Source organism: Bacteroides sp. 44_46, from assembly GCF_001915465.1.
Lineage (GTDB): Bacteria > Bacteroidota > Bacteroidia > Bacteroidales > Bacteroidaceae > Bacteroides > Bacteroides clarus.
This window is the reverse complement of sequence record NZ_MNQO01000014.1, coordinates 57672-167027: the sequence shown is the minus strand read 5'-3', so window position 1 is coordinate 167027 and position 109356 is coordinate 57672. Positions and strand designations below refer to the sequence as shown.

Annotated in this window: 87 protein-coding genes, 1 tRNA gene, 2 pseudogenes and 3 riboswitches (1 of these 93 cut by a window edge); of the genes and pseudogenes, 44 read left to right on the top strand and 46 right to left on the bottom strand. The window is 48.2% G+C overall.

Annotation, left to right across the window (positions count from 1 at the left end):
* The 7 genes and pseudogenes from BHV73_RS07070 to BHV73_RS07040 form a co-directional block, all read right to left on the bottom strand.
* Positions 1-1901, bottom strand: a pseudogene (locus tag BHV73_RS07070) (hypothetical protein); the annotation flags it as partial.
* A 2-nt stretch (positions 1902-1903) separates the two neighbouring features.
* Entirely contained in the window at positions 1904-2197 is a 294-nt protein-coding gene (locus tag BHV73_RS07065; protein WP_286737468.1) for a hypothetical protein, read from the bottom strand.
* An 11-nt stretch (positions 2198-2208) separates the two neighbouring features.
* Complete coding sequence (locus tag BHV73_RS07060) at positions 2209-4533, bottom strand: hypothetical protein (RefSeq protein WP_286737467.1); 2325 nt, start codon at positions 4531-4533, stop codon at positions 2209-2211.
* Positions 4530-5414: a hypothetical protein gene (locus BHV73_RS07055; RefSeq protein ID WP_286737466.1), complete on the bottom strand. Its 885-nt coding sequence runs from the start codon at positions 5412-5414 to the stop codon at positions 4530-4532. The genes BHV73_RS07060 and BHV73_RS07055 overlap by 4 nt, the downstream gene beginning before the upstream one ends.
* A gap of 97 nt (positions 5415-5511) precedes the next feature.
* Positions 5512-7461, bottom strand: a complete 1950-nt coding sequence (locus BHV73_RS07050) for a hypothetical protein (RefSeq protein ID WP_286737463.1) — start codon at positions 7459-7461, stop codon at positions 5512-5514.
* 23 nt (positions 7462-7484) lie between these two features.
* Positions 7485-8063: a hypothetical protein gene (locus BHV73_RS07045; RefSeq protein WP_148359744.1), complete on the bottom strand. Its 579-nt coding sequence runs from the start codon at positions 8061-8063 to the stop codon at positions 7485-7487.
* Positions 8064-8066: 3 nt separating this feature from the next.
* On the bottom strand, positions 8067-11591 hold the full coding sequence (locus BHV73_RS07040; protein ID WP_286737462.1) for a hypothetical protein: 3525 nt from the start codon (positions 11589-11591) through the stop codon (positions 8067-8069).
* 155 nt (positions 11592-11746) lie between these two features.
* On the opposite strand from BHV73_RS07040, the gene BHV73_RS07035 reads away from it, so the two are divergent.
* The 4 genes from BHV73_RS07035 (at position 11747) to BHV73_RS07020 (ending at position 13684) form a co-directional block, all read left to right on the top strand.
* Positions 11747-12037 (top strand): type II toxin-antitoxin system Phd/YefM family antitoxin, encoded by a 291-nt coding sequence (locus BHV73_RS07035; protein ID WP_286737459.1) that lies wholly within the window; start codon positions 11747-11749, stop codon positions 12035-12037.
* A complete protein-coding gene (locus BHV73_RS07030) occupies positions 12025-12300 on the top strand; it encodes a Txe/YoeB family addiction module toxin (RefSeq protein ID WP_286737457.1) in 276 nt (91 codons plus the stop codon). The genes BHV73_RS07035 and BHV73_RS07030 overlap by 13 nt, the downstream gene beginning before the upstream one ends.
* Positions 12301-12645: 345 nt before the next feature.
* Complete coding sequence (locus tag BHV73_RS07025; protein ID WP_286737455.1) at positions 12646-13308, top strand: phage antirepressor KilAC domain-containing protein; 663 nt, start codon at positions 12646-12648, stop codon at positions 13306-13308.
* A 151-nt stretch (positions 13309-13459) separates the two neighbouring features.
* Entirely contained in the window at positions 13460-13684 is a 225-nt protein-coding gene (locus BHV73_RS07020; protein WP_286737454.1) for a hypothetical protein, read from the top strand.
* A 391-nt stretch (positions 13685-14075) separates the two neighbouring features.
* Here the strand turns inward: BHV73_RS07020 and BHV73_RS07015 are convergent, their stop codons facing one another.
* From BHV73_RS07015 to BHV73_RS06955, 13 genes are all read right to left on the bottom strand, one after another.
* Complete coding sequence (locus BHV73_RS07015) at positions 14076-14600, bottom strand: ABC transporter (RefSeq protein ID WP_286737453.1); 525 nt, start codon at positions 14598-14600, stop codon at positions 14076-14078.
* A gap of 53 nt (positions 14601-14653) precedes the next feature.
* Positions 14654-14848: a hypothetical protein gene (locus BHV73_RS07010; protein ID WP_148359739.1), complete on the bottom strand. Its 195-nt coding sequence runs from the start codon at positions 14846-14848 to the stop codon at positions 14654-14656.
* Complete coding sequence (locus BHV73_RS07005) at positions 14845-15681, bottom strand: hypothetical protein (protein ID WP_148359738.1); 837 nt, start codon at positions 15679-15681, stop codon at positions 14845-14847. Before BHV73_RS07005 ends, BHV73_RS07010 begins: the two co-directional genes overlap by 4 nt.
* Complete coding sequence (locus tag BHV73_RS07000; RefSeq protein ID WP_087426463.1) at positions 15665-16186, bottom strand: hypothetical protein; 522 nt, start codon at positions 16184-16186, stop codon at positions 15665-15667. Before BHV73_RS07000 ends, BHV73_RS07005 begins: the two co-directional genes overlap by 17 nt.
* Positions 16183-16677, bottom strand: a complete 495-nt coding sequence (locus tag BHV73_RS06995) for a hypothetical protein (protein ID WP_087426464.1) — start codon at positions 16675-16677, stop codon at positions 16183-16185. The genes BHV73_RS07000 and BHV73_RS06995 overlap by 4 nt, the downstream gene beginning before the upstream one ends.
* On the bottom strand, positions 16674-16904 hold the full coding sequence (locus BHV73_RS06990) for a hypothetical protein (RefSeq protein WP_148359737.1): 231 nt from the start codon (positions 16902-16904) through the stop codon (positions 16674-16676). The genes BHV73_RS06995 and BHV73_RS06990 overlap by 4 nt, the downstream gene beginning before the upstream one ends.
* 3 nt (positions 16905-16907) lie before the next feature.
* Positions 16908-18251 (bottom strand): phage major capsid protein, encoded by a 1344-nt coding sequence (locus tag BHV73_RS06985; RefSeq protein ID WP_286737451.1) that lies wholly within the window; start codon positions 18249-18251, stop codon positions 16908-16910.
* Positions 18248-19006 (bottom strand): HK97 family phage prohead protease, encoded by a 759-nt coding sequence (locus BHV73_RS06980; protein ID WP_286737449.1) that lies wholly within the window; start codon positions 19004-19006, stop codon positions 18248-18250. Before BHV73_RS06980 ends, BHV73_RS06985 begins: the two co-directional genes overlap by 4 nt.
* Positions 18987-20351: a phage portal protein gene (locus BHV73_RS06975; RefSeq protein WP_148359734.1), complete on the bottom strand. Its 1365-nt coding sequence runs from the start codon at positions 20349-20351 to the stop codon at positions 18987-18989. Before BHV73_RS06975 ends, BHV73_RS06980 begins: the two co-directional genes overlap by 20 nt.
* A 165-nt stretch (positions 20352-20516) precedes the next feature.
* Positions 20517-22301 (bottom strand): phage terminase large subunit, encoded by a 1785-nt coding sequence (gene terL, locus BHV73_RS06970; protein WP_286737448.1) that lies wholly within the window; start codon positions 22299-22301, stop codon positions 20517-20519.
* Positions 22302-22393: 92 nt separating this feature from the next.
* Positions 22394-22942 carry a terminase small subunit gene (locus BHV73_RS06965; protein WP_148359732.1) on the bottom strand — a complete coding sequence of 183 codons (549 nt, stop codon included), beginning with the start codon at positions 22940-22942 and terminating at the stop codon, positions 22394-22396.
* A gap of 86 nt (positions 22943-23028) precedes the next feature.
* Entirely contained in the window at positions 23029-24237 is a 1209-nt protein-coding gene (locus BHV73_RS06960; RefSeq protein WP_148359731.1) for a site-specific integrase, read from the bottom strand.
* 339 nt (positions 24238-24576) lie between these two features.
* Positions 24577-24649: transfer RNA gene (locus BHV73_RS06955), tRNA-Gly, on the bottom strand.
* Positions 24650-24798: 149 nt separating this feature from the next.
* On the opposite strand from BHV73_RS06955, the gene cobU reads away from it, so the two are divergent.
* The 4 genes from cobU (at position 24799) to cobC (ending at position 27792) form a co-directional block, all read left to right on the top strand.
* Positions 24799-25311 (top strand): bifunctional adenosylcobinamide kinase/adenosylcobinamide-phosphate guanylyltransferase, encoded by a 513-nt coding sequence (gene cobU, locus BHV73_RS06950; RefSeq protein ID WP_009120872.1) that lies wholly within the window; start codon positions 24799-24801, stop codon positions 25309-25311.
* Positions 25312-25333: 22 nt separating this feature from the next.
* On the top strand, positions 25334-26371 hold the full coding sequence (cobT, locus tag BHV73_RS06945; RefSeq protein WP_195621408.1) for a nicotinate-nucleotide--dimethylbenzimidazole phosphoribosyltransferase: 1038 nt from the start codon (positions 25334-25336) through the stop codon (positions 26369-26371).
* Between the two features lie 58 nt (positions 26372-26429).
* Positions 26430-27170 (top strand): adenosylcobinamide-GDP ribazoletransferase, encoded by a 741-nt coding sequence (locus BHV73_RS06940; RefSeq protein WP_195621406.1) that lies wholly within the window; start codon positions 26430-26432, stop codon positions 27168-27170.
* A gap of 91 nt (positions 27171-27261) precedes the next feature.
* The gene (gene cobC / locus BHV73_RS06935; RefSeq protein ID WP_195621404.1) at positions 27262-27792 is read left to right on the top strand and encodes an alpha-ribazole phosphatase; all 531 of its coding nucleotides are present in this window, start codon (positions 27262-27264) and stop codon (positions 27790-27792) included.
* Between the two features lie 22 nt (positions 27793-27814).
* Here the strand turns inward: cobC and cbiB are convergent, their stop codons facing one another.
* The 3 genes from cbiB to BHV73_RS06920 are packed head-to-tail and all read right to left on the bottom strand — an operon-like array spanning position 27815 to position 31418.
* Positions 27815-28786 carry an adenosylcobinamide-phosphate synthase CbiB gene (gene cbiB / locus BHV73_RS06930; RefSeq protein ID WP_286737445.1) on the bottom strand — a complete coding sequence of 324 codons (972 nt, stop codon included), beginning with the start codon at positions 28784-28786 and terminating at the stop codon, positions 27815-27817.
* A 24-nt stretch (positions 28787-28810) separates the two neighbouring features.
* Complete coding sequence (locus BHV73_RS06925; protein WP_286737444.1) at positions 28811-29848, bottom strand: threonine-phosphate decarboxylase; 1038 nt, start codon at positions 29846-29848, stop codon at positions 28811-28813.
* A gap of 10 nt (positions 29849-29858) precedes the next feature.
* Positions 29859-31418, bottom strand: a complete 1560-nt coding sequence (locus BHV73_RS06920; RefSeq protein ID WP_286737443.1) for a cobyric acid synthase — start codon at positions 31416-31418, stop codon at positions 29859-29861.
* A 112-nt stretch (positions 31419-31530) separates the two neighbouring features.
* On the opposite strand from BHV73_RS06920, the gene BHV73_RS06915 reads away from it, so the two are divergent.
* From BHV73_RS06915 to BHV73_RS06895, 5 genes are all read left to right on the top strand, one after another.
* On the top strand, positions 31531-32931 hold the full coding sequence (locus BHV73_RS06915) for a TolC family protein (protein WP_087411984.1): 1401 nt from the start codon (positions 31531-31533) through the stop codon (positions 32929-32931).
* Positions 32932-33009: 78 nt separating this feature from the next.
* A complete protein-coding gene (locus tag BHV73_RS06910) occupies positions 33010-34005 on the top strand; it encodes an HlyD family secretion protein (protein ID WP_087426487.1) in 996 nt (331 codons plus the stop codon).
* A gap of 30 nt (positions 34006-34035) precedes the next feature.
* Positions 34036-36423, top strand: a complete 2388-nt coding sequence (locus tag BHV73_RS06905; RefSeq protein WP_255379933.1) for an ABC transporter permease — start codon at positions 34036-34038, stop codon at positions 36421-36423.
* A gap of 240 nt (positions 36424-36663) precedes the next feature.
* Positions 36664-37827 (top strand): nicotinate phosphoribosyltransferase, encoded by a 1164-nt coding sequence (pncB, locus tag BHV73_RS06900; protein WP_022218954.1) that lies wholly within the window; start codon positions 36664-36666, stop codon positions 37825-37827.
* Positions 37828-37860: 33 nt separating this feature from the next.
* On the top strand, positions 37861-38568 hold the full coding sequence (locus tag BHV73_RS06895; protein WP_022218953.1) for a TapB family protein: 708 nt from the start codon (positions 37861-37863) through the stop codon (positions 38566-38568).
* Here the strand turns inward: BHV73_RS06895 and BHV73_RS06890 are convergent.
* Positions 38563-39132, bottom strand: a complete 570-nt coding sequence (locus tag BHV73_RS06890) for a cob(I)yrinic acid a,c-diamide adenosyltransferase (protein WP_087411986.1) — start codon at positions 39130-39132, stop codon at positions 38563-38565. The genes BHV73_RS06895 and BHV73_RS06890 overlap by 6 nt on opposite strands.
* Before the next feature lie 3 nt (positions 39133-39135).
* Complete coding sequence (locus BHV73_RS06885) at positions 39136-40512, bottom strand: cobyrinic acid a,c-diamide synthase CobB (RefSeq protein ID WP_195501230.1); 1377 nt, start codon at positions 40510-40512, stop codon at positions 39136-39138.
* A gap of 136 nt (positions 40513-40648) precedes the next feature.
* Between BHV73_RS06885 and BHV73_RS06880 the strand changes: the two genes are divergently transcribed.
* The gene (locus tag BHV73_RS06880) at positions 40649-42079 is read left to right on the top strand and encodes a RapZ C-terminal domain-containing protein (protein ID WP_009120858.1); all 1431 of its coding nucleotides are present in this window, start codon (positions 40649-40651) and stop codon (positions 42077-42079) included.
* A gap of 3 nt (positions 42080-42082) precedes the next feature.
* Positions 42083-42844 (top strand): nucleotidyltransferase family protein, encoded by a 762-nt coding sequence (locus BHV73_RS06875; RefSeq protein ID WP_255379932.1) that lies wholly within the window; start codon positions 42083-42085, stop codon positions 42842-42844.
* Here the strand turns inward: BHV73_RS06875 and BHV73_RS06870 are convergent.
* From BHV73_RS06870 to BHV73_RS06850, 5 genes are all read right to left on the bottom strand, one after another.
* Positions 42841-44526: a putative transporter gene (locus BHV73_RS06870; protein ID WP_009120856.1), complete on the bottom strand. Its 1686-nt coding sequence runs from the start codon at positions 44524-44526 to the stop codon at positions 42841-42843. The genes BHV73_RS06875 and BHV73_RS06870 overlap by 4 nt on opposite strands.
* 106 nt (positions 44527-44632) lie before the next feature.
* The gene (locus BHV73_RS06865; RefSeq protein ID WP_286737435.1) at positions 44633-46165 is read right to left on the bottom strand and encodes an acyl-CoA carboxylase subunit beta; all 1533 of its coding nucleotides are present in this window, start codon (positions 46163-46165) and stop codon (positions 44633-44635) included.
* 2 nt (positions 46166-46167) lie between these two features.
* Positions 46168-46683, bottom strand: a complete 516-nt coding sequence (locus BHV73_RS06860) for an acyl-CoA carboxylase biotin carboxyl carrier protein subunit (protein ID WP_009120854.1) — start codon at positions 46681-46683, stop codon at positions 46168-46170.
* A 12-nt stretch (positions 46684-46695) separates the two neighbouring features.
* Positions 46696-48207, bottom strand: a complete 1512-nt coding sequence (gene accC / locus BHV73_RS06855; protein WP_148359728.1) for an acetyl-CoA carboxylase biotin carboxylase subunit — start codon at positions 48205-48207, stop codon at positions 46696-46698.
* Positions 48173-48412 (bottom strand): cysteine-rich CWC family protein, encoded by a 240-nt coding sequence (locus tag BHV73_RS06850; RefSeq protein WP_073212646.1) that lies wholly within the window; start codon positions 48410-48412, stop codon positions 48173-48175. The genes accC and BHV73_RS06850 overlap by 35 nt, the downstream gene beginning before the upstream one ends.
* Positions 48413-48474: 62 nt before the next feature.
* Positions 48475-48684: riboswitch (cobalamin riboswitch) on the bottom strand.
* 54 nt (positions 48685-48738) lie between these two features.
* Positions 48739-48942: riboswitch (cobalamin riboswitch) on the top strand.
* 140 nt (positions 48943-49082) lie between these two features.
* Here BHV73_RS06850 and BHV73_RS06845 point away from each other — a divergent pair.
* The 9 genes from BHV73_RS06845 to BHV73_RS06805 all read left to right on the top strand — a co-directional run bounded on the left by BHV73_RS06845 (position 49083) and on the right by BHV73_RS06805 (position 64054).
* Positions 49083-51143, top strand: coding sequence for a TonB-dependent receptor plug domain-containing protein (locus BHV73_RS06845; RefSeq protein WP_009120851.1), 2061 nt, complete (start codon positions 49083-49085; stop codon positions 51141-51143).
* A gap of 74 nt (positions 51144-51217) precedes the next feature.
* On the top strand, positions 51218-52417 hold the full coding sequence (locus BHV73_RS06840; protein WP_087411991.1) for a sirohydrochlorin cobaltochelatase: 1200 nt from the start codon (positions 51218-51220) through the stop codon (positions 52415-52417).
* A gap of 774 nt (positions 52418-53191) precedes the next feature.
* Positions 53192-53475, top strand: a riboswitch (cobalamin riboswitch).
* 52 nt (positions 53476-53527) lie between these two features.
* A complete protein-coding gene (locus BHV73_RS06835; RefSeq protein ID WP_286737428.1) occupies positions 53528-55762 on the top strand; it encodes a TonB-dependent receptor in 2235 nt (744 codons plus the stop codon).
* 40 nt (positions 55763-55802) lie between these two features.
* A complete protein-coding gene (locus BHV73_RS06830; protein ID WP_286737427.1) occupies positions 55803-56753 on the top strand; it encodes a sirohydrochlorin cobaltochelatase in 951 nt (316 codons plus the stop codon).
* Between the two features lie 109 nt (positions 56754-56862).
* The gene (gene cobJ / locus BHV73_RS06825; protein WP_087411994.1) at positions 56863-58287 is read left to right on the top strand and encodes a precorrin-3B C(17)-methyltransferase; all 1425 of its coding nucleotides are present in this window, start codon (positions 56863-56865) and stop codon (positions 58285-58287) included.
* A gap of 42 nt (positions 58288-58329) precedes the next feature.
* Positions 58330-59562, top strand: coding sequence for a precorrin-6y C5,15-methyltransferase (decarboxylating) subunit CbiE (cbiE, locus tag BHV73_RS06820; RefSeq protein ID WP_286737426.1), 1233 nt, complete (start codon positions 58330-58332; stop codon positions 59560-59562).
* Positions 59563-59629: 67 nt separating this feature from the next.
* A complete protein-coding gene (gene cobM, locus BHV73_RS06815) occupies positions 59630-61483 on the top strand; it encodes a precorrin-4 C(11)-methyltransferase (RefSeq protein WP_087412046.1) in 1854 nt (617 codons plus the stop codon).
* A gap of 4 nt (positions 61484-61487) precedes the next feature.
* A complete protein-coding gene (gene cbiD / locus BHV73_RS06810; protein ID WP_039950310.1) occupies positions 61488-63383 on the top strand; it encodes a cobalt-precorrin-5B (C(1))-methyltransferase CbiD in 1896 nt (631 codons plus the stop codon).
* Positions 63380-64054 (top strand): outer membrane beta-barrel protein, encoded by a 675-nt coding sequence (locus BHV73_RS06805; RefSeq protein WP_286737423.1) that lies wholly within the window; start codon positions 63380-63382, stop codon positions 64052-64054. The genes cbiD and BHV73_RS06805 overlap by 4 nt, the downstream gene beginning before the upstream one ends.
* Before the next feature lie 14 nt (positions 64055-64068).
* On the opposite strand, the gene BHV73_RS06800 is transcribed toward BHV73_RS06805, so the two are convergent.
* From BHV73_RS06800 to BHV73_RS06775, 6 genes are all read right to left on the bottom strand, one after another.
* Positions 64069-65091, bottom strand: coding sequence for an ABC transporter ATP-binding protein (locus BHV73_RS06800; RefSeq protein ID WP_286737421.1), 1023 nt, complete (start codon positions 65089-65091; stop codon positions 64069-64071).
* Positions 65092-65194: 103 nt separating this feature from the next.
* A complete protein-coding gene (locus BHV73_RS06795; RefSeq protein ID WP_286737420.1) occupies positions 65195-66259 on the bottom strand; it encodes an iron chelate uptake ABC transporter family permease subunit in 1065 nt (354 codons plus the stop codon).
* Positions 66256-67425: an ABC transporter substrate-binding protein gene (locus BHV73_RS06790; protein WP_009120840.1), complete on the bottom strand. Its 1170-nt coding sequence runs from the start codon at positions 67423-67425 to the stop codon at positions 66256-66258. The genes BHV73_RS06795 and BHV73_RS06790 overlap by 4 nt, the downstream gene beginning before the upstream one ends.
* Positions 67426-67517: 92 nt before the next feature.
* A complete protein-coding gene (locus tag BHV73_RS06785; RefSeq protein ID WP_009120839.1) occupies positions 67518-68873 on the bottom strand; it encodes an FAD-dependent oxidoreductase in 1356 nt (451 codons plus the stop codon).
* 4 nt (positions 68874-68877) lie between these two features.
* Complete coding sequence (locus BHV73_RS06780; protein WP_009120838.1) at positions 68878-69468, bottom strand: DUF417 family protein; 591 nt, start codon at positions 69466-69468, stop codon at positions 68878-68880.
* Between the two features lie 94 nt (positions 69469-69562).
* Positions 69563-70420 (bottom strand): AraC family transcriptional regulator, encoded by an 858-nt coding sequence (locus BHV73_RS06775; protein ID WP_009120836.1) that lies wholly within the window; start codon positions 70418-70420, stop codon positions 69563-69565.
* A 122-nt stretch (positions 70421-70542) separates the two neighbouring features.
* On the opposite strand from BHV73_RS06775, the gene BHV73_RS06770 reads away from it, so the two are divergent.
* From BHV73_RS06770 to BHV73_RS06745, 6 genes are all read left to right on the top strand, one after another.
* Positions 70543-71250 carry a precorrin-2 C(20)-methyltransferase gene (locus BHV73_RS06770; protein ID WP_009120835.1) on the top strand — a complete coding sequence of 236 codons (708 nt, stop codon included), beginning with the start codon at positions 70543-70545 and terminating at the stop codon, positions 71248-71250.
* Between the two features lie 91 nt (positions 71251-71341).
* Positions 71342-71737 (top strand): DUF1573 domain-containing protein, encoded by a 396-nt coding sequence (locus BHV73_RS06765; protein ID WP_009120834.1) that lies wholly within the window; start codon positions 71342-71344, stop codon positions 71735-71737.
* Between the two features lie 250 nt (positions 71738-71987).
* Complete coding sequence (locus BHV73_RS06760) at positions 71988-73979, top strand: OPT family oligopeptide transporter (RefSeq protein ID WP_039950403.1); 1992 nt, start codon at positions 71988-71990, stop codon at positions 73977-73979.
* 109 nt (positions 73980-74088) lie between these two features.
* Positions 74089-74955 (top strand): alpha/beta hydrolase, encoded by an 867-nt coding sequence (locus BHV73_RS06755; RefSeq protein WP_009120832.1) that lies wholly within the window; start codon positions 74089-74091, stop codon positions 74953-74955.
* Positions 74956-75022: 67 nt separating this feature from the next.
* Complete coding sequence (locus BHV73_RS06750) at positions 75023-78238, top strand: glycoside hydrolase family 2 TIM barrel-domain containing protein (RefSeq protein ID WP_286737414.1); 3216 nt, start codon at positions 75023-75025, stop codon at positions 78236-78238.
* Between the two features lie 11 nt (positions 78239-78249).
* Positions 78250-79077 (top strand): N-acetylmuramoyl-L-alanine amidase-like domain-containing protein, encoded by an 828-nt coding sequence (locus BHV73_RS06745; protein WP_373129511.1) that lies wholly within the window; start codon positions 78250-78252, stop codon positions 79075-79077.
* 91 nt (positions 79078-79168) lie between these two features.
* On the opposite strand, the gene dnaB is transcribed toward BHV73_RS06745, so the two are convergent.
* Positions 79169-80743, bottom strand: a complete 1575-nt coding sequence (gene dnaB / locus BHV73_RS06740; protein WP_009120828.1) for a replicative DNA helicase — start codon at positions 80741-80743, stop codon at positions 79169-79171.
* 215 nt (positions 80744-80958) lie between these two features.
* Between dnaB and ispE the strand changes: the two genes are divergently transcribed.
* Both ispE and BHV73_RS06730 read left to right on the top strand, forming a co-directional pair.
* Positions 80959-81789, top strand: a complete 831-nt coding sequence (ispE, locus tag BHV73_RS06735) for a 4-(cytidine 5'-diphospho)-2-C-methyl-D-erythritol kinase (protein ID WP_286737413.1) — start codon at positions 80959-80961, stop codon at positions 81787-81789.
* Between the two features lie 102 nt (positions 81790-81891).
* Entirely contained in the window at positions 81892-82377 is a 486-nt protein-coding gene (locus BHV73_RS06730) for a PepSY-like domain-containing protein (protein WP_039950307.1), read from the top strand.
* An 84-nt stretch (positions 82378-82461) separates the two neighbouring features.
* Here the strand turns inward: BHV73_RS06730 and purT are convergent, their stop codons facing one another.
* Positions 82462-83628 (bottom strand): formate-dependent phosphoribosylglycinamide formyltransferase, encoded by a 1167-nt coding sequence (gene purT / locus BHV73_RS06725; RefSeq protein ID WP_009120825.1) that lies wholly within the window; start codon positions 83626-83628, stop codon positions 82462-82464.
* A gap of 182 nt (positions 83629-83810) precedes the next feature.
* Positions 83811-85328 (bottom strand): DUF4301 family protein, encoded by a 1518-nt coding sequence (locus BHV73_RS06720; protein ID WP_009120824.1) that lies wholly within the window; start codon positions 85326-85328, stop codon positions 83811-83813.
* Between the two features lie 105 nt (positions 85329-85433).
* Between BHV73_RS06720 and BHV73_RS06715 the strand changes: the two genes are divergently transcribed.
* Positions 85434-87656 (top strand): RelA/SpoT family protein, encoded by a 2223-nt coding sequence (locus tag BHV73_RS06715; RefSeq protein WP_039950306.1) that lies wholly within the window; start codon positions 85434-85436, stop codon positions 87654-87656.
* A gap of 134 nt (positions 87657-87790) precedes the next feature.
* Positions 87791-88156 (top strand): diacylglycerol kinase family protein, encoded by a 366-nt coding sequence (locus BHV73_RS06710; protein WP_009120822.1) that lies wholly within the window; start codon positions 87791-87793, stop codon positions 88154-88156.
* A gap of 22 nt (positions 88157-88178) precedes the next feature.
* On the opposite strand, the gene BHV73_RS06705 is transcribed toward BHV73_RS06710, so the two are convergent.
* From BHV73_RS06705 to BHV73_RS06695, 3 genes are read right to left on the bottom strand one after another with little or no spacing between them, the layout of a single operon-like run.
* Positions 88179-89156: an MFS transporter gene (locus BHV73_RS06705; RefSeq protein ID WP_009120821.1), complete on the bottom strand. Its 978-nt coding sequence runs from the start codon at positions 89154-89156 to the stop codon at positions 88179-88181.
* Positions 89137-89958, bottom strand: a complete 822-nt coding sequence (panB, locus tag BHV73_RS06700) for a 3-methyl-2-oxobutanoate hydroxymethyltransferase (RefSeq protein WP_009120820.1) — start codon at positions 89956-89958, stop codon at positions 89137-89139. Before panB ends, BHV73_RS06705 begins: the two co-directional genes overlap by 20 nt.
* Before the next feature lie 54 nt (positions 89959-90012).
* On the bottom strand, positions 90013-90660 hold the full coding sequence (locus BHV73_RS06695) for an HAD family hydrolase (protein ID WP_087412049.1): 648 nt from the start codon (positions 90658-90660) through the stop codon (positions 90013-90015).
* 99 nt (positions 90661-90759) lie between these two features.
* Here BHV73_RS06695 and BHV73_RS06690 point away from each other — a divergent pair, with 99 nt between their 5' ends.
* A complete protein-coding gene (locus BHV73_RS06690; protein WP_009120818.1) occupies positions 90760-92118 on the top strand; it encodes an MATE family efflux transporter in 1359 nt (452 codons plus the stop codon).
* Between the two features lie 21 nt (positions 92119-92139).
* On the opposite strand, the gene BHV73_RS06685 is transcribed toward BHV73_RS06690, so the two are convergent.
* The 3 genes from BHV73_RS06685 to BHV73_RS06675 are packed head-to-tail and all read right to left on the bottom strand — an operon-like array spanning position 92140 to position 97497.
* Positions 92140-94461: an ABC transporter permease gene (locus BHV73_RS06685; RefSeq protein WP_087412000.1), complete on the bottom strand. Its 2322-nt coding sequence runs from the start codon at positions 94459-94461 to the stop codon at positions 92140-92142.
* 3 nt (positions 94462-94464) lie between these two features.
* A complete protein-coding gene (locus BHV73_RS06680) occupies positions 94465-95151 on the bottom strand; it encodes an ABC transporter ATP-binding protein (RefSeq protein WP_009120816.1) in 687 nt (228 codons plus the stop codon).
* Between the two features lie 30 nt (positions 95152-95181).
* Positions 95182-97497 carry an ABC transporter permease gene (locus BHV73_RS06675; protein ID WP_087412001.1) on the bottom strand — a complete coding sequence of 772 codons (2316 nt, stop codon included), beginning with the start codon at positions 97495-97497 and terminating at the stop codon, positions 95182-95184.
* Positions 97498-98672: 1175 nt separating this feature from the next.
* Between BHV73_RS06675 and BHV73_RS06670 the strand changes: the two genes are divergently transcribed.
* From BHV73_RS06670 to BHV73_RS06630, 9 genes and pseudogenes are all read left to right on the top strand, one after another.
* The gene (locus BHV73_RS06670) at positions 98673-99482 is read left to right on the top strand and encodes a metallophosphoesterase family protein (protein ID WP_039951206.1); all 810 of its coding nucleotides are present in this window, start codon (positions 98673-98675) and stop codon (positions 99480-99482) included.
* The gene (locus BHV73_RS06665; RefSeq protein ID WP_022218916.1) at positions 99457-100197 is read left to right on the top strand and encodes a hypothetical protein; all 741 of its coding nucleotides are present in this window, start codon (positions 99457-99459) and stop codon (positions 100195-100197) included. Before BHV73_RS06670 ends, BHV73_RS06665 begins: the two co-directional genes overlap by 26 nt.
* Positions 100198-100430: 233 nt before the next feature.
* Positions 100431-101777 carry a sigma-54-dependent transcriptional regulator gene (locus BHV73_RS06660; RefSeq protein WP_087412002.1) on the top strand — a complete coding sequence of 449 codons (1347 nt, stop codon included), beginning with the start codon at positions 100431-100433 and terminating at the stop codon, positions 101775-101777.
* Positions 101767-103137: a sensor histidine kinase gene (locus BHV73_RS06655; protein WP_022218914.1), complete on the top strand. Its 1371-nt coding sequence runs from the start codon at positions 101767-101769 to the stop codon at positions 103135-103137. The genes BHV73_RS06660 and BHV73_RS06655 overlap by 11 nt, the downstream gene beginning before the upstream one ends.
* A 94-nt stretch (positions 103138-103231) precedes the next feature.
* Positions 103232-104686: a potassium/proton antiporter gene (locus tag BHV73_RS06650; RefSeq protein WP_087412004.1), complete on the top strand. Its 1455-nt coding sequence runs from the start codon at positions 103232-103234 to the stop codon at positions 104684-104686.
* A 107-nt stretch (positions 104687-104793) separates the two neighbouring features.
* Positions 104794-106461 carry a long-chain fatty acid--CoA ligase gene (locus tag BHV73_RS06645; protein WP_087412005.1) on the top strand — a complete coding sequence of 556 codons (1668 nt, stop codon included), beginning with the start codon at positions 104794-104796 and terminating at the stop codon, positions 106459-106461.
* 283 nt (positions 106462-106744) lie between these two features.
* Positions 106745-107878: pseudogene (locus BHV73_RS06640) on the top strand (GNAT family N-acetyltransferase); the annotation flags it as partial.
* A gap of 147 nt (positions 107879-108025) precedes the next feature.
* Positions 108026-108493 carry an alanyl-tRNA editing protein gene (locus tag BHV73_RS06635; RefSeq protein ID WP_286737470.1) on the top strand — a complete coding sequence of 156 codons (468 nt, stop codon included), beginning with the start codon at positions 108026-108028 and terminating at the stop codon, positions 108491-108493.
* 247 nt (positions 108494-108740) lie between these two features.
* Complete coding sequence (locus BHV73_RS06630; RefSeq protein WP_181986722.1) at positions 108741-109184, top strand: Hsp20/alpha crystallin family protein; 444 nt, start codon at positions 108741-108743, stop codon at positions 109182-109184.
* Positions 109185-109259: 75 nt separating this feature from the next.
* On the opposite strand, the gene BHV73_RS06625 is transcribed toward BHV73_RS06630, so the two are convergent.
* A protein-coding gene (locus BHV73_RS06625) for an acyltransferase family protein (RefSeq protein ID WP_286737403.1) crosses the window boundary here: on the bottom strand, positions 109260-109356 show its final stretch. The gene runs 1040 nt beyond the window's last position; only the last 97 of its 1137 coding nucleotides appear in the window; its start codon lies off the right edge, out of view — the gene reads right to left on this strand; it ends in the stop codon at positions 109260-109262.

Genomic DNA, 109356 nt, shown 5'->3' with positions numbered 1-109356 from the left:
CGATATGCAGGTGTTATGAAATAGCTAAGGAATTTGTCATTATTTACATAGTAAAGGCTTTCTTTTATACTATCATCCACATACTTCTTCGTCGCCGGATGATAAGGCTGCGTAGGGGTGAATGATGAAGTGTTGGTCTTGGTGAGGACGTCGGTGTCCCTGACGAGCTGGAAAGTGCTTGCCTCGCCACAACGGGCTGTAGTGCCGTTGTTCTCCAAATAGAAATGAAGTCTTCTTAACTGCTGCTCTTCGTTGTAGATATTTAAAGATAACGTTCCCGATTGTTTGTTTGAAGCGAAATTGACAGCATATTCTACAAGAGTATAGATATGTCTTAATGAGCCTAATGACGGTTCTCCAATCTGTACCAAGCAATTATTTGTGCTCAATTTTTCAAGCAAATCCTTGTATTTATCTATACCGCCAAATGCAGCTAATATCTCCTCTGAGGAGGAACTACCTGTCAAGTCAAGTATTTCTTTCGGCAGGATAATGACATTTGAGTTTTCGGGAACTTTCACCCAATCTTTATTTTTACGACCGTAGACGTTACCGTCAGAGGGGGCTTCGTAAATATGATTTAAAACCTGAGACGATTGGGTAGCAATTCCATCCGTGACTGTTACAATTAATTGGAAAGTCGTTTCTGTAATAATTGCCATCATAAAATTAGCATTATTAGCATCCGTATAGGTAGCCACCGCCATTACTGGAATATATACAAGTTTCATCCCTGATTCTTCGGGGATGTCTGCTACAACACATACAGTATCTTTATTGACGATGCTCTGACATATATCCATGAAAGCGTCTTTCCCACCAAAAGCATTAAATATCTCATCGGATGTTGCTTGGTCGCTTAGGCTCATCGCAGCAGCAGGAATAACTACCACGTTCCCCGAACCGCCGCCCGCTATCTTCCCTTGATTAGCCCAGTCACCGTTCACCCATGCGTAGTAATCGTAAGGAGCTTCAGTACCTACAGCCATGAACCCGTCAACTGCCGAACCATCGGGAACAGCGGATTTCAAGGCTTCCAAGGTAGTGTATTCACCGGCTACACGGAAAGGAGCACCGGGATTACCGCGCGGAATGGCGAAATTCAGCTTGTATTTCGGGTTTCCGCCTTCATCCGTTCCGTCACTTGACACCGTGGCTGTAGCGGATGCCCCTGCTTCAAGCGTAGTAACCGTCCCCATTGAGAATTGAGGTGTCTTACCCGTGAAGCCGATAGCGCCGGACATATCGACAAGGAACTCAAAGTCACCATCAGCCTTGACATACAATTTTGCATTGTCGGGGTCTTCAACATCACCCGTATTCACCAATACAAAATCACCTTCTGTAATATCCGGATTGTTCTTATCAGCTTCCATGTTAGCAACTGAAGCATATACCTTCTTGATAGAGAAAGCATCGCCTTTGGTGTAGATGTCTGTCTTGTCGTATGCTTGGGCGGTCTTGTTCCATTTGTAGACATAGTGGTCTTGTCCGATATAGGTAGGATGTTCCGCGGTGTCGTTGGCATTAGATGCAGCGGTATTTGCGGATTGAGCAGCCGTTTCTGCTCCTTCTTTAGCTGCGTTGACATCGGACGCAGCTTGTGCCGCCAGTTCTGCTTTCTCATTAGCGGTATTTGCGGCTGTCTGTGCTGCGGTGGCATTACTTTCTGCTTTATCGGCGGCTTCGTTTGCCTTATCGGCAGCATCCAAAGCAGGAGCAACCAACAATTCAAGAGATGCTTTTACTACGGTAGGCACTTCTGTTCCGTTTGCCGGTTGATAGGCCGGAAGAGATGATATGTCATCCGTGCTTCCCGCATCCGGCACTTCATTAACCCCTATGGATTCAGCCATAAGACGGGCAACTATTTCTTGATAATCCTGTTCTGTCCAAGCCATAATTATTCCTGTTTATCGGTTACTTCTTCCGGTTGATTGTTGATAGCACGATTGAGCGCGTCAATGAAGAAAGGCGGGAGTCGGTTAGCTACCTGCTGTATAATCTTCACCTCTTTCTCGTCATATTCCGTTTCTCCCTCTGACTTGTATATTTTCTCTGCAAGCACAAAGGCGGCGATACCGAAGTTGCTCTGCCATATTGCGTTCGCAAAATCTTCTCTATAATCTCTGTTTATGCAATGCTTACGCGCTACGTCCATTGCTACAAGCATCTTTTCAAAGTTTATCTTTTTCATAACGATTTAATTTAAATTTTAAATTCTTTCATTAGAACTCCACTTCTGTACAATCTTATTCCTTTCCCAGTTACTTCCGTTTCATATGAGTAGCCATCGGATTGGGTCGGACTACCTACATATATGCTTCCGGGCTGGATAAACACATTTTTAAAAGAGTCGTCTCCAAACATAGAAATCATGGCATGGTTACTTGTAGATGAGCTGAGGGTGAATACAGTCTCGCTTCTGTCATTATACATTTTTATTACCCCCTCATTACTACCAATACTTTCATTGTAATCGTCCCCTATAAATATGCGCCTATTCCCACCGGAATTATTAGTACTAAAAGAGCCTGATATATTTAAATTTCCATCTTTATTCCAATTAATATTCCCATTAGCAAGATGTCCGCTTCCATCGCTGTCTAATAAAATTTTATTATTTGCAATAGACACTTTTCCGTTAAATTCTCCGGTAGCCCCTTTCAACTCCCCGCTAAACTCTCCACCAATAGCTTTTATTGTCCCGTCTGCCTGAATAGACACATTCCCGTTGGCGGATATATCTCCGGTAAAGTATATGTTTTTGGAAACCACGGAAATATTATCAAGTGCCACATTGATTTCTGAACCTAATCCGTCTTTTTTGACATATAATTTAAGTTCATCGGTAACCCCATTGATGTCCAGCCCCAACTGCGTTACATCTTCCTCTATTTTTGTAACAGACAATTCAATGCTATCAGCCCGCTGCTCAATCTGTGAGAACCTTTGATTGTTGCTTTCCGAGAGTTCTTTTACTTCCAACCTGATACTTTCCGCTGTCTGCTTTATTTCGGAACTCAATTTTGTATATAAATCCTCGAATGCGTTTTCGGCAAGAGCCAACGAGTGTATGTATATATCCCCCGTAAACTTCAACTCAAAATCGCCCGTTCCGTCCCATGTGCCGGAATACTCCTTTATTGTATATTCTTCACCCGGTTCGAGCTGTTCGGTGAAATGCAGGCTCTGACCGGGAAAGCCTATCGTAAGAGTTCCTGCTGTAATCACCTTGTATTTAAAGGAGATAAAGAACTTTCTCGGTTCTTCTCCTTCCTCATAAGTCGGCTTATTGGCTAAATCAGCATTGGATTGTTTTATGCCGGAAGAAAGTATGCGAAGCACGTTTCTATCTTCGTCCCTGATAATGGCAACCATAGCATCCTTACGGGAGTAGAACTTTCCATTCACCAATAAGAATTTTCCGTTTACAGTGAAAAAGTGAATGTCGTTCTTCGCTTCCCAACCGTTCGTATTGGATGCGAATGCCGAGTTGTACAGGTAGTTATCCTCTGCCTGTATTTCGTCAAGCACTTTGGAGATTTCCGAATAAATAAGGTCTTCCAATATCTTGAACTGGGTCATAATATTTATGCCGGTCTTCAAAATAAAGTCACCCATGAACTTGTTACCTTGCGGACTGATAACCGTCACTTCCTTGCCCGCCATTGAATAGGAATCTATTCCGGCGTATTGATGAATACTTGGCGCATCATCGCCATACACAGACAAGGTGATTGCGTTCTGACGCTTCTTGTCTGTGCGGTTACCGAGCTGTACAAGACTGTCGCCTTCTTGCGGTGTGTCACTGTTGGCGTCACAGTCCGTTTTGCTAAGGTCTATATAATCCTCGCCGACACCTACGCATAGGCGCCAATAGTAACGGTTGGATACATTCTCGTAGACACCCGGCTTGATATTGAAGTCTTGAAACCGTACCTGGTCGCCTTCATTGAACGGGTTTTCAATAGCCGTTTCACCATCGTCAACCAACAAATAGCAACGCCAAAAATCCTCGTGTTCCTCAACTTTGCCGCATTTCATTCCGGCAGCGGTGAACATGTAGTTTCCGCCTGCATAGGAAAGCTTCTTTATCTCCAACTCGGAGAACATCGCTTTGATACGCACAAAGAGTTCGTCCACCTCGATATAGGATTTGCCCGTCTTGCTGTCTACTTTGATAACAAAGCCTTCGCCGAGTGCACCGGAAGAAAAGTTCATGGACTGGATGTAGTCTGAGAACAATCCACCTAAGAACTTTATTAAAAATCCTGCTTCGTCTGGCCTGTCCTTTCTTATAAAGAACTTTGATAGAGCCTCTATATCAAGAGCCTTAAAGTAGACAATCCGGTCGGCAGAAGTTCTGATAAACAATGCAGGGTCGGCATCTGCAACACAGATATATATTTCCCCAAGATTTAACCCTTGCAGATGCTCTTCGTCACTCGGAGATAAAGCAGGGGGTATCGCCTGATGGTTTTCATCAAGTGCGTCACCAAACCACAATATTTTACTAACCCGCTTTTTCATACTTCAACTTTATCAACATTAGTAAATGCGGCTTTCTCCGCACTGAATTGTAACATTTCCCCATCTTTGGCATGGTCTATCAGAAATGCAGGGAAAGAGGCGGAAGAGCCAGCTTCAGGAGAGCCGCCGATACCCGCTATATCGTTGTTTTTCGGCTCAATAGATACTTTGTATATGAATAGCTGACTGTCTACATTTACTGTTTCTTTTTCATCGTCGGGAGTTGAGTTACCCGAACGAACGTACTTTGTGCCATTAATTTCCACCATTGAAAGACATAGAATACGGTTGATATGTCTTGAAAACCAATAAGGTACGCCTTTTGAATCTCCTATTGTAAGTTTATACACATCATAGGGTATTGCGTATAATTCTTCTATCTCTTGTTTTTGATTACGGTATTGCTCATTATCCACTTGTGCAGAATAATCAGATGGCTTAATTCCCGCTTCCAAACGAAAATTGAATATTTGTTGAATATCGTTTATCCAAAATATATTATCAAGACCAGAATTATTATTCTTGTGAGAATAACGAATAAGAGTTGTTTCCCTTAATAGAATGTCAGAAGATTCTACCATAAAAGGTTCCGATGTATCCTCATTAATTGTAACTGTATATTCACCATCTTCCAAATTTTGGAGAATGGCATAATGCACTACATTATTATCATTATGATTGTATATTAAAAGGGGTATAGGTGTGGATTTTTTAGTTATGTTATTATTTAGAATTACAGACACTTCCTCTGAAGCATTAGTAAACACTTGTATATGGATTTTGTCAGAAGAATGAAACTTCTGAATATAGTCCATATCAAGCCCAAACTCATATTTTATAGGTGAGAAAAAAAGAGGGCAAACATCACCAACTTTTACCATGTCTTTTCGTCCTTTTTACAGTGACGTGTAACTTCACACATCTTGCGCAAATATACACACTATTTAGACTAATTCCAAATAATTATTTTAAAAATAATCAATTCACATCCTTTACTATCAAAATATATTTTACCGCTTCCGGTCTGCCGTAGTTATAGCTTGCACTTTTTACATAACCTTTATAAATATGCCCGTTCTTCTCTACCCGAATATAGCCGGATAAGTCGGAAGGAGTTTCCAAATCGCCAGTTTCAACGGACAATTCACCCACCGAGAATAATCTGCTGCCTAATACAAAATCGTCTTTCACGCTCTCCCCATTGAACGAGACATCGCTATTCCCGTCAGATGAAGCGAAATTGAGTGTCTGGGCAAATGCAGCTAAAAAACCTTTATTGGCATCAATCATATAGAAAGGCGCATACATAACGTTAAACATAGTGGAAGGCGATATAACCCCTGAAACGTTCCACCGAATAAGCTTGTACTTTGAATCGCTAAGTAAAGCTCCTACAAAGAACACGTCGTTATCACTGTCGCTATCGGTAGTCTTTTCTCCCTGTTTTGCAGCAAGGAACTCAAATCCGTATGCATCTGCACGGTAAGGGCTTATCATCTCAAAAACATTATCAGTCAGTGTAACTCCCGTAGTGTATTCATTTGTAAAATGAAACTCATCACGCCCATTTACGCTATCATAATCCTGCTTGTCATATCCGACTTTTACCCTTGAATAAACCATTGATGAATCTACATTATATGAAAAGTCTGTAACAGCATCCCCTAAATCTTTAACTTCCCTGTCTTGAAATAGGGTATCACGAGGCACAAATGTAACCTTGTTCTCACCGATTACAGGCACAAACCCGAAAACGGCACTCATCCAATTTGCAAATTTCGTGTATGAGGTATATACCTTTGCTTTTTCCAACCCTCTTATACTTTCTGCCGGAACAATCAATGCGTTGTTTATACCGATATATAAATTGGGATTATCGGGCACAGCTATTTCTCCTATGACACCCTCCTTATCGTTGTTTATAGACCGAAGCAATCTGTTTAATAAAGTAACAGGCTTAATTACATCCACATCTATCGGCTTATCCCTTGCAATAAATTCTATCGTCATTGGAATAGTCATGTTGGATAAGGTCACGGTTACATTCCCGCCGGTAGTCGTTTTTACCGCATGGAAAAATAAGGATAATTTTTCTCCCGGTTCCAATGTAACCGTCTTGTCTATATCAACAGTATGTACAGTCGGGTTTCTATCAGGAAGAGAGAGATTGTATACATTTGTGTGATTTCCGCTTTTATCTATTTTATGTAATACCAATTCTGATACGAACAATCGATGCGCTATATCAAATTTACACTTAACGGAAACAGTCAGCGGCCTTGCGGATATATTATCAAAGAAATAAGGAAATTTATTTTTTACACTGAGTTCATTCTCTTTTTCTGTTATCTTCTCATATTCCACATCATCAACTTCTATTATGTTTTTAACGGCAATTTCCGGATTTCCTTTTATATAAAGCGGAACCATATAAAAATCTTTCCCGTTACTTGCCGTAAAATCATAGACAATATCACTACTGTCGCTTTGGCTGGGTATAAGCCATTCTATATGGCTTGTCATTTCCAACCTATCATAGTAAAGAGGGGTACTATCTTTCAATTCACTAACCGGATATTCATACTGCGTACCTTTCTTGGACTTAATCAAGCTTGCGAGGCTGTTATCAACGGCATTTATTTCGCACGTTGTATTGCTATATGTGAATGTAGAGAAGTCAAGCGCACATCTGAACTTTTCGTTGAGAAGCCATGAGTTATTACGTATATAGAACACTATTGTGGCGGAAGAATTTAAATACTGCTCCAGATATTCTTTCAGCAACAATGAAAAAGCCCCGTTAGCAAACTCAAATTTTGTGGAAAAACTGCGGACTACCCCGTCATAGTCTCCTCTTTTGAACGACATTTCCACATCAGCCCAATTTACAAGTTCATTCGTAGCATCATACGCCATTCCGTTTACCAATAACTCACATCTGTAATACATACTTATTTCTTTTTTGAAGTTGAACGTATCATAGCATCTATATCATCACACATACGCCTAACCATATAGGCATATTCTTTAGCAGAAAACGTACTCTCGTCAATGTGCATTTTTACATAAGACATCAACGAAACACGTTCTTTGGTAAAGTATTCCCTATCCATTTTTGTTTTCCCCATATCGGAAGATGTTTCAGCTAATTTTACAAGGCGATATTTATCAGAGGCGGAAACGCTGCTTATCCGGTTTCTTATCTTGTCGTGTTCGTCCTCTTTGAACTTATAGCCTAAAGTAGACATAACATCTACAACATCACTCCAATCACCTGATAAAATCAGCCCTTCGCATACAGCAAGGCAGTTTAATCGAATTTGAATTTTAAGAATTTCGTTTCTCCGGCTTATCAAGAAAATTGTAGATTTTCCGCCGACTATTGACAGATATTCGTTACACAGTTTCTCGGCGGCTAAAATCTTCTCTTTAGTACTATATTTACCACCTTGCACCACTTTATCAATGTCTCCCAAGAATATGTCTATAAAACGGGAAAGGCATATTTTATCCAAATCATTATATATCATATCTTATACTCTATTTGAAATCCAATTATAATCCGCACGTTGATTGGCTTTTTTCATCATTCTTCCGATGCTTTGCAATTGTTTGGTATTGCTTTCCATCTTCTTTTCAAGTCGGCTGTAATCATTGCTTACATTGACTACAATTCCTTCTTCTCTCATATTTTTTAGTCGTTGCTCCAATAATCCGTAATCAGATGTAAGCCCTCTGCGGTCATAGATATATGACAAATCAGGGATTACCTGTGCATGCGCCGGAAGGTCTACCAAAGTCGGCTTATCAGGAGTGATAAAAAGCCCGTTATCAGTAACAATCCCCTCTTTCTTGCCACCGTCACCGACAATAGCCAAGCCGCCGGGGTGGTCTTTTGTTCCTTTGGCGTATTTGGGGATAGGCTGGGCGGCTATAATGGCAACTTGTGCGGCTCCCATAGCACCAACTAAAGCAGCAAGGACTAAATTAGGCAAAGCCTTTGTTATAGCTAAGGCTGTAGCTATTCCCGCCTGAACAATAGAATTGGCTTTATCCCATCTTGCTTGTTTTTCTTGTAATGCGGCCTTTTTCTTTTCAAGTTCCTCATTTTTAGCAGCTGTCTTATCCTCGGCTGCACGCTTGCGAAGCTCTGCTTCTTCCTTGGAGATAGCCCCGTTCTCTTCAAGAGCTTCTATGCGCTCTATCTCTTTATCGTATGCTTCATCATTGGCGTCCTGTTCTTTTTCAATATTTTCAATTCTCGCATCGTATATATCTGTCATTAACGAAGTTATTCCGTCAACAATTTTCCCTACACTTTTTAAAAGAGCTTCAAAACTTAATTTCCCGTTTTCTGCAACATCCGCAATTATATCGGAAAGCCCTTCAAAAATCCCAGCTGTTTCACCAAGAGAATCTCTTGCGGCGCTATTCATTTCTGATAAACCTTCCTTGAATTTATCAGCCCACTCCTCTCGCTTCTTATTTGCATCATCGTAGCTTATTCCGTCTATTTGCGCTTGCAGATTGGCTAACCTATCTTCTAAATCCTGATATTTTTCATCAGCAGGGTCAAGTAATGACATCTCTGATTCAACTTCTTTTATAAGAGCCTGCAAACGTGCCTTAGAATACTTAACTCCAATATCATATAATTTCTTTTCGTAATCCTCTTTACTTATTTCGCCTTCCGCATACTGCTTCTTTACAATATTAGCTTCTTCTAATGAAGACGTCTCTTGCCTGTCTACAATCCTATCTGTACTTGCCTCAATCAACCCAATCCTTTCTTGAAGATTTCTCATTATGAGAGAATTTTCCCGTTGCATGTACTTCATGCGTATCGCCACAACATCCTCTCCATTCTTTTCAGCATCCTTTATTTCCGCATCACGCATCATATTATTGAGTTGTATTTGGAGATTAAGCCTTTTGTCTAATTCTTCATTCGAGTTTTCCCCAATGGAAGCTAATCGATTTTCAAGATTTGTCTTTTCTATTTCAAGGAGTTCCTTATCGTACTTGTTGTTTACTTCCGCAATAGCCTTGTTTTTAAGTATTTCAAGGTTTTTCCGAAGTTCTGTCTCTTTTTCGGAATTGCCTTTTATCTCTTTTATTTTGCCTTCATACTCCTTGTTGATTTCAGCTATCTCCCTTTCTCTACCGTCAGCAATCAATTCTATCCGGGATTTGGATAAGTCCTCTGTTATCCTCTTGATGTATTCAGCGTATTCTTCCGCTTTTCTTTTTTGCTCTTCATAAGCTTTATCATCCCCCCCTGTATAATCTGTAATTTTTATACTTCTTGATATAGCTATTTGGGCAGAATATACATCACGCAACTCTTTAGTTAATCCTTCATATTCCTTTCTTAAATGGGACACTCTATCAGCAGATTTTATAATTTCCCCTGAAAAAGGGTCTACATAGTCTGTTTCGGCTTCTGCATTTTGTATTTCCATTAGTTTACCCGCTGCTTTCATTGATAAATCCAATGCTTTTGTAGAAAGATTTTCCATTTCTGTCATCTTGGCTTTTGCGGTTGCTGTTGCTATTATAGATTTAGAAAGTTTTATATACTCATCATTTGCTTTTCCCAACAAAATATACTCCTTTGACATATTCTCAAAATAAGAAGGGTATTTTTTTTGCAATTCGGATACCGCTTCATTTCTTTCTTCCATAGACCGAGATGTGTCTTGCGCTGCTTTGTATAACAAATCCAGCTCTGTTCTTTCCTTAACGCTATCAGAAATTCCCTTTCTCCGAGCATCTTCCAATTGTTTATAGGCGCTTGTTGTTTCTTCAAGCGCCTTTTTGCCCTTGAACAAACTTGCGACCCAGCCAATAACCTCATTCCCGTATGCAGACAGAAGTGTGATGCCTATTACCAACGCAGACTGCCAAGAAAACAAGCTCCCCAATAGCTGTTTCCAAACTGGAACAGCTTCTTTACCCTGCGCTTTCAAGGACTTAAACTCTTCACTTGCTCTTTTAAGCTCATCCGCAAACATGGGTAAGTTATTGGAAATAGCAAGGAAAAACTGATTGAAACTCATTGTTAAAGATGGTAGCTCTCGTAATAATTGATGTGTCTGTACGTTCAATCCGTTCCACAAAGATGCATAATTCCCCACGTTCCTCTGATAATTGCCAAATTTGGCGTCAATTTCCTTTAACTTATCGTTTAAAGCGTTGGCCTGAGTTATTAAATTCTTTCCGATATTACTTTCCCGGTCAGCTTCACTTAAGGCCTTATATCGCTTCTGCAATTCGAGCATGGCGGCATTCATTTCATAATAGCTGCCGGAAGCTGAAATAATTGCCGTGGAATGATTTTTTATCAAAGCTGAATATTGTTGATTTTGCGCCATCAGTTCCGTGTGCCTCTGTTTTAATAGCGAAGACTGCCTTATATATTCAGACAAAGTAATTTCCCCGTCTTTATAAGATTTTCCAAGAGCTTTAATATCTGCATCAATCTTTTTCATAGCCTCTTTATTGGCTATGGTATCAGCCGTTAACTTAGTAACTTCGCCATCATACGCTTGTACCGTATCAATAATAGCGGTATAGCTCATATTTGCCGCCTGCAATTGAGTGGATGCCTGGCTCATTATATTACTTGCTGTTTGGGTGCTTTTAGCCGCATTATCCTGCGCCGAAGACACCTGGTTGGATGCGGAAGATAATCCGGCAAGCATATCACTTGCATTCTTGATATTTTTGGCGAACTGTTCGAACAAAAGATTTAACTTTTGCAAAGATGACATTGAATTTAGTTGCTGGGATACTTGACGTAGCACGGTAAGTTGTTTCGCCTGAATAGATGCCATATTTTCCTGCGTCTTATTCAATTTCTCCAACAGCGAGGTATAATTACGTGCTTTTTGGGAAAGCTCATCAAATGTTTTGGGATTAGTTTTTACTCCTTGCGCCAACTCCTTAGCAAGCTCCACATAAGACCCTTTTGTACTATCAAATTCAAGACGGAGTTCCTTTAATTGTTGTACGGCTTTTTTGTCGACTACATCGGTAATTACATATTCGTTTGCCATAAGTCCTAATATTGGGTGTCATGCAACATCACATGATAACGCAAAGATATAAAATTATTTAGAATTAGTCTAAATTAAATTCATATATTCACCATTTCTTGTAAGTACAAAAATAAGTACCTATTTTTGTGCAAAACAATAAAAACAAGTAAATTATGAGAACAGCCAACTATTCAGAACTAAGAAACAACCTTAAACACTATCTCGATGGTGTGATAAATGACAGTGAGCCATTGCTGGTGCACCGTGCCGGCAATGAAAGCGTTGTTGTCATATCTTTAGATGAATATAACTCTATTAAAGAAACTGAATATATAATGAAATCTCCGGCAACGATGGAAGCTATCAGAAAAGGGGAAGAAGATATTAAGAATGGAAATTGCGTTTCTCAACACGAGGGAGAAAGCATGTCGGACTTTTTAAACCGGATTGCATGTATAAAATAACACTTTCCGCACAAGCAAAAGAAGAATACCAATATTTTGTACGAAGCGGTAATAGGGCTATAATAAATAAAATATTGTCACTGCTTGAAGATATAGCCAAACACCCTTATACCGGAATAGGCAAACCGGAATCTCTGAAATATGATTTGTCCGGCAAATGGTCTCGGCGTATAAATTCGGAACATCGCATTATCTATTCAGTTAATGATGAAATAATCACGGTTTATGTGCTCTCTATGAGGTATCACTATGGTAAAAAATAAAGTATCAAAAAGTAGCCATTGGTAGCCAGTTACCTTTGGCTACTTTCTTTTTTATGCAAGTTCTTTTATACTTTACTAACTTTTCCATCTTTTTTCTTTGCCATATCGAAATAAATGCTTTCCTTTGCAGTGCTTGATACAACATAATAACTCTTGGGCAAAATAAAGCGAATAAATTTTGTACAAGATATTGGGAAACCCTCTAAGGTGGCAGAAAGGAAACAATCTGCGACTTCTATGCCCTGCGTATGTTGTGTCAAGCACACCTACGGAGGGTTTCTTTTTATCATAATTCGTTATAATATGCTTGACACAACGAATGAACTAATTCCAAATTTAAAAGGAATGACCTCTCTTGAAATTGCAGAGGTTACGGGCAAAAGGCATGATGCTATCTTACGAGACATCAGGAACTTGCTTAAACAAGGAGTGAACGTCCACAATTTTGTGGCGGTTGAATACACCGACAAGAAAGGTGAGAAAAGACCTCTTTTTAATCTCACCCCTAAAGGCTGTCTTGTTCTCGCTTCGGGATATGATGCTGTTTTGCGTGAAAAGATTATTGATAGGCTGGAAACATTGGAATTAGGCAAGCCGAAAGTACCCCAGTCTTTCAGTGAAGCATTACAACTTGCCGCTGACCAAGCCAAGCGAATTGAGGAACAGCAGAAACAAATCGAGCAGAAAGACGCAAAAATTACCAAACTCCAGCCCAAAGCCGACTTTGCGGACTGCATCATGCAATCCGAGGACTGTATATCCATTGGCGAGATGGCAAATATATTGAAGCAAAACGGGCTATTCAAAAAGGGGCAGAACGCTTTGTATGAATGGCTCCGGTGGAGCGGGTATCTGTTGAGCAAAGGCGCACGTTACAATCTGCCGACCCAAAGGTCAATGTCTTTAGGAGTGATGAAAGTTGCAGAGAAAACCCAACCCGCAAAAGGAATGGTATTCATCAACAGAAAGGCTGTAATCACCCCTTATGGGCAAAGGTATTTCCATTAACTTGTTCAGTAAAGGGAAATCAGTAGGGCAATGCACCATAAGCTTTACTTATAAATAATTCAATAACATAATAGATTGCGGCAAGAGGTACGGAGTAATGACGTACAGCCTACATTATATACTATAATTTAAGACTAAACAAATATTCATCATGGAAAAGAAAGAATTATCAACCGAGGAAAAAGCAATGCTGTTGTACGAGGCTATGAAGCCTACTTTAGATTTTGACGGTGGTGAGGAATGGCAGAATAAAATAATAGATGCCATTCATACAATCGGGTGCATAGAGGAAGAAATAAAGCCGGACTGTATCTATTGGTTAGTGGAAATTTACAAGATGTTCGGCAGAATAAAAGAAACGAAAATAGCGATTTGATAACTGTTAGGAATAATATTGCCACATAAACAAGCATAGACGCACGTTGAGGTTTCGACCAACGTTCACGTTACGATGCCCCGCCAGCAATACGGCTGGCGGGATAAGAAAGGGACAAGTTCTATTTTTTGTTCTGTTTTTAATATTTTTCAATTTAAAGAGAGAAAAATTACGGGGGTTATACAAAAAATAATGTTCTATTTTTAATATCAGAACCAAACATATTCAATCAGTTTCCCGTTGAACATTTCGCCTCTCGGGCAAAAATTGAAAACCCCGTCTTTCTCATAAAGGATATATACTTTCCCCTCCATCTTTGCGGCTTTTCTTGCAAGAGAACGCATCTTAGCTATATCTGCCATTCTCTTTTTGTTTTCACACGCACATCCCATTATAAACCGAATTTTCTAAAATAATCCGCAATACCTTGCTTTATATGCCTTTCCATGAATGCCTTTCTCGCATAAGAACCGACCTTGTAAATTGCCTGACCGTATTTCTTTTCTATATCATTGCTAAAACTTATTCCTACACTTTCAATCCTTAATCCCTTATCTGTTGGTACAGCTGTAATAGAATTGTGAAAATCTCCTGTTATCACAAGATTTGGGGTTCCCTTAGAACTTACCGGAGCATTTATTAATGAAGAATACATAAGCGGGGCTACCCTTTGCTTGAAAGCTGCATAGCCTTTGGCATTCTTGTACCAATGTCCTGCTTCTTTGGTGTTGAAATACGGGTCATTGAGGTAAGTGGGGCGTAATGGCTTATCATTGCCATTAATACCAGACCATAATTGCTCTACGATGTATTGCGAAACTTCCTCTTTATTTTTTACCATAACATCTCGTATCATCGGCTCGAACCCTGTAACAAAACGCCTGATATTTTCTTCTGCTTCAATAATATTCGCCATAACAGATATAATTTAGGGGCGAATAAACGCCCCTAATTGAATACACAACACAGTTACAATATATAATCATCCTTCTTTTGCTTGAGTGCATTAGAGGATGTTATATCGTCATAGATGGACGAAAGGGTCTTCTCCCTTTCTTCGGGCGGGCGGTCAAGAAAAAATACGTTCTTATGGGCATCTATGAAGTCCCTCTTCTTCATTTTCTTTACCCTGTCTTCATTGAACGTTACACCTTCTACTATCATACCCAAGCCTCGATACCTGTAATTCCGGATTCTTGCAATACAGAGGGAGATGCAAGAGTAATAGAACCTTCTCCAACAGTAGTAATAACTCCGTCAGCATAAGACGCACTTGTTGCACCGTTCAATGCGGTTTCTGCATTTTTCGCCAGCAACTCACCGTAGTACTCCGTAATGTCCAGCTTCCCGAAGTGCTCAATCAATTTATACTTATTTGATTCCGTTGATACCAAATCGACATAAACCAATCCTTTCAATGCATCAACAACATCAAAATCATAGGCTCTCACATCCGCATTTTTGACATATTTCTCGTAATCCTTGAACATGGTTGCAATAGTCAGATTGGCCTCTGTACCGGAGGAATCCCAATCTTGTCCACCAGGATAAACGCCTGACAAGGGAATACCTGCCAAATCTTCGGTGCCGTCATTCACTCCGTAAACAACATTGTTTTCGTCAACAAAATAAGCATCAAATGCCACATTCTTTGCAGCCATTATATTTGCTTTCAAACTGGCATCGTAATCCTGCAAAGTCCATACATCATTTTTTGCAGAATAGCCTGTGACTTTTGTAGGGCCGTATCCTGTAGCAGAAGTTTGCGCTTCTCCACCGGAAGGAGCATATTCCACAATTGTTTTAATAGGGAATATTCTTCCGGGGCGGTCTGCATGACAAGCCTTTTCAAAAGCTTCTGCTGTTTTCTCTGTAGGTATCTTATGACCGTGAATAGTCAATATGATAGCTTTTATTTTACCGGGGTCAAGCACGCATACGGAGCTACCTGTATTAAAAGTTGCAACACCCGGACATTTTCTATAATCTGTTGCCATAACATTTTACTTCTTTAATGGTTAAATTTACATTCTTCATTTCAATAGCATCAATAAAATCGCTGAAAGGTTTGCCGTCTTCACCTATAACACCAACCCTGCCATATCGGTAATTTTCAATATAGGAGTGTGGAACCACATTATCGTAATGACAAACAATATTTATATCTTTCTTGATTTCGTCCAAGAAAAGGCGATATATAGGTCGCAAGACCTGTTCAAAGGAAGTCTTTTGCCGGTCTTCGTTTGAATATTCTTTCAAAGTGTTCACCATGATAATAAACTCCAATCCAACCTCTGTTTGGGCAGAACTTCTATCTTCCGTAAATGGAGAGTAAAGACATATTATAGGAAACTTCAATTTGCTTGTCTTAGGACTTTTGCCCCATAAAGTTAGTTGATTGCTTATGTAAGCCCAGTCTCCGAATAAAAACGACACATTGCTTCCGTATCTTTTTGATACCTTTTTTACAATGTCCGCAAATATATCATTTACTGATTTCATATCCCCATACAATTTATTTTACGCAGCATACATGGGTTGAAACATATACCGGCATATTCCTTGCCTTGTAAAAGTTGATAAACACGTTTGTTCATATTTACCATATCATTCCATGCCCTAATTTGCAAAACTTGTGGAGAAACAGTATCTCCATCAGCAGAGGTTACCGTTCCTACATTTGTAACACTGTAATTTCCGTCCGCTATATACTTGAAAAATATATAGCAAGCAATAGGGCTGTATTTTTCTGATAAAAGAGCAAACAGTCTATCCCATTTATTATCAACGCTATCGTCTTTTGAATTAAGATAATCGGTAAACGCCTTGCACATATCCTCACCAAGTATAAGAATTAGATATTCCTGTTCATATACAGAAATATATGATTCTATTTTATCCAACTCCGCATCTCTTGTTATAGAGGGAGCGCCAGTGTCAGGATTTATCCCGACACTCAGCAACCCAGTGAAAGATTTGTAGTCAATTATCATACCGTATCTTTTCTTGCAGATTTACGTTTGGTAAACAGCTCCTCGCAACCCAACATTTTGGCGTCGTTAATCAGTTCGTTTGTCGCTTCAATTTTACCTTCCGCATAAAATTTGCTTGCAAGCGCCATACCGACTGACACTTCATCACCGGACTTATATTTCACACCATCTTTGATAAATGTTACTTTATAGCGTTTCGTCAAATTAATTCTATATTCTTTTGCCATTTTTTATCCTCCTACTCCTTGAGTGATACCTTCTATTACAGTAGCAAATGTGTCCTTTACAAACGCTGTTTTATACTGCGATTTGATATAACACATTAATCTATTCTCTGCGATTACAGTAACAATATTTTTGCGGAAATCGTCATTTTCCCATCCCATAGTAATAGACAATGCCCACAAGTCGCGAATATTCAAATATGAGAAATCTCCCATGATAAAATCACCTTGTTCTATCGCCGTAGTCGTTTCGACACGTAATCCTTGAATAAGCTCATCTCCATAACGGAACGGGCGCAGATACTGCCCATTAGCATCCTTAGCTAACTGCATAGCCGCATAATCCAATGGGTTCATCAATACAAGGTTGGGACGATATGCCATTTCGCTGGTAGATACAATTTGCGAATAAGCTGCCACAAGAGCATCAAACATGTTCGGTCTTTCAATGTAGAAAGTGGAAAGAGAAAATGCCGGCATATCTGAAGCAACTCCTTTTATTTCCCCACTGGAACCATTGCCTGACAAAATACCCTGTTCTTCTTTTATACCAAGTTTGTTTATCATTTCCGTTTCAACTTCATTGACGAAACTTGGGAAGTCAGACAAGGTTTCTTCTGTAAACTTGGCGGCAATTGCAACTTTGGCGGCCGTCACCGTTTTTTCCGTCAATGTCGCATCCATAAGGGGCTTTAATCCACCCTCAGGAACCCATGCAGCATCCCCATCCTTGCTTGTGTATTCCGCATAAACCAAAGTCCGATTGTTGGTGCTCGATACATTTGCATATTTCCGAATGACAGTCTGCGCTCTCGGATTGACTGATAAATTTGGGTCAACCTCAATCCCGTAATGCGGAGCAAGAGACCCGAAAGTAATAGTCGCGGCATCTTTCTTTTCCAACACAAGATTTAATCCCAACTTATTGCCGGGAGCCGCCTGGCAAGCCGATTTCAAATCGAGGGACATAATACCTTTCTTGTCTGCGGTAATATACTCCTTGAGCTGTTCGTGTAGCTGCTCATAAACGGATTTAATCTTTACCTCTCCGTTTTTACCCACTTCAGTAGAAGCCTTTACACGTAAAATGGCATTCTCCAGTTCATTAACCTTCTCCTCAAAAGTCTTTTTGTCAATGCCGGCAAAATCCTTTTCCTTGATGTCTTTTATGGAATCAGCGGCATCCTTTATGGATTTGCGCAAATCTTCCAGTTTAACTTCATCCGAAAGATAGCCTTTCACTTGTTTTTCAAAAGCTTCTCCCATTTTTTCGTCCAAAGATTCAAAAAACTTTTTGTTTTCTTCAGACAGACCGGATGTGTCCATAAGTTCTAAAAATCCTAATTTCATACCGATTTTAGTTTTAATAAATTACATAATGATTTTTCTTCCGTTTTGCCATTACTGCCGGCTTCCTTCTCTTTGGGTGGAACTGGTATAACACTGTCCGGCCTAAAAGATGCAAGTGACATTGCTTTGGCTATAATTTTTTGCAAACGCAGTTGCTTAGACATACTCATATTTTTGCATAACGAGGAAATTTCACTGTTTAAATCCTTATAAGAATTTTCATAGTCTTCAATTGACTTCAACCCCAGATACTCGGTTTCCCCATTGCAACCTATCGACACGATGGAAACCTCATAAAGTTTCACTTCGCCAACAAGGAAGTCATCTCCGGTCTCATTGTAACCGCATTTTTCCCACACATAACTGAACCCTATCGAGAACTGGTTGAGTGTCCCGGATTCCAGCTGTTTTATGGCACGGTCTCCAAGGTCAATCTCATCTATCCGCGCCTCGAAGTAGAGACCCTTATCGTCTTCCCTCAGTTCTGTAATGGCACCGATAGGCTCGCTCATGTCATGCATCCACAACAGCAGTATCTTGTCATTCGCACCGCTCTGCGGCCCACGTTCCTGGATGCTTTTTGCAAAACAACCTTTCAGAAGGACATCGCCCGCCTTGTCCCGGTTACCGAACACCGCCGCATATCCGCTTATCGTCCGGCTTCCGGGGCTATATTGGACATCTTTTGAGTTAATGGAGAATAATTTATATTGCATCCCCATTTTATCTTTGTATTTATTCATCTTTGTTTCCATTCTCTTTGCTGTTATTGATGTTGTTCTCAGAAGATACGCTGCTTGCTGTATTGTTGTCAAAATCTCCCTTGGGATTATCCGGATCAATGTCTATATATCTTGCGATTTCTACACGGGCTTCATCATGCGTTATCAAAGACTTGTCCAATAACCTTTGCATGGCATCGGCCACTTTAACCAATGTATTCGCTTCTGCTTCTTTGTTAGTTTGAAGACATTCAACGTCTGCAAAATCAATCTTAATAAAAACACCCTCTGGGCATATAGCTTTTGAAAGACATTCTGCTATCTTTCGGCTATCTGGAATAATCACATCTTGATAAGCCTTTTTTCCAGCGCTTTCAAGATTATCATATTTGGCATCCGTGAACAGGTTGGCATTTATTCCCATTGCATTGGCAATCTTATCCGTACATCTTTTATCCTCTTCATGAAGCTTTAATTTATCGGCATCAAAATCAAGGGGAAGCCATCCTAATTTATAACGTGTCACCAAAATGGGGTATTCCTTGTTCACCAAGCCGTAATCGCGTTTAAAACTGTCTTTTATCTCCTTTTCATCTTCTGAAGAAAGAGCAACATTACCCATTTGGTCTGTGTAGTCGTTATAGAGTACGCCTTTGGGGCCGCCGTTTACAAGTAATGTATAGCTTGCCGACATGGAAGCTATCCAGTTGGATATAGGCTGAGACAAACTGTCTGAAACTGACTCGAATTTAACATCTGCACTCCTGCCGCTCTCAACAAGGATATTGCTGTCATATACTATTATGTATTCATAATCTTCCAATTCCATCCGCCGTCCGTTGCAGTCAATATATGCACTCGATACAATGTCCCTCAATTCATACTGACGAAACACTTTACCCGTTCCCTCTATATGGAATATTTCAGGGGGAACTATCCACATCGCTTTGGGAACGCTTTTTCCTGTGGCCCTCACAAGAACAATAGGACAATATCCGAAAACTTTAAGGCATATCTCAGCCTGCTTTACAAACGAAGAAAATGTTTGCAACGGATTGGGATTGTGGAGAATATTTCGTATATCAGCATAAGTTCTTTTTTCATTCCCGTCTTTATCAACAACGTAAGGAACACCACGGGACATCATGGAACCGATTTTATCAACTACAGTAAAAAAAGGAGTGCAAGAAATAAGCGCCTCAGCTTTATCTGAATTATTAGTCATGTCATAATATACTTTCCATCTGGAACGAGTACCAAATAAATCAGATAAAAACCAGTAGTTTCCTGCTGCATCCTTTTCTACCCGATTTACACTGTCATACATCGGAATAGATTTTCTATTTTTCGGCTTCCAAATTTTAGTAAATATGCCCATATACAAAGCAGGAGTGACAGCAAATGAATGCGGCCACTCCCATATATTTAGTGTTTTAGTCCATTTATACGGTTGCGTGCAACTTCACACGCTTGTAGTGACCCTACGGGTGCAAATATATATATTATTTAGACTAATTCCAAATAACAAACAATCTTTTTTCGATTACTTTTTTAATTTTCTTTTTATCCTATCCGCTATACAGCACAATACATACATTGCTTCATATACGTCCTTGCCATCGTAATCCATTAGATTACGCATAAACAATGACATCTTATTGTCTCTCTTAAATTTAAATCCTCGGACTAATCCTCGAAAGGCTTCAATATAAGCTATTTTCCCTGCATTCTCCTGTCTTGCCCAGACATCTCCTATTTCTGCTCTATAATCGCGTACATAATGAAGCATCGCCTGCGAAACCTCAATGTTCACATCTGCACCTGATACAAATGTCTTAACCGCTTCGATAGGAAGCGGCTCTCCTATGTATGCGTCGTCCACATATACCGCCCCATCCACTATGTACGCTTTAGCATGGACGAATCTTCCATTAAGCAGTGGATGTATTTCTACAATCGGAATACCGGAGAGAACCGCCGCACCGTCATCATAACTGTCATATTCAAATTCCCCACGCTTTTCAACAGTTCCGGTAAGAGCATCCGCACCGTCATCATGTGCATTCTTCCCGAACTTCCTGAAAGACTTTATCTCCGCATGAAATTCCGGGAAAAGAGTTTCCCAGCCTTCAGGCATGTATGTGAGGTTCATCACTTCGGCAGAGCGGGTGAAAATTCTCACCTCTTTATTTCCGGATTGGTGGAACCATTTTATTTCTGTTTCATCATTTCCGATGATACGTGATTGCTTCTCCACGTTTCGGGCAAAGCCACGCCCGCCGTTATTGCTTTCGATATTAGCCACGGTTATTCCGTCCTTAGCAAGCATGGTTGCAACTTTCGGCTCCGTAACTTCCATAGGAGCATCCGTATATAGAACATTTAAAATGAAGTTGCCGATTTCTGTATCTATGTAATCTATGGAACATAGCTTGTCTATGCCTGTATCAGCAGTATCGGTGTAGTTCTTCCGGATAGCCCGGTTGGTGTATGGTATTTCCTTATAAGTTTTGAATACGCCATACATAAGTCCCACCATCGGGGTGGGATTTTGCATGTATTGCGTCTCAAAGGTAAAAGGGTTTATTTTATTAAGGTGGTGCAATTCATTTAGCGTATGCTTGAAATCCCATAGAGGCACTTCCTTCCCATTCGCTTCATTCTCTATGGCAGGCAGTGAGAGGACAGTCCATTCGCCGGGTTCTGTCTTCATAAGATAACCGCACAAGTCGTTTTCATGCAGCCGTTGCATGATGATAATAATAGGTGTGTTCCTGCTGTTTACACGGTTACGTATGGTTGTTTCAAACCGCTGGTTGATTTTCTCTCTCTTTACATCAGATAGAGCGTCTTCCGGTTTGATTGGATCGTCTATCACAATAGCACCGGCAAATTTTGTTCCTTTTGATATGCTGTCTATTTCCGCCCCTATTTCCTTATCATCTATATCGTCTACCTCTCCGGCGCCAAACCCCGTTATCTGCCCGCCTGTTGATACGGCATATACACCACCGCCAGCAGTGGTATTCCATTTCTTCTTACTATCCGTACCTCGCTTTATCTGAACATACGGAAATAGCCGCTGATACTCTTCCGATTTAACGATGTCCCTTATCTCTTCTGAATTATCATGGGCTAAATCGTCAGAGTATGAAAGGTGGATGAATTTGGAAGAAGGGTTGAGCGCCAGCCCGTAAGATATGAAGTTTTTTACAGCCAGTTCCGTCTTCCCATAACGTGGTGCAATATTGATTATCAGCTTTCGGATTTTTCCGGAAATGACATCATCCAGCGCATTGCATATACGTTTGTGATGCCTGCTTACCACAAATTTGCGCCCTGTTTTACTTTTAAAGAAAAATTTTGTGTAATTGAGAACGCCCGACATACAAAATGCTTGTAGATACCGTACACCGTCCATCATAGCTTTTCTATCAGTTTCTTTGCTTCCTCGACACTTATAGGTTTGCTGGTATTCATCTCTATTTCGGTGGGTTCATCAAATCCGAGCATCTTACATATACGCTCAATAGCCTTTATCTTATCATAAAGTTCTATCTTCACATATTCAACATCTACAATCTCCGGGTTATCACTTGTTCCGACATTCTTTTTCAATATTTTGGTTGAAATGCTTTTTATGGCTGATTTCTCTTTGTCAGAGAGTTCATCAAATTCTTTACGCTCTATCCATGTATTGTGCATGCTGGCAATGGATGAGAAAGCTATACCGGACAATTCTTGCAAAATGCGTTCTTTGGTTATGTCTGACTTGTTTTTTTGTTCTTCCTGCAACTCTTTGACCCTTTGGGCTACCTTTGGGTTGGACAACAACTTACAAGATTCTTCCCACACTTGTTTATCTTTCATCTTCTCGCACGAATAGGCACGACGATAGGCATCGGAAGTATTACCGCTTTCGATGTAGTAGTTGCAAAAATTCTCTTGTTTGATTGTAAGTCCTTTCATGTCTTTTCGTTAGTATGGGAAGCATGCCACTTGACATGCTTTTGCAAAGATAATAAATCATTACCAATAATCCTACTTTTTTACATTTATAAATTATTAGTGATATTCACATAATCAATAACCTTACGATTGGCTTCGTCCACCTTCCGCATATCGAATCGGATATAGATGTCGGTCGTAGTACTGTTCGCCCAGCTATGCCCAAGTGCATGGGCTATTACTTCCTTTGGAATATCAAGTTCCGCCGCTATTGTAGCCCAAGTATGGCGGCTCCAGTATGAGGACAAATCAGGGAATAGGGGATTTCTGCTCTTTTTCCCGCCCAATCCTTTCCTCTCTGTCTCTCCAATCTGTTTTAACCCTATTCCCATACGATGCAGGAAATCCTTGTAATTTCCGTATTCGTCCATTATATTAAGAAGATAATCCTTCCCTTTGTATTTCTCGATTATAGCCTGCGCTTCCGGTTCCACTTTTATACTGTATAATTTCCCCGTCTTAGCCCTTTTATATTCAAAACGGCCATTTACCAATGCGGAATGTTTTGCGTTGAACAAATCGGCTGCATTTACCCCTATAAGGTAAAACATGAGCATGAACATATCCCTATATCTAATCTGGTATTCCTCACATGGATAATCTCTCAATAACCTAAGTTGCTCTGCTGTAAGACTACGTTTCCGGGTTTCCTCTTTCTTTATTGAAAATCTTCTGAATGGATACAATGTTGTGTACTCCTCATCAATGGCGTAGTTGAATACACTACGTATGTTCCGTAAATGAATAGCGTAGGCATTAACCTTCATCGTCTTTGCCATCCACGCTTCAAAGTTTTCCAGCCATGATTTATCCATGCTCTCAAAAGTACAATGACTATCGTATTCCTCAATCTTGTTTCTTGTGGTTGCATATATAGACTTAGTCCCCTGATTGGTTTTCTTGGAAACGAATTCATCAAGATAATAGAGAAACGTTTTTTGATTTTCAACCTTGCTACTTATAGCGTCCTCTATCAACTTCTTCAACGTTTTGTCTGTAGTTGATTTCAACTTTCCTTGTTGCTCTAAAGTAAATATTACCATTTCCGCCTTATTGATTATTTCACGAGCGACTATATTTCTCGGCTTGTAATTCCGTGCACGTGCGGAATATTCGTTCCCGTTCCATTCTGTTTCCAATGCGCTTAACTGCGTGGCTATCACCATTCGTTTGTTATGGGACACATTCAACTTTATAGGATAAGTACCATCATTTTTTTGCCTTCTTTTGTCAAGGAAGAATTTAACTGTTGCCATATAGAATATAAATTTTAGTTTGTATGCAAATTTTGTGCAAATTTTTACTTAATAAACACCTAAAAATCAACAGTTTATATCTATTTGAATAATCATCAAGTCTCATCGGTTATGCAAATTTGCATTTTCTGCTTTATTCATCATCGTATTAAGTGCCCAAAATTGATACAGTCCGATTATCAGACGATTACAAATTCGACTCAACCTGAAAATTTGCACAAAATTTGCACACAAAGATAGGATAATACCCCCTAATAGCCCCCAAAAACGTACATGTTGTATGGCATATATAAAGAAATCAGGCAGTCACTTTGTTTGTAACTGCCTGATTTTCAGCGGAGCGGAAAACGGGACTCGAACCCGCGACCCTCAGCTTGGGAAGCTGATGCTCTACCAACTGAGCTACTTCCGCAGAGTTTGCTTTCCTTTGTACTGAAAACGTTGGCAAAGGTAATGAAATCTTTTAAAAAAGAAAAAATGAAATTGCTAAAAAAATGCTCTGTTCTTGTCACTGCCACATAAATCATGTACATTTGCTTCCCGTAAACTTCAAGCAAATCAATGAAACGAATCATACTTATCACCGGCGGAGCCCGTTCGGGCAAAAGTACTTATGCGGAAAAACTGGCGCTCAGCCTCGCTCCCAACCCTGTTTACCTCGCCACGGCACGTATATGGGATGAAGAGTTTCGCAAACGAGTGATACATCATCAAGAAAGACGAGGAACTGAATGGACGAATATAGAAGAAGAAAAGGAGCTGAGCCGCCATTCTTTATCCGGACGTATCGTTCTGATAGATTGCATAACGCTGTGGTGCACCAACTTCTTCTTCGACCTGAACGCAGATACAGACCAAGCTCTCGCGGCCGCCAAAGAAGAGTTCAATCGTTTTACCGCACAGGATGCCACATTTATTTTCGTCACGAACGAGATAGGCATGGGGGGTACATCCGAGAACGAGATACAACGGAAGTTTACGGATATGCAGGGCTGGATGAACCAATACATAGCCTCGCGGGCGGATGAGGTAATCCTAATGGTATCCGGCATCCCGGTCAAAATCAAGAATTGAGAATTAAGAATTGAAGAATATAATGAAAACATTTCATATCTCCCGTCCGGACGAAACCATCCGTCCGGCATTGATTGATAAAATCAATAATCTCACCAAGCCGAAAGGTGCTTTAGGTACTTTGGAAAGCCTTGCGCTGCAAATCGGGCTCATCCAGCAAACCCTAACTCCCACCCTGCAACATCCGCAAAATATCATCTTTGCCGCCGACCATGGCATTGTAGAGGAAGGTGTCAGCCTCTCGCCTAAAGAAATTACCTGGCAGCAAATCAGCAATTTCCTTCACGGAGGCGCAGGCGTCAACTTCCTGTGCCGTCAGCATGGATTTACGCTAAAGATTGTGGATGCCGGAGTGGATTATGACTTACCTTACGAGAAAGGTATCATCGATATGAAAGTACGTAAAGGTACGCGCAACTATCTGCATGAAGCTGCAATGACCGAGGAAGAAATGGAACTTTGCCTTGAGCGGGGCGCTGAAGTAGTGCGCCGTTGCCACGAAGAAGGTAGCAATATACTCAGTTTCGGAGAAATGGGGATAGGCAACACATCCTCTTCTTCCCTGTGGATGACTTGTCTTACAGGCATCCCGCTGCAAGAATGTGTAGGTGCGGGAAGCGGTCTGGACAACGCAGGTATTCGCCACAAGTACGAAGTGCTGAAACAATCGCTGGACAATTATAAAGGAGACGGCTCGCCACGCGACATCATCCGCTATTTTGGCGGGTTGGAAATGGTTATGGCAGTAGGCGCCATGTTGCAAGCCGCCGAACTGAAGATGATTATTCTGATAGACGGATTCATCATGACAAACTGCATTCTTGCCGCCGGCAAGCTGTATCCCGAAGTACTGGATTATGCTATCTTCGGACATTGCGGGGATGAATCCGGACATAAACTCTTACTCGAGTCATTAAATGTCAACCCGTTATTACACTTAGGATTAAGACTTGGAGAAGGAACGGGGGCAATCTGTGCATACCCCATTGTAGACTCGGCTGTCCGCATGATTAATGAAATGGATAACTTTGCCCATGCCTCTATCACCAAGTACTTTTAAGGCTTCTGCAACCGTTATCCCTTTTGAATCGAAATCCGCAAATTGATAATTACATATTATGAATATACTGGCTGCATTTATCTTCTTCACGCGACTTCCTTTTTGGAAAATAAAAGAAGTGCCCGCCGAATGTTTCAAGCACGTAGTGCCCTACTGGTCGCTGACCGGCTGGCTGACCGGCGGTATCATGGCGGGTACATTATGGATTACCGGACAGATATTGCCTATATCCATTGCCTGGATTACAGCTATCATTGTACGCTTGCTCGTCACAGGTTGTCTGCACGAAGACGGATTGGCCGATTTTCTCGATGGTTTTGGCGGCGGTACTACCCGTGAGCGTACGCTGGCCATCATGAAAGACTCGCATATCGGCAGTTACGGCGTTATCGGTTTGATAATCTACTTCTTACTGCTGTCACAGCTATCCATCCTTCCCCTGCATCTTCTCTGCATGCTTGTATTATGCGGTGATTGCTGGTCAAAATTCTGCGCATCCCAGCTCATCAACTATCTGCCATACGCCCGTAAAGAGGAAGACAGCAAAGCCCAAGTGATATACAATCGCATGAGTTGGCATGAGCTTCTCACTGCATTCATTTGCGGATTACTGCCATTAATAGCATTCCTACCCATAAAGCTATGGCCGGCCACTTTATTTCCGCTGTTGACCTTTATATTACTCTATCGACTGATGAAACATCGCCTGCAAGGATATACAGGCGATTGTTGCGGAGCAGCTTTTTTGCTTTGTGAATTATCCTTTTATATAGGCAGCCTTGTGATAGAGCATCTGTAAAGAGCAGGCTTCAAAGGATAATCATAAGACTTGAACAATCCCTAAGCTGATTGAACATAAGCACCTGACTTAAAAACAAAATATTGAAATTATGGAAATAGTACTTATCCGACACACTTCTGTCGATGTTCCGCCCGGCGTATGCTACGGCCAGACAGATGTTCCTCTGAAACCGTCTTTTGAACAGGAAGCGGCTGTTACCAAAGAAAATCTGAAGGTGTATTTACCTTTCGACCATGTATACACCAGTCCGCTCACACGCTGTGTACGCCTTGCCTCTTACTGCGGTTATCCGGATGCGGAACGTGACAGGCGGATTATGGAGATTAACTTCGGAGACTGGGAAATGAAGCCTTTCGACCGTAACGACGACCCGCGCCTGCAGGAATGGTATGCCGATTACTTGAATGTTGTAGCTACCGGTGGAGAATCGTTTGCCATGCAATACCAGCGTGTCAGCAGTTTTCTGGATGAACTGAAAACAAAACCATACCAACGGGTGGCAATCTTTGCGCATGGCGGAGTACTGATTTGCGCACAGATATATGCCGGACTTATCAAAGCCGAAGAAGCATTCAATGCGCTGACACCTTACGGAGGTATCATCAGAATTGAAGTATAAGCACCGGATGAACCATTAAGAATCAGAACTGTCCTATAAGAGACAAGCAAGTAGCCGTAGCGACGACAACCATTATCATCATCCATTCTGCACAACGGTTGATACGTATGGCAATCTGCATATCTTCCGTTGTCAGGGGACGTTCATACTCCCCGATATAAGGTTTCCACACCTCTTCTCCAAAATAGTTGTGAGGTCCGCCAAAACGGCAATTCAAGATTCCGGCAAGAGCAGCTTCAGGGTAACCGGAGTTGGGACTGGCGTGCTGATTGCCGTACTTACCGACAAAGAGCAGCAATGAGAACCTGCCGGAAGCCGCCACCATAAGAAAAGCCGTCAAGCGTGCGGGAATATAGTTGGCAACATCATCCAGACGCGCCGCAAAACATCCGAACCGGCTGTATCGCTCATTCCTGTATCCTATCATGGAGTCGAGTGTATTTATCATCTTATAAGCAATCATTCCCGGAACACCTAATATAATGTACCAAAATAACGGAGCGATAACCCCGTCGCTCAGATTCTCCGCCAATGTCTCCAATGCCGCCGTACGTACTTCCTGCGCTGAAAGCCCGGAAGTATCACGTCCTACAATGCGCGCCACCTGCCGCCTGCCTTCTTCCAAAGAACGGTCTACGGCCCTAAACACCTCACGAACCTCACGCACCAGCGTAGTACCGGCAAGACAATAGAAAATAAGCAGCACCTGCAAAGCCAAAAGCAGTCCGGGTGAATAATGCGCCACCCGACGCAGCAGAAACAGTGTAAGGAAATAAACGCCCGCCACAAGTGCCAGTGACATGGCAGCTCCTTTCAGAAAACGGGCATTCCCGTTGTTCAAGCGATGCTCACAGAAAGAAATGGCCTTACCGAAAGCCACCACAGGATGCGGCAACCAAACCGGATCACCCAGCCAGTGGTCGAGCAACCATGCCGTAAGCAACGGAAGGTTCAGATTAAAAGCAATACCTAACATGATGATTATATCTTCCATAAGCATATTCCCTTCATTCATACATTATAAATCCGAACTCATAAATTTTGCAATCGCAGCCACCAGCCTGTCATTCTCTTCCGGAGTTTGCGTGGCTATACGGAAAAACTGCTCGTTCAGCCCTGTAAAGTTGGAAGCGTCCCGAATGAGGATACCATGTTCTCCGGCAAGATAATCTTTCAGGGCGGATGCCTTGCCCATACGAAGCTGTACCAACATAAAATGCGTTTGCGTAGCCCATACTTCCAGTCCGCCAATGGCTTGAATCGCAGCGGACAGACGCGCCGTTTCTTCCAAATAAGCCGCTACATCCAACGGATTGGGAACATCATGTTCCAACAAAAACAGTCCCGCTTCAATGGCAAGCTGATTGACCGACCAAGGCATACGGTTAGTCCGTAAACGTACCAGCAAACCGGAATTGCCTGTCACATAGCCAAGCCGCAAACCGGGAACAGCATATCTTTTCGTCATGGAATGCAGCAGCAGGACATTGGAATATTCCACCGCCTCTTCCGGAGAAAAGAGCGGACACAAAGTAAAGAACTCATAAGACTGGTCTATAATAAAACAAACCTGCGGATTATGTTCAATCAGTTCGCGCATATATTCCTTATCAACCACTGTTCCTGTCGGATTATTGGGATTGCACAGCCAAAACATCCGCACATCGTCCGGTAAGAGATACCCGTCTTGTGCCTGGGGTAGCTGATATAATGAAGTAACCCGATGTCCGTGCATACGGCAGGCATCCGCATACTCGCTGAAAGTAGGTTGCAGAATAGCCGTATTCGTACCCCGGAAAGTCTGTGCTATGAGATAGATGGCTTCAGTCGCGCCGTTTGTCACACAGACGGCATCGGCAGGCAGATGATACAGCCGGGCTATCCGGGCTTCAAGCGTGTAGGGTTCCGGTTCGGGGTAGTTGCCAATACCCCCAATCCGCTCGCACAGGTGCGCTTTCAAAAGAGAAAGGTCTACCTTGCTGTAAACGTTGGAACTGAAATTAGCCGTTACCGGGCGGTTATATTTGTAGGAATCATCTCCGTGTCCTTCAATCATATCTCTGTTATTATATTGGGTTCTCGGTCAATATCTGATAGATAAGCGGCATATCAACGTGGCGGCGCACATGTTCGGCAAGCTTGTCATATTGTTCTTCCTTAAACTGTTGATAATCGAATGCCCCTGTCTTCTCCGATAATTTATCGGCAAACGGTTCGAGCAGGAAGTCGATAAATTCCGGATTATCAAGAATACCGTGGATATAAGTTCCCATGCAGGTGCGGTCGGCCAAATACCCGTCCCACTGTCCATTTTCTAGTAAGTTCAGCGGAGACGCAGGCGCACCCTCTACGGGAACGGTGCTACCCATGTGAATCTCGTAGCCCTTTAATTGAAAGTTGGGAGTTGAAGGTTGAAAGTTGGGAGTCGGGAGACGAGAGTTACCGTGCGAAACAGCGGTACGGCAGCTTTCAAGCAGTTGGAAATTCACTTGTCTCGTCACCTTCTCCCCCGTCATACGGGTACTCACAGGCAGAAGCCCCAAACCGGGCAAGCGGTCAATATCTCCTTCCACATGATCGGGGTCGAGCACTTCCTGCCCCATAAGCTGATAACCGCCGCAAATACCCAGTACGGCAGTCCCCTCACGATGGGCGCGGACAACAGCCTGCGCCACCCCGTTACGGCGAAGTTCATAAAGGTCGGAAAGCGTGCTTTTGCTACCGGGCAGAATGATGATATCCGCTTTTTCCAATTCATCCGTATTATTGGTATAGAAAAGATGTACGCGCGGGTCACGTTCCAACGCGTTGAAATCCGTAAAATTGCTGAGATGGCGCAAAAGCACAACGGCAATGTTCACCTTTCCCCGTTCCGCCTGCATCGACTTTGCGGCAAGAGCCACCGAATCTTCCTCTTCTATATAAATATCCTTATAATAAGGCACTACACCCACAACGGGAATACCGCATAGTTCTTCAATCATCTTAACGCCCGATTCAAACAGGCGTATGTCTCCACGGAATTTATTGATAAGAATCCCCTTTATCCGTTCACGTTCATTCGGGCGAAGCAACATTACCGAACCGTAGACACTGGCAAACACCCCGCCCCGGTCAATATCCGCTACCAGAATCACATCCGCCCCGGCATACAAGGCCATAGGAAGATTTACCAAATCGGAGTCACGCAAATTGATTTCGGAGATACTCCCCGCACCTTCCAGTACCACAGGATTATATCTCCGTGCCAGCCTGTCATAAGCGGCACGCACCTCTTTACGCAACTCTTCACGCCCTTCCTTGCGGAAATAATCATACGCGTTGCGATTGCCGATGGGACGGCCGTTCAGAACCACCTGCGAGGTATGGTCGGACTGTGGCTTCAACAGCAGCGGATTCATGTCCGTATGGCAAGGCACACCCGCAGCTTCAGCCTGCACAGCCTGCGCGCGGCCAATCTCCAACCCTTCGGGAGTGGCATACGAGTTTAACGCCATATTCTGCGCCTTATAAGGCGCAGGCCGGTAACCGTCCTGTTTGAAAATACGGCAGAAAGCAGCCGCAATAATGCTCTTGCCCACATCACTGCCCGTGCCGGCAAACATAATAGGGTGAAGTATCTTCATATATTTCTGTATTTCCGAGCGCAAAGGTAGCAAAAAGGTCGGTAGATTGAACAATAGAAAAGAAAGAGTGTTTCAAGTTTATCATTCTAAACCTAAACGATAAACTTGACATATGAAACAAATCTTACTCATTATCCTTCTGGGAACGGGTCTTTCCGTAACGGCACAAACCCTTTCCCTGAGTTTCGATGATGCCCTGCGGCAAATGCAGCAGGGAAACCGCAGCCTGAAGATAGCCGACAAAGGCATTGAAGCCGCACGCGCAGAGCGTGACAAGCTGAATGCCCTTTGGTATCCCAGTCTGCAAGGTGCGGGAACATTCGTACATCTGTCCGAAAAGATAGAAGTCAAACAACCTCTTTCGCAATTTACAGACCCCGCCAAAGACTTCGTGCATAACATCGTCCCCGACGACCAGTTCATCAGCAGCATCCTCGACCAGATAGGCAGCCACACACTCGTCTTTCCGCTTGCTCCGCGCAACCTCACCACCGTAGGGCTGACAGCCGAATGGATTGTCTTCTCCGGTGGAAAACGTATCCGTGCCGGTAAAATAGGAAACACGATGATTGACATGGCACGCGAAAACCGTGAGCAAACCGACGCCACCCAACGTACCCTTTTAGCGGAGAGTTATTTCGGACTGCGTCTGGCACAAGAAGTGGCGCGCGTGCGCCAAGATACCTACCGCAGCCTGCAACGCCATTACGAGAATGCACTGAAACTGGAATCCGCCGGAATGATAGACAAAGCCGGACGGCTCTTTGCGCAAGTAAACATGGACGAAGCGCAACGCTCGTTGGAAGCCTCGCAAAAAGAAGTCGCTGTTTTGCAAAACGCATTGCGCACATTGCTCAATATGGACGACACCTGCGACATACAGCCTACTTCCCCACTCTTCATAAATGCCGTCCTACCCGCCAAGGAAGAGTTCCTGCAAACCATGCGAACCGAGAACTACACCGTCAACCAATTGCAGTTACAGTCGCACATCGCCAAGCAACAGCTCCGTATCGACCAAAGCGGATACCTGCCCGACATCGCCGTATTCGGCAAGCAGACATTGTACGCCCACGGCATCCAAAGCAACCTCGTCCCCCGCACCATGATAGGAGTAGGATTCACCTGGAATCTTTTTGACGGCTTGGCACGGGAGAAACGGATACGCCAATCCAAGATAGCCCAACAAACCCTTGCCATAGGACAAGAAAAAGCCAAAGACGATTTAAGCGTGGGTATCGACAAGCTCTACACGCAGATGCAGAAATCCCAGGACAATGTACGTGCACTGAATACCACTATCGAACTGAGTGAAGAGCTGGTGCGTATCCGCAAGAAATCGTTCACCGAAGGCATGGCTACGAGTACCGAAGTAATAGATGCCGAAACGATGCTGGCTACCGTACGTGTCGCCCGTTTGGCCGCCTATTACGAGTATGACGTGGCGCTGATGAACCTTCTGGCGCTATGCGGCATACCGGAACAGTTTGATAAATTAAGAATTGAGAATTAAAAATTGAGAAACAGGCTGCGCAATGGGAGTTTTAATTCCTTGGGCAATCCTATGTTATACTTTATAATTGTAATAAAAATGAATATCAACAATAAAACCATCAGCATTACATTCATCGTCATATTAGCCGTTACCGTAGCAGTGTCGGCCATTGGAATGTTACTTATGAGCCGGCAGCCCATGGTGCTGCAAGGGCAGATAGAGGCCACAGAGATACGTATCAGCGGAAAGCTTCCGGGACGCATCGACTCCTTTCTTGTAGAGGAAGGCAAATGGGTAAAAGCCGGTGACACGCTCGTTGTCATCAACAGCCCCGTCATCGAAGCCAAGTACCGCCAAGTCAATGCGCTGGAACAGGTGGCCCAAGAACAGAACAAAAAGATTGACGCCGGTACACGACGGCAGATTGTCGCCACAGCCCGGCAGCTATGGAACAAAACGCAAAGCGACCTCACTCTTGCCCAAACCACCTATCAGCGTATCCTCACCCTCTACAAGGACAGTGTCGTCACCTCGCAGCGCAAGGATGAAGTAGAGGCCATGTACAAAGCCGCTCAAGCTGCCGAACGCGCCGCCTACCAACAGTATCAAATGGCAGTAGACGGTGCGCAGAGTGAAGACCGTGCCGCCGCCCGCAGTCTTGTAGATGCCGCCCGCAGTACTGTCGATGAAGTCTCCGCCCTCTTGGTAGACTCCAGACTCACCGCTCCCGAAGACGGGCAGATAGCCACTATCTTTCCCAAACGCGGCGAACTGGTCGCTCCGGGTACCCCTATTATGAGTTTGGTTGTGATGAATGATGTACACGTAGTCCTGAATATCCGGGAAGACCTGATGCCCCGATTCAAAATGGGCGGTACATTCAAGGCCGACGTTCCCGCCCTCGACCGAAAAGGTATCGAATTCCGCATCTATTACATCAGTCCTTTGGGCAGTTTTGCCACCTGGAAGTCCACTAAACAAACAGGCAGCTACGATATGCAAACCTTTGAAATACACGCACGCCCTGTACAAACGGTAGAAGGATTGCGACCGGGAATGTCCGTACTGCTGGCAATCGACGCAAAGCAGTAGTCGTCCGTATCACCATACAAGCCCCTTATTATGAATTTATTATATAATACTTTCTTCCGCGAATATCACCGTATCACCTCACGCCGTCTTTACCTCGGCGTGTGCATTATCCTGCCCCTGTTCTGTCTGTTCTTCATGGCCACCATTTTCGGCAACGGACAAATGGAAAACATCCCCATAGGCATTGTAGACCAGGACAACACAGCCACTTCACGCAACATCTCCCGCCGCATATCGGCAACCCCTACATTCAGCGTTACGGAGCATTTTACCGATGAAGCCTCTGCACGCCAGGCATTGCAGCGGAAAGAAATATACGGCTACCTGTCCATCCCGCCCCGGTTCGAGCAGAAAGCCGTCAGCGGAACGGATGCGTCACTGACCTATTACTACCACTACGCCCTGCTTTCGGTAGGAAGCGAACTAATGGCTGCCTTTGAAACCACGCTTGCCCCCGTAGCCCTATCCCCTATCATCGTCCAGGCAGAAGCGTTGGGAGTGGGACAAGAACAAATGCAGACCTTCCTTCTTCCGGTAGAAGCCAGTACGCATCCGCTCTATAACCCGGATATGGATTACTCTATCTATCTGAGCCAGCCATTTTTCTTCGTCCTGTTCCAAATACTGATTTTGCTTGTAACCGTCTATGCCATAGGCAGCGAATTCAAGTTCGGTACAACCCGGGACTGGCTTCGGGCTGCCATACCCGCAGGAAAAGACCCCGACAATCCGCAAAATGCCGACATCCTGACTGCTGTTGCAGGAAAGCTGTTGCCCTACACCCTTATATTCTCAATCATAGGCATACTGGCAAACTACGTTCTGTTCGGCCCTTTGCATATCCCCTTTCACGGCAGCCTGTGGTTGATGAACGTCGTAACAATACTGTTTATCATGGCTACGCAGGCATTGGCAGTGCTGATATTCTCTATCTTCCCTAAAATAGCTTATATCATCAGTGTCGTTTCAATGGTAGGTTCATTGGGAGCTACCCTGTCCGGGGTCACCTTTCCGGTAACGGCCATGTACGCGCCTGTCCATGCCGCATCCTATCTGTTTCCGGTACGCCATTTCACCGAAGCGGCACAAACCATGATTTATTTCAATGCAGGCTTTGCTTATTTCTGGCAATCGGTAGCCATACTACTGATATTCTTACTGCTGGCGATACTGATTCTGCCTTTATTGAAATGGTGGATAAAGAGAACGGTAGAGAGCGAAGAAACCCTTCATGTCAGTGAAGAAGATAATGTAATCCGCCGCGAATGGAAAGCCATCTCCACCAATCCCGCCATCCTGTTGGTATTGGCGGGTGGTATATTCCTCTACGGCTTGCTCTACAACTATATGTATGCTCCCAATCTGGTGCGTAAAGCCCCCGTTGCCGTAGCAGACCTCTCCCACTCCGCGCTCAGCCGGGAGTATGTGCGCTGGCTGGATGCCGCCCCGCAGACATCGGTCTATGCCCAAACGTCCAATATCCTCGAAGCCCGCGAATGGATGAAGAAAGGCGAAGTTGCCGGCATACTCTATATTCCTGCCGACTTCGAAACGCGTGTGGCACGCGGCGAAACGTCCGTATTCACCCTTTACGCCTCTACCGACGCATTTCTCAACTTCAAGGGATTGCAAGAAGCAAGTTCACGCGTCATGCTTGCCGTAAACGACGCCCACCGACCTGCCGGAGCTGTTTTCCTGCCACCGCAAGGGTTGCTGGCCGTTGCATCATCCGCTCCCGTCAGCGTATCGGGAACAGCTCTTTACAATTACACCGAAGGGTATGGCTCTTATCTGATTCCTGCCGTAATGATTGTCATCATCTTCCAGACGATGCTGATGGTGATTGCCATGCTTACAGGCGAAGAGGCGGAAAAGAGACGAAAAGGGGTCTTTCCCATGAACGCCCGTTCTTTGGGAAATGCTCTGTGCATCGTGTCGGGAAGAACTTTCGTATATGTCATGCTGTATGTTGTGTTCTCCATATTCCTGTTGGGACTTCTTCCGCATATTTTCAGCATACCCAACATAGGAAACGGTTGGGACATTGCCACTATGATGATTCCTTTCCTGCTTGCCACAAGTTTCTTTGCGCTTGCCGTATCCCGCTGGTTTACCGACTCCGAAGCCCCGCTGCTGATGATAGCCTTCTTTTCAGTGGGCTACATCTTCCTTTCCGGCGTTTCCTATCCGTTGGAGTTGATGCCCTGGTATTGGCAAGCGGCGCATTACGTCTTCCCTGTGGCTCCCGCAGTACTCGCTTTCGTAAAATTAAATTCAATGGGTGCCAATCTTGCCGACATCTGGCCTCAGATGCTGACGCTATGGATACAAGTAATCGTATACGGCGCATGGGCGGTGCACACAACAAGGCGGGTTTATAAACGAAGTAACATCGAGACAGGTAACATAAAGGCATAAAAAAAGGCTATCTATCCCAGACAGCCAATCTTTTTGTTAACCTTAAATCTAAATACTATGAAAAACACATTGCAAATATACGGACATTTCGGGAATCTCCAAATTATTCGGGGGCTGCAGCCCGACTTATAACATGGTTTAATAGGAATACGCTGTTGTTAACAAATTGATACCCGAAAATTAAGAAAAAGTTACTATCTTCACCCCCAATTTAAATGCAGTGACTAAAAAAGCAATACAATGATTCATACCATCCTCGATACAGACCTCTACAAGTTTACAACGTCATACGCCTATATCAAGTTGTTTCCTTATGCTTTGGGAACCTTCAGCTTCAAAGACAGGGACGAGACAGCGTATACGGACGAGTTTCTGCGGCGACTGAAAGAAGCGGTTGCCAGGCTGTCCGAAGTGACGCTGACCCGTGAAGAACTGGAATACATGACGAAGCATTGCCGCTTCCTGCCCGGAGTTTACTGGGAATGGCTGTCCTCTTTCCGTTTCCGGCCGGACAAGATTGATATCTCTCTGGACAAAGACCGCCATCTGAGCATCGAAATTACCGATTATCTATACAAAGCAACCCTCTACGAAGTACCCCTTCTTGCCATTGTATCTGAAATCAAGAATCAGGTTCTCGGCAACGTCGCGGATATGGACGACATTATCTGCAAACTGTCGGAAAAGGTCACGCTGTCCAACGAGCACCGGCTTTCTTTCTCGGAGTTCGGCACACGCAGACGTTTCTCATTCGATGTACAAGACAAGGTTATCGACTGCCTGAAACAGACCGCCCATTATTGCACAGGAACATCCAACTGCCACTTCGCCATGAAATACGGCCTGAAGACAATGGGAACGCACCCGCACGAATGGTTTATGTTTCATGGAGCGCAGTTTGGTTACAAACACGCCAACTACATGGCTTTGGAGAACTGGGTAAACGTGTACGACGGAGATTTGGGCATCGCCCTGTCCGACACCTATACATCCGGTGTGTTCCTGACCAATTTAAGCCGCAAGCAGGCAAAGCTCTTCGACGGTGTGCGCTGTGACTCCGGAGATGAGTTCGAGTTTACCGACAAGCTGGTTGCCCGCTATCGCGAACTGGGCATAGACTCCACTACCAAGACAATCGTATTCAGCAATGCCCTGGACTTCGGCAAAGCCCTCGACATACAGGAACACTGTCGCGGCAAAATTCGCTGCGCTTTCGGCATCGGTACCAACCTGACCAACGACACCGGCTTCAAGCCCTCGAACATCGTGATGAAGCTGACGCAATGCAAAATGAACGTCAACCAGGAATGGCGCGAATGCGTAAAGCTGTCCGACGATAAAGGAAAACATATCGGCAGCAAAGAAGAAGTACGCGCCTGCCTGTACGATTTACGGCTGCTATAAAACTGTTTCCGGCACCATTCAAAACATAATACCATGAAAAAAGCCCTGTTCATCTTCCTATCGGCAGCATTGGGAAATATCCTTGCCGCAAACGCCCAGTATTATAATACCACCGGCAAACACCTGTACTATGAAACCCATAACAGCCGGAACAACATCACACGTCAGTCCCTGTCCTTCGTCAAGCAGACCGAAGCCGGAAATGATACGCTGCACATCACGCTGGCGGATTCCGTCCTTCCTCTCAACGAAGAAAAGAAAGGCTTCATGTCCCGACAAAAGATAGCCTATACCCAAGACAACACCATTGTGTATATGATGGATGAAACATCCATGAGCGATGACATGAAAATCATCATGGACAACAAGGAAAAGGAAGAGGAAGTCATGAAAAAGCTCAGTTCCGAAGGATGTATCTATATTGTGCTGCACAACCGCGTCAGGAAAGGCGAGAAGATGAAGAAAAGCAAATACACCTTCAAGGCCGGACCAATCAAGATGACAACCACCCTAAACGGAGAATACCAGGGCTTTGAACGGCTCAAAACGCCTGCCGGAGAATTCGACTGCATAAAGCTGACCTATACCATGAAAGCGAACATGCTCCTTTTTTTCTCCGAAACGGTCAATATCACCGAATGGTATGCCCAAGGCATCGGCTTGGTAAAGAGCGAGGAGTACGAAAACAAAGAAAAGACAAAGACAGTCAAGACCTTAATCGATATAAAGGAACCGTTATAGCCTCTTCCTCTTATAAGCAAACTCCTGCCATTTCTCTTCCGGCCAGTCCTGTCGCTGCATCTCCGTGCGTGCCATGACAAAGAAGAGATCCGACAGGCGATTCACGAAGCACAAAATATCCTCATTCAGCGGAGATTGGCGGTGAAGCGTCCATAAGCGTCTTTCGGCACGCCTTGCCACCGTGCGGGCAAAATGCAGTTGCGCCGAAACGGGCGTACCGCCCGGCAGAAGGAAATAACCGTTCTCTGTCAGCCCGGCAGTCATGGCATCCATTTCCTGTTCGCAGCGTACGGTCAGTCCGGCGGCAGAAAGAAGATTAGGATTCAATACATCATCGGGAGTAGCCACATGGCTCATCACTACCATCAGTTCCTTCTGAATAGTGTGCAGCAATTCCTGCCGGTCATCCCCGGCAGAGAGCATGGAACGCACAATGCCTATCACAGCATTCAGCTCGTCCAGGCAACCGTTTGCCTCGATGCGAATATCATCTTTGGGGACACGTGCTCCGCCATGAATTCCGGTTGTCCCCTTGTCTCCCGTACGGGTATATACTTTTTTCATCTTTTATTCAAATAACTTCATTATATCCGTCTCTCCCCAATAAAGGTGCGTATAACTCGCTATCGTGTTCTTATAACGGAATACGGGCGTACTCACCGGCTGCCCTTTGGCGTTATACACCTGCGCAACGGTAGGCGGCATATACAGCTCTTTCCGGCTGTCATCGGGAGCCGTCCCCGGCTTTCCAAACTGCGTATAATGAAACTCGTGTCCCCGCAAACGCTGCCCCTTATAGTCGAAGCTGCGATACCCCAATGTCAGTTTCCGGTATGCACTCTCATTGGAGATATAAAAAGGAAATACACCCGCCATTCTGTCGAACCCGCAACCGCCACCCTCATGTTCCCGTTTGTCATAACCTATGGCATACGAAAGGTAAATCAGTCCGCCACACTCCGCCAGTGTCCTGCCACCGGACTCTATATACTCCCGAACGGATTCTTTCACCTGACGGGCTCCGGCGAGCGTCACGGAATGCTTTTCAGGATACCCGCCCGGCAAGTACAACAAATCGATATCCCGCGATATGGGAACATCCTTTTCAGGATCGAAGAAAGAGACACTCCCCATTTCGCGCAATATCTCCAAATGTTCCTCATAAATGAAAGAGAAAGATTCCTCATTACGCGCCACCGATATACGCAGACCGCCCGGTTTCCGACCGCCGACCCTATCCTGCCCCTTTCCCCTCATTTCCCGCAACGGAAGCGCCGTCTTTTCCAGCAATAGTTTCCAATCCACGTATTGCTCCAGCAACCCTGTCAGAGTACCGATGGCATCCGTACCTTCGGATCGGCTGAAATCAAGCCCCAAATAACGCGATTCCTGCTCCAGCGCTTTCGTCTTCGGAAGGTAGCCCAAACAGGCAACGCCCACCTCGTCACACACTTCCCGAAGCATTTCATAATGCCGGGGCGACCCCACACGATTGAATATCACCCCCGCAATCCGTATCTCCGGACGAAAATGAATGAATCCCGACAGCAAAGGAGCCATCGAATAAGCGGCAGACTTGGCATCCACCACCAGCACGACAGGAAGCTGCAACAACCGCGCTATCTCCGCCGAAGACCCCCGGTCGCGATCGTACCCGTCGAACATCCCCATCATCCCTTCCACAATGCAGGCGTCCGCAGAAGCGGCGCGGCGCGCATAAAGCTCGCGCACATGTTCACCGGAAGCCATAAACGTGTCCAGATTAACGGACGCGCGTCCGCATACAGCCGTATGGTACTTGGTATCGATATAATCCGGGCCGCATTTAAAAGGCTGTACCGCCAACCCTTTTTGCGTCAGCAGAGCCATCAGGCCGCGGCTTACGGTAGTCTTTCCGCTACCCGATGTAGGGGCTGCTATGAGAAATTGAGGAATGTGGCGCATGTCGCTTGAATTTAAATATAAGGTATAAAGTATAAGCAGGCTCTCCGTTACAGACTGACTTACGGATTTTATTCGGCAAAGGTAAAAATATCTCCGACAAAAACCTTATCTTAGCTGCCAAATATAAAAAACCGCTATGATAACCGAAGAACTTAAAAAACTCTACATCGCGCATACCGGGCACGAACCCGAAGCCATCGACGAACTTCCCTCTTCCGGCTCCAACCGCCGTTATTTCCGCCTCACAGGCACGCCTACACTGATAGGCGTCAGCGGCGAATCCGTCGAGGAAAACCGTGCCTTTCTCTATATGGCAGAGCATTTCCGCCAAAAGGGCTTACCCGTACCCCAAGTATTTATCCGTTCCGAAGACGACGTGTACTACCTTCAGGAAGATTTGGGAGACACTCTCCTGTTCAATGCCATCGAGAAAGGGCGCAAGACGAGCGTATTCGGAGAAGAGGAGAAGCAATTGCTGCGTAAAACCATCCGCCTGCTGCCCGCCGTACAGTTTGCCGGAGCCGACGGCATGGACTTCTCCTATTGCTATCCGCAGGCGGAGTTCAACAGCCGCAGCATCCTGTGGGACTTGAACTACTTTAAATACTGTTTCCTCAAGGCAACCGGCATGGATTTCCAGGAAGACCGTCTGGAAGATGATTTCCAGAAGATGGCGGACGTACTCCTTCGCAGCAGTTCCGCCACTTTCATGTATCGCGACTTCCAAAGCCGCAACGTAATGATTAAGGACGGCGAACCCTGGCTTATCGACTTCCAGGGCGGACGCAAAGGCCCTGTCTACTATGACGTGGCTTCGTTCCTGTGGCAAGCCAAAGCCAATTATCCCGACAGTCTGCGCCAAGAGCTCCTGAAAGAGTACATCGAAGCCTTGCGCAAATACCAGCCGGTGGATGAGAACTACTTCTATGCCCAGCTCCGTCATTTCGTACTGTTCCGCACCATGCAGGTGTTAGGCGCCTACGGTTTCCGCGGTTACTTCGAGAAGAAGCCCCACTTCATCCAAAGCGTGCCTTTCGCCATTGAAAACCTGCGCCAGCTGTTGCAAGAGCCTTACCCCGAATATCCGTATCTCTGCAAAGTGCTGCACGAACTGACCGAGCTGAAACAATTCACCGACGACCTGCAAAAACGCCGTCTGGTGGTAAAAGTCACCAGCTTTGCCTATAAAAAAGGCATCCCCGAAGATTCTTCCGGCAATGGCGGCGGCTTCGTATTCGACTGTCGCGCCGTGAACAACCCCGGTAAATACGAACGTTACAAGCCCTTCACCGGCCTCGACGAACCCGTTATCCGCTTTCTTGAAGAGGACGGAGAAATCGCCGTCTTCCTCGAGCACGTATACGCCCTGGTGGATGCATCCGTAAAACGGTATATGGAACGCGGTTTCACCAGCCTGTCCGTATGTTTCGGCTGTACAGGCGGTCAGCACCGCTCCGTATATTCGGCACAGCATCTTGCCGAGCACCTGAACAAGAAATTCGGCGTGCAAGTGAACCTGATGCATAGAGAACAGAACATAGAACAAAGCTTTAGCGCAAAAAAGTAAACAGTGAAAGCAATGATATTCGCTGCCGGACTGGGTACCCGCCTTCGTCCGCTGACAGACCACACCCCGAAAGCGCTCGTCTCCGTAGCCGGAAAACCGATGTTAGAACGGGTGATTCTACGACTGAAAGAGGCCGGATTCAATGACATTACGGTCAACATCCACCACTTCGGAGAACAGATTATCGGGTTTCTCCGCGCCAATAACAATTTCGGCGTCACTATCCACATCAGTGACGAGCGGGATATGCTGCTCGATACCGGTGGCGGGATAAAGAAAGCCCGTCCTTTTCTGGACGGCGACGAGCCGTTCTTAGTACACAACGCCGACATCCTTTCCGATATAAGTCTCGCAGAGTTTTACAGGCATCACCGGGAGAGCGATGCGGAAGCTACACTGCTCGTCAGCCGGCGGCAGACATCCCGTTACCTGTTACTGGATGACGCCAACCGTCTGCATGGCTGGATTAATAAATCCACAGGCGAAACCAAGCCCGAGGGGTTCTCTTTCCGGGAAGGCCGATACAAGGAAATGGCTTTCGGCGGTATTCACGTCATATCCCCTTCCCTTTTCCGCTATATGGAAAGGGGACAATGGAAAGAAAAGTTCTCCATTATCCCCTTCTACCTGTCTGTCTGCGAAACAGCCCGCATACAGGGCTATCCGCTTCAAGACCGCTGTTGGTTCGACATCGGCAAACCGGAAACACTGGCTAAAGCCGAAGCGTACTATTCGTCAGACCGGCAAGCGTCCTCTTCTTTTTAAGCCAATGCCAATATCAGAAGTTGTGCGGTCAGCACCCGTAGGAACATAGCCAGCGGATAAACCGTAGCATATCCCACGGCGGGCGCATCGCACGAAGTCAGTTCCGATGAATAAGCCAGTGCCGGCGGATTGGTATTCGTTCCTGAAAGTACGCCTATCAGTGTATAGTAGTTCAGTTTCCAGGCATAGCGTCCTATCAGTCCGCCCACCAGCAACGGAACTATCGTTATAATCGCGCCGTATGCTATCCACACATAGCCGCCCTCGTGGATAATGGTATCTACGAAGCCTTTACCCGCTCCCAATCCCACACATGCAAGGAAGAGGGAGATACCTATTTCACGTATCATCAGATTGGCGCTCATGGTGGTATACGTTATCAGTTTATACTGGGGGCCGAAACGGCTGATAAGTATGGATACAATCAGCGGACCGCCTGCAAGCCCCAGCTTGACCGGTTGCGGAATGCCCGGAAACATGAAAGGCAGACTTCCCAAAATACATCCCAACGCTATGCCCAGGAAGATGGGAATCAGGTTCGGATGGTTCAAACGTTTCAAGGAGTTGCCCAGTACCTTTTCCGTATGGCTTACAGCCAGTTCGCTACCCACAATCGTTACCCGGTCGCCCATTTGCAACTGCAGGTGAGGAGTTGCCACCAAATCCACTCCCGAACGGTTGATACGGGTGATGCTTGCACCGAAGTTATTACGGATTTTCAGCTGCGCCAGCGATTTCCCATTCAGTTCCGGCTTGGTAATCAAGATACGGCGGGAAATCAGTTTCTTGTCCTGCTCCCACTCCGCGCTGATCTGCCTGCCGAAAAAGGCGATGATGGCTTCCATATCTTTCGGGTTGGAGATGAACAGAATTTGGTCTTGCAGATGCAATACCGTATCGGCATTCACCAATTCCACCTCGTTTTCCGAATCACGGTGACGGATACGCGAGATGACAAACGCACGGTTCAACAACGGTTTTATCTCCTTTATCGTCTTGCCGTCCACCGCCTCGTTTCGTATCTCCACGGAAACGGGGCGTACGGTCAGCTCCTGCAGATGTCCCAGCCCCTGTTCGGCTTCCGCCTCTTCTTTCCGGGTATTGATATGGAGCAGATATTTCAACGCCAGCAAAGCCAGAATACATCCGATAACACCCAAAGGATACGCCACCGCATAGCCCAATGCTATCTCCGGCGCGTCAATCCCGTTCAAATCGCTGTTGGCCTGCTGCGCAGCGCCCAGTCCCGGAGTGTTGGTCACCGCTCCCGACAAGATGCCGACCATTGTAGTAATAGGTATTCCCGTTATGAAATGAAGCGCCACCGTAATCAGGACACTGATAAACACAACCAGTACCGCCAGCACATTCAGCGTAAATCCCCCTTTCTTAAAGGCGGAGAAAAAGCCGGGCCCCACCTGCAGACCGATAGAATAAACAAACAGAATCAATCCGAACTCTTTCAGGAAGTGGAGTAAGTGTTCATCCAGATTCAGGTCGAAATGACCGAATACGATACCTACGAACAATATCCAGGTAACGCCCAGCGATATTCCGGCAACCTTTATCTTGCCAAGCATAATGCCGAACGCGATGACAAGCGACAAAATAAGTACGGAGTGCGCCACCCCGCCACCCCACAGATTGGGGTATCCCTCAAAGAGATTTCTTAATAATTCCATAGTTTCAACGTATAATAACAGGGTAATCGGTAATCAAGTAAAAAAAGTACCCCCACAGAAATCACTTCTCCGGGGATACAAGTTTTCACACATTAAAAATAACTATTTATAAAGGCATATTGCCGTGTTTCTTCGGCGGATTGCTCTGGTTCTTGTTATGAGCCATTTCCAATGCCTGTACCAGCTTATAGCGGGTGTTGCGGGGCATGATTATCTCATCGATGAAACCTCGTTCGGCAGCACGGTAAGGATTGGAGAACTTCTCCTCGTATTCCTTGATAATCTCTTCCTTCTCTTCGGGAGAGGACTTTCTGTACAAGATATTCACGGCTCCTTCCGCGCCCATTACGGCAATCTCGGCCTGCGGATAGGCAAGATTCACGTCAGAGCCGGTAGGCTTGCTGGACATTACGATGTACGCGCCGCCATAAGCCTTGCGGGTTATCAGCGTTATCTTGGGCACGGTAGCCTCTGCATAGGCATAGACAATCTTGGCTCCATGACGGATGATGCCGTTGTGCTCCTGTACCGTACCGGGCAAGAATCCCGGAACGTCCTCAAACGTTATCAGCGGAATATTGAAACAGTCGCAGAAACGTATAAAGCGTGCCGCCTTGTCCGAAGCGTCGATGTCGAGCACGCCTGCCAGATAAGCCGGCTGGTTGGCTACAACACCCACCGAACGTCCGTTCAGCCGTCCGAAGCCCACCACCACGTTCTTGGCGAAGTGGGGCATCACCTCAAAGAAATACTGGTTATCCAGTACCGGTTCGATAATGTCCTTGATGTCATAAGGCATATTCGGGTCTTCCGGTATGATGGTCTGTAACGCTTCCGTCTGGCGATGAATATCATCCGTACAAGCTGCGAACGGAGCGTCTTCCATATTGTTGGACGGCAGGAAACTCAGCAGTTCACGGATGCTCATCAGCGTCTCCTCTTCCGTATTGCACATAAAGTGGGTGACACCGCTCTTGCTGCTATGCGTATAGGCGCCGCCCAGTTCTTCCTTGTCCACTTCCTCGTGCGTAACGGTCTTTACCACGTCCGGACCCGTGATGAACATATGGCTCTGCTCCTTCACCATGAAGATAAAGTCCGTCAGTGCCGGCGAATAGCATGCGCCACCCGCACAAGGGCCCAGGATAGCCGAAATCTGCGGGATTACTCCCGAAGCTATCGTATTCTGATAGAAGATGGAAGCATATCCCGCCAGGCTGTTCACGCCCTCTTGTATGCGTGCGCCGCCGGAATCGTTCAGGGCGATGACGGGAGCGCCGTTTTTCAATGCCAACTGCTGCACTTTTACAATCTTGGCCGCATTCGTCTCGCTCAGCGAGCCGCCATGCGCCGTAAAGTCGTAGGCGTATACAAACACCTGACGTCCGTCAATCTTTCCGTAACCGGTCACCATGCCGTCGCCCGCTATCTGTTTCTTCTCCATGCCGAAGTTCGTGCAACGGTGGGTAACGAACTTATCCAATTCATTGAAAGTGCCCTTGTCCAGCAGCATGTCGATGCGTTCGCGCGCCGTCATGCGCCCGGAGGCGTGTTGCTTCTCTATCTTGTCTACTCCGCCACCCAGCGAGGCGCGTTTATCCAGTTCCTCAAAACGCGCGTATATTTCTTCTCTATTCATGATTATTCTTCTTTAATAAGTTCCAATTCTACCAATACCTGATTCGCGTTTACCGGCTCGCCTTCGTTCACCAATATGTTTTTCACGACGCAGTCCGCATTAACCTTGTAATTGCTCTGCATCTTCATGGCTTCCAGCACTACGGCAATGTCTCCGGCCGCCAGGCGGTCGCCCGCCTTCACGGGAATGCTCACTACCTTACCCGGCATCGGGGCGATAATCTTGTCGCCCTGTTTCTCGTCCGCCCCTTTCTTCATGTGCAGATACTTGGCTTGCGTATCCACGATATCCACATGATACGAACGGTAGAACATACTCACGTCATAGCTCTTTCCGCCTTCTCCACGCACCAGTCCCGCGTTGAACGAGTTCCCGTCGTGCAGAATGGAGCAGCTTCCGTTTTCCGCCATTACGATATCCACTTCGTACGGCTTCCCGTCGATGGTGAGCTGTACCTTATTTCCCTCTTTACTGACCAGCGTAACGTCCGCCACACGGTCTCCGATATGTATTTCCATAAACAATCTCCTTTAAATTCTCAGCACACCCTTCTGCAATCCGAACTCGCGCCAGCGGCTGATAGGACGGCCGTCGGGCAACTGTGTCGAAGCGTTCTCTTCCAGGTTCACCAGATAATCCATATAAGCCGCAATCATGGCGACGTTCTCTATCTCTTCGTTGCTGCCGTTGGAGCGTACCAGCATGCGCGCGTTCTTCTCGATGAACAGCGTGTTGTACTCGCCCTTCACAAAATCGGGCACGTGCATGATACGTTTCAGATAGGCAAGGTTGGTTTTCAGTCCGGTTATCTTATACTCGTACAGCACACGGCGCATACGCTCGATGGCGTATTGGCGGGTGGTGGCCCATACGATGAGCTTGCCTATCATCGGGTCGTAGTAGACGGGGATTTCGTATCCCTCGTACACGTTACTGTCAATGCGCACGCCGATACCGTTCGGTTCGGTCAGTTGCCTGATGATACCCGGCGAAGGCATGAAGTTGTTCTCCGTATCTTCGGCGCAGATACGGCACTCTATGGCATGGCCGCGCTGGAAGATGTCTTCCTGGCGGAGATGCAGCGGCTGGTTGTCGGCTACAAAAATCTGCTCTTTCACCAAGTCCACGCCCACCACTTCTTCCGTGATGGGATGCTCCACCTGCAAACGCGTATTCATTTCGAGGAAGTAGAAGTTCCTGTTCTTGTCCACCAGAAATTCGATGGTACCCGCACCCGAATAGTTTACGGCCTTGGCGGCGGCAACCGCCTTCTCTCCCATCTCCTTGCGCAGCTCTGGCGTCAGGAACGGCGACGGGCTTTCTTCCACAATCTTCTGGTTGCGGCGTTGCACCGAACACTCGCGGTCGAACAGATGAATCACATTGCCGTGGTTATCACCCAAAATCTGGAACTCTATGTGATGCGGTTCTTCCACAAACTTCTCCAGATACACCGTGTCGTCACCGAATGAGGACATCGACTCCGAACGCGCCGTATTATACGCTTCCACCACTTCTTCTTCCTTGTGAATAAGGCGCATGCCTTTGCCGCCACCGCCCATAGACGCTTTCAGCATCACCGGATAACCGATTTCGTTACAGATGCGTACGGCCTCTTCGGCGCTTTGCAAAGGCTGTTCCGTACCCGGCACTACGGGTACGCCGGCCGCAATCATCCGCTTGCGGGCGGCTATCTTGTCGCCCATGGCTTCCATGGTTTCCGCCGAAGGGCCGATGAAGATAATGCCTTCTTCCTTGCAACGGCGGGCAAACTCCGAATTCTCCGACAAGAAGCCGTAGCCCGGATGAATGGCATCCGCACCGCAATGCTTCGCCACTCCGATTACTTTCTCTATGTTCAGATAACTCTCTTTGGCCGCGGCCGCTCCTATCGGATAGGCTTCGTCGGCGTACGCTACATGATGCGAAGTACGGTCGGCTTCGGAAAATATAGCCACGGTCAGTATTCCCATTTCCTTGCAGGAGCGCATCACGCGCAGGGCAATCTCACCTCTGTTCGCTATCAATACTTTCTTTATCATTTTCTCTTGATTTATTTATATAAGGAATATTTCCGGCCGCCAATTGCGTCAGACAAGCATGACACAAGCAATCCGGATAGGTTTCTTTCAAATAAGCGTGTTGCTCCGGGCTCAGCCGGACGGACGCGCAATGGCACTGTAATATATCATTGTGCATGCACTCGAATGTTGCACCACAACGCGGACATACCTTTTGCATAGGCATCTCTTTTTTTATAGTTAAACGTTAACTTGGGCTTCGTACTGCTTTCCTATCCCACGAGAAAAGACAGACTTTAATGAATGGCAGGTCTTCTGACTGACTCCTTATCTTGATGCCTTCCCGATATATAAACGCATATCAGTGGCAAAGGTTCTTATCAAGACTTCGTTTGACGGAGCTTCACAGCAGCGGGACTGTCCGGGATTTACACCCGGTTCCCTTTTAATCCGAACGGCAGATACGTCCGTCCGGAACCGATTCGGGGGGCAAAGATAAAGAAAAACTAAAATAATTAGGAATAAAAGACAAAATAATGTATAAAAGTCTTTATCTTTGCTCCCGGAATTGGCAATCGGGAAGGCATATCCGCCTGCCGATGTAAGGGAATCCGGTGCAAAACCGGAGCTGTACCTGCAGCTGTAATCCTCAGTAAAAGACGCTTGTATCCGCAAAAGCCACTGTCGCAGCAATGCGATGGGAAGGCAATACAAGCAGAGGAGAGCCAGAATACCTACCTGTTTCCGTAACTTGAGCACTGAGCTTCCAGGATTAGAAGCGATGTCCCCCATACTGATACGATAGGATTCCTATTTTACTCTTTCGGGCCATTATCCTTTTCGCACACAGAAGCGACGTGCCGTTTTGTTTTATTCAACGTAAAAATCGGTAGACGATGAAGCACAAGTATTGGCTTGAAGCGGTACTGCTGTGCGGTGTGATGCAATCAGCCACGGCGCAAAGTATCCTTAAAAACAAAGATGAGAAAGAACTCTCGTTACTGCTCAACGAAGTAGTGGTAACAGGTACGGGAACCGAACACTACCTGAAAGACGCCCCCGTGCAGACAGAAGTGCTCACAGGAAAAGCATTGGAGCAATACCAGGCGCGCAGCATCGACGACCTTCTCAGCGGTCTCAGCCCTTCCCTCACCTTCCATGACGGCGATATGGGCAGCCACATCCAGCTCAACGGACTGAACAACGACTATATCCTCATCATGATAAACGGCAAACGCATGAACGGGGACATCGGCGGACAGAACGACCTCAACCAACTGAATCCCGCCAACATAGAGCGCATCGAGATTGTGAAAGGCGCCGCCTCTTCGCTCTACGGCAGCGATGCCATCGCCGGAGTCATCAATATCATCACCAAGCAGAGCAGGGAGAAGATGGAACTCACCAATACCACCCGTGTGGGCGAGCATGGCGACGTACGGCAGAGCACCAGTTTCGGCTTCAGCTACGGCAAACTGAAATCGGTGACCGGCATCAACTTCCGCCATACCGACGGCTGGCGCAATACGGACATGCAATGGGACCAGAACCAACTGAAGTCCGGCTCTACCATGCTTACCGTCAACCGTTCCAGCAACTACACCCTCTCCGAGAATCTGGAGTGGCAGGTAAACAAGAGACTGAACCTCACCGCCGAAGGAACGTACTACGAACGCTGGGTGATGCGTACGCACGGCCCGTGGAAGTACCTGCCCAACGACTTCTACTACCGCAACTACACCTTTGCCGCCGGAAGCAGGTACAAGCTGAACGGGCGCAACTACCTCACCGCCGACCTCTCATACGGCCGCTACGGTTACTTCTACGACTATAAGCTGAAAGACATCACCGACTACTTCAAAGACGGCGACCGCATCACCTACTACCCCGGCCAGCGCATCAAGCAGAGCATACAGCAACAAGTGCTGGCGCAGGTGAAAGGCATCTTCTACTTCGGCGACCGGCACATCCTCAATACCGGTATAGAGTACCAGTACAACCGCCTGGAATCGCCCCACCACATAGCGGGCGACCTCGCTTCCGTCTATACGCTCGCCGCCTACGCGCAGGAAGAATGGACTGCCACGGACAGCTTTATACTGACCGCCGGCGTGCGCGGCACGCAGCACAAGGAAACCGGACTGAACCTCAGCCCCAAAGTATCCGCGCTCTACAAGGCCGGCGACTTCAACCTGCGCGCTTCCTACGCCATGGGCTTCAAAGCGCCTACCATCAAAGAGCTCTACTACGAATACACAGGCAGCATCGGCGGCGGCTCTCTCACCGCCTATCATGGCAATACCGGCCTCAAGGCGCAAACCTCACAATACGCTTCCGTCAGCGTGGAATACGTGGGGAGCAAGTTCCAGGCGAGCCTGACAGGTTACGCCAACTTCATCCGCAACATGATAGAGCTGGTAGAGATAAAAGTCACCCCCGAAGAGAAACTCCTCGAGATAGAGAAAAGCAAGAGATACACCAACCTCACGAAAGCCCGCATCTACGGAATGGACTTCACCTTCAACTACCGCCCCGTAAAAGACATCATGCTGGGCGGCGGGTACAGCTATGCCGATCCGAAAGCGCAGTATGCCGCCGATAAGGGCGACAACTACATGAAGTATCTCTACATCGACGCCACATCCAACCATAACGCCACGCTCAACGCCACCTGGCAGCACACGTGGAACCGTTACCGCCTCGGCTTGGGAGTGTACGGCCGATACCAGTCAACCCGCCACTACGTCAACGACAACAACGCCGACGGCTTCCAGACATGGCGCGTCAACACCGCCCATACCCTGATGAAAATGCGGTTCTGGACGCTGACGATGAACATAGGCGTGGACAACCTCTTCGACTACGTAGACCGCACTCCTTTCGGACGCAACCGGGCTACCAGCACGCCGGGAAGGAATTTCTACGCATCGGCGCTCATAAAGTTCAAGAATAAGTAAGGAAGTCCGCTTCATTAACTCCTGAATTCCCAATAACAAAATATCTTTTTTATTAATCAATTTACAAACAAAGTATGAAAAGTTTCAAGTTTTATCTGATGGCGGCTCTCGTAGCGGCCGCAACTTGCGCGGGATTCACTTCCTGCAGTGACGACGACGATGCGGAAAGTACCGTAAATCCCGCAACCAGGGTAGTAGCCGAAACCAAGAAGCATGATACCGCTATCCTGCTCTGTACGTTCGGAAGCACTTATAACGAGTCGTTGGATGTATACAACGACATCATCGCCGATTTCCAGAAGCAGTTCCCTCAAACAGACATCTACATGTCGTTCACCTCACGTACCTGTATCGGCCGTGCAGAGGCTTCTACCGGCGAGGCGCGCTACAAACTGGACCAATGGCTGAAAGCTATCGGCGATGCGGGATATGCACGCGTAGCCGTACAGTCGCTTCACGTTATCCCCGGTGAGGAATACCTCTCGCTGATGAATACCGATATCAAGAAAAACTTTATGATTGACTGGTACCCGCACATCGACGTATTGAAAGGCGCCAACCTGCTCTCTACCGATGACGATACGGAAGAAGTGGCACGGGTTCTTTACACTCATTACAAGGACAAACTGGCCGACAAGAAGAACATCGTTCTCCTGATGGGACACGGTAACCCCGATGTGAACTACAATGCCAACATCAAGTACTCCGAAACCCAAACCGCCTTGCAAGCCCTCGCCGCGAACAAGAATATCTTCGTAGGTACCGTAGACTACGGCGAAATGCTTTTCTGGCCGAAAGAAGAGGAAGAGAAAGCCGCAGACCGCATACCGGTAGCTTCTCCCGACCAAATGATAAGCAGCTATCCCGGCTGCATCTACTCACAAGTGATGAAGTATTGCAAAGACAATAACCTGCAACCCGCAGACGTAACCGTTTACCTCGCTCCTTTCATGTCCATCGCCGGCGACCACGCCCACAACGACCTTTGGGGTATCGAAGCGATAGCCGAAAACAAAGGCTCGGACGAAGTGGAACTCAACACCAACGAATACAGTTGGCGCGAACGTCTGGAAAAAGCAGGTTTCAAGGTAGACAGAGCGTTTGAAGCCCACCCCGTAGGCCAGGCTGATGCCGACCACGGTATCAAAGACGGTTGCGGTATCAAAGCTTTGGGCAGCTATCCCGAAATCCGTGCAATCTGGGTGAACCACCTGAAAGAGCAATGGGATGCCGACGCTTGGGAAAACGGTGAAGGATATCAACCGGAAGCATAACGTTCTTCCTTTTACCGACAGATGTCCGGCTAAGAAAGAACATCTTTGTCCCACTGCCGGAAAACGACAAATATTTTCTTAATTCAATAAGGAAGAAAAGGAGAAAAAAGGCAGAGGCAGAGAGAAAAAGCGGGTATTTCTCATTTCGGGAGAGATACCCGCTTATTGTATTAATAATCAAACCATTAAATCAAACAACTAAAGGATACTCAAACATCTTCAGGTTCATTTTTGGGGTCACTTCCTTATTGACCCTTTTTGGCCGGCATAAAGCAAATTATCAAAACGCTAAATGACAACATTTTTCCACAAATAAGATAAGCACATCTCTCTTTCATTTGCAACACCTCTTATTTACCGGTTATCCGTAAGCCCGCAAAATCATCTGTTCCCAATGGGCATATAAACCAAGTAACCCCTTTCCTTTTTATTTAACAAAACAGGATTCTTATTTACAATAACTATTCATATTAATCAGGTATTTCATTTTGCGTAACAAATTGTAAACCAGAAAAATAAGCATTAAATAGGCGGTAAAATAGGGTCAATAAGGAAGTGACCCCCAAAATGAACCTTCCACCAAGAGCCCATCAAGTAAAAATAACCGACAGCCCCCCTTTCTCATCCGTCTTACAAGCTAAAAATATTCATCCCATGAGACCAAACCAACCGTCTCACGAGATGAAAACATTCATCCCGCAAGACAAAGCGAATCATCCCGTAAGACCGATTGCATTATCCCGCCCTTTCCTTCATCAATTAAAAATAAACCCCTATCTTTGTCACCGCTTAGGTGATACACCCGTTGTTCCAACGAGTTGTATAAAAGGGAATCCGGTGCGAAGCCGGAACAGTGCCCGCTACTGTAAAGCCACTTTGCCCCGTCCGCTTACCGCGGCAACGGAGCATACGGAAAACATTCTTCAAAACGATGCCACTGTCTTACAGACGGCTGCCGATAGCAAGCGCCGGTTCGGGCGCATCGCAGTCCGGGGGACGGGAAGGTGTGGTTTTCCGCAGGGCTGAGTCAGGAAACCTGCCTTGGCGATTACACAGTCAACGCCTTCCCGGGGTCAGGAAGACAAGTATTAATCTTACATTTTTCAATAAATGAGAACCAAATGTTTATTGGCAGCCATGCTGTGCTGCCTGACACCCCTGCTCCATGCCCAGACCGCATTGAGCGGAAAAGTGGTGAGTGCCGGCACCAACGAGCCCCTCGTAGGGGTAAATATCCGCGTAGACAACAGTCTGACGGGATGCACCACCAACGGAAGAGGAGAATTTACCATCGACAACCTGACCGGCGGACAGCACACGCTGCGCTTCTCCTACATCGGCTTCACCCCCGGGAAATACACTACGGACGGACAGGAGACCGACATCCTCGTAAAGCTGGAAGAGAGTTACAGCAACCTCAGCCAGGTGGTAGTGACCGGAACCGGTACGCACCGCCGCATGACGGACAGCCCCGTTCCCGTCTCCGTAATCACGGCCAAAGAAATAGGCGGCGCCAACGTATCCACGCTGGAAGAAGCGCTGGTGAAACTGACGCCCAACATATCTTCCTACACCAACGGCATGGGCACTACCATGAGCCTGAACGGCATCAACGAGGACTACATACTGATACTGGAAAACGGCAAGCGTCTGGCAGGCGAAGACCGCTACACGCGCATCAACGTGGCCAACATCAAGCGCATCGAGATACTGAACGGCGCAGCATCCGCCCTGTACGGAAGCGATGCCATAGGCGGCGTTATCAACATCATCACGGACGATGCCCGGAACACCGTAAACGTATCCAGCTACACCCACTACTCCGGCGAAGGACGCCTGACGGAAAGCGTCAATGCCGATGTCAATGCGGGCAAGTTCTCCTCTTACACTTCCTACCAGCGCCGTCAGGCAGGAAGCTGGCAGAACAACAACATCGACGAGAACGGCTACGAAACCGGACGTCCTACTTCCGTAGGTTTCTACTCCAACACCGTAAACCAGCGTTTCGTGTTCAATGCCACAGATAAACTGTCGTTCTACGCGCGCGGTACTTATTATGATAACAAAACCCGCCGTCCGCAGGATGCCACCTACTATGCCAAAAGCAAAGGCCAGTTCGTGCAGAAAGACGCCTATACCTACAACCTGAGACACGAGACCTATACCTATGGCGCCGGCATGAAGTACATGATAAACCGTTCGGCCTACATCGACGCGGAATTCTACTCGGACAATTTCTCGTCAGACTATATGTACTTCAAGAAATCGGGCAGCTATCTGCCGGGCGACCAAGTAACCCGCAAGCAAGTGCGCTACTACAACGGAAACATCAAAGGTATCTTCCGCCTGGGCAGCCGCAACAAGCTGTCCGCCGGAGTGGAATACGTAAACGAGGGGCTTGAGAGCGAATCGGACAACATCGACTCCCGCCACATGTACACCCTCGCTTTCTATGCGCAGGATGAAATAAAACTGCCCCTGAACCTGCAAGCCGTACTGGGCATACGCTACATCTACAACGAGAACTTCAAGAATTATGCCACTCCCAACGTATCGCTGATGTACAAGCTCGGCGGACTGAACCTGCGCGCCGCCTATGCGGCAGGCTTCCGTACGCCTACCCTGTCGCAACTCTACGCCACCGACGAGTCCAAGACCAGCAACCGCTACACCACGGGCAACGTCGGTTTGAAACCGGAAAAGAACAACTTCTACTCGCTGAATGCGGAGTACAACTACCGCCGGCTCTCCGTGTCCGTCACCGGGTTCATCAACGACATCCGCGACATGATAAACTACCGCACCCTCTCCGACCAGGAAATACACGACATGGGACTGGACGACAAGCACGCCACCTTCGACGAGATACGCCAGCGCGACAACGTGGACAAAGCCAAGACCAAAGGCATCAGCCTGAACGCCAGCCTGAACCTGGGCGCGGGCTTCAGGGCAGGCGGCGGATACACGTACATGGACACCGAAGCCAAGCAGTTGCAAGCCGACGGCAGCTACGAAGTGTCGCCCATAGACAAAAGCGTCAGGCACATGGGGAACATCAACGGCCAGTGGGAACACGCCTGGAGCTTCTACCGCCTGAACGTAAACGTGCACGGACACCTGCAAGGCGAACGCTACTCGCAAACGTACGGTTACGCTCCCAAATTCCAGCAATGGGATTTGAACACCCGCCATACCTTCAACCTGCAATCCGTGATTCTGGAACCGGGCATAGGCATCGAAAACATCTTCGACAAGACAGACGACCGCCCCTGGAACAACAACTTCTCCACGCTCAACCCGGGACGCTCGGTGTATGTGAGCCTGTCGGTACGATTCAAGAAATAAAACAGTAACCATTTTTATAAAACAGCAATCACTTTCGTTTATGAAAACCTCTCTTCTCTCCCTGCTCCTTGCCGTTTCTCTCTTCTGCGCCGCGCACGAAGGGGGAAACTTCGTGTCGAGCGATATGCTCGCAAGTATGAAACCCGGCGAAAAGGCCGCGTTGCTTATGGTGCACTTCGGCACGACGCACGACGATACGCGCGCGCAGACGATTGACGCCGTCAATGCCCAGGCGCGCAAGGCTTTTCCCAACCTGGAATTTCGCGAAGCCTACACTTCGCGCATCATCATACGCCGCCTCAAGGCGCGCGGCGTCGACAAAGCCACCCCGCTGGACGCGCTGCTCCAACTGCGTGGAGAGGGCTATACGCACATTATCGTGCAAAGCACCAATATCATCGACGGCGTGGAAATGGAGTCGCTCCGCCGTGATGTGGAAAGCGTGCTGCCTTTCTTCAAGGAGATACGCGTAGGCACTCCCCTGCTCTATTCGGTGGAAGACGCGGAAAAAGTAGCCGGTATTCTGGGACGACGCCTCGATGCTTCGGTACGGCAGGGCGCCAAGAAAAAGTCCCAAGAGCACTTCGTATTGGTGGGACACGGCACTTATACGCCCGGTACCGCTGCGTACAGTCAAATGGACTATATGCTGAAAGCGGCCGGATTCGGCAACTTCCATGTGGGGACCATCGAAGGCTATCCCACCTTTGAAACCATGCTGGCGCAACTGAAAGCGGCCCAGGCAAAGAGCGTGACGCTCGTCCCTTTTATGTTTGTAGCCGGCGACCACGCCAAGAACGATATTGCCGGAGAATGGCGGGAGATGCTTGAGAAAGAAGGCTATACCGTTCATGTGCGTATGGAAGGTTTGGGGCAAATACCTGAGATACAGGAGATATTCGCAGACCATATCCGTTTCGGGCTGAAGCACCGCATGCAGGGCATCATGGAAAAGAAAGCGGCCTATGCGGCAGGAGAAAAAAACGAGTGAGAAAGTTGCATTTTCATGCCTTAATGTGATAAATAGAATGTATCTTTGTAGACTGTAAGCGCAACGCTTACCATGCTCTGCAAGACAGAAGCGATAAGCCAGATAGCAAATGAAACAATCCAAAATAATCGTTGCCGGCATCGGTCCGGGCAATGAGCAAGACATAACACCCGCCGTAATTACCGCTTTGCAGGAAGCCGATGCAGTAGTGGGATATAAATACTACTTCCGTTTTGTCACTCCACACTTACGTCCCGGTACGGAATGTATCGATACGGGGATGAAGCGGGAACGCGTCCGCGCCGAACAGGCTTTTGAACTGGCGGAACAGGGAAAAACGGTGTGCGTCATCAGTTCGGGCGATGCCGGGATTTACGGTATGACGCCCCTTGTGCATGAGATGAAGCGGGAACGGAACAGCGACGTAGAGATTGTTTCCCTGCCGGGTATCAGCGCGTTTCAGAAAGCGGCTTCCCTGCTGGGAGCTCCTGTGGGACATGACTTCTGCGTTATCTCCCTCTCAGACCTGATGACACCGTGGGAACGCATCGAGAAACGCATCATTGCCGCTGCCGCAGCCGATTTCGTGACAGCCGTCTACAATCCCAAAAGCGATGGCCGCTACTGGCAACTTTACCGGCTGAAAGAGCTGTTCCTGCAGGAAGGGCGCTCACCGCAGACGCCCGTAGGATATGTGCGCCAGGCGGGACGTCCCGAACAGGAAGTGCACATAACGACGCTGGAAGCGTTCGACCCCGAAGAGACGGATATGTTTACCGTTGTACTGATAGGCAATTCGCAGTCGTACGAATGGAACGGAGCGATGATTACTCCGCGGGGATATTACCGGGAAGAAGCGGAAACCCACCCTCGGCAACTCCCGACCAACAAAGGACAGGATATTATGATACGGAGTTTCCGCACCATCGAGAAAGAGCTCAAGAACGGAAACATCCCCCTCGACCATAAATGGGCGTTGCTGCACGCCATCCATACCACCGCGGACTTTGAAATGGAAAAGCTGCTGCGCACAGACGACAAAGCAGTGGAAACATTATATCAAGGCATCACCGGAAAGCGTATACGGACTATCGTCACAGATGTGACAATGGCCGCCAGCGGTATTCGCAAAGGGGCTTTGGAGCGTTTGGGCGTAGAGGTGAAATGCTACCTCGGAGACCCTCGCACCGCAGCGATGGCAACGGAGAAAGGAATCACCCGCACACAGGCCGGCACACGCCTTGCCGTCGAAGACCATCCCGACGCCCTCTTTGTATTCGGCAACGCTCCGACAGCCTTAATGGAACTCTGCGACCTTATACGCAAAGGGAAAGCGCATCCGGCAGGGATTATCGCCGCTCCGGTGGGCTTTGTGCACGTACAGGAGTCCAAGCACATGATAAAGCCTTTCACCGCCATCCCGAAGATAATCGTGGAAGGGCGCAAAGGCGGAAGCAACCTTGCCGCGACATTGGTAAACGCCATTTTGTGCTACAATGACGCGGAGCAGCTGCGACCGGGACGGGACGTGTGAAACAACGGTTAAGGATTAACGATTAGTGGTGAGCGATTGGTTATGCAACGGAAATTTATCATTATAGGAACGGACGATAACCGGACGCCTTTCTTTCCGCCGGAAGTATTGGAACACATACGGCGCGGGAAGGTCTTTTCGGGGGGAGTACGGCATAAAGAGATTGTCGGGAACTTGCTACCGGATGATGCGGAATGGATTTCCATTACCGTACCGTTGGAGAATGTATTCGCGCGATATGAGAGAGTGTTCGGCGGTGACGGATGCGGACAAACGGATGCCGGCCACAGGCAAATCGTGGTCTTCGCTTCGGGCGACCCGCTGTTTTTCGGCTTTGCCAATACGGTGAAACGGAAATTGCCGGATGCCGAAATTAAGCTCTACCCCTCTTTCAACTCTCTCCAGACATTGGCGCACCGCCTCGTAATGCCTTATGACGATATGCGCACCGTTTCGCTGACGGGACGTCCCTGGCATGAGTTCGACCGTGCCCTGATAGAGCGCGCTCCCAAGATAGGTATCCTTACCGACCGGGAACATACGCCCGCCGCTATCGCGTCCCGCATGCTGGAATACGGGTATGACCGTTACACCATGTATGTAGGCGAGCATCTCGGCAACCCCGAAAAAGAACGTATCCGCCACATGACGCTGCGGGAAGCGGCGCAAGGCGGTTTCGAGCATCCCAACAACCTGTTGCTTTGCGCCACCGCTTCCTTAGAAGCCCGTCCTTTCGGCATTCCCGACGAACGGTTCGCGCACTTGAACGGACGCGCCCGCATGATAACCAAAGCGCCCGTCCGCCTGCTTACCTTACAGGCGCTGGAGCTGAACCGGCGTCGCGTATTCTGGGATGTCGGTTTCTGCACCGGGTCGGTATCCATCGAAGCCCGGCTGCAATTTCCCCACCTCACGGTCGTTTCCTTCGAGGTACGCGCCGAGGGCGAAGAACTGATGAATATCAACAGCCGCCGCTTCGGTACGCCGGGCATCACGGCAATCACAGGCGATTTCCTGCAAACGGCGACCGATGCTCTCCCCCGCCCCGACGCCGTCTTTATAGGCGGACACGGCGGACGTCTGCCGGAAATGCTGGCGAAGATAAAGGAAAACTTACAGCCCGGCGGATGTATCGTCTTCAACTCCGTATCGGCAGACAGTAAAAACGCGTTCACGAAAGGAGCCGAAGCCGCCGGCCTGATACCGCATCCGTCCGTCCGCATCGCGCTGAATGATTATAACCCCATCGAAATTATGAAAGCGACGCTTTCATAAAACAATAAGACAAGATATATCCATTATGAAAACAGACATACCTGTTATGAAAGCGGACGCTCCCCGCATGAAGACGGCCATCATGCTCGTCTCGGAAGCGGGACTGGCTTCTGCGCGGCTGTTGCTCAAGGAGTTTCCCGAAGCGGAGATTTTCACCCCGCGCCATGAAGACGGATGTACGCACATCGAATCGACCGGCAGCTTCACTGCCGAGAACTTCAACCGTTACGACACATTTATCTTTATCGGAGCCATGGGCATCTGCGTACGCTCCATCGCCCCCTGCGTGAAGAACAAGTACACCGACCCCGCCGTAATCTGCGTGGACAGTACGGGCAGATACGCCATCTCCGTCCTGTCCGGACATATCGGCGGAGCCAACGAACTGACCGCAGCGATAGCCGGCGCATTGGGAGCCGAGCCCGTGATAACCACTCAAAGCGACCTTACCGGACTGTGGGCGTTGGACAAACTGCCCGGACGTTTCGGCTGGTTCCCGATACTCAATGTGGATGCTTCCGCCCTGCGGCTGGCGGAGCTCGCCCAAACTCGCGAGGAGAAGATGAAGGCGTGCATGAACGAGCCTATCCGCCTCTTCGTAAGCGGAAAGCCCACCGCACTGCTGCTGGAAGTCCGCGACAAGGGTACCGACTGGCTGGAAGCGCATCTTCCCCCTCATGTAGAGGTGTTCTATCGTCTGAAAGACATCGAGGTATCCCGCTTCCAACTGGTGCTGTGCGTCTCGCCGCAGGTACATTACATAGAGGGGACGCCGTCTATCTGCTATGTGCCGCGAATGGTGCACGTCGGCATCGGACTTGCCCGCCAGGCCGGGCCTGTGAAGGAAGTGACGGAAGAGATTCTGGACAGGCTGAAAGAATACGGCATTCCCCGGCAGGCCATCGCATCCATCGCTACGATTGACGCCAAGCGTGACGAGCCGGTGGTGAAGTCGCTCCAAAAGGAATACGACGTCTGTTTCTATACGGCCGAAGAGCTGGCGGCGACAGACGTGCCGCACCCCAGCAAAACCGTGATGAAGCACATGGGTACGCCCAGCGTGAGCGAGGCGGCAGCGTTGCTGTCTTCCGGCAACAGTGAGCTGATAATGCCGAAACGTAAAGGCGGGAACTATACGGTAGCCGCCGCTATAAATATCCGCGCCTTGCGCCGGGGACACATCGAGATTGTAGGCGCAGGCCCCGGTGACCCCGACCTTATCTCCGTACGGGGACGGGAGATGCTGGAAAAGGCCGACCTCATCCTCTATGCAGGCAGCCTCGTGCCCCGTGAGCTGACGCTTTGCGCCAAACCGGGCGCAACGGTGCGCAGCTCCGCTTCCATGGATTTGGAAGAACAGTTCGCGCTGATGAAAGAGTTCTACGACAAAGGAAAGTTCATCGTGCGCCTGCATACGGGCGACCCCTGCATCTACGGAGCGATACAGGAACAGATGAACTACTTCGACCGATACGGCATGAGCTATCACATCACGCCGGGCATATCTTCTTTCCAGGCAGCGGCGGCGGCTCTGAAGTCGCAGTTCACCATTCCGGAGAAAGTACAGAGCATCATACTGACCCGCGGCGAAGGACGGACTCCTATGCCCGAACGGGAGAAACTGCACCTCATGGCACGCTCGCAAAGCACCATGTGCATCTTCCTCAGCGCAGGCATCGCAGAACAGGTACAGGCGGAACTTCTGCAAGAGTACCCGGAAACAACCCCCGTAGCCGTATGCTATCACCTCACCTGGCCGGACGAACGCATCTTCCGGGGAGAGCTGAAAGACCTTGCACGGATAGTAAAAGAGAATAACCTGACCCTGACAACCATGATTGTCGTAGGCGAGGCTATCGGCAATCGCGAAGGACTGTCGCGACTGTATGCACACGAATTCAAACACTTATTTAGAAAATAAAAAAATGATATTAGTATTAGGCGGTACAACCGAAGGACGCATAGCCGTCCAAACACTTGAGGAAGCTGGAAAGCCCTTCTATTATTCAACCAAGGGTTACGAACAAGACATTCCTCTGCATAACGGCATCCGCCTGCAAGGTGGCATGGATAAAGACGCTATGGAATCTTTCTGCCGTAAAGAGAACATTTCACTGTTGATAGATGCCGCGCATCCTTTTGCCGAGGAACTGCACAGGAACGTCAACGACGTATCCGACAAGCTTCAGATTCCGGCCATCCTCTACGACCGCATTTACCCCCGCATAGAGAAGCATGACGGTATCGTATGGTGCGACAGTTTTGAAGACGCCGTCCAAAAGATAAAGAAGGAAGAGGTCTACATACTACTGGCGCTGACAGGAGTAAAGAGTATAGGCAAACTGAAAGCGCTCTGGCAGGAAAGCTGCCGCTGCTATTTCCGTATCCTCGACCGTGAGAGTTCACGCGAATTGGCGAGAAGCGAGGCATTCCCCGAAGAATATTTGCGTTACTACCATGCCGGAGAAGACGAACGCCTGCTGATACGGCAGATACGTCCCGATGCTATCGTAATCAAAGAAAGCGGCGCTTCCGGCGGGTTTTCCGAGAAGGTGGAAGCAGCCCAGGAACTGGGCATCCGCATCTTCATCATAAAGCGTCCGCCGCTCCAACCCAATCTCCTGCCCGTAAACGGGCGACACGGTCTGCGAAGAATGGTAGAGCTGTACCATCCCGGATTCTATGACCTGCGCAGCGGGTTCACCACGGGAACATGCGCGGCCGCAGCGGCCGCAGCAGCCATATGGGATATATTCAACCTCGACGGAACTCCCCGTCCCCCGGAGTTTATAGTAACCCTGCCCAATGGAGAGATGATAGGAGTTCCCGTAGAGCCTCAGAAGCAACGTCCCCGTTCCAGTTCCGTCAACGACAACTGGATGGTGGAATCGGAAGCCTGCGTCATAAAAGACGCGGGAGACGACCCCGACATTACCAACGGAATGCAGATTAAGGTGAATATCGCCCTGCCGTTCAATATGGACGAGGTGAACAGTGGAAAGCAGCAAGACGATTATAACATCATCATCGCCGGCGGAGAAGGGATAGGTATCGTCACCATGCCGGGATTAGGACTGGAATTGGGAGCGCCCGCCATTAATCCCACGCCACGCAAGATGATAGAGGAGAATGTAAGGATGTACCTCAGCTATGTCGGCGTGCCTAAAATGAGCAATCCCATCGTTGTGACCATCTCCGTACCCGGCGGCGAGGAAATAGCCAAGCGTACCTTCAATCCCCGTCTGGGCATAGAGGGGGGACTATCCATCATCGGTACGTCGGGTATCGTGAAGCCGTTCTCCAGCGAGGCGTTCGTAAGCTCTATCCGCAAGTCGATGGAAGTGGCGCGCGCCACGGACAGCCCGCGTGTGGTTATCAGTTCCGGGGCAAAGAGCGAACGGTACATCAAGGCCTACTATCCCGGGTTGCCGGTACAGGCCTTTGTACATTACGGAAACTTCATCGGCGAGACGCTGAAGATAGCCGACGAGCTGAAACTGCCCCGCGTCACGCTGGGAGTAATGATAGGCAAAGCCGTGAAACTGGCGGAAGGCCACCTCGATACCCATAGCAAGAAGGTTGTGATGAACAAGGACTTCATTCAGGACATAGCCCGCCGGGCGGAATGCGGCGAAGACGTATCGGCCGCTATCCGGAAGATGAATCTGGCGCGGGAGTTATGGGACATCATTCCCGCGGAAAAGCTGGAAACATTCGCCAAGCTATTGATAGAGCTTTGCGGACAGTGCTGCGCTCCCCTGTTGCCCGACGGAGAGCTCACGATTTTATTAATCGGCGAAGACGGAAAGATATATGTATGAAAAAGGCATTGATGATAATGTGCATGGCGGTCGCCACATCGGCCGTCCGGGCGCAGTTACCTATCTCCTTTTATGCAGAGGCGGGAATCGGAACTTCCCGCCTTTACGGAAAGCACTCCGGCAGTGATACGCAAATAGCCTGCAAAGCGGGGATAGGCGCGGAATACGCGTTGAATAAGACCTGGGCGCTGCGATCCGCTTTGGAATTTGTATCCATAGGCGGCAGGGATGATATGGATTACGTGCGGAACGCCGGGATGAACGAGCTGTACTTGCAGATACCCGTCAGGGTGGCCGCAAGGCTGCCGTTGGGAAAGGATTACCACGCCTCGCTGAATGTCGGCCCGTACATCGCCTGCGGTGTGGGCGGAAAGACATCCGGCAGCATCCCGTATTATTACAGCGGCAGCTCCGCCGACGGAAACCGGCGGTTCAAGATGGATACGTTTGGTTGCGTCCTGGAGAAGAATGCCGGAAACAGGCGGTTGGACGGCGGTATCGTCGTGGGAATCGCTTTGGAATACCGCAGGCTCGTCATCGGTGCAGAGGCACAGGTGGGGCTGGTAAAGGTCAATCAGCAACTGAGGCAGGTAATAGATACGGAAGAGTTCCATAACTACCTGCCCCGAAACTTCGCTTCATTCTTTACCGTAGGATATAAATTCCGATAACGGCCGGATGACTGCTATTTACAAAGCGAGCGCTCATGGAGCTTCGCCAATAAATCCTCGATACTGGTAAGGCGCACCGGTTCTTCACCGGGACGATGCAGGACAAAAGTGCCGTCTCCCTTCAAATCGCCTGTCTCGATACAGGTGTCCGACTCTACGTTGCGGTTGGCGAGGACGCCGTTGCGCTGCAAGGCTTTGCGCACCATGGCGTATCTCTGCCCATGACCCGACAGACGTATCTGAGAGGTATATTCATTGTCTACACGGAACAATCCGGTTTCCAAGTCGAACACGATGCCCTTGCGGGCGAAAAAGCTGCTAAGGCTGCCGTTCAGCGACAGGTCTTCGGGAGTACCGATGGTGACACCGTTCGCCTTGTCCATGAGCCAGATTTTGTCGGCTATTTGCAGAGCCAGTTCGAGGTCGTGCGTGGAGAGGAAAATGGTCTTGTCCGTCTGCCGGCTGAGGTGGTGCAGCAGTTGCATCATTTCCACCTTGCTGGGAAAGTCGAGAAAGGCGGTAGGCTCGTCCAGGTAAATCACAGGAGTTTCCTGCGCAAGCGCTTTGGCTATCATGACTTTCTGACGCTCGCCGTCGCTCAGCGTATGCACCATCCGATACGCAAGGTGAGAAATACCGACCAGGGAAACGGAGTGCTCCACTATATGCCTGTCCTCTTTGGTAAGCGTCCCCCAAAAGCCTGTATAAGGGCTGCGTCCCAGTCCTATCAGCTCCGTAACGGACATGTTGCGGATGTCGCATTTCTCCGTCAGCACTACGCTGATAACGCGCGACAGTTGCTTATCGGTATAGGATTCAATCTCTTTTCCTTGGATACGTATCTCTCCACCCAGTTTGGGCTGGAAAGCGGACAGGGTACGGAGCAATGTGGACTTACCCACTCCGTTGGCACCCAGCAGGCAGGTCAGCTCACCGCTGTTGATGCCGGCGCAGATGCCGTCCGCCACTACCTTCACATCACTCTTACCGGGATAACCGATAGAGAGATTCTCGATATGTATAGTCTCGTTCTTCAATATATATGATATTACAGTTTGATATACTTGATATGGTCGTTTGACGTACTTGATACGCCCGTTTGACATACTTGATACACCCGTTTTGACAGACCTGACATTTTCATTCGTTCAGCTCCCCTTTTCTCTTTCTGAAAAGTACGGACGCAACTACCGGAGCGCCTACCAGCGCAGTTACCGAATTGACGGGCAACGCCCCCTCGAATCCCGGCATACGGGCAATCAGATTGCACACCAACGCCAATGCGGCGCCTACCAGCAAGGTGGCGGGCATCAGGATGCGATGGTCGGACGTATGGAAGATGGCGCGGCACAAATGAGGCACTGCCAGTCCGATAAACATAATAGGCCCGCAGTAGGCGGTGACAATGGCCACCAGCACTCCGGAACAGGATATGACGAGCAGGCGCGCCCGCTTGATGTTCAGTCCCAAGTTGCGTGCATAGCCGTCGCCCAGCAGCAACAGGTTCATGGTCTTTATCAGCAGGAACGACAAGGGCAGCAACACCGCCATAATGCAGACAAACAGCAGCATCTGGTCGCCGGAGACGCGCGCAAAGCTGCCCAGCCCCCAGATGACGTATGCCCGGATATCCTCTTCCACACTGAAGTATTTCAGTACGCCGATAATGGCGCTTGCCACATAGCCTATCATCACGCCGATAATCAGCAGCGTCACATTTCCCTTTACCTTCTGGGAGACGTAGACTATCAGCGCCATCACGGACAATGCCCCGATAATGGCGGCGACGGAGAGCGCCACCTCTCCCATATATCCCAGACGGCTCAGCGCCACACCGCCCATAGCGCCGGACAGCAGCACCACGCAGGCTACTCCCAGGCTCGCTCCCGAACTGATGCCCAGCACCGAAGGTCCTGCCAGCGGATTACGGAACACCGTCTGCATCTGCAAACCGCTGACCGAAAGCCCCGCTCCCGCCACCAACGCCGTAAGAGCCTGCGGCACACGGCTTTTCCAAAGGATATTGCTCCAGATAACTTCCTGATTGCTCATCATATCGGGGGTGGAAGCCGCTCCCGTCCCCCACAGCAATTCCCATATCTTGCCAAACGGGATATGGACGGAGCCCAGCAACAGGTTCAGCAAAAAGAACAGGAAGATGGATGCCAGTATAAGGAGCATCAACGGCAGCACAGGTCTTTTCATCGGTTCAGTCGCTCGTAATAAGTGGGTTTGTAATCGGGAAGCAGGTCGGGATGAAAAGCATGAATCAAATCTTCCAAGACTACCTCGGGCTGCATGGGCATACTCTCATAGAAGGGTTTCTCACGCATATTACAGTAGATTACCCCTTGCTCACGGAAAGCGCGAAAGTCGGCATAGCGAGGGTCTAAGGACTTCAAGGCGTCGTAAGAGAATGTTCCGTCATAGCTGTTGACGATGCGCCAGTAGTCGGCGCTCTCCGCCTGACTGTACACCGTCTCGAAATCCAGTGTCACGCCCCCCGAACGAGGGTCGTCTTTCAGGAAATAGTCTGCCCCGGCATCACGAAACAGCTCGGCGAGGAAACTCTTTCCGCCTACCGCATACCAGTTGCCGCCACGCATTTCACCGCTGAACACCACAGGACGCCTTTTCACACCGGCCACCAGCTCTTTCAGCTCGTTATACCGTTTCTCTATCCCGGCAAACCCGGCATTCGCCTCTGCTTCCCGGCCGATGAACATGCCGATGAACTTTATCCATTCCGCCTGTCCCAGCGGAGTCATCTCCTTATATCCCAAATGCGGAACCAGCGGAATGCCTGTCTCACGCATGGCATCATATCCGCCCCGCTTGAAAGGAGAGATAAAGATGACATCGGGGTTTATGCTCATAATCACCTCATTATCGAAGTTCCCCTCAATCCCTATTTTGGATGTCTTCCCCGATTTCAGACGCTCTTTCATCTCCTTGTTGAACAGGTGGCGGGTACTGGTGATGCCCGCCACGTAGTCGCAGGCATCCAAACGGATGAAGTTGGACAGTTGCAGGGAAGTCATGCAGATGGCATGCTTCACCGGAGTTTCTATCACGGTATAGCCGTCGGGGATACCGGCAGGCTTAGCGCCCTTCGGAACCAAGGCATACCGGAAAGTATTCCCCTCTTCTTTCTGAGGGTCGCGTATGTCCACCAAGCGTACATTTCCCGGCAGATATTTCACCGTATAGCCTTTGGCGTAGACGGGAACAATTGCGGAAGCGGTGTCCGTAACGGAGACCGCAACAGCCGCGGAACCGGAATCGCCGGACGCTTGCCGGGACTTCGCGCCGCAGGAAGTCATAGACAATGCACACGCGAATGCAATACCCATGAGAGGTAATCTGGTCATGATTATTCGGTTTTATATTTCAGAGCACAATATTCGGCAATTTTGGGGAGATACGCAAACTCTCCCCGCACAAATCGCCAAAGAAAAAGAGTCTACAAGTTCATCAAATCGTTCAACGCCTCGCTCATGCTGGGATGCGTGAAGATGAAATCGCGCAGGAAAGTATATTCCTGCCCCGTCTTCATGGCCATTGCCACCAGATTGATGACTTCGCCCGACTCCGCTCCGAACAGGGTACAGCCCAGTATCTTATCGGTATCGGCATCCACCACCACCTTGAACAGCCCGTCCGTATTGCCCAATGTACGGGCACGGGGAATGGCGGCGACGGGGAGTTTGTTTACTTTGATGTTCAAGCCTTTCTTGCGGGCTTCGTCCTCGTTCATGCCGATGCGTGAAAGCGGCGGGTCTATAAATACCGAATAGCTCACCGGCTCACGGTCGGACACCTTACGCTCGCCCGCTCCAAACAAATCCTCGCGGAGAATGCGATAATCGTCCAGCGAGATGTAGGTGAACTGTAAACCGCCTTTCACATCGCCGATGGCGCGGATATTGGGATTGGTGGTCTGCAAATGCTCGTTCACGATGATAGCGCCCCGCTCGTTCACCTCCACCCCAGCCGCAGACAGGTTCAATCCTGCGGTATTGGGGCGGCGTCCGGTAGCCAGAAGAATAGCATCCGCATCCAGCCGCAGCACCTCGCCCGTCACGGCATCCCGGCAGACAACCGCCGTACCGTCCACGGACTGCACACGGGCATTCAGACGGAACGTTACGCCTTTCTTCTCCAGCACCTCTTGCACACTGGCGGCAATGTCACGGTCTTCGCGGGCTATCAGTTCGGAAGAGCTTTCCAGCACCGTCACCTGCGAACCGAAAGAAGCGTACATTGAGGCGAACTCTAAGCCGATATATCCGCCGCCCACGATGACGAGACGCCTGGGCAGCTCCGTCAGTTCCATGATGGAAGTGCTGGTGTACACCTTCGGATTGTCCTTTATCCCCTCGATAGGCGGAATGACGGTTTCGGCTCCCGTATTGACAAATATCCGCGGCGCCTGAAGCCGGATCGTTTCTTCCGCCATGCGTACCTCCACCGCATCGGGGGCGATGAAAGAACCCGTACCCGTATATACCGCTATATTGGGATGGTCTGCCAGATTGCGGTAGTTCTTCTGACGCAGGAAAGAGGTCACTTCCTCTTTCTTTGCCACGGAACGGCGGTAGTACGCCTGTTTCTGTTCCCAGGACGCGCTCTTATCCGCCAGCTCCGCCGAATGTACCAGCGTCTTGGTCGGAATACATCCGATATTGATACACGTACCGCCGTACATCTTATCCGAACGTTCTATCATGGCAACAGTAAAGTTCCGTTTCGCCAGCTCGGCAGCGAGTGTCTTGCCGCCTTTTCCAAAGCCGATAATAATAGCATCATACTTTTTCATACTCTTATTTCTTTAATCGATTCAATACTCTTTTCGCGCTGTCCGCCAGCACCACGATGGCTCCGGCAAGGATGGCGGTATCTTTAATGACCAGTCGTCCGGCTCCGGTCAGCAAGGGGAAGCCATGCTCTCCGCTTCCCAAATCGGGAACCCACACCTCGGGGGTGGTGACGAGGAACGAAAGCGTGCCGACAGTCATTATGAGGGCGAGCGCGGCTCCTGCCAGTCCGATTCCGGGAGAGAATATCCCCAGGAAGGTAAGGATACCGATTGTCATAATCAGTATGCCGAGGCCGCGGGAGAAACCGTAGGTATTGTTCTCCGCGTGCCACCGGTGCTTGGCTTCGTTGAACTCGCCCTCTTTCAGCTTGTATTCCTTGTACTCCGGCGCAGGCTTGTTGTAGAAGAAACTCATGAACGGGCTGTTTGCCACGAACGGTACGATTCCTTCGGCTTCGTAGTTCCAGAATTTCAAACCGCCTATCCATACAAATATCACAAGAATAGCCACACGGATGAGGTTAACACCCTGCTTTTGGGAAGAAGCGGCCAGTGTCAGCGCCGCAAGAAACAGGTTTTGCAATTTCGTTTTCATATCTTTGTTGTTTTAGGTTCACTGAAGAGACGTTACGGCTCCGGTGAAATGTTTTTGCAAATATCCCTGTTTCCGGCCGGTTGCGGAATGGCAATTATTCCGTAACAGTTGGCAATTCTTCCCGTTGTGCCTGTTTTCGGTAGTCCGACACGCTCCCGCCCGTCATTTTCTTGAAGAAACGGCTGAAGGCGGCCACGTCCTCAAAGCCCAGGATAGAGCCGATTTCCTTAGCGCTTTTGCGCGTGTACAGCAACAGCCGCTTGGCTTCCGCCTCTGTCCGCTCGTGGATGACGCGAAGCGGTGAAGGCAATCCGCAGGCCGCAAACAGATTGGACAGCGTTTTAGGCGAACGGCAAAGCATATCGGCATAGTCCCGTACTTGCTTCTTCTCGCGGAAGTTACTGTCTACCAGCACATAGAACCGGCGGATAACATCGAACGTCTGTTCATTCTCCCGCCCCACACCGAACCGTGTACGGGCAATGCGTGTACACGTGATGATGAAACGTTTCAGCACAATCCGCAGCATCTCCTCCCGGAGATTATCATTAACGGCGGACTCCTGACGGAAAATCCGGACTATGTCGCGCAGGTTGGACGACTGCTCTTCCGACAGCTTCAACCGCATCACCCGGGACGAGCCGTAGAACAGGAATCCGTTGCAGGACACCTCGTCGTCGTGCCCGTAGATGCAGTAGAAGTTACTGTTGAACACAAAAGCCAGATACTCGCCTTCCACCTCTTTGATATCCAGATGATGCAGCGGGGTAAGCGTAATAATCTCGTCCTTTTCCAGCTTCATGGGGATGTGGTCTACCTCGACGGTAAGCGTACCGCCCTGCACCCACAGAAACTTATACAAAGTCTTGTCACGTTGCAGCGGCTTGCTTTCGTGGAAGCGGGATGTCATCGCGATATTGCCGTTCAAGCGTGTATTCAGTTGGTAATCCATACTCGCAGATTATTTGATAGAAATAACAAAGATAAATAATATCTTGTTTACTACCGATTATTTCCCGACTTTTGCATCCCGAAATTCCTTTTTATTTCTAACCGGATTAACAGTAAAACAGAATGTTCCCCATCACCTTCGTATCCCTCGGCCCCGGAGAAGCCGAACTGATTACCCTGAAAGGACTGAAAGCCCTGCAAGCCGCCGACTGCATCTTCTGTCCCGAAACGCCCGCCCGCGACGGCCGTCCCCTCTCACGTGCCGCCGACATCATGCTCCGGCTCGACATACCCGCCGGCCATATCCGCCGCTTCTCCCTGCCCATGAGCAAGCAGCGGACGGACGCCCTCAACGCCTACGACCGAGTGTACGCCGAAGCCCTTTCCCTGCATCACGCAGGCAGGAAAGTGGCCGTCGTGGCAGAGGGCGATGCAGGCTTCTACTCCTCTATACATTATATATATGAGAAACTGCAAGCCGCCGGCATCCCCGTGGAACAGATTGCCGGCATCCCCGCCTTCATCGCCGCCGGAGCGCGGGGCGGACTGCACATCGCCAGCCAGGAAGAGAGGCTGACCGTAATTCCCGGCATCACCACCGCCGAAGAGATAGAGCGGCTGATACAGTCGGGGAGCACAGTCGTCATCATGAAGCTGTCGCAATGCGCAGGCGAGGTACACCGCTGCATCCGCCTGCATCCCGAATACGACTACCGTTATTTTGAGAACGTAGGCACTCCGCAAGAGAAATACATCAGCGACAGGCAGCAGCTCGAAACGCTCCGTTTCCCTTATTTCTCCCTGCTCATCATCCGTCACAATGGTTTCTGATACCGATTTAATACAATTTCGCACAGAGTACGAGTGATTTTTGCGGAAATGGCTTACCTTTGCACCTTGTGTAATTAAAAAAGATAAAGACATGAAGAAACTTGCTTTTTATATGTTGATGCTGGTTATGAGCATCGGTTATGCCTGCGCACAAGGCGGGGCGGACATCAAATTCGACAAGACCACCCATAACTTCGGAACATTCTCCGAGAACAATCCGGTGGTAAGCTGCACGTTTACATTCACCAACGTAGGAGACGCTCCGCTGGTAATCCACCAGGCCGTGGCATCTTGCGGATGCACGGTGCCCGAATACACGCAAGAGCCGGTGATGCCCGGCAAGACCGGAACCATCAAGATTACCTACAACGGTACAGGCAAATATCCCGGACACTTCAAGAAGTCCATTACGCTGCGCACCAACGCCAAGACCGAAATGATACGTCTGTTCGTTGAGGGCGACATGACCGCCAAAGACGCCAAATAAACGTTTTTATGATACAGAATAAAGGAGAATTTTTCAATTCTCCTTTTTTTTGCTTTCTTTGAAGTCTATAACAAATTTGTCTTGCGGGATGAAAATATTTATCCCGCAGGACAAAAAATATCGTCCCGTAAGACGAATAAATCCGTCTCGTGAGACGGTTTATTTCATCCCGCAGGACGGAAATTACACATTTACAAAGCGGATAATCAAGACATATCGCAATCATAACAATAAAAATAAAACAACTATCATGAAACAAGAAGAAGAGAAACTGACCGGCGTGCCGGAAAATGCGTTCCGGGAGCTAAAGCCGGGAGAAGTCTACAACCCCTTGATGAGCCCCGACAGGAAATATCCCGAAGTGAACCTCTGGTCGGTACTGTGGGGTATCGCCATGGCGGTTCTGTTTTCGGCGGCGGCAGCCTATCTGGGACTGAAAGTGGGACAAGTATTCGAGGCGGCCATCCCTATCGCCATCATCGCCGTCGGCGTGTCCGGCGCAGCCAAACGCAAGAACGCGCTGGGCGAAAACGTCATCATCCAATCCATCGGAGCCAGTTCCGGGGTAATCGTGGCAGGCGCCATCTTTACCCTGCCCGCACTGTATATCCTGCAGGAAAGCTATCCGCAGGAAATCACCGTAACGTTCGCGCAAGTATTCATCAGCTCGCTGCTGGGCGGTGTGCTGGGTATTCTTTTCCTTATCCCGTTCCGTAAATATTTCGTAAGCGACATGCACGGCAAATACCCCTTCCCCGAAGCGACCGCAACGACGCAGGTGCTTGTATCGGGCGAGAAAGGCGGCAGCCAGGCGAAACCGTTGCTGATGGCGGGTATCATCGGCGGTCTTTACGACTTCATCGTGGCCACCTTCGGATGGTGGAACGAGAATTTCACCACCCGCGTATGCGGCTTCGGCGAAATGCTGGCGGAGAAAGCCAAGCTGGTATTCAAGGTGAATACCGGAGCGGCCGTACTGGGTCTGGGATATATCGTCGGACTGAAATACGCTTCCATCATCTGCGCCGGTTCGCTGGCCGTGTGGTGGATTATCATTCCGGGCATGTCCCTCATCTGGGGCGACAGCGTGCTCAATCAATGGAACCCGGAGATTACCGCCACCGTAGGCGCCATGTCTCCCGAAGAAATCTTCAAATACTACGCCAAGAGCATCGGTATCGGCGGTATCGCAATGGCGGGCATCATCGGCATCATCAAGTCATGGAGCATCATCAAGAGCGCCGTGGGACTGGCCGCCAAAGAGATGGGCGGCAAGGCCGATGCGGAAGCCGGCGTGAAGCGTACGCAACGCGACCTTTCCATGAAGATTATCGCCATCGGTTCCATCATCACGCTGATACTGGTTACGCTGTTCTTCTACTTCGACGTGATGCAGGGCAATCTGCTGCACACGGTGGTGGCTATCCTGCTCGTTGCGGGCATCTCGTTCCTCTTTACCACCGTAGCGGCCAATGCCATTGCCATTGTGGGTACGAATCCGGTATCGGGCATGACGCTCATGACGCTTATCCTTGCATCGGTAGTAATGGTGGCGGTAGGCTTGAAAGGCCCCGGCGGAATGGTGGCGGCTTTGGTGATGGGCGGCGTGGTGTGTACGGCGCTGTCTATGGCGGGCGGTTTCATCACTGACCTGAAAATCGGTTACTGGCTGGGAAGCACCCCCGTCAAGCAGGAAACGTGGAAGTTCCTCGGAACAATCGTTTCGGCGGCTACCGTGGGCGGTGTGATGATTATCCTGAACAAGACTTACGGATTTACCAGCGGACAACTGGCAGCTCCGCAGGCCAACGCAATGGCGGCGGTTATCGAACCGTTGATGAACGGTGTGGGCGCCCCGTGGTTGCTGTACGGCATCGGTGCGGTGTTGGCTATCGTGCTGAACGCTTGTAAGATACCGGCTCTCGCTTTCGCGCTGGGTATGTTCATCCCGCTGGAACTGAACGTTCCGTTGGTGGTGGGCGGCGCCGTAAACTGGTACGTAACCGGTCGCAGCAAAGATGCAGCCCTCAACGCAGAACGCGGTGAGAAAGGTACGCTGCTGGCATCCGGTTTCATTGCAGGCGGCGCGCTGATGGGCGTGGTAAGTGCGGCAATGCGCTTCGGCGGCGTAAACCTGGTGAACGACGCATGGCTCAACAACACATGGTCCGAAGTGCTGGCGCTGGGCGCTTATGCCATCCTGATATTCTATCTCGTCAAAGCTTCGATGAAAACAAAATAAGCCGCGAGGATACTGAAATAAGCTCGGACAATATAAAACGATATTCATCAAATGAATATGTACAGTCAGGTTATACATATTCATTTGATATAAATTAAAGTTCAACATCATGAGAAAAATACTATTCCTATCCCTTTTATTCGCAGCGACGGCACTGTCCGCGCAGAAACCCGTCGAACTGCTGTTGTGGCCTGACGGTGCGCCCAATACCAACGGGCTGACCGGTGCGCAGGAAGATTTGAAAGGCGGACGCGTCGCCAATGTGGTCAATCCGTCCATTACCGTCTACCGTCCGGCCAAACCCAACGGTATGGCCGTCATCATGTGTCCCGGCGGCGGATACGGCCGTCTCGCCATGAACCACGAAGGGCACGACATGGCAGCCTGGTTTACAACGCAAGGCATCACGTATGCGGTGCTGAAGTACCGCATGCCGAACGGGCACAACGAAGTTCCCCTGTCGGACGCCGAGCAAGCCATCCGCCTCGTACGCGGGCATGCCAAAGAATGGGGGCTCAATCCTAACCGTATCGGTATCATGGGAGCATCCGCAGGCGGACATCTGGCAGCCTCTCTTGCCACACTGTACGGCAGTGACGCCACTCGTCCCGACTTTCAGATTCTGTTCTATCCCGTTATCTCCATGCTGAAAGGCGTCACTCACGGCGGTTCACGCAAGAACCTCATCGGCGAGGCTCCTTCTGACGAACTGGAACAGAAATACTCGCTCGAACGGCAGGTATCTCCCCAAACCCCGCAAGCCTTCATCATGCTGTCCGCCGATGACGCAACCGTACTGCCCATCAACGGCATCGGTTACTTCCTCGCCCTGCGCGAACAAAAAGTACCCGCCACGCTGCATGTCTATCCTACTGGCGGCCACGGCTGGGGCTTCCGTGACAACTTCACGTACAAGCGCCAATGGACCGGCGAGTTGGAAAAATGGTTGAGGGAAGGACTTGCCTTTCCGGAATAACAGCACTTCCGAAAACAACACGATTACAACCATCGTCAACCCGTTCAAACCTTAAAACTCCATTATCATGAAAATACAAAGACTACTGATGGCTGCCGCCCTTCTTCCTCTCGCCCTCGCGGCGCAGGAAGACCGGTACGCGCAAATCACCAATCCCCGACTGACAAACATCAACAAAGAACCGCCCCGCAGTACCTTTACCTCTTATACGAACGAGGCGGACGCCGTCATCAACGACCGCAAGAACGGAACATTCCGCATCTCCCTCAACGGAAAGTGGAAGTTCAACTACGTAGAGAACTTCACCGACCGCCCCACCGACTTCATGGATGCCCGGACAGACGTAAGCCGCTGGCCGGACATCGACGTCCCCGGCAACTGGGAAGTGCAGGGTTTCGGCACTCCCATCTACGTCAACCACCCGTACGAATTCTGCTCTTCCGGCTACGCTCCTTACTGGGATAAGCCCAATCCGCCGTACGTGCCCAAGGAATGGAATCCCACGGGAACCTACCGCCGCACCTTCACCCTGCCCGCCGATTGGGAGAGCAAAGAAATCTTCCTGAGCGCCGACGGAGTGCGCGGAGCGGCGTTCTACTACCTCAACGGCAAGTTTGTCGGCATGAACAAAGACGCCAAGACCCCTGCCCGCTTCAACGTTACGTCCTTTGCCCACAGGGGCGAGAACGTGATAGCCATACAGGTACACCGCTTTTCCGACGGCAACTATCTGGAGTGTCAGGACTTTTGGCGCATCAGCGGCATCGAACGGGATATTTACATGTATGCCCGCCCGCAAATACATCTGACGGACTTCAAGGCCGAAACGCCTCTGGACGGAGATTATCGCAACGGAATCCTGAAACTGAAAGTGAAGTTCGCCAACAAAACCGACAAGGAAGTCCCGTTCGTCGTAGGCTATCGCTTGCTGGACAGCAAAGACAGGCAGATTGCCCAGTCCTCGACCCGTGTGGGTCACGGTCAGACGGAAGTGGAGTTCACCCCCAAGACAATCGAAGCACCGTTGCAATGGACAGCCGAGACGCCCGACCTCTACACGCTCGTTATCAGCCTGAAGCATATCAACGGCGACGTTATCGAGGCCACCAGCTGCAAAGTCGGTTTCCGTACCGTAGAGATAAAGGACAAGCAACTGATGGTAAACGGCAGACCTATCCTCGTGAAAGGCGTCAACTATCACGAGCATAATGAATACACCGGGCATTACGTTCCCGAAGAGCTCATGCTGAAAGACTTCGAGCTTTGGAAGCAGTACAACATAAACACCATCCGCACCTGCCACTACCCGCAACAGGAACGTTTCTATGAGCTGTGCGACCGGTATGGCTTCTACGTCATAGACGAAGCCAATATCGAGAGCCACGGAATGGGCTACAATCTGAGCGTAGGCGGCACGCTGGGAAACAATCCGCTGTTTATGAACGCCCATGTAGACCGCACGCTGAATATGTATGAGCGGGACAAGAATCATCCGAGCATCATCATCTGGTCATTGGGCAACGAAGCGGGAAACGGTCTGAACTTCTACGTCACCTATAACACGCTGAAAGCGCTTGACAGCCGCCCCGTACAATACGAACGCGCCCTGACGGAATGGAATACGGACATCTTCTGCCCCATGTACCACCGCCCCGCCCATATTGAGAAATACGCGCAAGACCCCGAAATGACCCGCCCGCTCATTCTCTGCGAATACGCCCATGCCATGGGGAACAGCCTGGGTAACTTCCAGGATTACTGGAACATCATCGAGAAGTATCCCATCCTGCAAGGCGGTTGCGTCTGGGATTGGGTAGACCAGGGACTTGCCGCCAAGACCGCTGGCGGCCGCAAATACTGGACGTACGGGGGCGATTACGGTGAGTACGGTACTCCGTCCGACGGCAACTTCTGCATCAACGGTGTGGTATATCCCGACCGCAGCGTCAAGCCGCAGACCGAGGAAATGAGAAAGGTGTATCAGAACATCAAGTTCTTCGACTTCGACCGTGTAGCCTTTGTCGTAAAGATACGGAACGACTTCTCCTTTACCAATCTCGACAAATTCGACTTTTATTATATCGTCCGCCATCATGGCAAGGAGATTTACAAAGGACGTATCGAGGACATCAAAGCCGAACCGGGACAGACCGTTACCAGTCCGTTCCTGAATGGCATTCCCGTCGTCAATAACTCCACCGGAGACGTACGCATAGAGTTCTATGCCGCCATCCGTACACCCGAACCGTTCCTTCCGGCAGGTACGGTCATCGCGCGCGAACAAACCTATGTATATACTTTCCACAAGGAAAACGCCCCGAAGCAGGCATTCGCCGGTTCGGAAGACAATGGCCGGCAAGTCATTTTCTCCGGTGCAGACTTCAAAGCCACATTCGACAAGCAAAGCGGTCTGTTAGTATCTTACCAATACAAGAAGCAGGAATTCATTCACAACGGACAAGGTCCCCGCCCCTTCTTCTGGCGCGCCCCTACCGACAATGATTACGGAGCCAAGCTTCCCGTACGTTTGAAAGCGTGGAAAGAGGCCAGCTATCAGGAGCCGAAAGCCGAGAGCTTCAACGTAGCGCGTGACAAAGACACTACGGCGGTAAAAGTAACCTACCGCTTCCCGCAGACCAATGCCCGCTGGGATATAACGTATAAGGTGTACGGCAACGGCGTCATCAAGGTGGACAACCGCTTCGTCGCGGAGAATGCCCAGACACCGATGATACCGCGTGTGGGGCTGCGCATGCAACTGCCCGCCCGCATCACCTCGCTGACCTACTACGGCCGGGGTCCGGAAGAGAATTACCGCGACCGCCGCACTTCACAGTTCATCGGCGAATACACGTCGGGCATCAAAGACATGTACGAGCCTTATGTCCGCCCGCAGGAAAACAACCACCGCACGGACATCTATTGGTGCACCCTCACCGACAAGGCGCAAGAAGGCTTGCTGTTTGTAGCCGACCGCACTTTTGAAATGAACGTGTCCAACTATCCGCTGGAAAGCCTGGATAGCGGCGACTCTCTCGAAAACGGCTCTCCCCGTACCGAAAAGACCAATCACCGTCACCTCACCGATCCGCAACCGGAACATTCGGTAGATTTCTTCTTGGATTACCGCATGATGGGCGTAGGCGGCGACAACAGTTGGGGAGCTTTGGCTCATGAACCTTACCTGATATACTGCGGTAAGTGGAATGCCATCGATTATGGTTTTACGATTGTTCCGTTCGACAAGAAAACGGATTTCAAGAGTTTGATATATAAATACTAAACCGTTTGACAATGAAAGCCTTATCCGGCAGAATCCGTGTTTTATCCGGTATGCCTTCCACTTTACTCGGTATATGCTGTACTTTGGCAATCGCATCGTCCGTCTCTGCACAGGAAGCGGACAATGCCATGCTGAAATACGGATTGAGCTTCCTCAAAACTCCCTATGTGGCGCATACGCTGGAAGTGAACGACGAGGAGAAACTCGTAGTCAACTTCGACGAAGTGGATTGCACCACTTTTGTGGAGTATGTGCTGGCTCTGTCACTGTCCCCCGTCAAGGACGGGGCGATAGATAAGGCCGACTATGCGCGAAACCTGCAAAACATCCGTTACCGTGACGGTAAAATTGACGGTTACACGTCCCGCCTGCATTACATTGCCGATTGGGTTAATAACGGTGTCAGGCATGGCTTCATGGAAGATGTGGCCGCAGCCAACAGTCCTGATACGGTAAGGCTGTCCCTCGATTTCATGTCTACACATGCCAAAGCGTACAAGCACTTGGAGTCATCTCCCGCCAACATCGGTAAGATGGAAGAAATAGAAAAGTCCCTGTCCGGACAAGTCTTTCATTATATCCCCAAGAACAAGCTGCCCGACAATGGTTTCGGTTGGATAAAGAATGGAGATATCATAGCCATCACCACCAATATTCCGGGATTGGATGTTGTTCATCTGGGGCTTGCCTATTATGAGAGAGGAGTGTTGAAGCTGCTTCACGCTTCTTCTACCCGGAAAATGGTGGTTATTACGCAGAGGCCGTTGGCACAGATGCTGAAAAACAATAAGAAATTTACGGGGATCAGGGTGTTGAGGATGAAAAAGGACGGACAGTAACAAGGCGGGATAACCCTATCACAGGGCTAAAAAACAAATCAAGGATGTACCTCTATCTCGATAACCGGTACATCCTTGATTCGTTTTTTTGTTAGAACGGCAACGGCCCGTCCGACCCCACCCCGCCAAACGGATTGTCCGTTTGAGGCATATAGTCGGCGGCAGACGGTGGCGGTGGCGTAGAAGGACTGCCGATGGGCGCGTTCATACGCGAACCGAACGTAGCTCCCCCGCCACCTTCGGTAGGCGGCGGAATCACCATATCGTCCTCCGGATTCTGGAAGCGGGTGTACTGGCCGATAAAGCGCAGGCGCACATCACCCACGGCACCGTTACGGTGCTTGGCTATGATAATCTCCGCCATACCACGTAAGTCGCTACCGTCGGCGGAAGTATAAATCTTGTAATATTCGGGACGATGGATGAAACATACCATATCGGCATCCTGCTCGATGGCTCCGGATTCACGAAGGTCGCTCAACTGCGGGCGCTTGCCCTCTTCTCCTTCACGATTCTCCACACCACGGTTCAACTGCGACAGGGCGATGATAGGGATATTCAACTCCTTGGCCAATCCTTTCAGCGAGCGGGAAATCGTACTCACCTCTTCCTGACGGCTGCCGAACGACATACCGCTGGCATTCATCAACTGAAGGTAGTCGATGATAATAACCCTTACCCCATGCTCGCGAACCAGACGACGGGCTTTGGTACGAAGCTCGAATACGGAAAGAGAAGGAGTATCGTCCACATACAGCGGCGCATCCAGCAAGTCACGCAATTTATAGTCCAGCTGTTGCCATTCGTAGTCGGCAAGCTGTCCGCTCTTAATCTTCTCACTCGGAATTTCGCACACATTGGAGATAAGACGGTTCACCAACTGCACGTTACTCATTTCAAGGGAGAACAGGGCGACAGGGTTGCGGAAATTCACGGCGATGTTCTTTGCCATGGAAAGCACGAACGCCGTTTTACCCATGGCAGGACGGGCGGCTATAATGATAAGGTCGGAGTTCTGCCAACCGGAAGTCATCTTGTCCAGCTTCGTAAATCCGCTCTCGAGGCCGCTCAAACCGTCGGTACGGGCGGCGGCTTTCTGAATAAGGTCGTACGCTTCGGCAATGACCGGATTGATTTGCGTATAGTCCTTCTTCATGTTCTGCTGGGAAATCTCGAACAGTTTGCCTTCGGCTTCCTGCATCAGGTCGTCCACATCGAGCGTCTCGTCGAACGCTTTGGACTGGATATTGCTGGTGAATGTTATCAGCTCGCGCGCCAACGCCTTTTGGGCGATAATACGGGCGTGATATTCGATGTGCGCAGAAGAGGCTACCTTACTGCTGAGCTGGGTTATATAGAACGGACCGCCTACCTCTTCCAAATCTCCGCGTTTGGCCAGCTGCTCTTTGACCGTAAGGATATCCACCGGTTTCTGATTGACCGCCAAGTCCGTAATAGCGGAATATATCAGCTGATGCCGATGCTCGTAAAAAGATTCCGGACGGAGAATTTCACTCACCAATGAATAAGCGTCTTTCTCAATCATCAATGCACCGAGCACAGCCTCTTCCAGCTCCGGCGCCTGCGGCTGGATACGCCCGTAGTCGTTGACGGGCTGGGGTGCTTTTGATTTCGGAGTACGTGTAGTTCGTCTTTGTTCTGCCACTTTTTGAATTAAAAATTGAAAATTAAAAATTAAGAAATAATAGTCGGCCTTTCAAAAGGGAAAGCAAAGATAAATGATTTTATTGATAGCAATCAATAAATCGTTGTTAAGTTTTCAATCTACTATAAACAGAATTCATTAACTTTGTGTCCGGAGCCGCTTTGGCAGCCCGTTTTTTGTTTTTTAATTTTCAATTCTTAATTCTCGGTTTAACAATGCTTACTTTTCCGAACGCTAAAATAAACTTGGGGCTGAACATTACAGAGAAACGCCCGGACGGTTACCATAATCTGGAAACCATTTTCTACCCTATTCCTATTGAAGATGCGCTGGAAATAAACCCGTTGCATGACGGTGACGGAAAATATTGCCTGCATCAGGCAGGTATAGAAATAGCGGGAGAAGCGGAAAACAATCTGGTAGTAAAGGCTTATAAACTGCTGGATGAGTTGTTCGACCTGCCGCCGGTAGATATTCATCTGTTCAAGCGTATTCCCTCGGGAGCCGGATTGGGGGGCGGTTCGGCTGACGCCGCCTTTATGCTGAAACTGCTGAATGAGAAATTCAATCTCGGTTTGAGTCTTGACAAACTGGAAGAACACGCGGCCCGTCTGGGTGCGGATTGCGCTTTCTTTATCCGGAACGCCCCCACTTACGCGGAAGGTATCGGGAATATATTCTCACCTGTTTCTTTGTCGTTGAAGGGGTATCAGCTTTGGTTGGTAAAGCCGGACATATTCGTTTCCACACGGGACGCCTTTTCGCAAATAAAGCCGCGCCGTCCGCAGCGGTCACTAAAGGAGACGATACAGTTGCCCGTTAAAGAATGGAGAGAGTATATGATGAATGACTTTGAAGAGAGCGTGTTTCCTCAATTTCCCGCTATCGGAGAAATAAAGGAAGAGATGTACAGGCAGGGTGCCGTCTATGCGTCAATGAGTGGCTCGGGGGCATCCGTTTACGGGCTGTTTGCCGCTGATGCCGTATTGCCGGATATTGATTTCGGGAAGAAAGCATTTTCCTACAAGGGAAGGCTGAATGTTTGAAATACGAAACATAAAGTATAAAATATGAGGTATCAGGTATGAACCATGCGGACGGGGCATTGTTATACCTCATATTTTATACTTAATGTTTTGTATTTTAAGATGAAAAGATTTAGATTTTGTTTCGTAGCAAGTATGCTACTGCTTGTTTCTGCTTCCGCCTTTGCCAAAGAGCTTCCCGCGAAAATACAGGCTGCCTTTGAGAAGATGTACCCGCAAGCCGTTAATGTGGAATGGGAACAGATGGCGGGATGTTATGTGGCGGAGTTCGTTATGGACAATCGGGAGATAGATGTGTGGTTCGATGAAAATGCCCAATGGGTAATGACGGAGAATGACGTGGAGTCGCTGGAGAAAGTTCCCGCTCCCGTTGCCGAAGCGTTTATGGAAAGCATTATGTCTTCCATGAGATTAAAAGATGTGAGAATAATCACTTTCCCCAAACATCCTACAATAATTGTTATCGAAGTGGAAGTTTACAATTCCAATGAAGAATTCCAACTGTTCTATTCGTCGGACGGAAAGTTACAGCAACAACTGAATGTGAGCGAACTGGGTGGAGAGATTTACCCGGGATTGTTTGATTAAACGTTATTTAAGTATGAAGTATAACCATGCGGTTGGGGCACCGTTATACTTCACACTTTATATTTAAATGTACTTAACTCAGGCTTAGTACACTTCTACTTTCTCGGCTATTCGTTTGGCTTTATCGCGCAGCGTATCAAGGTCGCTGCCCAGCGGCGCATAGCATAATACAACGCCCATACGGCGATTGACACGGGTAGTCGGTTTGCCGAAGATGCGCAAGTAAGTATCTTCTTCTTTGGCCACCTCTTCCATACCGCGATAGTTAGGACGCTCCTGACTGGCAATGGACGACAGGATAACGGCACTTGCACCGATCCGCTCCTGCTTGATACCCGGAATAGGCAGGCCAAGTACGGCACGGCAATGCAATTCGAATTCATTCAGATTTTGCGTTCCTGCCAGTGTCACCATACCCGTATCGTGCGGACGCGGAGAGAGTTCGGAGAAGTAAACACCGTTCTCATGGCTCAGGAAGAATTCCACTCCCCACAAACCGGCGCCTGTCAGGGCACGGGTTACTTTCTCTGCCATATCCTGCGCTTCCTTTAAATGAGCGGGATCGATATGGGCAGGCTGGAAACTCTCGCGATAGTCACCACCCTTTTGTACGTGGCCGATAGGCGGACAGAACAGAGTGGGACCATTCTTTTGGGTAACTGTCAGCAAGGTTATCTCACTGTCGAACTTAATGAACTCTTCGATGATAAGCTCCTTTATATCTCCACGGCTACCATTGCAACCGTATTCCCAGGCATGCTCCAGTTCGTCGGCGCTCTTCACGAGCGATTGTCCCTTACCGGAAGAAGACATCAACGGTTTTACCACACAGGGGAAACCGATTTTTTCGGCAGCGGCTTTCAGTTCGTCCAAAGAAGTGGCATAGAAATATTTGGCGGTCTTCAGTCCCAGTTCCTTGGCGGCGAGGTCGCGGATGGCTTTACGGTTCATGGTAAAGTTTACTGCGCGCGCGCTGGGCACAACCTGAATACCTTCTTTCTCAAAATCGTACAAGCGTTCCGTACGGATAGCCTCAATTTCCGGTACAATAATATCCGGCCGGTGTTTGCGTACTACACGTTCCAATGCGTCACCGTCCAGCATACTGAACACTTCGCATTCGTCTGCCACTTGCATGGCGGGTGCTCCGGCATAAGAGTCGCAGGCAATGATGTATTGCCCCTTGCGCTGAGCGGAAATCACGAATTCCTTACCCAGCTCACCGGAACCTAACAGTAAAATCTTTTTCATTTCAGTATCAGTTATTATAGAATTATCGCAAAGATAGGGAGAAAAAACGATATAAAAAGAAATACGGGAAGTTAACTTCATTCACCGTATCGAGTTAACTTCCCGTAATTATGATATTAACATATTACTACCCACTTGGTTAACTTCACAGAGGCTATGAAATTAACCAAATGCAGATGCTGTTATTGATGTTGCTCTCTCAACAAGTCGTTCACCGTCTTAACCGGATTGAATGTAGTCAGGGGTACTTCTACAAAGACCGTGTTCCAATCGCTCATCGCACCGTTCCAAAGTCCGGGAAGTTCCAGGGCTTTCAAGTCTTTACCGTTCTTCGACTTATAGGAAATAAAGCCTGTTGCCTTATCCACATACTTCACCAAGTCAAATTTGTGACCTTTATAATCGCGTACGGCGCAAACCAAATCTACCGGATTGAAGTGCGTACCCTTTTCAAACATATCTTTCTTCTCCGGATCGTTCATGTCAATCTGTGAGCTTTCGAGGATTTGCAGGGAAATCGTACCGTCACTGTTATATGCAAGGAACGGGCCGCCACCCGGCTCGCCTACGTTCTTCACCATACCGCAAACACGCATCGGGCGGTTCAGCTTTTCTTTCAGGTAAATCACCAGTTCGGCATCTTCCAGGTTCTTCGTTTCCGGATTCTTGCAGAACAGCTTCTTCTGTACAAACTGCAGGATGTCGAGAATCTGTTCGTGCGTATATTTGCCGCTGTCCAGCAGTTGCAGGTAAGCGAATGCCTGCTGCTGCAACGTGATGAGTACGCCCGCAATCAGTTTCTTATATAATACGGTATCGCCCTTCAGCTTATCGGGCACTACGTTATCGATGTTCTTGATGAAGATTACATCGGCATCGAGGTCGTTCAGGTTTTCAATCAATGCGCCGTGGCCGCCCGGACGGAACAGGAGCTTGCCGTTATCGCGGAAAGGTTTGTTTTCCATATCGGCGGCAATGGTATCGGTGCTCGGCTTCTGCTCGGAGAAGCTGATATTGTAATCCACACCGTATTTCTTGGCATAGGCGGCCGCTTTCTCGTCCACCAAAGCCTTGAATAGCGCACGATGTTCGGGAGATACGGTGAAATGCACATTCACCTTGCCGTTCTTGTTGGCCGCATAGAGCGCACCTTCCACCAGATGCTCTTCCAACGGGGTACGGCTGCCATCTTCGTACTTATGGAACTTCAACAGTCCTTTCGGAAGCGCACCGTAATTCAAGCCCGCCGATTCGAGCAATGCGGCAACCACAGCTTTGTAATTTCCGGCGGCCAGCAACGCGGGAATATCTTTACCGGCTGTTTTTTGGCATGCGGCATTCAAGTCATCGTAAAAAGCAAACTTCTCGATTTTCTCGAAGAATGTTTTCTCAAAACTTGACTGGGGAGCATCGTATTCCGCTCCGAGGAATTCAAATAAATTCTTAAACATACGGCTTGCCGCGCCCGATGCCGGAACAAACTTCACAACCGTCTTGTCTGTCTGAGTGTATGTTTCCCACGCATTCAGATATTTTTTCTGCTCATCGGCGTCCGGAGCCAGTATACCTTGCTCTACGGAAGCGGCGGCAGATAACTTTAAATATGGAAATCCTTTTTCGAAACAGGCCAGTTGTTCGGCAATCTGCTCTTCTGATATGCCTTTCTTGGCAAGCAGTTCTTTGTCTTGGAGTGTTATCATAATATCTAAATTTATTAATTGATGCCCAAAAATACAAAAAAAGCGGAAGTGCCATCAAGAAAAAGAAGAAAAAAACTACCTTTACAGCAGAAAATACGGACGATTATGGAAACAGATGAATTTTTCACTACCGGAGAGAAGCGTTTGCTCTTCGTACTCTACCGAAAATTATTGCAACTTTCAGGGGAAACACTCCACAAAGGCGATTGCAAAAAGCTGAAAACACATCTTGTAAACTCTATACGGAATAACCGCATACAACGGGACATCTTCGGCCTGAATCCGGTTATCAAGGATATGCAGACCGCCGTTATCGTAGCGGAAGAAATAGGCATGAAGCGCGCCTCCATTCTGGGACTGATGCTTCACGACTCCGTACGCTGCGGCACTTGTACTTCCGAAGAAGTGGAACGGAACTACGGCGAAGATGTAGCGGGCATCATACGAGGATTGATACGGGTAAACGAGCTTTACTCCAAAAGCCCCACTATCGAGTCGGAAAACTTCCGTAACCTGCTGCTGTCCTTTGCGGAAGACATGCGCGTTATCCTCATTATGATTGCCGACCGCGTGAACATCATGCGTCAGATAAAGGATTGTGAGCATGACGAAGCGCGCAAACAGGTGGCCAATGAAGCCGCTTATCTATATGCTCCTCTCGCCCACAAGCTGGGTTTGTACAAACTGAAATCGGAACTGGAAGACCTTTCACTGAAATATACGGAGAAAGACGTTTACTATCACATCAAGGAGAAGCTGAACGCAACCAAAGCTTCACGCGACAAGTATATAGCCGCTTTCATCGCTCCGGTACAGAAAAAGCTGGAAGATGCGGGACTGCACTTCCACATCAAGGGACGCACCAAGTCCATTCACTCCATCTACCAGAAGATGAAAAAGCAGAAGTGTCCTTTCGAGGGCGTGTACGACTTGTTCGCAATCCGTGTGATTCTGGATTCTAAGGTAGAAAAAGAGAAACTGGAATGTTGGCAGGCATATTCCATCGTAACGGATATGTACCAGCCCAACCCGAAGCGTCTGCGCGACTGGCTGTCCGTGCCTAAAAGCAACGGATACGAATCGCTGCACATCACCGTGATGGGTCCCGAGGGCAAGTGGGTGGAAGTGCAGATTCGTACCGAACGCATGGACGAAATAGCTGAACGGGGTCTTGCCGCCCACTGGCGATATAAAGGAATCAAAGGCGAAAGCGGCTTGGACGAATGGCTGACTTCCGTGCGTGAAGCGTTGGAAAACTCCGACAGCAGCGGATTGGAGACCATGGATCAGTTCAAGCTGGACTTATACGAAGACGAGGTATTCGTCTTTACCCCCAAAGGGGATTTGTTCAAACTGGGTAAAGGTTCCACCGTACTCGACTTCGCATTCCACATCCACAGCAAACTGGGCTGTAAATGTATCGGAGCGAAAGTAAACGGCAGGAATGCACAGCTCAAGCAGATATTGAACAGTGGCGATCAGGTGGAAATCATGACTTCCAATACCCAGACGCCCAAGCAAGGCTGGCTGAACATCGTCACTACTTCCAAAGCACGCACCAAGATACGGCAGGCGCTCAAAGAAATGGCTGCCCGCCAGCACGCATTTGCCAAAGAAACGCTGGAACGTAAATTCAAAAACCGGAAGATAGAATATGACGAGGGTACGATGATGCGCCTCATCAAGCGTCTCGGCTTCAAAGTGGTAACGGATTTTTATCAGAGCATTGCCGACGAAACGCTCGACGTCAACGACATCATAGACAAGTACCTCGAACTGCAAAAGCGGGAGAATGATACGCATGATGACATCGTGTACCGTAGCGCCGAGGGCTATAACCTGCAAGCCGCCACCCTGCCCGAAGAAACAACCGCCAAAGAGGATGTGCTCGTCATCGACCAGAACCTGAAAGGCCTGGACTTCAAGCTGGCACGCTGTTGCAATCCTATCTACGGAGACGAGGTATTCGGTTTTGTCACCGTAAGCGGCGGCATCAAGATACATCGTTGCGACTGTCCGAATGCCAGCGACTTACGCGAACGTTTCGGATACCGTATCGTCAAGGCGCGTTGGGCGGGTAAGTCACAAGGTACGCAATATCCCATTACGCTACGTGTGGTAGGCCATGACGACATAGGTATCGTAACCAATATCACTTCCATCATCTCCAAAGAGACCGGAATTACGTTGCGAAGCATCGGCATCGATTCTCACGACGGATTATTCTCAGGTACGCTTACCGTCATGGTAGGCGATACCGGACGACTGGAAGCGCTTATCAAAAAGCTGAGGACAATAAAGGGAGTAAAGCAAGTGTCACGAAACTGACAGCGTAATTCTAAAGTTCAACACTGCGTTTCTAAAGTTCAACTTTACCCCCAAGTTAAACCCTATGTTCCCCAAGTCCGACGTCACGGCCTTTATTTTTCAATTTTTAATTCTCAATTCTCAATTTACCAATTATGCAATACGATTTCAAAAAACAGCTCCGCAGTTTCGGTTATGCCTGGCAGGGTATCCTGAGTTGTGTAGGCAAAGAGCAGAACCTGAGTTTTCATTTGATTGCCACAGTGATCGTAATCATTGCAGGATTTGTTTTGGGGATTACACATACCGAATGGACAGTGATAATTCTGTGTATCAGTATAGTGATTGCCGCCGAGCTGTTTAATACCGCCATTGAGAAACTGGTCGATTTAGTATCTCCCGAGCGGCATCCCATTGCGGGACAGGTAAAAGACATTGCCGCCGGAGCAGTGCTGGTATGCGCTGTTGCGGCGGCAATTATAGGATTGATTATCTTTATACCCTACTTTAGTGGATTATAAAATAAGTAAATGGTGAAATCAATCACCTCACCTTTTTTCTTTTATAGTAGGGATACGTCAGCAGGACGAAGAAGAACAATGCAAGCAGGGCGGCTACACCGGCTGCATGATAGAGCAAGTACGCATCCGACAACCGGCAAGCTGTTGCCAGACCCGCCAAAAGTCCTGTTTCCATAGCCAGATAACAAGTCGTATTGCCCGTTCCTCTTTGGCAATGATGCGACAGTTTCACAAACATCCTTGTAAACGGTATCGTAAGAAGCACCAATACACCCAATGTCAAGAATGCGATGTAATCTCCTACATATAATAAAGGCAGCAATACACCCGGCACAAAAGCAATCAGCAGCATATTCAGTGCAGGCACCCATGCACGCGGTAGCAGGAAGCGGTCTAAACTGCATAGCTTCATCCCGATAGGCGCACGGAAAGCGACATATACCCTTGATGTGAAATACATGCTGAGAACTCCCACTGCAATAGCCAGGTAAACGACTGTACGGAAGCCGTAAAGGTCGTACAGCAAGATACCTATTCCCGCTCCTATCAGCATGCCCAAGCGTGCAGACCATGCATATACCATATTGCCCGCGCTGCGCCTCGCCGATGTGGTGATGTCGATGGCTACCGTAATGCCCGCTGTCGTTGCCAGTCCGAAGCAGCCCCCCTGCACCAACGCAAGCAGCAACAGTTTGATATAGCTGTCTGCAAAGGCATAGCCCGCCGTCGCCGCCAGCATGGCAAGGGTGGAATAAAGCAATACGTTCTTCCGCTTGTATTCATCGCACAGATAAGCATGAAACGGGCCTACCGCAAACATTGCCGCCGCAAATACCAGAAACATGCTCCCTGCCTGAGGGAAGGATATGCCCAGTCGCTCCGGCATTACGAACGAAAGTACGGGAAAGAGCATATAGACGGATACAAACAGTAACAGGTTGGCCGCGCACATCCGCCAGAAGTTGAGCGTCATGAGCCCGTTAGTACTGTTCTTTCTCATTCGGGAAGTCTAAGTTCTTCACATCGGAGATGTAATGACTGATAGCGTCCGTCATTACAGTATGAAGGTCGGCATAGCGACGCAGGAAACGGGGACGGAAACCGTTGTTCATGCCCAGCATATCCTGCACAACCAGTACCTGACCGTCTACACCGCCACCGGCACCGATACCGATGATAGGAATGGTCAGTTCGCTTGCCACACGTTCCGCCAATGCGGCGGGAATCTTTTCCAATACAATGGCGAAGCATCCGGCTTCTTCCAGCAGATGGGCGTCGCGTATCAGCTTTTCCGCTTCCGAATCGTCTTTGGCACGCACCGTATATGTTCCGTATTTATTGATGGATTGCGGCATCAGTCCGAGGTGTCCCATGATAGGAATACCGGCACTGAGAATACGTTTTACCGTCCCGATGATTTCTTCCCCGCCTTCCAGCTTCAGAGCGTCCGCATGGCTCTCCTTCATAATACGGATGGCAGAGGCAAGGCCTTCCATTTCATTTCCCTGATAGGAACCGAACGGCATATCCACCACTACCATTGCGCGCTTTACGCCACGGACAACGGACTTGGCATGATAAATCATCTGGTCGAGGGTTATCGGAAGTGTGGTCACGTTACCCGCCATTACATTGGAAGCGGAGTCGCCTACCAGAATAACGTCCATACCTGCGCCGTCCACAATCTGCGCCATGGTATAGTCATAGGAAGTCAACATTGATATTTTTTCACCTCTTTGTTTCATCTCAACGAGGCGATGCGTAGTTACTTTACGAGTGTCGTCTGAAATATATCCAGCCATGATAATTATGTGTTTAATGATTTTTTAGCGGCGCAAAGTTAGCGCTTTTTCCCATTACTTGTGCACTTGAAGCATTTTATCGTAAGTAAAGCCCGTAAAATCATCTAATACACAATGACATAACGGAGCGATAGCCTCACGGGAGTTTGTTGTTGCCAACCCTATAACGGTGGCTTCGGATGCCACACCCGCTTTCAGTCCGTTAAAGGAATCCTCGAATACGTAGGTAGTGGCGGGAGTTGTGCCGAATACTTCCATCCCGAGCAGAAAACAGTCGGGAGCCGGTTTTGAGTGGGCAAACATTTCGGCGGTAAGAATTCTGTCGAACATGGTCTCCACCTCAGGACGGGCACGATAGACGGCAGCCATTTTCCGGTCGTTGGAACTGGTGACAACCGCCATTTTCACATGGTTACGACGCAGGTCGGCGATAAAATCAAGCACGCCGGGGATGTAGTCATAGGCCATATCCTGTTCAAAATGATTGAGGGCGGCTGTGATTTCCTGTTGTTCCTTTGTTTTCCCGGCGAAAAAGGTATCGCAAATGTAGGTCATTGTCTGGCCTTTTATGCGGCTCTCCAAATCGTCCATACCCAGATAATCGATACCGACTTTATGCCAAAAGATAGAATACTGCGTTTCGGTATCCATCACCACTCCGTCGAAATCGAAAAGGACGGCTGTTGTTTTTATTGTATCCATGTTTAAAACAAATATAATATTCAGGTGCAAAGGTCTGAATAATCATCGAACTGAGCAAATATTTCTTATCTTTGCAAAAGCTTAATTGACGTATATCAAATGAACGATCCGCATATCTTAGGAACCGAACGAATCGGCAAGCTTCTTGTACAGTATTCCATCCCTGCCATTATCGGTATGACAATAACTTCACTGTACAACATCATCGACAGCATTTTTATCGGTCATGGCGTAGGTGCCATGGGTATTGCCGGACTTGCCATAACTTTTCCGTTGATGAATTTGGTGGTTGCTTTTTGTACGGTAGTCTCGGCAGGCGGCTCCACCATATCATCCATACGTCTGGGACAGAAAGATGTGGACGGAGCCACAGAAGTGCTGAACCATACCCTGACGCTCTGCCTCGTTAACTCATTCTTGTTCGGCGGTATCTCTTTTATCTTCTTGGACGAAATCCTGCGCTTTTTCGGCGCCAGCAACGAAACGCTGCCTTATGCGCGGAACTTCATGCAGGTAATTCTGCTGGGTACGCCTGTGACATATACGATGATAGGGCTGAACAACATCATGCGTGCCACGGGTTATCCCAAGAAAGCGATGCTGACCTCGATGGTTACGGTGGTGTGCAACATTATTCTCGCCCCTATCTTCATCTTCCACTTCGACTGGGGTATCCGCGGAGCGGCAACGGCAACGGTCATTTCGCAATTTATCGGCATGATATGGGTGGTAAGCCACTTCCTGCAAAAGACAAGTATCGTACGCTTGCACCCGGGCTTCTGGAAGATGAAAAAACGTATTATCAGCAGCATTTTCTCCATAGGGATGTCTCCGTTCCTGATGAATGTAACGGCATGCGTCATCGTTATCATCGTGAACAACAGCCTGCAACGTTATGGCGGCGATATGGCTATCGGCGCTTACGGCATCATGAACCGGCTGCTGGTGCTCTACGTAATGATTGTATTGGGACTGACGATGGGCATGCAGCCTATCGTGGGCTACAACTTCGGAGCGCAGAAACACGACCGTGTAAAGGCGACACTGCGTCTGAGCATCATTACGGGCGTATGTATCACCAGTACGGGCTTTATCATCTGCGAACTGTTTCCTCATGCCGTATCGGCCATCTTTACGAGTGACGAGCAGCTGATTGATATGGCTTCCAGAGGAGTGCGTATCGGCATAGCCATGTTCCCGCTGGTAGGTGCTCAAATCGTTATCGGTAACTTCTTCCAAAGCATCGGAAAAGCTAAAATCAGCATATTCCTGTCTCTCACCCGACAGCTGTTATATTTACTGCCGGGACTGATTATCCTCCCCCGTTATATGGGACTGGACGGTATCTGGACATGTATGCCCGTATCGGATTTCTTTGCATTCGTTACGGCTGTCATTGCGCTGTGGATATACGTAAAGAAGTTGAAGAGACTACCGTCTCCCCAACTTCCTTCTTAAAAAACCACAAATACTTTTCTTTTATTCGCTCTTGATACTGTTGACCGGATTCTCATTGGCAATCCGCCATGCCTTAACTACCACAACCAACACAATTAGTACCAACAACGCCACTCCCACCCCGATGAACCAGCCGGGAGAAAGCAGCGTCCCATCCGGAAATTGTTCCATCCAAATGCCGGAAACGTACCATGAGAAAGCAATACCTATCAGTACTGCTCCCACAGCCACTTTCAAGATACCAGCAGAAAGCAAACGCAATATGGAAGAAGCCTCGGCTCCATTCACCTTACGAATGGCTATTTCCTTGCTGCGACGCTGTGTCTCGTCGCTGACATAACCTATCAGTCCCATCAGGACAATAAGCAATATACATCCCGAAGTCACCGTCACAATGTTGCGAAAGCGGGACACACTTTCATTCTGCCATTCACGTATCTCTTGATAAGTGGAGAATTCCAACATTTTGTTCGGATAAGCTTCCTTTACAAAGGCGTTCAGCTTTCTTAAATTCTCTTCCTCCGGTTCTTTCAGGCGTACATTGAAAGTGCGGTCGCGGTCGTTCATAATGAAGGCCGTACAAGTCTGCTCGTTGAAGAAACCCATATTCCGCACATCATCCACCACGCCCACAATCGTAGGGGACTCCTGCAATCCTGCCCATGAAGGTTTTATCGGCAGCTTCCGTCCTATCACGTTATTCTGCCATTTCATAGTCCGTACCGTTTCCTTGCCCACCACGGCTTCGCCGACATGCTGCGGAAACGCACCTTCCAATAGCTTCAATCCTGTTACTTTCGGAAAGTCCTTATCTATAAGCATGAAGTGTAGCGGACACAGAAAATTGCCTTGCGCATCGGTCAGACGGTTCGTACTGTAATGCTGCAACAGCATTTTGCTGCTGCATGCCACCGCTTCCACGTAAGGTTGGCGTCTAATGGCATCGGATATTCCCTCATTCTCCTCTATCGCTCCATTGACAGAGCCTACCGCCAGCCGTTCGGTTTGAAAGCCGACATGACGGCTCACCACTTCCCGGTATTGCCATACCGTAGTGAGCAACACCCCTAAAATAAAAGCCACTCCCATGAACTGCACAAAGAGCAGTCCGCGCTTCCACGAACGTTTGCCCTCCGTATAGCGGCGAAACACCTGTGTCACGGGAATGCGCGCATACATGCGCCCCGGTAATACTCCCGCCACTACAAAGAGCAGCAATACCGTCAGTAGAGGCACGTAGAGGTTGCTCCATGTAAACAAGTCCGCCAACCGTGCGCCCAACATCCCTTCGATGCGTTCTCCCCAAAAATACATCAGCAGCAGGCACACTACCGTGGACACGAGTACCAATATTCCCGTCTCCCACAAAAACAAGCCCAGTATATGCCCCTCACCGGCTCCGCTGCACTTATGCACGCCCACTATTTTAGCCCGCCGGCTCATAGAGGCAATTGCCGCCAGCACATAGTTCATAACCGACACAAAGAAGATAGAAAAGCCCAGCACCCCCATAATGAGCAACTTGCGTTGCGCATCGGGCTGGCTCCGGTGAATCTCACGTATCGGTATCACGCTATACTCCGTCACTACGGATTCTCCCAAATGAGGGTCGGTGTATTGCTCCACTGCCTTTTGCACACGTCGGTTCATGACATCCACATCACTTGGCTGTTTCAGCCGGAAAAGAATATGATAGATGTTGTTCGTTCCCCATGTGCCTGCCCCATATCCCCAATCCAATACGGCGTCGGAAAGCAGAATTTCGTGGGGAAAGTTCGTATTGCGTGGCACTTCCCGATAAACACCCCGAATGGTGACATTGAACATCTTCTCTACGGAAAGCTCCTTGCCTATGGGATCCTCATCACCGAAGATGCGACGTGCCATACTTTGTGAGATAAAAGCATTCTGCATCAGGGCAAGGTCATTGGGATTACCTTTCAGCACTTCCAGACCGGTGGTACGGAAATAGAGCGTATCTACACACAACATAGGCGTATCTTCCAGTTTCTTGCCATCTTTGTAGAAAGTGGCCTGAAAGAAGTTGGAAGTCAGACTGGCACATTCCACCTGCTCGGGCATTGCCTCCCACAAGTCGGCAGCCGCAGGACGATAAGTACCGTAATTGTACCCTTTCTCCGGGATTCCGTCTTTGGTATTGCGCATCCGAAGCATCACCAACCGTTCCGGGTCTTGATAGAAGTTCTCATAACTAAACTCATAAGCAATCTGTGAGAACAGCAGAATACCTACAAATAAGCCCAGTGTAAGAGATACCGTCTTTACCACATTGCTACCCCGTCCGCGCAGCAACGTTTGTATCGTATAATACAATTGTCTCATGGCTTACTTCCCCATATCCGTATTTACGCTCGCCACTACGCTACCGTCGAACAGATGCACCGTACGATGCGCAAATGAGGCATCATGTTGGGAGTGTGTCACCATGATAATGGTAGTGCCTTCCTTGTTCAACTCCGTCAGCAGACTCATCACTTCCGCTCCGTTTTTGGAGTCCAGATTACCGGTAGGCTCATCGGCAAGAATCAGTTTCGGGTTCGTTACCACAGCACGGGCAATGGCTACACGCTGCTGCTGACCACCGGAAAGCTGTTGTGGAAAGTGCTTGGCTCGATGGCTGATATTCATCCGTTTCAGAATATCATCCACCATGCGTTTGCGTTCACCGGCTTTCACTCCCAAATAGGTAAGAGGAAGCTCCACATTCTCGTAAACGTTAAGCTCGTCTATCAGGTTGAAACTCTGGAACACGAATCCCAGTTTGCCTTTGCGCACACGGGTACGCTCTTTCTCTTTCAAGTCCGCCACTTCCTGCCCGAGCAACTTATAACTGCCGTCCGTAGGATTATCCAACAGACCGAGTATATTTAATAAGGTAGACTTCCCGCAACCGGACGGGCCCATGATGGCTACAAACTCACCCTCTTTTACTTCGAGGTCTACATGGTTCAATGCTACTGTCTCTACTTCCGAGGTACGGAATACTTTGCTGATGTTATTAATCTCAATCATAATGTTCTATTTTTCTATATATTATCTTTTTTATTCACTCTTAATACTGTTTACAGGATTCTCATTGGCTATCCGCCATGACTTCCAGAGGACGCAACCTAAGATTATCACCAGATTGGCGATTATCACCAACAGATAGACAATCCAACTGAGGGGAATCTGCTCGACAAACTGTTCCATCCAAACACCGTTGATGTACCACGATGCCAAGCTTCCGAGAACAACCGCAGGCAACGCCACGACAAGCACATCTTTGGAAAGCAGTTCCAGGATAGAAGATGCTTCCGCACCGTTTACCTTACGGATGGCAATCTCCTTGCCACGACGGCGTACTTCATCGGTGGTATATCCTATCAGACCCATCAGCATAACGAAAAACATCGTTATGGCCGCCATCAACGTGGCATTGCGAAATACACGGACGCTGTTGTAGGCATCGGTAATCTTCTTTTCATAGCTTACGAAGTCGATGGTCTGATTACTGAAGGCATCGGCCACATCCTTGTTCAGTTGCCGCAGATTCTGTGCAAAAGGTTCTTTCAGACGGACATGTATCGTTCCCGAGAAATCTTTATTATGACGGGCGATGAAAGGCATCTTAGCAGCCGTGAAGTCTTCTATCTGAAAGTCTTTCAGTACGCCTGCGACTTTCATCTGCGCGGTATTGTCAACGTCAACAGTACGCCCCACGGCATCGTCTCCCCAATGCATCATGTCCGCGAATGTTTCATTTATTATTATTTCATCTTCCGTACGGGCCATACGCCCGGCCTTGAACACCATACCCATCATAGCCGGATAGTCCTCACGCATATAGTAACAAGCACGCGTGGAAAAAAGCGCATTGCCCGATGCATCACGAATCATAGAACCGCTATATCCGCTGATTGGCGTATTATTGGCACTGGTCACAGCCTCTACATAAGGAAGTCCCTTAAAGAATTGGAAAGCGGCATCACACTCTTTATCCTTGTTCCAATAGGCATTGGCAAGCGCCATTCGCTGCGGATTATACCCCATATCCTTGTTCAGCACGTATTGATACTGCACCATCACTACGCACATCAGTCCGCAAATGAACGCCACCCCTGCAAACTGGATGAAAAGCAACGGACGCTTCCACCCTTTCTTTCCCTCGGTATAACGGCGGAACACTTGAGATACGGGAATACGGGCAAACAAACGTCCCGGCAATACTCCGCCCACTATAAACAGTATGCCGACTACCGTCAACGGAACCCAGATACGCTCCGGAGCAAGCAACAAAGAAAGTTTGGCCGCAGCGGTATCTTCAAAGAACTCCCGGAAATTCAGCAGCACCAAAGTCATTAAAAGCAACGCCGCCACAATGATAATGCCTGTCTCCAAAAGGAACATGCCGAATATCTTACCGCCGCTTGCACCGTTGCATTTATGCACGCCTACCGCTTTGGCACGATACGTCAGTGAGGAAATGGAAATCAATACATAGTTCAGCGCCGCAATGAAAAGAATGGCAAGACCGAGAACGGTCATGATATTACGCATTCGCTCCACACTTTCATAATTTCGGTAGGTGTCACGGATAGGTTTTACAAACGCTGTATAGCCATATTTCTTTTTGTCCTCTTCCGGACGATACTTCTCTATCATAGCGTCTATGCGCGCATTCACCACCGACTTGTCCGCACCGGGACGGAAACGGATGTACTCGGGGTAGCTGTCCCCGCCCCGCCATGAGTAGTTACCGCCACCGCCATTCCACAAGGTAGGCATAGAGATGACGGCTTCCGGATTGACGGTAGCGTTTTCCGGCAATGCCTTATAGGTACCTTTCACCATAAAGTCTTTCTCATGATTGTAGTTGACAGTCTTTCCCACCGGATTTTCTCCACCGAATATCTTCCTGGCAAAACGGTCGCTTAGGAAAATCACATCGGGCTGTTGAAGGTCTTGCACCGGATTGCCGCTCAGCACTTCGATACCCATCGTCTTAAAGAAAAGTGAATCCGCCACCGTTTTCTTTTCGTCAAAACGAGCGTTCTCATTGTACAGCGGAGCATTCATCCAATGACAAGTGCTGGTGGCAGCTTCTACCTGTTCCGGAAAGTTCTCCAGTATGGCGCCTGCCACAGGACCGCAGTTCTGCTCTTGCGGCGGATACTTCTCACCCTTAACGGTAAATACAGACCAGATTTGATAAAGATTGTCGTAGTCTTTGTAGCAGGTGTCAAAACTCTGTTCGTATGCCACGCGGGAGAATAGCAGAATACTCATCGTCAGGCTTAATCCCAAAGAGATTATCTTGATGATGTTCGAGCCACGTCCCCGAAGCAAGGTTTGAATGACATAATAGATTTGTTTCATACTATATTTATTTGTTTCATACTACATTGATAAGTGAATAAGTACATATTGAATCGTTAGCTTATACTATCTGAATGACAGATACTCTTGATATAAATTAAAATTCAACACTTACTTATTGTTATGTTTATATTGTTATGTTTTTCCTACTTATAATAATGCAGAAAGCGTGCCAAAACAATTATAATACTGATTATCAGCTATTCACAAACAAACAGTCCATACACAAGTGTCTAAGAATTAGACACAGTCCGTCCAATAATTAGACACAGCCCACCTAATGTTTACCTGACATCCGCCTGATACATACTTAACACCTACCTAAATACCTGATTAAATATCTGATTAATAATTATATAATCAGTATTTTAAAGTTTGTCAGTTTAAAGCCTGAAAGGCTTGAAGCGTACAGCCCGGGGCAACACCCCGGGAATAATAAGGTCTCCCTATTCGTCTACGCCCTGTAAGGGCAAGAGAGCGCATACAAGAATTTTGCCCTTACAGGGCACAATGTTAACCATATACACAGCCCCGGGGTGTTACCCCGGGCTTCAAGATAAAAGGCTTTCAGCCTTAGACAAGAGCATGTGAAGATTAGACAATAACACTTACAGTCTAAAGCCTGAAAGGCTTGAAGCATACAGCCCGGGGCAACGCCCCGGGAATAATAAGGTCTTCCTATCCGCCTACGCCCTGTAAGGGCAAGAGAGTTGCATACAAGAATCTTGCCCTTACAGGGCGCAATGTTAATCATATACACATAGTCCCGGGGTGTTACCCCGGGCTTGAAGATAAGAGGCTTTCAGCCTTATACGATAGTATTTATAGATTAGGCGATGACATTTACAGCCTTAAACAAGAGCATGTACAGATTAGACAATAACATTTATAGCCTCATATAATAGTATATACAGATTAGTCAATGACATTCACGGAATAGAAAAGATAAACCAAATTATTATTTACAGGACAGAAAAACGGAAAATAGGACAACTTTTCTATCGAATGAAAACTTTACCTTTGCCCTCAGTTTCCATAGACATATACTTAGACATAATTCCGTTTTTCATAAACATACATTTAAACATAATTCAACTTTCATAGATATACACTTATACAATTACAATATAGATACGCGCTTAATAATAAAGTAAAATATAATAAAGCAAATAAATATGATAAAGCCATATCCCCCCTTACTCCTATCATTCCTCTGCCTGTTTATGAGCGGTTGTGAGATGATAGACTATCACCCGTATGATGTACGCATCAACGGTGAAACCGATGTAAACGCCCATAATATTGCCGAGATAGAACAGAAATGCAAAGACAAGACAACGATTAAATTCGTAACCATGGGCGACTCGCAGCGCTGGTATGACGAAACACTGGATTTCGTAGGAGAGATGAACAAGCGCGATGACATCGACTTCGTTATCCACGGCGGCGACATGAGCGACTTCGGCGTTACGGACGAATTTCTTTGGCAGCGCGACATTATGAACAAGCTCCACGTTCCCTATGTCACCCTGATTGGCAATCACGACTGCCTCGGCACAGGAGAAGAAACATACCGTGCCGTATTCGGCGACCCGAACTTCTCGTTCATTGCCGGACGGATAAAATTCGTATGCCTGAACACCAACGCCATGGAGTTCGACTACTCCCGCCCCATTCCCGACTTCACGTTCCTTGAAAAAGAACTCACCGACCGCAAGGATGAATTCGACAAAACCGTAGTATCCATGCACGTCCGTCCCTATGCCGACCAGTTCAATAATAATGTGGCGCGTGTCTTTCACCGTTACGTAACCGAATTTCCCGGCATACAATTCTGTACCGCCGCCCACGAGCACCACGTTTTCGAGGAAAACCTCTTTGAGGACGGCATCATGTACTACATGAGCGACTGTATGAAGAACCGCAATTACTATGTATTCACCATAACACCCGACGGATATGAACGCGAAGTGGTCTATTTCTAATCACCCGGCACTCGCCGTTATCTGCCTGTTGTTGCTGTGGTGCGGCTCGCTTTCCGCACAAGAAAGAGATACGGTGATTATCGTAAAATACGATACGGTTTATTTACAACGCAAACCGGACACCATCGTTACCGGCCGTGTGCGCCACAGCCGCTACGACCGGCGTGTACACCGCTATCGCAAACGGTGGGAAGCACTGATTCCGACACACACCAAAATACAGTTTGCCGGCAACATGGGACTGCTCTCGCTGGGTACAGGCTGGGATTACGGAAAGCGTAACCAATGGGAAACGGATATTTTCCTGGGTGTCCTGCCCAAATATCAGTCCGATTGCACCAAGCTGACATTTACCTTGAAGCAAAACTATATCCCCTGGAGCCTGCAAATCAAAGAAAGCCGGTTCGCGGTCGAGCCTCTGACCTGCGGTATGTACTTCAATACCGTATTCGGTGACGAGTTTTGGGTAAACGAACCGGAGCGTTATCCGAAAGGTTACTACGGGTTCTCGTCCAAAGTGCGCATCCATGCTTTCTTGGGGCAACGCATCACTTACGATATCGACCCTCGCCGCAGATTTACGGCAAAGGCCATTACGTTCTTCTACGAGCTCAGTACCTGCGACTTATACATCGTAAGCGCCTTCACCAACAAATATCTGAAACCAAGGGATTACCTGAGTTTGTCTTTCGGATTGAAGTTACAATTGCTGTAAGCTTACCGTCCGTACCCTGCCGTGGTACGACATGTATCCTACGGGGGTACACGGTGTACCTCACCGTGGTACAGCTTGTACCACACGAGGGTACGACACGTACCTTACCGTGGTACATCGCATACCAAGGCATGATATGCTCCGGTATTCCCAATTTATTATTTTTCTTTCCCTCTTTCTCGGGAAAATAGAATATATTTGTCCTCACAAATATAAAAAGACACTGTGCTGCCATGAAGAAATCCGGAAACATTCTTATCGTTGATGATAATCGCGGCGTACTCACCGCCTTGCAACTGCTGTTGAGACCTTATTTTGATAAAATAACCACCCTTTCTTCACCGGTTACCCTTCCCTGCACTTTACACGAAGATACATGGCAGGTAGTGCTGCTCGACATGAATTTCACGTCCGGCATCAACACCGGAAACGAAGGTCTTTACTGGCTGCGCGAAATAAAGAAGCAATATCCGGAACTCCCCGTAGTACTGTTCACCGCTTATGCCGACATAGACCTTGCCGTGCGCGGGATAAAGGAAGGTGCAACAGACTTTATCGTTAAGCCCTGGGATAACGGAAAGTTGGTAGAGACTCTGCTGAACGCCGCACAGAACACCTCTGCATCCGAAAAGAAAAAGAAAGCAACGGCTGAATCCGCCACCGCCGCTTCTTCCATGTATTGGGGAGAAAGTCCCGTCATGCAGCAACTTCGCATGCTGGTAGAAAAAGTGGCGGTCACCGACGCCAATATCCTTATCACCGGTGAAAACGGTACGGGCAAAGAGATGCTTGCCCGCGAAATACACGCCCTTTCCACACGCCGCCGCAAGGAAATGATAAGCGTGGATATGGGCGCCATCACCGAAAGCCTTTTTGAAAGCGAGCTTTTCGGACACATGAAAGGCTCTTTCACCGATGCCCATGCCGACCACCCCGGAAAGTTCGAAGTCGCCGACCACAGCACGCTCTTTCTTGATGAAATCGGCAATCTCCCCTATCATCTGCAAGCCAAACTGCTGACAGCCATTCAGCGTCGCAGCATCGTACGGGTGGGCAGCAATACGCCTGTCCCCATAGACATCCGCCTTATTTGCGCCACCAACCGCAACCTGTCCGAAATGGCGGACAAAGGAGAATTCCGTGAAGACCTGCTCTACCGCATCAACACCATCCATCTTGAGATCCCTGCGCTGCGGGAAAGGCCGGAAGATATAATTCCGCTGGCAGAACGTTTCATAACCCGCTTCTGCAAACAATACGGAAAATCGCCTTTACGTCTGGACAATGCGGCGCGCGAGAAGCTGATGCTGCATCCCTGGTTCGGCAATATCCGCGAATTGGAGCACGCCATCGAAAAAGCCGTTATCATCTGCGACGGCACATTCCTATCCGCCGGATTATTCCAGTTGCAACGCAGAAACGAAACACCGGAAATGCCCGTATCCACCCTCGAAGACATGGAAAAGCAAATGATACGCCGGACGCTGGACAAGTGCGGCGGCAATCTTTCGGCCGTAGCCTCTCAACTGGGCATTACCCGGCAGACGCTTTACAATAAAATGAAAAAGTATGGACTTTAAGAAATACAAGGATATAAATCAATATTATATTTTCCGGACTGTTATCAGTCTGCTCACAGCTGTGGCCGCCGGAATAATGTGGACGTTGTTTTTTCTGAAGTCTCCGGAATCGCATGGTCTTGACACCCCTCTGTTCTGGGCTGTATGCTTCACCGTGCTTCTTCCTTTGACAGTACGCTGGCAGCAACGGTTGTACCGCCGCCATACCCGTAAAGTCCTCTTCATGCTCGATGCCATTGAAAACAACGACACCGCCATCCACTTCTCCGAAACGGACGGAACCGAAGACAGCCGCCTCATGAACCGTTCCCTGAACCGTGTAGCCCGCATCTTATATAATGTAAAAAGCGAAACCGCCCAACAAGAGAAATACTACGAGCTTATCCTCGACTGCGTAAATACCGGCATCGTCGTACTGAACGACAACGGAGCCATCTATCAAAAGAACAACGAAGCCCTGCATCTGCTCGGGCTGGAAGTATTTACCCACGTCCGCCAACTGTCACGTGTGGACAATCACCTGATGGATATGCTCACCGCCTGCCGTGCCGGCGACAAGTTCCAGGCGGCATTCAGCAACGAACGCGGCACCGTGAACCTTTCCATCCGCGTCAGCGATATCACCGTCCGCCGGGAGCACCTGCGCATCCTCGCCCTGAACGACATCAACAACGAGTTGGACGAAAAAGAGATAGACTCCTGGATACGCCTTACACGCGTACTGACCCACGAGATTATGAACGCCGTAACCCCCATCACTTCCCTGAGCGACACGCTACTGGAACTGACCGAAGCGAAAATATCAAAAGAAGAGATACGCAACGGTCTGCAAACCATCAGCTCCACAGGCAAGGGACTGCTCGCTTTCGTAGAATCCTACCGCAGATTTACGCGTATCCCTACTCCCGAACCGTCTTTATTCTATCTCAAAGGCTTCATCAGCCGTATGGTGGAACTGGCGCGGCATCAATATCCCGATACTCCGGCCTGTTTCCATATTTCCATCGTCCCCGATGATTTGATACTCTATGCGGATGAGAACCTCATTTCGCAAGTTATCATCAATTTACTGAAGAACGCCATACAGGCCTTTGAAATGTCTCCTTCCGCAGCGGACGAAAAGCACATCGACATACGCGCCTATTGCAACGAAGCCGAAGCCGTGCTGATTGAAATATCCAACAACGGCCCTGCCATCCCCCCGGACATTGCTGAACATATCTTCATCCCTTTCTTCACAACCAAAGAAAACGGAAGCGGCATCGGGTTGAGCATCTCCCGCCAAATCATGCGCTTATCCGGCGGAAACATATCTCTGATACCCGGGAAAGAGACTACTTTTGTATTGAAATTTAATTGAACCAATTAAGTCTTGTATTTGTTACCAATAATAAATATCTTTGTACACCAAGGTACATAAAACATTCTATAATCAACTTTATAACACAATACTTATGTTATTTACAGCCGAAAACATTCTACTCGTAGGTTCTATTTTACTTTTCGTCAGTATCATCGTAGGCAAGACAGGCTATCGCTTCGGAGTTCCCGCTTTGTTGCTTTTTCTTGTGGTAGGTATGCTCTTCGGAAGCGACGGGCTCGGATTGCAGTTCCACAATGCCAAAGAGGCGCAGTTCATCGGTATGGTAGCTTTAAGTATCATCCTGTTTTCGGGCGGTATGGACACCAAGTTCACCGAAATCAAGCCCATTCTCTCTCCCGGTATCGTATTGTCCACTTTCGGCGTACTGCTGACGGCATTGTTTACCGGATTATTCATATGGTGGCTGTCGGGCATGAGCTGGACCAATATTCATCTGCCGCTCATCACATCCCTGTTGCTCGCTTCTACCATGTCGTCCACGGACTCGGCGTCGGTGTTCGCCATCCTGCGCTCGCAAAAGATGAATTTGAAACACAACCTGCGTCCTATGCTGGAGTTGGAAAGCGGTAGTAACGACCCGATGGCTTATATGCTGACTATCGTGCTGATTCAGTTTATCCAGTCTTCGGGAATGGGTGTTTCACAGATAGCCCTCTCCTTTGTGATACAGTTCATTGTGGGTGCCGCCGCAGGTTATCTGTTGGGAAAACTGGCCATCCTTATGCTGAACAAGCTGAATATAGACAACCAGTCGCTTTATCCCATTCTGCTGCTGTCGTTCGTGTTCTTCACATTCTCCATCACCGACCTGATGAAGGGCAACGGCTATCTGGCCGTCTACATTGCCGGCATGATGGTAGGAAACAACAAAATCATGTACCGCAAGGAGATTTACACGTTTATGGACGGATTGACATGGCTTTTCCAAATAATCATGTTCCTTTGTCTCGGCCTGCTGGTCAACCCGCACGAAATGCTCGGGGTGGCTTGCGTGGCATTGCTCATCGGCGTATTTATGATTGTGATAGGACGTCCTCTCAGTGTATTCCTCTGCCTGCTTCCATTCGGGAAACGCATCAATCTGAAATCCAAGTTCTTCGTTTCGTGGGTGGGACTGCGCGGTGCGGTTCCCATTATCTTCGCCACTTATCCGGTGGTAGCGGGTGTGCCCGGTGCGGATGTAATCTTCAATATCGTGTTCTTCATCACGATTCTGTCCCTCGTCATTCAAGGTACTACCGTTTCAAAAGTAGCGTGTATGCTGGGACTTTCCACCCCGATGGAAAAGACGGGTAATGACTTCGGAGTAGAACTGCCCGAAGATATCGATTCCGACTTGCGCGATGTTACCGTCACCCAAGAGATACTCGATACGAAAGGTGATACGCTCAAAGATATGAACCTGCCTCAGGGAACTCTTGTGATGATAGTGAAGCGCGGCAACGAATACCTGATACCCAACGGCAGTCTGAAACTTCATGTGGGAGACAAGCTGCTGCTTATTTCTGAAAAGACCAAAGAATAGGAAATAAGGGAGAGTGTTCTCCCATGAAAAAAACTTCAAAGCATTTGCTTTGCATCACTATAAGCCCTATATTTGCGCAGTTTTAACTAAAGTGTGCAAATATACGCATGGAACAAGAACAACGGTTCATTGACTATATCGAACAAAGCATCGTACAAAACTGGGACAGAAATGCCCTGACAGACTACAAAGGAATAACTCTACAATATAAAGGTGTTGCCCGTAAAATTGCAAAATTTCATATCGTATTGGAAAGCGCCGGTATTCAGCCCGGTGATAAAATAGCCGTATGTGGTCGTAACAGCGCTCATTGGGCGGTCTGTTTTCTGGCAACAGTGACTTATGGTGCCGTAATTGTTCCTATTCTTCACGAGTTCAAGGCAGACAATATACACAATATCGTCAACCACTCCGAAGCCAAGCTCCTTTTTGTCGGCGACCAGGCTTGGGAGAACTTGAACGAAGAAGCCATGCCGCTGCTTATGGGAGTCGTCCTGCTGACGGATTTCACTCCGGTCGTCTGCCGGGATGAACGGCTCATGGAAGCGTTCGAGCATCGAAACGCCATCTACGGCTCACGTTATCCCAAGAACTTCCGTCCCGAACATATCTGCTACCGCAAGGAACAGTCGCCCGAAGAGTTGGCGGTCATCAATTATACATCCGGCACCACAGGCTATTCCAAAGGCGTAATGCTGCCCTACCGCAGTTTATGGTCCAACATAGCCTACTGCCACGAGATGTTGTCCGTACGTCCCGGCGACCATATCGTATCCATGCTCCCTTTGGGACACGTTTTCGGTATGGTATACGATTTCCTTTACGGCTTCTCGGCAGGCGCGCACCTCTACTTTCTTACCCGTATGCCGTCGCCAAAGATTATCGCACAGTCATTCTCCGAAATCAAGCCGCGCGTCATATCCTGTGTACCGCTCATCGTAGAGAAGATTATCAAGAAAAATATCCTGCCTCTTATAGACAACAAAATCGGTAAACTATTGCTGCGGATGCCTATTGTCAATGACAAGATAAAGGCCGATATGCGCAAGAAAGCAATGGATGTTTTCGGCGGTAACTTCGATGAAATCATTATCGGTGGCGCGCCTTTCAATGCCGATGTGGAACGTTTCCTCAAACAGATAGGATTCCCCTATACCATTGCCTACGGTATGACGGAATGTGGTCCTATCATCTGCTCCAGCCGTTGGGAAACCCTGAAGCTCGCTTCTTGCGGAAAAGCCACCACCCGTATGGAAGTAAAGATAGACTCTCCCGACCCTCAGCACGTAGCGGGCGAAATTATCTGCCGGGGAACCAACCTTATGCTGGGCTATTACAAGAATGCAGAAGCCACTTCTCAAATAATAGACGTCAACGGCTGGCTGCACACAGGCGACCTTGCCACGATGGATGCCGACGGCTATGTCACCGTACGCGGACGCAGTAAGAATATGCTTCTCACTTCCAGCGGACAGAACATTTATCCCGAAGAGATAGAAAGCAAACTGAACAATATGCCATACGTTTCAGAGTCATTGATTGTATTGCAACACGACAAACTCGTAGCCCTGATATATCCCGACTTTGACGACGCCTTTGCCCATGGCTTGCAGCAAGCCGATATAGAGAAAGCAATGGAAGCCAACCGGAATGAGTTGAACCAACTGCTGCCGGCATATTGCCAGATTACTAAAGTGAAAATACACTTTGAGGAATTTGAAAAGACAGCCAAAAAGAGCATCAAACGCTTCATGTATCAGGAAGCCAAAGGCTGAAATCCTTAAAAAACATATAGCAAGAAGTATGATTTTATAAGAAGTGTTATAAAACATGCTTTTTTTCTTGGATAATTTGCAGATTTCCCAATTGTCCGTATCTTTGCAATGTGTTTTTCATAGTATTAGATTTAAGGTTAACAAAGGTTGGAGTACAGCGGTACTCCTTTTTTTATGCCCGTACATTTCAGCACCCCTGTTTTCCCTTCGCGTCATTGCATTTTCATATGCCGGAAATGAAAATCCCGGAATATTAATTATCTTTACGGAAAAATAGAAGGAAATGGATATAGATACATTTATCAACAATTACCGGGAAGCATTCGGACAGCAAACCGAACTTCCCATCGCTTTCTGGTACTCCGACCGGCCGGAAGCTCCGACAGAGAAAGTAAGCGGATGCTTCTTTAAAAGCATGGCGCAGGTCAGGAGCGGAAAGACAATCAGCCTCAACGCGGAAACAATAGGCTGCGGTGGCGGCAAGTTTTACACAGGATTTACAGATATGCCGGAGCATGTACCCGGCTTCGTTTCCTTGAAAGAGAAGTACAAGAAAACGCCTGAAATGGTTGTCGACTTCATACAGGAGATACAAGTGCCTAAAGCCGAAAAAGCCTGGCTGCACTTTACACGAATCGATAATCTGGCATCTTTCGACAAAGCGGAAGGCATACTGTTCCTTGCAACTCCCGACGTATTAGCCGGATTGACCACGTGGGCGTTTTTCGACAGTAACGCGTTCGACATGGTTTCTGCACCATTCGGTTCCGGCTGTTGCTCTGTTGTGACGCAAACGGTTCTTGAAAATCGGAAACAAGGCAAAAGAACGTTTATAGGATTCTTCGATCCGTCTGTCCGTCCTTATTTTGAGGCGGATTTACTAAGCTTTACCATACCTATGTCCCGATTCAAGGAAATGTATCACACCATGCGCGAAAGCTGCCTGTTCGATACACGCGCCTGGGGCAAAATCAAAGATAGAATACAAAATGCACGGAAAGAAACAACGCCTTTCAATCATTTAAATATATCCTTCGAAATTCGTCCGGACATTTCATTGCGTGAGGTGACGATAGAGGACGCCACCGCCATATATCATGCCATTGATACCCATCGCGACTATATGCGCACTTGGCTGCCGTTTGTCGACAACCTGAAATCCGCGGCCGATGAGGAAAGTTTTTTGAAAGGAGTTCTCTCCGTCCCTGCCGACAGCTACGAACCGATATTCGGCATCTGGAATAAACAAAATGAAATTTGCGGACTGGTAGGTTTCCATTTCTCCGACTTCGCCAATCATCGTACGGAAATCGGCTATTGGTTATTGCCCGAATATCAACATCAAGGAATTATGACCGCCTGTGTTCGCCGCCTGTGCCAATGGGCGGTCGAAGCCAAAGATATAAAACGCATACAAATCCGTTGCGCCACAGGCAATACCGCAAGTAACGGCATTCCCGTCCGGCTTGGTTTCCGTCTGGAAGGAACGGAACGTGCCGGAGAATTGTTGGCTTCGGGAGAGTATGCGGATATACATGTATATAGCATTTTGAAAGAAGAGCTTATGGAACAACAAATTCAACTCAACGAGCACAACAAACAGGAATACCCGCCCATGCACACCACCGAACATATCGTTAATCAGACAATGATTAGATTATTCGGTTGCGGCCGCTCTGTTTCCGCTCATATAGAGCGTAAGAAAAGCAAATTGGATTATCGATTGAACGCCTGCCCTACGGAAGAGCAAATAAAGAGCCTGGAAGAAGCGGTTAATGAAGTGATAGCACGGCACCTGCCCGTCACTACCGAATTCATCACTCAGGAAGAAGCTAAGGGCAGGTTCGATTTGGAACGGTTACCGGAAGATGCTTCGGAAACCGTACGTATAGTAAAAGTCGGTGATTATGACGAATGCCTTTGTATCGGTACACATGTTGCCAATACTTCCGAGATAGGAACTTTCAAAATTATCAGCCACGACTGGGATGAAGAAAGCAAGCGTTGGCGGATGCGTTTTAAATTAGTATAAAAATCAATCAATTTTAAATAAAAAGATAGCAACATTGGCATTATACAAGTAAAATAGTCAGCCATTCAATGACAATTAGTCAATAAAGTCAGTATAAGCTTGCTGGCATGAGGTTTGCAATATAGTAGGTGAACGACGGTTCAAGACGTAAATAATGAAAGCCGAAAGACGGACATTGAAAAGCGTTGAGAACCGAAGTTCGGAATAAACCGAATGTATAACTTTTAAAAGATAGGAGACTATGATTATGATGCCTGTAAGAAGAACTCAGAATTGGTTACCAAGTATCTTTAACGATTTCTTTGATAACGATTGGATGGTAAAAGCCAATGCAACCGCTCCAGCCATCAACGTTTTTGAAACGGAAAAAGAATACAAAGTAGAGTTGGCCGCTCCCGGAATGACAAAAGAAGACTTCAACGTACATATCGATGAAGAAAACAATCTGGTCATCAGCATGGAGAAGAAAACGGAAAACAAGGAAGAGAGCAATAAAGATGAAAAGAAAGAAGGTCGCTATCTGCGTCGCGAGTTCTCATACTCCAAATTCCAACAGACAATGATCCTTCCGGACGACGTCGACAAAGAGAAGATTTCCGCTCAAGTGGAAAACGGTGTGTTGAATATCAATCTGCCGAAATTCACCGAGCAGGAAAAGGAAAAAACTAAAAAATTCATTGACGTAAAATAAAGTAATCGGTAATTAGAGAATGCCCCGGTGCAAATCTTTGCATCGGGGCATTCATGTATCGGATCAGTATTTTGACTATTTCTTTTTTCCTTTCAGAAAACGGTCTGTCAGCCATTTGCGCACAGGCTCATCATAGAGTTTCAAGCAGGCATAGGCAAGAATGAAAGCACTG

What these genes read in the sequence shown, in the direction of transcription:
- BHV73_RS07010 (WP_148359739.1), bottom strand. Translation starts at nt 14,848, where the DNA reads ATGATAGTAGAAGGTGTAACGTTCAATGAAGACAGGGTAAAGAAAATG.
- BHV73_RS06830 (WP_286737427.1), top strand. Translation starts at nt 55,803, where the DNA reads ATGAAAACCTCTCTTCTCTCCCTGCTCCTTGCCGTTTCTCTCTTCTGC.
- BHV73_RS06710 (WP_009120822.1), top strand. Translation starts at nt 87,791, where the DNA reads ATGCAATACGATTTCAAAAAACAGCTCCGCAGTTTCGGTTATGCCTGG.
- BHV73_RS06865 (WP_286737435.1), bottom strand. Translation starts at nt 46,165, where the DNA reads ATGAATAGAGAAGAAATATACGCGCGTTTTGAGGAACTGGATAAACGC.
- BHV73_RS06675 (WP_087412001.1), bottom strand. Translation starts at nt 97,497, where the DNA reads ATGAAACAAATCTATTATGTCATTCAAACCTTGCTTCGGGGACGTGGC.
- BHV73_RS06680 (WP_009120816.1), bottom strand. Translation starts at nt 95,151, where the DNA reads ATGATTGAGATTAATAACATCAGCAAAGTATTCCGTACCTCGGAAGTA.
- BHV73_RS07015 (WP_286737453.1), bottom strand. Translation starts at nt 14,600, where the DNA reads ATGGCGAATATTATTGAAGCAGAAGAAAATATCAGGCGTTTTGTTACA.
- BHV73_RS06715 (WP_039950306.1), top strand. Translation starts at nt 85,434, where the DNA reads ATGGAAACAGATGAATTTTTCACTACCGGAGAGAAGCGTTTGCTCTTC.
- BHV73_RS06845 (WP_009120851.1), top strand. Translation starts at nt 49,083, where the DNA reads ATGAAGCACAAGTATTGGCTTGAAGCGGTACTGCTGTGCGGTGTGATG.
- BHV73_RS06910 (WP_087426487.1), top strand. Translation starts at nt 33,010, where the DNA reads ATGAATATCAACAATAAAACCATCAGCATTACATTCATCGTCATATTA.
- BHV73_RS06665 (WP_022218916.1), top strand. Translation starts at nt 99,457, where the DNA reads ATGAACGCGAAGTGGTCTATTTCTAATCACCCGGCACTCGCCGTTATC.
- BHV73_RS06730 (WP_039950307.1), top strand. Translation starts at nt 81,892, where the DNA reads ATGAAAAGATTTAGATTTTGTTTCGTAGCAAGTATGCTACTGCTTGTT.
- BHV73_RS06905 (WP_255379933.1), top strand. Translation starts at nt 34,036, where the DNA reads ATGAATTTATTATATAATACTTTCTTCCGCGAATATCACCGTATCACC.
- cobT (WP_195621408.1), top strand. Translation starts at nt 25,334, where the DNA reads ATGAAAACATTTCATATCTCCCGTCCGGACGAAACCATCCGTCCGGCA.
- BHV73_RS06765 (WP_009120834.1), top strand. Translation starts at nt 71,342, where the DNA reads ATGAAGAAACTTGCTTTTTATATGTTGATGCTGGTTATGAGCATCGGT.
- BHV73_RS06635 (WP_286737470.1), top strand. Translation starts at nt 108,026, where the DNA reads ATGGAACAACAAATTCAACTCAACGAGCACAACAAACAGGAATACCCG.
- BHV73_RS06790 (WP_009120840.1), bottom strand. Translation starts at nt 67,425, where the DNA reads ATGACCAGATTACCTCTCATGGGTATTGCATTCGCGTGTGCATTGTCT.
- BHV73_RS07035 (WP_286737459.1), top strand. Translation starts at nt 11,747, where the DNA reads ATGAGAACAGCCAACTATTCAGAACTAAGAAACAACCTTAAACACTAT.
- BHV73_RS06775 (WP_009120836.1), bottom strand. Translation starts at nt 70,420, where the DNA reads ATGGATTACCAACTGAATACACGCTTGAACGGCAATATCGCGATGACA.
- BHV73_RS06985 (WP_286737451.1), bottom strand. Translation starts at nt 18,251, where the DNA reads ATGAAATTAGGATTTTTAGAACTTATGGACACATCCGGTCTGTCTGAA.
- BHV73_RS06645 (WP_087412005.1), top strand. Translation starts at nt 104,794, where the DNA reads ATGGAACAAGAACAACGGTTCATTGACTATATCGAACAAAGCATCGTA.
- BHV73_RS06960 (WP_148359731.1), bottom strand. Translation starts at nt 24,237, where the DNA reads ATGGCAACAGTTAAATTCTTCCTTGACAAAAGAAGGCAAAAAAATGAT.
- BHV73_RS06650 (WP_087412004.1), top strand. Translation starts at nt 103,232, where the DNA reads ATGTTATTTACAGCCGAAAACATTCTACTCGTAGGTTCTATTTTACTT.
- BHV73_RS06670 (WP_039951206.1), top strand. Translation starts at nt 98,673, where the DNA reads ATGATAAAGCCATATCCCCCCTTACTCCTATCATTCCTCTGCCTGTTT.
- BHV73_RS06795 (WP_286737420.1), bottom strand. Translation starts at nt 66,259, where the DNA reads ATGAAAAGACCTGTGCTGCCGTTGATGCTCCTTATACTGGCATCCATC.
- BHV73_RS06660 (WP_087412002.1), top strand. Translation starts at nt 100,431, where the DNA reads ATGAAGAAATCCGGAAACATTCTTATCGTTGATGATAATCGCGGCGTA.
- cbiB (WP_286737445.1), bottom strand. Translation starts at nt 28,786, where the DNA reads ATGGAAGATATAATCATCATGTTAGGTATTGCTTTTAATCTGAACCTT.
- BHV73_RS07055 (WP_286737466.1), bottom strand. Translation starts at nt 5,414, where the DNA reads ATGGTAAAAGTTGGTGATGTTTGCCCTCTTTTTTTCTCACCTATAAAA.
- BHV73_RS06890 (WP_087411986.1), bottom strand. Translation starts at nt 39,132, where the DNA reads ATGAAAAAAGTATATACCCGTACGGGAGACAAGGGGACAACCGGAATT.
- BHV73_RS06860 (WP_009120854.1), bottom strand. Translation starts at nt 46,683, where the DNA reads ATGGAAATACATATCGGAGACCGTGTGGCGGACGTTACGCTGGTCAGT.
- pncB (WP_022218954.1), top strand. Translation starts at nt 36,664, where the DNA reads ATGATTCATACCATCCTCGATACAGACCTCTACAAGTTTACAACGTCA.
- BHV73_RS06965 (WP_148359732.1), bottom strand. Translation starts at nt 22,942, where the DNA reads ATGAAAGGACTTACAATCAAACAAGAGAATTTTTGCAACTACTACATC.
- BHV73_RS06720 (WP_009120824.1), bottom strand. Translation starts at nt 85,328, where the DNA reads ATGATAACACTCCAAGACAAAGAACTGCTTGCCAAGAAAGGCATATCA.
- BHV73_RS06805 (WP_286737423.1), top strand. Translation starts at nt 63,380, where the DNA reads ATGAAAAAGGCATTGATGATAATGTGCATGGCGGTCGCCACATCGGCC.
- BHV73_RS06975 (WP_148359734.1), bottom strand. Translation starts at nt 20,351, where the DNA reads ATGGGCATATTTACTAAAATTTGGAAGCCGAAAAATAGAAAATCTATT.
- panB (WP_009120820.1), bottom strand. Translation starts at nt 89,958, where the DNA reads ATGGCTGGATATATTTCAGACGACACTCGTAAAGTAACTACGCATCGC.
- BHV73_RS06705 (WP_009120821.1), bottom strand. Translation starts at nt 89,156, where the DNA reads ATGAGAAAGAACAGTACTAACGGGCTCATGACGCTCAACTTCTGGCGG.
- BHV73_RS07040 (WP_286737462.1), bottom strand. Translation starts at nt 11,591, where the DNA reads ATGGCAAACGAATATGTAATTACCGATGTAGTCGACAAAAAAGCCGTA.
- purT (WP_009120825.1), bottom strand. Translation starts at nt 83,628, where the DNA reads ATGAAAAAGATTTTACTGTTAGGTTCCGGTGAGCTGGGTAAGGAATTC.
- BHV73_RS06770 (WP_009120835.1), top strand. Translation starts at nt 70,543, where the DNA reads ATGTTCCCCATCACCTTCGTATCCCTCGGCCCCGGAGAAGCCGAACTG.
- cobU (WP_009120872.1), top strand. Translation starts at nt 24,799, where the DNA reads ATGAAACGAATCATACTTATCACCGGCGGAGCCCGTTCGGGCAAAAGT.
- accC (WP_148359728.1), bottom strand. Translation starts at nt 48,207, where the DNA reads ATGATAAAGAAAGTATTGATAGCGAACAGAGGTGAGATTGCCCTGCGC.
- BHV73_RS06785 (WP_009120839.1), bottom strand. Translation starts at nt 68,873, where the DNA reads ATGAAAAAGTATGATGCTATTATTATCGGCTTTGGAAAAGGCGGCAAG.
- BHV73_RS06840 (WP_087411991.1), top strand. Translation starts at nt 51,218, where the DNA reads ATGAAAAGTTTCAAGTTTTATCTGATGGCGGCTCTCGTAGCGGCCGCA.
- BHV73_RS06980 (WP_286737449.1), bottom strand. Translation starts at nt 19,006, where the DNA reads ATGGAAACAAAGATGAATAAATACAAAGATAAAATGGGGATGCAATAT.
- BHV73_RS06850 (WP_073212646.1), bottom strand. Translation starts at nt 48,412, where the DNA reads ATGCCTATGCAAAAGGTATGTCCGCGTTGTGGTGCAACATTCGAGTGC.
- BHV73_RS06760 (WP_039950403.1), top strand. Translation starts at nt 71,988, where the DNA reads ATGAAACAAGAAGAAGAGAAACTGACCGGCGTGCCGGAAAATGCGTTC.
- BHV73_RS06750 (WP_286737414.1), top strand. Translation starts at nt 75,023, where the DNA reads ATGAAAATACAAAGACTACTGATGGCTGCCGCCCTTCTTCCTCTCGCC.
- BHV73_RS06690 (WP_009120818.1), top strand. Translation starts at nt 90,760, where the DNA reads ATGAACGATCCGCATATCTTAGGAACCGAACGAATCGGCAAGCTTCTT.
- BHV73_RS06630 (WP_181986722.1), top strand. Translation starts at nt 108,741, where the DNA reads ATGATGCCTGTAAGAAGAACTCAGAATTGGTTACCAAGTATCTTTAAC.
- BHV73_RS06745 (WP_373129511.1), top strand. Translation starts at nt 78,250, where the DNA reads ATGAAAGCCTTATCCGGCAGAATCCGTGTTTTATCCGGTATGCCTTCC.
- BHV73_RS06870 (WP_009120856.1), bottom strand. Translation starts at nt 44,526, where the DNA reads ATGGAATTATTAAGAAATCTCTTTGAGGGATACCCCAATCTGTGGGGT.
- BHV73_RS06940 (WP_195621406.1), top strand. Translation starts at nt 26,430, where the DNA reads ATGAATATACTGGCTGCATTTATCTTCTTCACGCGACTTCCTTTTTGG.
- BHV73_RS07000 (WP_087426463.1), bottom strand. Translation starts at nt 16,186, where the DNA reads ATGAAATCAGTAAATGATATATTTGCGGACATTGTAAAAAAGGTATCA.
- BHV73_RS06685 (WP_087412000.1), bottom strand. Translation starts at nt 94,461, where the DNA reads ATGAGACAATTGTATTATACGATACAAACGTTGCTGCGCGGACGGGGT.
- BHV73_RS07065 (WP_286737468.1), bottom strand. Translation starts at nt 2,197, where the DNA reads ATGAAAAAGATAAACTTTGAAAAGATGCTTGTAGCAATGGACGTAGCG.
- BHV73_RS07060 (WP_286737467.1), bottom strand. Translation starts at nt 4,533, where the DNA reads ATGAAAAAGCGGGTTAGTAAAATATTGTGGTTTGGTGACGCACTTGAT.
- BHV73_RS06895 (WP_022218953.1), top strand. Translation starts at nt 37,861, where the DNA reads ATGAAAAAAGCCCTGTTCATCTTCCTATCGGCAGCATTGGGAAATATC.
- cobM (WP_087412046.1), top strand. Translation starts at nt 59,630, where the DNA reads ATGAAGACGGCCATCATGCTCGTCTCGGAAGCGGGACTGGCTTCTGCG.
- BHV73_RS07025 (WP_286737455.1), top strand. Translation starts at nt 12,646, where the DNA reads ATGACCTCTCTTGAAATTGCAGAGGTTACGGGCAAAAGGCATGATGCT.
- ispE (WP_286737413.1), top strand. Translation starts at nt 80,959, where the DNA reads ATGCTTACTTTTCCGAACGCTAAAATAAACTTGGGGCTGAACATTACA.
- BHV73_RS06755 (WP_009120832.1), top strand. Translation starts at nt 74,089, where the DNA reads ATGAGAAAAATACTATTCCTATCCCTTTTATTCGCAGCGACGGCACTG.
- BHV73_RS06835 (WP_286737428.1), top strand. Translation starts at nt 53,528, where the DNA reads ATGAGAACCAAATGTTTATTGGCAGCCATGCTGTGCTGCCTGACACCC.
- BHV73_RS06925 (WP_286737444.1), bottom strand. Translation starts at nt 29,848, where the DNA reads ATGATTGAAGGACACGGAGATGATTCCTACAAATATAACCGCCCGGTA.
- BHV73_RS06695 (WP_087412049.1), bottom strand. Translation starts at nt 90,660, where the DNA reads ATGGATACAATAAAAACAACAGCCGTCCTTTTCGATTTCGACGGAGTG.
- BHV73_RS06655 (WP_022218914.1), top strand. Translation starts at nt 101,767, where the DNA reads ATGGACTTTAAGAAATACAAGGATATAAATCAATATTATATTTTCCGG.
- cbiD (WP_039950310.1), top strand. Translation starts at nt 61,488, where the DNA reads ATGATATTAGTATTAGGCGGTACAACCGAAGGACGCATAGCCGTCCAA.
- BHV73_RS07030 (WP_286737457.1), top strand. Translation starts at nt 12,025, where the DNA reads ATGTATAAAATAACACTTTCCGCACAAGCAAAAGAAGAATACCAATAT.
- cbiE (WP_286737426.1), top strand. Translation starts at nt 58,330, where the DNA reads ATGCAACGGAAATTTATCATTATAGGAACGGACGATAACCGGACGCCT.
- BHV73_RS07005 (WP_148359738.1), bottom strand. Translation starts at nt 15,681, where the DNA reads ATGGCAACAGATTATAGAAAATGTCCGGGTGTTGCAACTTTTAATACA.
- BHV73_RS07045 (WP_148359744.1), bottom strand. Translation starts at nt 8,063, where the DNA reads ATGATATATAATGATTTGGATAAAATATGCCTTTCCCGTTTTATAGAC.
- BHV73_RS06780 (WP_009120838.1), bottom strand. Translation starts at nt 69,468, where the DNA reads ATGAAAACGAAATTGCAAAACCTGTTTCTTGCGGCGCTGACACTGGCC.
- BHV73_RS07020 (WP_286737454.1), top strand. Translation starts at nt 13,460, where the DNA reads ATGGAAAAGAAAGAATTATCAACCGAGGAAAAAGCAATGCTGTTGTAC.
- BHV73_RS06915 (WP_087411984.1), top strand. Translation starts at nt 31,531, where the DNA reads ATGAAACAAATCTTACTCATTATCCTTCTGGGAACGGGTCTTTCCGTA.
- BHV73_RS06885 (WP_195501230.1), bottom strand. Translation starts at nt 40,512, where the DNA reads ATGCGCCACATTCCTCAATTTCTCATAGCAGCCCCTACATCGGGTAGC.
- cobJ (WP_087411994.1), top strand. Translation starts at nt 56,863, where the DNA reads ATGAAACAATCCAAAATAATCGTTGCCGGCATCGGTCCGGGCAATGAG.
- BHV73_RS06990 (WP_148359737.1), bottom strand. Translation starts at nt 16,904, where the DNA reads ATGGCAAAAGAATATAGAATTAATTTGACGAAACGCTATAAAGTAACA.
- BHV73_RS06995 (WP_087426464.1), bottom strand. Translation starts at nt 16,677, where the DNA reads ATGATAATTGACTACAAATCTTTCACTGGGTTGCTGAGTGTCGGGATA.
- cobC (WP_195621404.1), top strand. Translation starts at nt 27,262, where the DNA reads ATGGAAATAGTACTTATCCGACACACTTCTGTCGATGTTCCGCCCGGC.
- BHV73_RS06920 (WP_286737443.1), bottom strand. Translation starts at nt 31,418, where the DNA reads ATGAAGATACTTCACCCTATTATGTTTGCCGGCACGGGCAGTGATGTG.
- BHV73_RS06880 (WP_009120858.1), top strand. Translation starts at nt 40,649, where the DNA reads ATGATAACCGAAGAACTTAAAAAACTCTACATCGCGCATACCGGGCAC.